A 115,343-nucleotide genomic window follows, 5' to 3' on the forward strand; every position below is an offset into this window, starting at 1 on the left:
CGCTTCCTGATAGGCGTCTAACGACGCCTCCATATCACCCGCCGACTGCAACGCCCGTGCAACAAAATTTTTACACGCTCCCGTAAGCATATGGTTTTCTCCATAGGTTTTTTGGCGCCATTTCACCGCCTCTTCATAATAGTTAATGGCAGAGGCATAGTTGCCCTTATTTAATAGGCTATCGGCTACCGTTAATGTAATTTCGCTGGTGTCGTTGTTTACCTTTTCTTCGTACAGCACGGCATAGTTAAAATACTCTAAGGCTTTGGGATGGTTTTGTAACTCCCAATACATATCGCCAATGGCTTCGTTTAGACTTCGCATACGGTGACTTTCTGGCTCAAAAACCGTCGTCCAAACAGGATGTGCTATTAGGTAATGGTCCAACGCCTTTTGGTATTCTAGCTTTTCGTAATAGACATTGCCTAGGTTGTAATGGCAAATAGAAACATTAAAATGCAAAGGAGGGTATTGCTCACGCCACACCTCAAGCTCACGGCTATAAAAAGAAATCGCCTTATCGAAATCGCCGTGTGTTCTGCTTCCATTACCCAACGACCGCAGTAGGTTGCCTTTGTAATAGATGTTTTCTGGGGTGGTGTTTTTAAAATATTCCAGTGCCTTGTATAAGAAGTTTATATGCTGGGCCGATTGACGATCTCGGTCTACTGAAAACTGTTTCAGGAAATAAAACCGCCCCAGCGTGAGGCTGTCAGTATAATGCTGTATTTCCTTTTCGATTTGAGGAAATAGTCGTTCAAAATTTTGGGGCTGTTGGGTAAGTGCATAACTTTCGGCAAGCAATAATTGCAGGTCTAGACTATATGAAATCCCGGCCGCCTTTTGAAGAGCCTGCGCCCCTAGTATACTAGCCTGCGCCTTTTTATTTTTTAGTCTGTTTCTATGAAGCTTGTATTGAAATAGATACAAAGCCACTTTATCGCCAGTAGTAAGGCTAGGACATAGCAACAGGGTTTCAATTTTGTCAAGTCCCTCCTTAAAAGCCCCTTCTTTATTCAATAGAGAAATGTTTTGTAGTTCTTTCTGGGCATCACAGGACTGCGCTTGTAAGGAGCCACAAACCAAAAAACAAAAGCTAATCAACAGTATACTAAATATATAGCGCATATAAAACAATAGTATCCATAAAAATACGGCAAATTTTTTTTAAGGTTTTTTAAAAAAAATAAATTACTTAACGCACAATTAGTCACGCTTAAAGAGGTGATGCGCAAGGGGTAATTTTGTTATCTTTGGGATAAGTTGCGGGATAATAGCAACAAAAAAGTTATGATATCCTGACTTGGTTACGGGATATCAGTAATAAATATAACGATATAACAAGTGGTGGCTAATTTGAAAACGCACCCTGAATTATAAAACCAAACACAAAAGCGAATACTGAAACAGAAAAATGATAAAAAATAAACAAGCGAAATGGATTTTAAGAGCATTATTGTTTGTTGGAACCGTAGTTTCCTTATTTTTTGTTCCTTGGATTTTGGTAAAGGCTTGGATTTTACCACTACCAGATACCATTCAAGAACAAGTAGATGAAGCAATAGGTTATGGTTTTGATGGTATGATTGTTTACGTAGACCAAGCAGAAAAACAACCCCAGTTCTATACTGGCGGTTGGAACGATAGAGAAAAGAAGATTCCAGCCGACCCAAAATCACTCTTCAAGATTGCCAGTATTAGTAAGTTATATACAGCTGTAGCAGCTACGAAAATGGTCGAAGAAAAGCTTTTGTCTTTTGATAAATCATTAACCGATTATCTTCCCGAACTAAAAGGAAGAATAGAAAATGCAGATGAAATCACATTGAAGATGATGATTGAACACCGTTCTGGTATTCCAAACTTCACTGATAATCCAGCGTTTTGGGAAAACGAAGAAGAAAATGGCAAAAATGCCTTAGAATTTGCTTTAGACCTACCCGCTAGCTTTAAACCAGACAAAGGATATGAATATTCAAACACGAATTATTTATTGCTTCGTAAGATTTTGGATAAGGCTTTAGGATACAATCATAACGAGTATATAAAAGAAAATATTTTGAAACCTCTTGAATTGAAAAATACATTTTTTTCGATTAACGAAGTTGATTTAGACGATGTAATGAGTGGATATTATGTAGATATTGAGGAAGATTTTAAAGCCCGTGACTTTGGAATGTTAGCTACCGCAGAGGATGTTGGAACATTTCTAAGAGCTTTGAATGAGGGTTCTGTATTTAAAGAAGGAGAACAGGAATTATATCCTTACGAATATAATCACGGTGGTTTAGTCATTGGCTATCAAAGTCTCGCAGAATACCATAAAGATATCGATGCTGTGATAATTCAGTTTATAAACACAACAGATTTTGAAGGATATGAATGGAACTTGTCAGAAATAATAATTAACCGAATTGTGAAAATAATCAGAAAGAAAAACTAGCCACAACATTGGCTATTAACAATTGTGGCGAAAGTGATAAAACAAAAGTATAAACATAAAACAAAGGTCTGTGCTAAACTGAAAAGTTCGTGAGTAAAATCCCCAACTGTTCATAGCCGAGACCGTTGGGCATAATTTACAAAATCTAGTAAATTACTATAGAAATATAATATTGAAAATCAAAATACAATTTTTATTGAATGAAGCCAATCACTAAATATGCAATAAGTAATGATATTAATATTGCATATCAAGTAGTAGGTCAAGGTTCTGTCGATCTTATTTTTATCCCAGGATGGGTTTCAAACATTGATATGATGTGGCTAGATTACAAACTTGCTGAATTCCTTAAAAGACTTACTCAATTTTCAAGACTGATATTATTTGATAAAAGAGGAACTGGGCTCTCTGATAGAGTAAATCCATTATGTTCTCTTGATGAAAGAATGGATGATATTTTGAGTGTTATGGATGCAGCTAAAAGTAAAAAAGCAATTTTCTTTGGACATTCCGAAGGAGGAACAATAGCTAGCCTTTTTGCAGCAAGATATCCCAAACGAATCATTTCTTTAATAACTTTCAGCATTTTTGCAAAAAGAAAACATACGGTAGATTATCCTTGGGCTCCTAAAACAGCAGAACGAGAACTTTTCTACAAAACAATTCAAAAAGAATGGGGAAATGGAAAAAAAATGGGATTAGAAATAATAATGCCTTCAATGGCTAATAGTCCCGAATATTATGATTGGTTTGCAAGTTATTTACGTTCTGCTGCTAGTCCTAGAGCTGCACTTGCCCTTGCCAAAATGAATACAGAAACTGATATTTCCGATATTTTAAAAATCATTAAAACTCCAACCTTAATTCTTCATAGAACTGATGATATTGATGTAAATATTGAAGAAGCTAAATATATAGCAGCCCGAATACCTAATTCAAAATTTGTCGAACTTCAAGGAAATGATCATTGTTTTTGGGTAGGCGACTCCAATTCTGTTATAGAGGAAATGGAAGAATTTATTACTGGAATAAGACCTGTTAAGAAAGTAAACCAGTTAGTTATTACAAGAAGTAAATACACTAAAATAGATATTGAAAAAACAATGCTCGATAATTTTCAATACAATTTAAGAATAGAAGATTTCGCAAAACTATGCGGAAGAAGCTTATCTATTTTTAAAAGAGATTTTAATAGCCACTTTAATACTACACCTTTTAAATGGGTAAAGACAAAACGTTTAGAATATGCAAAAAAGCTTTTAATGGAGAGTGATTTAAATGTAAACCAAATATGCCTTGAAAGTGGATTTATAAATAACTCTCATTTTATTAAATCATTTAAAGAAAAATTTAAATTATCTCCTCATAAATTCAAGTCCATAAATAAAAACATTTAATACTTTCATAAAGTACTTGAACCTTAGAGCACACTTTTAAAATTTTTAAGCATATCAAATATGCTTGATTTAATTGAATTTTGTTTCACAACAAAAAATTAAATCAAATGAAAAAAGTAGCCATCTTAATTTACGGAGCATTAGCATATGTTATTTTTCTTATTGCTTTCCTTTACGCTATTGGATTTGTAGGTAATATCATTGTTCCAAAATCAATAGACTCTGGTACAGAAACAACCTTGCTTTCTTCCATATTTGTTAATGTAATTTTATTAAGCGTATTTGCTTTACAACATAGTATAATGGCGAGGCCAAAATTTAAAGAATGGTTTAATTCCATTTTTAGTCAAGCTATGGAACGTAGCACTTATATTCTACTATCTAGTTTAGCTCTAATTTTAATCTATTGGCAATGGCAACCAATAACAACCATAGTTTGGGAAGCGGAAAACACTATTCTTTCTAGTATTATAACTGGAATATTTTTTCTAGGTTGGCTTATTGTTCTTCTATCAACATTTATGATTAATCATTTTGAACTTTTTGGATTAGCTCAAATATTTGATAATCTAAAAAACAAACAAACTGCTAACCCAAAATTTCAAACCAACTATTTATATAAAATTGTTAGACATCCCATTATGCTAGGTTTTATAATTACCTTTTGGGCAACACCTACTATGACAGTCGGGCATTTACTATTTGCCCTTGTAACTACCATTTACATTTTTATAGCTGTAAAATATTTAGAGGAAAAAGACCTTCGTAAATTTATTGGAGAAAAATATGAAACTTACCAAAAAGAAGTGCCAATGATTATTCCTTTTACCAAAATCAAGTAGGAGGTAAAGGAAAAAACTATGCCTAACAACGTGTATAATTAATGGCTGGTTCTCACCTATCCTTCGACAAGCTTAGGGCATCGCTTACAAACATTGCTTTAAACTTTTCTTGTTTACCTTCTGTAACAAAAGAACCTAAACGGTCGTCTAAAATCAAACTTGTGATTTTATGACTCAAAACAAAAATCTCCCAATTAAAATTGGAATGTTGCTAGGCACAGCCTTAGGCATCGTGGTCATTAGCATAGCCATCATACGATATAAAACAGGCATGATTGTTCGAAACGAACAAACACTCAACTATGTATATTGGACAATATTTGCATTGTCTGTATTTTTTGCCGTGTCCCGATTTAGAAAACTGGACCCTTCCTCCTTTTCATTACGTCAAACAGTAAAGATTGGCATCTTTGCTGGACTCTTGAGTGGGGCATTATATACAATCTATATTATCATCCTTAACAATTATATTGTTCCAGACCTTTCTTCTCAAGTAGTCGAGTATTATCAACAGGAGCTTGCCTCAAATAGCTCCGAATTATCTAAAAAAGACATTCTAGATTCAATAGCTGTAACAGAATTAAACCCTGCCATTAGGGGCATTATCTACATTTTTGTGTGTATGGCTTTCGGAGCGCTATATTCTATATTGAGTACTATAGTACTGAAGCGATTCCATATGTTCCGAAGTAAATAAAATTTAAAACCACTGCCACTAACAATGTTTAACCGCATTTGCTACGGCAGTGCACTCTTTGAGCTTAAGTCATTGCAATTTGTTATCTTTCGGTTTCGGCGGAAAATCATAGCAAATTTCCCGCAACAAGCCTTATACAAACACCTTAGCATCATTTAAATAAATCCTTATGCAAGTTACATCCGAAAAAAATGAACAAGTTGCCAAGTTAATATTTGCATCCATTTATCCCCTTTACCTAGATAGATTGATTAAAAATGGTAGAACAAAAGAAGAACTCGATCAAGTAATTAAATGGTTTACTGGTTTTAATGAAGATACCTTACAAACCCTTATTGATGAAAAAGTAAGCTTTAGAACATTTTTTCAAAAAGCTACAATACATCCAAACGCACACTTAATTAAAGGAGTTGTTTGTGGATATCGCATTGAAGAAATAGAGGATGAATTTGAATTGTATAAACAATGCAGACAGATGGAAAAGCTCATTGATGAGTTGGCAAAAGGCCGTAAAATGGATAAAATTTTGCGTGAAGTAAAAAAGTAGAAACCAATCCTAACAACGTATAACCACATTTACTTTTCCAGGCATTCTGATTGTGACTATTTGATTTGCAATTGCTACATTAGAAGATTAAAAAAATAACTTTACATAGACATAGATGTAGCCCAAATCAAAATAAATGGATACGTTTAAAATGACCCACAAGAATAAACTATATAAAATTGCTTTTGGACTTGCAGTGTTTACCATTGTTTACAACATTGCAGAGGGGCTTATTTCCACCTATCTGGGATTTGAAGATGAAAGTTTGGCGCTTTTTGGTTTTGGATCTGATAGTTTTATTGAAGTAATTTCTGGACTAGGTATTGCCCATATGATTTTAAGAATCCAGAACAACCCAAATAGCAAACGTGATGATTTTGAACGAACAGCATTAAGAATAACGGGGATTGCCTTTTATATTCTAGTTTTTGGGCTGGTTATAACCAGTTTTTATAACATTTGGCAGGCACACCAACCCCAGACAACTTTTTGGGGCGTTATTATTTCAATTATTTCAATTCTCGTTATGTGGTTTTTAGTACTTTGGAAAAGAAAAGTAGGAAATCAATTGAATTCCGCCCCCATTTTAGCCGATGCTAATTGCACCATGGTTTGCGTTTATATGTCTATTATTTTGCTTATAAGCAGCGGAATATATGAACTATTTGGAATTCCATATATGGACAGTATTGGAACCCTGGGTCTTTCATACTTTGCCTTTAAGGAAGGAAGAGAATGTTTTGAAAAAGCAAAGAGTGATAAAAACTGTTGTTGCGATTAAATTTAAAAGTATTGTAGAACATCTAATAGTTGCTTACCTAATACGCTCTAAGTATGAATAAGGCAAATAAACTTCTCACCATAAAATTATTCCACACTATCATCTGGATATTTTTTGTGTTGGTTATAGGCTACGTTTTATATTCTGGGATCACAAATACGATTACTACCTACACTTGGTTAGGTATTGCTTTAATTTTAGGGGAAGGATTGGTTTTGGTAATCTTCAAGATGTTTTGCCCTCTTACTTTAATGGCTCGTAAATACTCTAATTCTTCAAAGGAAAATTTTGATATTTTTCTTCCTAATTGGTTGGCAAAACACAACAAACTTATTTTTACTTCTATTTTTATTGTGGGACTGGTATTAGTGGTGACACGTGTCATTCAAAATTCATAAATCTAAGAAAATGGGTAGCATAGTACGCTGTAAGAATAATCGATTTATTTCTGGTATATAGGTTCGGTTTTATTCGCTAACTTTCATTCTTTAAATACCTTTAATAATTTAAACTATGGAATTTCTTGATACCCTATTGGGAATTGACCCAAATTATATTATCATAGGATTAATTGCCTTTTTCTTTTCATTAGAACAATTATCAAAATCCCCATTCAACTTTACAAAACGCATTAACCATTTATTTCAAAACCTACTATTTCAAATTACCCTGGTCATCCTAAACATTTTTTTTGTGACCTTTCAAGTGTTCTCAATTGAATGGTTCAATGCTAACCATATAGGTCTTTTATATGTAATAGAACTCCCCTTTTGGGTAAAATTAGGTCTCTCGGTGGCTTTATACGATATTACTGCCTATTGGATCCATAGAGGCACACACAAAATTCCATTGCTATGGAGGTTTCATAGGGTACACCATAGCGACACCACCATGGATGCTTCAACGGTATTTAGATTTCACCCTTTAGAAATACTTTTAGTCTTTGGAATTGGAAATATTTTAACGGCTGCATTGTTTGGAACAGATGTACTATCGTTGGCATTATATTATTTCATTTTATATCTATTCTTCTTTTTTGAACATGCCAATCTTACCTATCCTAAATGGTTGAATACTACCCTAGGTTTACTTTTTGTAATGCCAGATCAACACAGAGTGCACCACCAACAAGATCAATTTTATACAGATTCTAACTTTGCCGATATTTTTATTATTTGGGACAGACTATTTGGAACGTATAAAGAGATGCCTGTAGCACAAATGAAATATGGATTAAAAGAGTTTGATGAAGAAAAAAAACAGACATTCCTTTATTTAATGAAAAGCCCTTTCCTTACCATTAAAAGAATTGAAACCAGCAAAACAAACCCTTCTAAACCTGAGAATATAACCTAAGGTAACAGCAATTAGAATTAATTACATCCTTCCTAAAAAAACAATATGGAAACGCCCAAAAACCCTCAACCCAAAAACCCTTTACATGGGATTACCCTAGCTGTTATATTGGAAACCTTAGTAGCCAATTATGGATGGGAGCATTTGGCAAAAAAAGTAAAAATAAACTGCTTTAAAAAAGATCCCTCCATAAAGTCCTGTCTAACCTTTTTACGAAAAACCCCTTGGGCAAGAACCAAGGTTGAACAACTCTACTTAAAATTAAAAAAATAATTATTTGTTGAAAAAAGATATTTATTTATTGTTTATCAATAATTTTTTATTGATATTTGTAATGTAATTTTTAATTCTTTTCAAGAATGTCAAAAAATAACAAACTCATATTTCAAGGCTTAACCATTGTAGCTTGGATTATTTTTGTTGGCTTGTGTATAGAAGCTGGCGGATTGCTTATCAACTTTATATTTAGTGTATTTCAACCTGAATATGTAGGCAATCTCTACCAAAAACTAGACTTAAGCTCCATGTACCAAGAAAATAAATGGGCTTTCTTTGGTGCTTTTAGTTTTGTATTGGTCATTGCTATTTTAAAAGCCCACCTCTTTTATATAGTTATTAGGCTATTACACAAATTAGATTTAGAAAAACCCTTTAGTGGTTTTGTAGCCAACAAAATTAATAGCATTGCTTATTACACATTTTCTATAGGTATTATTAGCCATATAGCACGGGAAGTGGTTAAAAATTTAATCCATCATGGATACGAAATCGATACCTTAAATAATTTTTGGGTAGATAGTCAAGCTTTTATAATCATGGCAGCTATTATCTATATCATTGCCGTAATATTTAAAAGGGGAATTGAATTACAAAACGAAAATGAACTAACAATTTAAGCTATGCCTATTATTGTAAATTTAGATGTTATGATGGCAACGCGAAAAATGTCACTAAACGAACTTTCGGAAAAAGTAGATGTTACCCTTTCTAACCTTTCCATTTTAAAAACGGGAAAGGCAAAAGCAGTGCGCTTTAGCACACTGGAAGCTATTTGTAAAGCATTGGATTGCCAGCCAGGTGATATTTTGGCGTATGAAGAGTAGTCTTATTTTAAACTCTCCAAACTCGCCTTCAGCGTTTCAATTTTAGCCAAAGCATCTGCCTCCTTTTGTTTTTCCATAGCTACAACCTGTTGTGGAGCACCACTTACAAAACGTTCGTTCTTCAGTTTGCCTTGTACGCTACGTAAAAAGCCTTCGGTGTATTTAAGCTCTTCGGTAAGTTTGGCAATTTCAGCTTCTACATCAATCGCTCCTCCTATCGGGATAAAATACTCGTTACTTTTTACTCGGAAAGTCAAGGCTCCATCTAGTTTACTATCGATGTAATTTATTTCTGAAAGATTTCCTAGTTTTGATATCACACTATCAAAGTCTGAAGTAGCCTTTTCAGCATTCATTACCGAAAGTGATATTTCTTCCTTAAACGAAATATTCTTCTCCTTTCGAACGTTTCTAATCCCCGAAATTACTTCCGAAGCAAAATCGAAACTTTTAATAAGTGCCTCATCAAAACTTCTTTGCTCTGGCCATGACGCAATAATTAAGGCTTCTTCTGGAGTTCTTTCTGTAATGTGTTGCCAAATATGCTCCGAAATAAATGGCACAAAAGGATGTAACACTTTAAGGTTGTCTTCCAAAATAGCAATTACTGCTGCTTTAGTTTTTGCTGCAATGGGTTGTCCATATTCTGGCTTTACCATTTCCAATAACCACGAGCAGAAATCGTCCCAAATAAGCTTATAGGTCGCCATTAAGGCATCACTCATCCTGTATTTACTGTAGTGATCTTCAATTTCTACTAACGCCTGCTGAAATTTATTTTGGTACCATTCAATTGCAATTTTTGAACTTTCCACCTCATCCAAATCGGCAACATCCCAGCCATCGATTAATCGGTAGGCATTCCATATTTTATTAACAAAGGCACTCCCCTGCTTACATAAATCTTCATCAAACATCAAATCGTTCCCAGCAGGCGAACTCAACAACATCCCCACACGAACGCCATCGGCACCGTATTTTTCAATTAATTCGATAGGATCTGGTGAATTTCCTAACGATTTACTCATTTTTCGGCGTTGTTTATCACGAACAATCCCTGTGAGATACACATTACTGAAAGGTTTTTCCGCTCTATACTCGTACCCTGCAATAATCATTCGGGCTACCCAAAAGAATAAAATTTCGGGAGCGGTTACCAAATCGTTGGTAGGGTAATAATAGTTTATTTCTTTATTATCAGGCTCCAAAATTCCATTGAATACACTAATGGGCCATAACCACGAAGAAAACCAAGTATCCAATGCATCGGGATCTTGGGTTAAATCGTCTTCGGTAAGATTTTTATTCCCAGATTTTTCTTGAGCCAATTGTACTGCTTTTTCTATACTTTCGGCAACTACAAAATCTTCCTTTCCATCACCATAATAATAGGCAGGAATTTGGTGTCCCCACCACAATTGTCGGCTAATGTTCCAGTCGCGAACATTCTCCATCCAGTGACGGTAAGTATTTACAAATTTATCGGGCACTAATTGTACGTCTTTCTCCAAAACAGCGTCCAAGGCAGGTTGTGCCAATTCCTTCATTTTAAGGAACCATTGGTCGCTTAATTTTGGTTCAATGACAGCGCCAGTACGTTCGCTAGTGCCAACTTTATTAGTGTGTTGTTCAATTTTTGAAATAACTCCTAAGCCTTCCAATTCTTTTACGATCTCTTTTCGAACCACAAAACGATCTTTTCCTTCGTAATGCATTCCGAAGCTATTAAGAGTAGCATCATCGTTAAAAATATCAATGATTTCTAGCTGGTGCTTATCGCCCAACATTTTATCGTTTTCATCATGCGCAGGCGTTACTTTTAAACAACCCGTACCAAACTCTACGGTTACGTATTCATCTTCAATTATAGGAATTATCCTATTGCAGATTGGAACAATTACTTTTTTCCCTTTTAAATGGGTGTAGCGTTCATCGGTAGGGTTAATACACACAGCGGTATCGCCCAAAATGGTTTCGGGACGTGTGGTTGCAATGGTTACAAACTCATTACTACCTTCAATTTGATATTTTAAATAGTAAAGATTGCTTTGTTTCTCTTCGTAAATAACCTCTTCATCACTCAAGGTGGTTTGTGCTTCGGGATCCCAATTTACCATACGGTACCCACGATAAATATGTCCTTTTTTGTATAAATCTACAAAGACCATTATCACCGATGCCGAAAGGTCATCGTCCATGGTAAATTTGGTACGCTCCCAATCGCATGAAGCGCCCAGTTTTTTAAGCTGTTCAAGAATGATTCCTCCGTGTTTATGCGTCCACTCCCATGCATGTTCCAAAAATTGATCACGTGTAAGGTCATTTTTTTCAACACCTTCATTTTTCAATTTAGCAACCACCTTGGCTTCTGTAGCAATAGAAGCGTGATCTGTACCTGGTACCCAACAGGCATTAAATCCTTTTAAACGGGCACGTCTAATAAGTACATCTTGAATGGTATTATTGAGCATATGCCCCATATGAAGCACTCCTGTAACATTTGGTGGTGGAATAACAATAGTGTATGGCGTCTTTTCATTTACCTCACTATGAAAATAGTTATGTTCCATCCAGTAGCTATACCACTGGTCTTCAACGTTTTTTGCACTATATTTTGACTCCAAAGTCATTTTTGGTCTAATTTTTGAAATGTAGTCTGCAAAAGTAGGTATAAGTTCAAGATTATAAAAGTGAATAACTTATTTTGCACTTTGTGTAAAAGTTACCTACTTTAGTAACCCAAAATTAAAGAAACCATGAAAAAATTTATCTTAGTAGCATTTGTAGCACTTGTGAGTTTTGCTGCGCAAGCACAGGCCAAAATTGAGTTTAAGTCTGATACTATTGATTATGGCGAAATTGCCAAAGGTAGTGATGGTGTTCGAGTATTTGAATTTACAAATACCGGTTCTGAACCGTTAATCATAAGTGATGTAAAATCTAGTTGTGGTTGTACGGTTCCAGAAAAGCCTAAAGACCCAATTGCTCCAGGAAAAAATGGACAAATAAAAGTAAAATACGATACCAATCGTGTAGGTCCAATTAGAAAGACTGTAACGGTATACTCTAATGCTACCGAACCCATAAAAGCTTTAAAAATTAAAGGGGAGGTCTTAGATGGCAAAAGCGTCTTAGAAAACTAAATCCTTTTTAAAATTTGATTATAAAACCGCTCTAAAGAGCGGTTTTTTTTATATCACATCTTTTAAAACAAACTTCTTTTTAAAGATCCTGCCATTGCGTTTAATTTCTACGGATATTTTCCTATTGCTTTTGGAGGTGAAGAGTTCCGTGATCTCAAAAAGTTTATATTTAAAAGCTGCCTTTCCATTGAGTGTAAGCAATTCGTCTCCTTTTTCAATTCCAGCCAAGGCAGCGGGAGAGTCTTTACGAACCTCTGCAATGACATATTTTGGAGCTAAAAAAAAATTAAGAATTGGATTTACTCGTATTTCGATTGAATTATTGGCAGAGTTGACACCTGGTTCAAGACTAATTTCTTCCGTTTTTGAAAAACTACTCACAGAAACCAACCCATCATGTTCTACAACCAGGCCTGCCATATTGTAATGAAAGGGAGCTTTATAGAAACGATTTTTACGTAGTGTCATTGTCTTGTCACGGTAATTCATAATAACTGTAAACCGTTTTAACAAATCACCTCCCAAACTACCATCTCTTTCATCGAACAACACTATTTCCTCTAGAGCCTCATGCTCTGGAAAAGAAACATTCACTTTACTAAAACTATAGTCCCCAAATAGTATCCCATCAAGTTTTGAGCGTTTACCATAAATACCACCACTTATACCCAGTCCCAAAAAATCATCAAAATAATTTTTTGGGTCTTCTTTAATGCTCCAGTCTTCATTAAAAAGCCACAAGGCATCGCTTGCACCAGAATCTATTAATAACGTAACCTTGGTAGTATCATTATCATGGACGATTGGAGTTCTTACATAGGGTTTATCATCCTTTAAAAAGATATTGATAGTCTCACATCTTCTGCACTTCTTTTCTTGATAATGTCGAGGATTATAAATCGTTAACTCTTCTTTGCTATAATCTGTCTTTACAATAAAATCCTTAAAAAAATCATATCCTAAAATACCATGAACTGGAATCCCCATACGAGGAGAAAAGTTGATAGATTCATCAAAAATAACAAAGAGTGTATGGTCATTATCTACAGCATCGCCAATCTTAACTTGATTATTTAAACTTTTTAATGCATCTATAGTACCACCCGTTCCTAATCCTCTAATTTTAATAGGAGTAACATTTTTAACCTCAATGGAATCAATTTCAGAAAGGCTAAAAAGCATAGAATTACGCGCCCCTGTGTCAAGAATAAAGGTAAGTTCTTTGCCATTGACTTCGACAGGAACTACAACCAAATTATTTAGCAATTCAAACTTTATATTATCCTTTTTTTGTTGATGTGGTAACCGAAATCCGTTTTGACCAAAACCCATGCTTTCACCTAAAAAAAGGAGGACAAGAATAAGAAAGTAGCTGAATGGAGTTTGTAGCTTGAACATTAGTTGAAAAGATATAAAATTTATGACAAAAGGGATTTCATTTTCTTAACTTTTAATATTTATTTCGCAACTTTGTTATCTAATTTTATAAAACATGCCTTCAATATCCACAAAAGGGCTGCATATGCCGGAATCTCCTATTAGGAAGCTAGTTCCCTTTGCCGAAAAAGCCTATAAGCAAAAAAAGACTGTATACCATTTAAACATAGGCCAACCTGATATTAAATCACCACAAATAGCTATGGATGCTGTGGCGATGCACTCTTTGGAAATTTTGGCTTATACTCGTTCGGAAGGCTCTGAAGAGTATCGTGCAAAAATTGCTAATTACTATAAAAATAAGCAAATAAACGTTGAAGCTAAAGACATCATCGTCACTACCGGAGGAAGTGAAGCCTTATTATTTGCAATGGGGACTCTGTGTGATTCCGGCGACGAAATTATCATCCCAGAACCCTTTTATGCAAATTATAATGGTTTTGCCACCGCATCTGGAGTGAATATTGTTCCTGTTATTTCAAAAATTGAAGACAACTTTGCGCTTCCACCAATCGCAGAATTTGAAAAATTAATTACCCCAAAAACCAAAGCCATTTTAATTTGCAATCCTGGAAATCCGACAGGATATTTATATTCAAAAGAAGAAATTAAGACGTTGTGTGACATCGTAAAAAAGCACGATTTATTTTTAGTCGCGGATGAAGTTTACAGGGAGTTTACCTATGACGGATTGCAACACTATTCCATTTTACAAGAAGAAGGAATGGAAGACTACGGAATTATAATCGACTCCGTTTCCAAAAGATACAGCATGTGTGGTGCAAGAATAGGGTGTTTGGTTTCAAAAAACCCGAAGGTAATTTCCACCGCCTTAAAATTTGCACAAGCAAGATTAAGTCCCCCTACATTTGCTCAAATTGCTAGCGAAGCGGCCCTAAGTACACCTCAAAGTTATTTTGACAACGTTATAAAAGAATATAGTGAGCGCCGAGATACGCTGGTTAAGCATTTACAGGCTATTCCAGGTATAAAAGTTGGCGTTCCAAAAGGAGCATTTTACTGTATCGTAGAGCTTCCGGTTAAAAACAGTGATGACTTTGCGCAATGGTTGCTAGAATCTTTCGACCTAAATGGTGAAACTATCATGGTAGCCCCTGCAGCAGGATTCTATTCCTCACCTGGGGTAGGATTAAATCAAGTACGTATTGCCTATGTGCTTAAAAAAGAAAGCCTTGTGAGAGCTGTCGAAATTCTGAAAGTTGCATTAGAACAATACAAAGATTAATGCAAATTGAAGAACAAAAATCGTTAAAGAATTTCAACACCTTTGGAATTGATTGCCAAGCAAGTTTTTTTGTTTCTGTTAGTTCAGTAAAAGACTTAAAAAGCATCCTTTCTTCAGAAAAAAACAAACCCTTTTTTGTTCTGGGCGGCGGAAGTAATATTTTGTTAACCAAAGATATTGAAGCCATGGTGCTTCATATTAATTTGAAAGGAATTTCAGTAATTTCTGAAAATGATTTTGAGATTATCATCGAAGCCCAAGGAGGTGAAAATTGGCACGATTTTGTTCATTATTGCATTGGCCATAACTGGGGTGGAATTGAAAATCTTTCTCTAATCCCAGGGAATGTAGGTACCGCTCCCATTCAGAATATAGGAGCCTATGGGGTAGAATTAAAAGATGTTTTTGAAAGTTGCCAAACAATTCATAAAACAACACTCAAAGAAAAAACATTCACCTTAGAAGAATGCCAATTTGGGTACCGAGATTCAATCTTTAAAAATGCTGAAAAGGGAAATTATATTATTACTTCTGTACAATTCAGATTAACGAAAAAGAATCACAAACTAAAAACCTCCTATGGGGCGATTCAGCAGGAATTAGAAAAAAGGAATGTAGAAAAACCTACTATCCAAGCTATTTCTGAAGCTGTGATTGCGATACGGGAATCCAAACTACCCAATCCGAAAGTTTTAGGAAATAGCGGAAGTTTCTTTAAAAACCCTGTAATCTCATTAGCAGACTTCAACCAGTTTCGACACAACTTTCCAGAAGCTCCTTTTTACGAAGTTTCTTCCACCGAGTTTAAAATTCCGGCGGGCTGGCTTATTGAAAAAGCAGGCTTTAAAGGACAACGGTTCGGGGATGCTGGTGTACATAAAAACCAGGCTCTCGTTTTAGTAAATTATGGCAATGCACAAGGTGCAGAAATTTGGGAATTGGCAATTAAAATTCAGGAAAAGGTAAAAGACCTTTTTGGCATTTATATTGAACCAGAAGTAACGGTTATTTAATATTCAACACCACATCAATTGCATGCACTATCCCATTACCTCCAGTAATATCCTTGGTTCCAATTTTCGCTTTTTTACCGTTAGCATCTGTAATGATAATGTCGGTTCCTTCTCTAGTAGCAGTTATTTTTGCCCCTCCAACTGTTTCAAGTTCCACTTTCCCAGAGCCCTTCATATTTTGTATTAAATCAAAAGATGTAAAACTCCCTTTTACAATATGATTTTTAACCAGTTTTCCAAAATTGGCTTTATTTTCAGGTCTAAGAAAAGGGTTCATTTTTTCTTTTGGGATAGCATCGAACGCAGCATTGGTAGGTGCTAAAACGGTATAAGGTCCATCTTCTTTTGAAAGTAATTCGGTTGCCTCAACAGTAACAATAGCACTTGCAAATGATTTTAACTCAGGAGTACTCATTACCTTAGCCAAAACACTAGCAATGACCTTTCTGTCTTCTTCGGTAAGGATTTTCTTTTGTGCTTTTTGTGGTGTGGTCACTTCATTAGTTTCGACACTTGGAGTTTCTTCCTTTTGATTGTTTTTACAAGAAACAAGGACAATACTTAATAGACTTAATCCCAAAAATAATTTATAAACCTTCATAAAATTAGCGTTAAATATGGCCTAAAAATACTCAAATTCTTACCAAAAGAACAAGAAAGATTGTATTTTTGCAAAACAATATTTCAATATGGGAATTTTACTATTAACACTTATTTTATTACTCCTAGCCGTTGCAGGTATCGCTATAAAGTTATGGGCTAAAAAAGACGGAAAATTTGCTGGAACCTGTGCAAGCCAAAGTCCATTTTTAAACAAAGAAGGGGAGGCCTGCGGAATGTGTGGGAAGACCCCAGATCAATTTAGTAATTGTTCTGAAACCTCTGAAAAATAACCTCTTGTAGCCTATGCTGCTACTCTACCTCTTTATTGCAGTAGTTCTTGTTAACACTGCTTATTTTATTCTTTTTTCAAAATTTTCGATGTCAATTCCATCACAAATTGATGCTAAAGAAAATTTTCCTGTTTCGGTCATCATCTGTGCTAAAAACGAAGCCGAAAATTTAAAAATGAACATCCCTGCTATTTTAAATCAGGAGTATCCCAATTTTGAAGTCATTTTAATTAATGATGCTTCCATAGACGACACCCAAGATGTTATCGAAGCCTTTGCAGCAAGAGATCCAAGAGTACACACCGTAAACATCGAAAATAACGAAGCCTTTTGGAGTAATAAAAAATATTCGCTCACCCTCGGAATTAAAAGAGCCGTTAATCAGCGTATGATTTTTACAGATGCCGATTGTCAACCCGGAAGTGACCAATGGTTACGGCATATGGTTGCTCATTTTTCGGAAGAAAAACAACTTATTTTAGGTTATGGTGCTTATCGAAAAGAAAGTGGGTTTTTAAACAAACTCATCCGTTTTGAAACACTTATGACAGCCATTCAATATTTTGCCTATGCGAAGGTGGGAATGCCGTATATGGGTGTAGGTCGAAATCTAGCCTACACCAGCAAGCTGTTTTACGATAATCGTGGGTTTATGAGTCATATGCGAGTCGCTTCGGGGGATGATGATTTGTTTGTAAACGAAGCTGGAAATGCAACTAATACAGCACTTTGTTATAATGAAGATAGTTTTACCTATTCTACTCCTAAGAAAACTTTTTCAGACTGGATTCGGCAAAAAAGACGGCATATTACTACCGCAAAACACTATAAACCTAAACATAAAACACTCTTAGGAATTTATTATGTGAGTACCCTTTTGTTTTGGCTTTTGGCGATTGTTTCGTTTGTGTTTTTAGATTGGAAAATTATTCTGGCTCTTATTATTTTCAGAATCACCCTTCAATATATTTTTCTTGGAAAAGGGGCTAAGCTTTTAAAAGAAAATGACCTCCTACCATTTCTTCCAGTTTTTGAATTGTTTTTAGTATTGGTACAATTAACTATCTTTATTTCTAATTCTTTCTCAAAACCGAAACGTTGGAAGTAACAGAAGAAGATATTCTAAAACAAATTAGAAGAGCTAAAGAAGGCAAACAAAGTGCGTTCAATTTTTTATTAGATTACTTTTGGAATTTAGTATACGGGTTTCAACTAAAACGAGTTAATAACGAACACGATGCCGAAGACATTACTATTGAAGCCTTTTCTAAAGCTTTCGACAAGATTGAAACCTTTGATGAAAACTACGCTTTTGGCACCTGGCTGGTTTCCATTTCAAAAAATATTCAGATAGATAAAACCCGAAAGAAAAACGCTTCTATTTATTCCCAAACGACTGATGCCAGTGCCGAAATTGTAAAGAAAATTCCCGATCAAAGCCCATCTCAGGAAGACAAACTGATTACAGAACAAAACCTCAACGAGCTCCTTCGCTATATCAAACAACTGAAGCCTCATTACCAAGAAATAATCAATCTTCGCTATTTTCAGGAAATGAGTTATAATGAAATTTCCGACCAACTCGAAGAACCTCTTAGCAATGTTAAAGTGCGTTTACTGCGTGCAAAAAAGCTACTCGCCGAAATCATTACCGAAAATCGTAAAAAGTGACACAATTCCTTAAAAAGTTTGGACCCGGATTCTTGTTCGCTGGTGCAGCGATTGGAGTGTCGCATTTGGTGCAATCTACAAGAGCCGGAGCCGACTTTGGCTTGGGTTTACTTTGGGCCTTGGTGCTCATTAATGTAATAAAATATCCTTTTTTTCAATTTGGGCCTCGCTATGCTTCGGCCACAGGAGAAAATTTATTGCAAGGCTATGCTAAAATGAGCAGGTGGGTCTTGGTTGCCTATTTCATAATCACCTTTGCAACCATGTTTACCATTCAAACTGCTGTTACAATTGTTACGGCAGGAATTGCCTCTTCTTTATTCGCTAGTGGTACTTTGGTTTTTTGGACCACAGCGGTAACCTCGGGTTGCTTTTTTATTTTGTTATTGGGTAAATACAAAGTATTAGATTCTTTAATGAAATATATTGTCGTAGTGCTTGCCATAAGCACCATAGCGGCTGTTATTTTGGCTTCCACTAATTTCGAAGGAGGCTTATCATTTCAGCAATTAATCCCAAAGGATACTATGGGAATTGCATTTTTAATAGCTTTTATGGGATGGATGCCGGCACCCTTGGATATTACCATTTGGCAATCTATTTGGACGATAGAGAAACAAAAACTAAACTCAAAAGTTAGTTTTAAAGATTCTCTATTCGATTTTAACGTGGGGTATGTTATGACCATTATTTTAGGTATTTGTTTTATCGCATTGGGCACCTTTGTCATGTTTGGTAGTGGAGAGAGTTTTTCAGCTAAAGGAGATGTTTTTGCGAATCAACTAATAGGAATGTACACCATAAGTTTGGGGAGTTGGGCGCAATGGATTATTGGGATTGCGGCTTTAGCGACCATGTTTAGCACAACCCTAACCACATTGGATGCCTCTCCACGGGTAATGCATATTACCAGCGAACTACTTTTCAAAAAGACTTTTAAGCAAGGGTATTTATTTTGGCTACTTATATTAATAGCTGGGACACTTTCTATATTTTTCTTTTTTGTGACCGAAATGGGATTACTTATTGAAATTGCTACCGTCCTTTCCTTTTTAACCGCTCCGTTTTATGCTATTATTAGCTATATTTTAATCACAGGAAAGTACACCCCAAAGGAGGCAAGGCCTTCTGGGTCATTACGCCTTTTTAGCCTTTTGGGAATATTCATTTTGGTTGGATTTAGTATATGGTATTTGGTTACTTGAGTCCTAATTTAAATTTTTAAAATCGTATCTTTGTCCAAGCTATGGAAACACAGATTGCAACTCCACAAAAACCTGCACCTAAGCCAAAATGGCTGAGGGTAAAGCTTCCCACGGGGAAAAAATATACCGAGCTTCGTGGCTTGGTTGACAAATACAATTTGCATACCATTTGTACTTCGGGAAGTTGTCCTAATATGGGGGAATGTTGGACAGAAGGTACAGCTACCTTTATGATTTTAGGAAACACGTGTACACGTTCTTGTGGATTTTGCGGTGTTAAAACAGGACGTCCAGAAACAGTAGATTGGGCAGAACCCGAAAAAGTGGCGCGTTCCATTAAAATTATGCAAATTAAGCACGCCGTCATTACCTCGGTAGATCGTGATGATTTAAAAGATATGGGGTCCATTATTTGGGCAGAAACGGTGAAAGCTATCCGAAGAATGAATCCTGAAACGACTCTTGAAACTCTTATTCCCGACTTCCAAGGCGTGACTCGAAACATCGACCGAATTATTGAAGTGGCACCAGAAGTGGTATCACATAATATGGAAACTGTAAAACGATTAACTCGCGAAGTACGTATTCAGGCGAAATACGAACGCAGTTTGGAGGTATTACGTTATTTAAAAGCACAAGGCATTAACCGAACCAAAAGTGGTATTATGCTTGGTCTAGGTGAAACCGAAGCCGAAGTTATTCAAACGTTAGAAGACCTTCGCAGTGTTGGATTGGATATTGTTACGCTAGGGCAGTATTTACAACCTTCCAAAAAACATCTTTCAGTAAAGGAATTTATTACGCCTGAGCAGTTTAAAAAGTACGAAGAGATTGGTTTGAAAATGGGCTTCCGTCACGTAGAAAGTGGTGCTTTGGTGCGTTCTTCGTATAAGGCCCATAAACATATCGCTTAAATGAAAGGGCCTATTACCATTGGTATTAACGGGTTTGGTCGTATTGGCCGGACACTCTTCAGATTATTACTAAATCATCCCACCATTAAAGTGGTTGCCATTAACGACATTGCTAATGGCACTACCATGGCACACTTGTTAAAATATGATAGTATCCATGGTATGTTACCTAACGATGTTTCATTTTCTGAAGGTCAGCTCCACGTGGATGAAAAAAAGTTTCGGTATTCTTCTGAAGCTACGTTGGATAATTTAGATTGGAAGGGTGTTGATATTGTTATTGAAGCCACTGGGAAGTTTAAAACCAAGGCGTTACTTCAAAAGCATATTGAAAATGGAGCGAAGAAAGTGATTCTTTCCGTTCCCCCTTTAGAAGATGATATTAAAACCATTGTTTTAGGAGTAAATGAAGGAATATTAGAAGCGTCAGACAGTATTATTTCCAACGCTTCTTGCACCACAAATAATGCGGCCCCCATGCTCAAAATAATTAATGAATTATGTGGGATTGAGCAGGCCTATATTACTACAGTACATTCCTACACTACAGATCAAAGTTTGCATGACCAACCGCATCGAGATTTACGTAGAGCTCGCGCTGCAGGACAATCGATTGTTCCTACGACTACGGGTGCTGCCAAGGCATTGACCAAGATTTTTCCAGATTTGGCAGATGTAATTGGAGGTTGTGGAATTCGTGTTCCGGTGGCTAATGGTTCTTTGACTGATATCACCTTAAATGTAAAAAAAGAAACTACCATAGAAGAGGTGAATACAGCTTTCAAAAAAGCCTCAGAAACTTCTTTAAAAAATATTCTTCAGTATACTCAGGATCCTATTGTTTCTATTGACATTGTTGGGAATCCGCATTCATGTATTTTCGATAGCGAAATGACCTCTGTTATTGGGAAAATGGTCAAAATTATTGGCTGGTATGATAATGAAATGGGTTATTCGTCGAGAATTGTAGATTTAATCTTACAATTTTCGATAAAATAACTATATTTATCGGCGAAGTACATAAGAGTAAATGATTTACCTCTTGAAAAAATATAAAACCATAGCCCCCCTATGGCTGTTATTTTTAATAAGTAGTAGTGTTTTTTCACAACAACCGAAGGACACATTAGCACTTATACAAAAGTATCATGCCGAAGGGAGAGCCTTTGTTCAAAACCAAGTATTTGACGAAGCCATTATTAGTTTATCGAAAGCTAATAAATTGGCTTTTGCCTCAAAAAACACCGAGGAGCAACTTCAAGTAGAATTCAGTATCGCTCAACTTCATTATTACTTACGCAATTACCATAAAGCAGAAAAGGAAGCCAAGAAAATTATTTTAGAATTAAAGAAAAGAAAAAAGGAGAAAGAACTTGCTGAAGCCTATACTTTATTAGGCCTTATTAATATTCAACTCAATAAATTCCCACAGGCCGAAGAAGCACTAAAACAAGCAGACAATTGGTTTACGAAAACCAACGATGAAAAAAATCGGGCCAATGTTTTGTTGGGATATGGAATTTTAGAGCTTAAAAAACACAATTATAAAGTAGCAATCAATTATTTGGATGCGGCCATCCCCATTTTTGAAGTCAATGATTTATTTTATCATGAGGCCTATGCACGGCTAAGTAAATCTGAAGCCCTTTTAAATAGCAATAGTAATGATGTACCTAATGGGCTACAACAATCTAAACAAAGTCTTCAAAAGGCACTTACTATTATTGACGCTAATGCATTTGTTAAACTAAAAATTGATAGTTATAAGATTGAATCCTACATAGCTTTAAAAGAGAATAATTACACTTTAGCCGAAGAGAACATGGCTATTTACGAGCAAAAAAATGATTCGCTATATCAAGTTTTTTTAAGTGCTATTTCAAAAGGAATTGATTCGGAAGGTGATGCGGGCTATTATAGTGAGATAATTGATAAACAACAAACCGACCTCGACAAGCAAAGAAGGTCTATTAACTTCGGAAAAATGACCACGGGGTTAAGTATTGCCCTAATAGTTATTTTATCATTATTAACCTTATCACTTTATAAAAACAATAATTTAAGAGCTAAGGCAAACGATTTACTTCAAGATAAAAACAACGAACTTCAATTAGCGAAAGAAAAGGCGGAAAAGGCCTCATTGGCTAAAGCACAGTTCCTTTCTACCATTACACACGAATTACGAACACCGCTATATGCAGTAACCGGATTAACACATTTACTGCTAGAAGAGAATCCAAAACCCGACCAAAAAGAACACCTTAATTCCCTGAAGTTTTCTGGAGAGTATTTATTATCATTAATTAATAACATTCTTGACCTTAACAAGCTTGAAGCAAATAAAGTTGAGATTGAAAAAACAAGTTTCGATCTTAAAAAGAGATTAAATGACGTACTCATTGCACTAAAGAAAACTGCCGATGATAAAAAGAACAATCTTCATCTGGAATATGATGAGACGATACCCAATAAACTGGCTGGAGATCCTTTAAAGTTGTCTCAAATTCTAATTAATTTAATTGGAAACTCTCTCAAGTTTACCCAAAACGGTGATGTCTTTATTCGAATTAAAAAAATGAAAGAAATCAATAATCGGGTATTACTTCATTTTGAAATTGAGGATAATGGCGTAGGTATTTCAAAAAAGAAACAAAAAAGTATTTTTGAATCTTTTTCCCAAGCTTCCCTTCAAATTAATAGAAAATTTGGTGGTACAGGATTAGGGCTTGCTATTGTAAAAAACCTATTGGAGCTTATGGGAAGTAAAATCCAATTGGAAAGTCAATTAGGAAAGGGCTCCAAGTTTTGGTTTGATATTAACTTTGCCGTTTCTGAAGAATATTCTGAAACCAAAGACACTAGAAGTGCTAATGAAATAGACCTAACTGCATTAGAAAACAAAAAGGTCTTGGTGGTTGAGGATAACAAAATAAACCAAATGATTACCAAGAAAATCCTTGAAAAGAATAAAATGGTTTGTGATGTTGCAGACAATGGAATGGACGCTATTAAATTGGTAAAAGAAAATGAATACGACATTATTTTAATGGACATTCACATGCCTGGCATTAGCGGAATTGAAGCGACACAAGACATTCGAAAATTCAATAAAGGATTACCTATTATTGCACTAACGGCGGTTACCATTGATGAAAACCTAGACGATTTCTACCGTGCTGGATTTAATGAAATTATTCCAAAGCCATTTAAAACAGAAGAATTCTTCGAAAAAATTTACAAAACGCTAGAGAGCCGAAAAATGCCCATAGAAGGCTAATACTTTCTGAAGTATTCTATTCGGTTTAAAACCTCTCTCTCAAAAGCACCTTCTTCTTTGTGTAAAAATACGGTGGTTATAGGTAGATAGTACAAAGCTCTTTTTTGAAGTCGATTACTCAATCTTTTAAAATCTTTTTCCGTCGTGAGAATTAAATCTTCCTTTTGAAGCTTTTCAATTTCAGATGTTGAAAAGTGATGATGATCCGAAAATTTTTGATGCTGAAACGTAAAGTTTTTTTGTTCAAGGAATTCCACTAAGGGTGTAGGATTGGCAATACCGGTTACTAAAGTAAACGCTTTATTTTCTAAATATTCCAAGGGCAGACTTTCGGTCTTACCATAAATACTATCATCGTACCCAATTATTGAAAAATAAATAGACTGATGCTCTTTTAATTGCATCCTATGCTGAACTTCCTGTAACTTAGCATAGGCCGTGCCATCAGGGATTTTTGTAATCACAATAATATCCGCTCGCTCCATTCCTCTTTTCGATTCACGCAAATTACCCGCTGGTAACACCAAATCTTCTATAAATAAATTTGAATAGGAAGTAAGTAAAATACTCAAAGCAGGTTTCACTTTTCGGTGCTGAAAAGCATCATCCAAGATAATGACTTCGGCTTTTAGCTTTAGCTTTTCGATACCCTCCCTTCTATCTGCACAAACAGCTATAGTAACCTCAGGAAATTTATGTTTAAACTGAAGCGGCTCATCTCCTACTTCCTCGGCAGTCGATAATGCTTGCACTTCCAGAAACCCAGAAGTTTTACGTTTATAACCCCTACTCAATACAGCTACTTTGTAATCTTCATTCAGAATAGAAATCAACAATTCAACCATGGGTGACTTCCCCGTTCCACCAACCGAAAGATTTCCTACAGAAATCACCGGAATTTCATACTCTGTACTGTCTTTCCACCCTTTATCATAGGCATAGTTACGTAAGGAGGTAACTCCATCATATAAAATGGAAAAAGGAAAAAGGAATTTCCGAAAGTTCATACCACGAAAATATACTTTTTTATCTTTACACTAAATATATATTTATGACAGTAAAAGAGGTACTATCCGTTTTAGAAGCATTGGCACCGCTTTCGTATTCCGAAGACTTTGACAATACAGGCTTATTGGTGGGTGATTACAACACCCAAGTAAAAGGAATCTTAGTAACGCTCGATACACTGGAAACGGTGGTAGATGAAGCCATAGAAAACCATTGTAATCTTATTGTAAGCTTTCACCCTATTATTTTTAAAGGGCTAAAAAAACTTACTGGTAAGAGTTATGTAGAGCGCACTGTCTTAAAAGCCATAAAACACGATATCGCTATTTTTTCCATTCATACAGCTTTGGATAATGCTTGGAATGGAGTAAACGCCATGATTTGCGAAAAACTTAACCTCAACAACCGTAAGATTCTTATTCCGCAGGAAGGAACGATTAAAAAACTCATCACTTTTGTCCCACATAAGGATGCCGAAAAACTTAGAGAAGGTCTTTTTAAAGCGGGTGCTGGAGCCATTGGAAATTATGACAACTGTAGTTTTAATATTAAAGGAATAGGCAGTTTTAACGGAAACGAAGACTCCAATCCTACCAAAGGTAAAAAAGGAGAAACACATTTTGAAGAAGAAACACAAATTGGAGTCACTTTTTCTAAACATTTGGAAGGAATAGTATTGCATGCACTATTTGAAAATCATCCTTATGAAGAAGTCGCTTATGAAGTAACCACTTTAGAAAACACCCACCAGCATATTGGGATGGGTATGGTAGGAGAACTTTCGGAAGCTATTTCTGAAGAAGCATTTCTAGTACTTTTAAAGAAAACATTTAAAACAGGTGTGGTTCGTCATTCAGCATTATTAGGAAAACCCATTAAAAAAGTGGCTGTTTTAGGCGGAAGCGGAAGTTTTGCCATTTCAGCGGCAAAAAGTAAGCAAGTGGATGCTTTTGTGACCTCCGATTTAAAGTATCATGACTTTTTTCAGGCTGAAAATCAGTTAATTTTAGCCGATATTGGGCATTATGAAAGCGAACAATACACAAAAGAGTTATTAGTTGCTCACCTTAGCAAAAAAATTACTAATTTTGCAGTCGTTTTATCAAAAGTAAAGACCAATCCTGTAAGCTATTTTTAAAGTATGGCAAAGAAAACTGAAATCACTGTAGAAGATAAGTTAAGAGCGTTATTCGATTTACAATTAATCGACTCGCGTGTAGATGAAATTAGAAATGTTCGTGGAGAACTTCCATTGGAGGTTCAAGATTTGGAAGATGAAGTGGCAGGGATGAATACCCGTCTTGAGAAATTAACCAACGATCTTGAAAGCATCGAGGAAAGCATCAAGGAAAAGAAAAACTTGATTGAAGAGGCAAAAGGCCTTATCAAAAAATACACGACGCAACAAGATAAAGTTCGTAACAACCGCGAATACAATAGCTTGAGCAAAGAAGTTGAATACCAGGAATTGGAAATTCAATTGGCTGAAAAGCACATCAAAGAATTTAAAGCGCAAATAGAGCAAAAAAGTGCGGTGATAGAAGAAACCAAAGAGCGTTTGGCAGAACGTGAAAATCACTTAAAGCACAAACAAGGTGAGCTTGATGAGATTCTTGCTGAAACTGAAAAAGAGGAAAAAGCACTTCTAAAAGAATCTGAAAAGTACGAGAAAAACATCGAAGAGCGTTTGGTAAATGCCTATAAGCGCATTAGAAGCAACGTGAAAAATGGTCTTGCTGTGGTTCCTGTAGAGCGTGGTGCTTCCGGTGGATCATTCTTTACCATTCCGCCACAAGTACAAATGGAAATCGCCGCTCGCAAAAAAATTATTACCGATGAGCACAGTGGTCGTATTTTAGTAGACCCGGCATTGGCAGAAGAAGAAAGAGAAAAAATGGAGCAGTTATTTAAAAAAGTAAGTAAATAAACTCTTCATAAACGATATAAAAGCCTTCACAGTTGTGGGGGCTTTTTTTTGTACTTTTCTGAAAGGATTTCTGTTGAAACCGACTTATCTAAAAAATTTGTCCACTATGAAAAAATACGCGGTATTATTTCTTTCCGTTATATTATTGAGTTTTCAAGCCTCTTGCCAATCTAATGATCGGAATAAAAAAGAAGAAGCCAAATTGCAAAAAGAGGTAAAACCCGTTCAAGTACCTGCCAAAGATGGCTATGAGTTTGCCTATTTTGCTAGCGGATGCTTTTGGTGTGTGGAAGCCATTTATGAAAGCGTAAAAGGGGTAAAAGAATCCATTTCTGGATATAGTGGCGGTCATACAGATAATCCCACCTACGAAGCCAGTAACACAGGTTTAACAGGCCACGCCGAAGCGGTAGAAATTATGTACGATCCCAAGGTGGTTAGTTTTGCTACCCTAGTAAATGTGTATTTTGGTTCCCAAAATATCACCCAAGTAAATGGGCAGGGACCCGACCACGGTAGCCAATATCGTAGCATTATTTTTTACCAAAATGAGGCGCAAAAGAAAATCATTGACGAAAAAATTGCTGCGCTTGAGAAAGAATTAGGGAAAGGAAAAGTAGCCGCGCAAGTGTTGCCCTTCCAAAAATTTTGGGTGGGTGAAGGATATCATCAAAATTTTGAAAAACTAAATCCGACACATCCCTACATCCAAAACGTATCTATCCCACGCTTAAATAGGTTTAAATATAAATTTCCTGAACTGCTAAAAGAAAATGAAGAGCATTAATACATAGTCAAACTTGCTATGGAATAAATAGCTTCTTTCATATTTGTTTCCGAAAAGAAAAGCACAAGCCAAATAGCTTGTGCCTATTTTTATACCTATTAATTATACAGTTGTTGTCTCCCACGCATATTTTTCAAAAACACCATCTACAGGGGTGTTGGCAATATGATTTGTATAGTTGCTTATCACTTTTTGAGATAATCCCAAAATAATTTCTAAGACTTGTTGCTCTTTATATCCGGCAGCAAAAAAAGCTTCTAACTCAGTATCGGTTACTCTACCTCTATTTCTTACAACAGAAAGTGTAAAATTGTGCAAGGTTTGTAATTTTTCAGTAGGTAGAGGTGTTCTATTTCTTAAGGCCTCTGTTATTTCAGGAGCTACCTTCATTATATTAGCAATTCCAGTGTGTGCAGGAACACAATAATGACATTCGTGTTCTACATTAATGGTTTGCCAAACAACTGTAAGTTCTTCTTTATTAAAGGAAGACTCCGTAAAAAGTTTATGCAAAGTTTGGTAAGCTTGTAATAACTCTGGTGATCCTGCTAGTACCCCATGTAATCCTGGAATTCTGCCATTGGCTTTAAGCGATTGTTCTAAAAATGGTTTGCTCTTTACTGGAGCCGATTCAACAGTGTGAATTTTTAATGTACTCATAGTTTAAATTTAATTGTTATAAATAATAACATAACTAAACGATCGTTTAGCTATAGGATAAAAAAATGTTATATGTTTTTAAAAGTCATTTCTATATAGTCTTCTATTTCCTTTTGATTGTTAACTCTGGAAGCGGTTGCTAAACCGTGTTTTGCTAACAATAAGAAATTGGCTTGTTTTTGGATAGTTGTTTCATCTTTGGTGGAATCCATTTGTAATTTTTCAATAAATAAATCCTTCAAATTATTCATAAATACATCCATTTGTTCTTTTATTAACTGGTCTTCCCTTTCTGAAAACTCATAATAGGTATTGGTTAATAAACATCCTTTGTGATTTCCTTTTTCATCACAAATACGAACCGAATTGTAGAAAAATTCCTTTATATCTTCAACTCCTTTTTTTGAATTTCTGAATTGTTCAAAAATACCCTGCACCCTTTTTTTGTAGCTTTTTAGACTTTCAAGAAAAAGCCCGTGTTTATTTCCAAAGCTAGCGTAAATAGAAAATTTATTAATGCCCATTTCTTTTTCAAGCATGTGCATAGAAGTAGCTTCATAACCGTTTTTCCAAAAAACTTTCATTGCCTTTTCTACTACTTCTTCTTCAATATACGCTTTCTTCCTTGCCATTACTTTTTATTAAATTCTTCTGCTGTAAGATGATTGTTAAATGTAATATTGGACCAAGTTACATTTATCCAAGGTTCTTCGGTTACTTGTGCATCCCAAGTAGATTTTTTGTATTGACGCTTTGTAGGGATAAGCATACCGTCTATCTCTTCATATTCCAATTGCATAAGCATAGGGTTCTCCACCACATTAAAATCTACTACCGTAAATAAAAACTGATCTACTAATTTCGTGTTTTGATTTATATATAAAAGATAAATATCTTTAGGAGAATCATCTTCAGATTCAAAAGTCACTTTTACTAAGTCGTATTTTTTAGTATTTACAACGGCTTCATTTAAATATTCATAGTGCAATCCTGGGTCCAATAATTTTTGAAACATGGCAAACCAATAAAAATTGGTTTTTCGGTTAAAGACAACACGTTTCATAAAAGCTTCATCTTCAAGATACCCTCCTTGATGTTTGAGCCAAAATTCGGTACCATTATACCCTTGTTCTATAGTTCCCTCTAGTTGGGGTAATGTTCTTTCATGCTGTTGATATTGACCATAAGACAACTCCCCATTAAAAATATATTTTTCTGTAGAAACATCTTTTTTGCCGTCTGGAGTTTCATAGGTATAGGTATAGACAACATCTTTCTTTGCAGCCAAGGTGTTATAATCACCCGTTTTTTGTGTCATTTCGTACACCAATTCATGTCCTTTGTTTTTAAAAACTATTTCGGATGCAGTAGTTTGTAAAGGTTCACTATTGGAAGCCTTTTCGGGGGTGTTTTTGCATGACACGATAGATAGGATTATTACAAGGACAATAAGGAAGTCGTATTTCATTTTAGCATTTTTAGATTTGACAGCAACAAAACTAAACAATCGGTTAGTTATAAAAAACAATTTAACACAAGTTTTAAATTAAAAGTAATATGACGGAAAAGAAAGGCTAAGTTCCTGAGTTGTTAACGGAGGATTGCAAATATTGATTTAAAGAAGAATTTAAAGGAATTGATGTGTTATATGTGTGTGTTAGGAGTGTCTTTTATTTGGTAATCTCTATTAACTAGCTCATTTTTCCAATCCGAAATTAAGCTTTCAGCAAGCTCTAAAATTGTTAAAACAGTTGAATCAGATAACGTAATAATAATTTGCTCTTCAAAATAGCCCGCTTCAACATATCCATCCTCTACATATCCGTAACTTTCCAACTTCTTCACTAATTTGTGCCTACTTTTATCAACTTCAAAATGTTTCGCGCCATTTGCAAGTTGCTCACACACTTTCAAGTGCTTAATGTTTTGTTTTATTTGCGGCCATTCCTTGTTCTGCGCTCCAAGTGGTTTCGGAGCAATCCATTCAAGCAAATGATAAGCTGTGATTACAAAATTAAAGGCTTTAAAGGTATTGTGTGGTTCCTTTTTTAGCTTATCATACTCCCAGCACAATTTAATCCAATAATCTTCAACGGTAATTAACTTACCAAATCCTTGATTGTTCTTCATTTTTGAATTGCACCTAATTAGTTATATCTATCATTTTACCGTCGTTATCCAGCAACGACTCTTTCAAATTTACAAAATCACCCCTTCACAAACTTCACCTCATACACCAATGGATATAACCCATGAGGGAGTTCGTAAAGACCTTCTGTATTCTTCACTAAATTTGGGAACACATTATATGGACTCCCATTGTGCTCTCTAAAAAACTCCAACTGCAAACCGGCATCCTTTAGGCTTTGTATCACTTCGCTAAGTCCGTGATTCCAACCGTATTCTTTACTAGTCATTTGGGGTGTGTCCCCCTCGGCATAGGTGCCTTCGTATTCTTCGTAGATGGCTTCTTCTTGGTTATAACCGTATTTCATAACAGGCGGATTTACCGTATAATCAAACATCCATGCAATAGGGTGAAATTCTACCATATAAAAAAAGCCTCCGGGCTTCAACCGTTCGGCAATCATTAGCGCCCAAGGTTGTAAATCGGGTAGCCATCCTATTACACCGTAACTGGTAAAAACGATATCAAATTGTTCTTTTATATGTTTTGAGGTATCCAGTACGTTGCAGCATACAAATTGGGCGTCTAGATCTAATTCATTGTTTAGTTGCTGCGCTAATGCAATCCCTTTATTGCTAAGATCCACCCCAACGCACTTGGCACCCATTCGTGCCAAACTCAACGTGTCTTGCCCAAAATGGCATTGCAAATGCAAGATGTTTTTCCCTTTTACATCCCCCAAAGCATCTAACTCATAACGATTAAGCGAAGTAGCTCCCTCTTTAAAAGCTTTTAGGTTATAGAAATCGCTTTGCGCATGGACGTCCACCTTTTGGTTCCAAGTTTCACGGTTGGTTTCGAAAGCTTTTTGTAAATCCACTTGTAAACTTTATACGTTATACCCCTTTGCCAAAAGTCGTTTCCATTCGGGATGACGTTTCATATACGCAGCCACAAAGGGGCACAAAGGAGCAATTTTCAAATCTTCTTTTTCAATTCTTTCTAGCACTCCTTTTACCAAGGCACTCCCCACACCTTTTCCGCCTAAGGCTTGAGGTACTTCGGTATGGGTAAGATATATGGCGTCTTTGGCACGGATGTATTCAATAATAGCAGTATGTCCCTCCACTTGTGTTTCGAAACGCTTTTTTTCGGTATTATCGGCAATAGTCAACTCCATAAGTTATTTTTTATGAGAGCCATCGCAATAGGGGAAATTCTCAGACTTGGTACAACGGCAAAAGGAGGCACGACGTTCGCGGGTTTCGGTTTTACCATCGGGATGGGTAACCTCACAGGTTTCCATGACGATTGCTGGGCCGTTTTCAATTAAAGTAACTTTTACATTGTTGGGAGTATCTTCCATAGTTTCGGTTGAATTTGAGGTTTCATAGGTTAATGCGCCACTTGGGCATTTATTAATGGCATTCATTAGGTCTGCACCTGTACTTCCTTCGGGTTGTACCCAAGGTTTTTCTTTCGGTTTAAATACATTAGGCAATGCACGAACACAATTACCAGAATGAATACAAAGTCCCGGTTTCCAAATAACAGTAACATGGTCGTGTGTATATTTTTTTGTGATGTCCATCCTATAAAAATACTAAAATTATGAAAGCGAAAATAGTTTGCGTATTTTTACTGAAAAACTAGCCCAAGTGAATAAATTCCTCTTTTGCATCCTTCCTTTTTTATTAATAGGTTGTAAGGATACACCCAACATCAAAAATAGTATTCCAGCACAAGAAGCAATAGCCGCGGCTTATGGATTTAAAAATTGGAATAATGTAAACGAACTTACCTTTACTTTTAATGTAGACCGTGACACTTCGCATTTCGAACGCACTTTTATTTGGGAACCTAAAACGAATAAAGTGACTTATGCCTTAAAAAATGATACCGTAAGTTATTTACATACCAATGCAAAAGACAGTATAGAAATTGCAGCAGACCAACGATTTATTAACGATAAATATTGGTTACTGGCTCCTTTTCAATTGCTTTGGGATGAAGGGCTTATTTTTTCAGAAAAAGAGAATGAAATAGCTCCCATTTCTGGTGAAACGCTTAACATGCTTACCGTCACCTATCCCGAATTGGGCGGTTACACCCCAGGCGATGCCTACGACTTTTACTACGGAAAGGATTTTATGATTAAAGAATGGGTGTTCCGTGAAAAAAATAGTGCTACGCCTACCATAGCCTATACATGGGAGGATACCAAAGATTTTAATGGAATGAAACTCTGTACCATGCATAAAGACAGTACCGGGACTAAGAAAATATATTTTACCAATCTTTCAGTTAAGTAGTATGGAAATCACCACAGCACTATTTACTTTGGCGGGAACATTAGTAGGAGGTGGTATCAGTTATTTTTTACAACACCAACGGTTTAAACAAGAATTGAAAATACTTCGGGAAGAACATAAAACCGAATTTATAGCCGAAACCACTGCCAAGCATTTTCTGAATCATAAATCGTACACCGATCGTTCTTTTGAAACCTTAAAGAAACATCTTGGCGGATTTGACGATGACGAACTTCGCAAAATTTTAGTGCGTGCAGGAGCCATCCGAAACTATCGCGACGATGGAAGCGAATGGTGGCGCTTGCTCTCCCGTATGGATGAATTCATTGAAAAAAAACAAAACAGCTAACCTTCATGTACCAAAACACACTGGAATATGCCCAACAGTGCGACGCACAAGACCCTTTAAAACATTTTAGAGCGCAATTTTATTTCCCGAAAGACGACCAAGGTAATCCGCTTATCTATCTCTGCGGAAACTCCTTGGGGTTACAACCTAAAAAGACTTCACAATTCATTCAGGAAGAATTAGACGATTGGGCAAAACTAGGGGTAGAAGGACACACCGAAGCCAAACACCCTTGGCTCCCCTACCACGAATTCTTGACCCAAAGTATGGCAAATATCGTGGGAGCAAAACCCAGCGAAGTAGTTATTATGAATGGGCTTACGGCAAACCTTCACTTAATGATGGTTTCTTTTTACCAACCCACTGCAAAACGAAATAAAATCATTATCGAAAGTGATGCCTTCCCCAGTGATAAGTATGCGGTGGAGAGTCAGATAAAGTTTCACGGGTACGACCCAAAAGAATCACTCATTCTTTGGAAACCCAAAAAAGGTGAAGAGCTATGCCGTTATGAAGATTTGGAAGCCATTATGAATGAGCAAGGAGATGAGGTAGCGCTAATTATGATTGGCACCACCAATTACTATTCGGGACAATCATTCGATATTAAAAAAATTACCCAATTAGGGCATCATCATGGGGCAATAGTAGGGTTCGATTTAGCTCACGGAGCGGGCAACATATTACCCAATTTACACGAGAACGGACCCGATTTTGCCGTTTGGTGTAGTTATAAATATTTAAATAGTGGTCCTGGAAGTTTGGGTGGTGTCTTTGTACACGAAAGACATGCAAATAATCCAAACCTCAACCGATTTGCAGGTTGGTGGGGACATAACAAACAAACGCGCTTTAATATGCGTCACGAGTTTGACGTATTACCTGGCGCCGAAGGATGGCAATTAAGCAACCCTCCTATTTTATCCATGGCAGCCATTCGTGCTTCGTTAAGTATTTTTGAAGAAGCGGGTATGGATAATCTCAGAGAAAAAGCTATTAAATTAACGGGCTATTTGGAATTTCTTTTGGATGAAATGAAGGACGATAGAATTCAAGTAATTACGCCTAGAAATCCTGAAGAAAGAGGGAGTCAATTATCGATTCAGGTGAAAAGTGCGAATAAAGAATTACATACAAAACTTACTAAAGCCGGTGTTGTTAGTGATTGGCGAGAGCCTGATGTCATTCGGGTAGCTCCCACCGCTTTATATAATAGTTTTGAAGATGTATTCCATTTTGTTGAACGACTGAAACAAGTTTTAAATTAATGGCTCAAAAAGACAACATACTTATCATTGGTGCTGGACTCTGCGGAAGCTTGTTGGCATTGCGGCTGGCACAACGAGGATATCAAATTACTTTAGTAGAAAAACGTCCCGATTTACGAAAAGTCACCCAAGATGCAGGGCGCTCAATCAATTTAGCCTTAAGTGACCGCGGATTAAAAGGGCTACGGCTCGCAGGCGTGGAAGAAGAGGCAAAAAAATTATGTATTCCTATGAATGGCCGAATGATACACGACAAAGAAGGTAATACGTTTTTAAGTCCGTATAGCGGACGAGAAGGGGAATACATCAATTCTATTTCCCGTCCCGGTTTAAATATGTTGTTGCTCGATGCAATTGACAAAATGCCTAACGTAACAACTTATTTTAATTTGGGTTGTGAGGAGGTAGATTTGGAAAACGCTTCAACGAGTTTTAAAAATTATGAAACTGGAAAAACAGAAACTTATTCTGGAGATATTCTTATAGGTACAGATGGGGCAGGTTCTGCAGTAAGACGAAATATGTTTGAGCATAAGAAGTTTCTTTTCAGCTTTTCCCAACAATGGCTAACCCACGGGTATAAAGAATTGGAAATTCCTGCTGGCGAAGATGGCGGATTTAAAACCTATAAAAATGCATTGCATATCTGGCCACGAGGCGAAGATATGCTCATTGCGCTGCCCAATTTGGATGGTAGTTTTACAGTGACGCTATTTTTACCGTATGCTAACAGTGACTATTGTTTCGATAATTTAATAACTGCCGAAAAGGTGGAGGAATACTTCAAAAAAGAATTTCCAGATGCATTGGAGTTGATTCCCAATTTAGCCGAAGAATATTTCAATAATCCAACGGGACCCTTGGGAACCATTAAATGTTCCCCTTGGCATTGCTACGGAAAATCACTGTTGATGGGTGATGCAGCCCATGCCATTGTTCCGTTTTACGGGCAGGGAATGAATGCTTCTTTTGAAGATGTGGTGGTGTTTGATGAAGTGCTTGAAAAATTTGAAGGCAACTGGGAACAAGTCTTTTCAGAATATGAAAAAGCTAGAAAAATAGACACCGATGCTATTGCCGACTTAGCTGTGGATAATTTCCATGAAATGAAAGAACATACAGCGAGTCCTTTGTTTCAGCAGAAAAGAAAATTGGAAATTGCTTTCGAAACCCAATTACCGAAGGAGTATTTCAGTAAATATTCTTTAGTTACCTTTAACGAGGCCATTCCTTATTCGTTAGCTATGAAGCGTGGAAGAGCTCAGGACAAAGCCATTTTAAATTTATTAGACGATGGAAAATTGAAAGACGATATGAGTTTAGAAGAAAAATTACAATTAGTTATAAAAGAAACCAACGATATACTCCACGACGATGCCGTGGTTAAAAATTTATAGTATGGAAAATAAAAGTAGATTAGTTGAAGGTAAAGCCACTCCAAGAGGCGCCTATCCACATATTAAACGTGCCGGAGATTTTCTTTTTGTAAGTGGAACTAGTTCAAGACTCCCTGATAACACCTTTGCTGGGGTTCATAAAATTGACGAAATGGGTACGACTCATTTAGACATTAAAGAGCAAACTCGTACGGTTTTGGAAAACATAAAAGACTATCTCGCTACCGAGGGAGCGACCATGGCGGATGTGGTGGACGTTACCACCTTTTTAGTCAATATGAACGATTTTGGCGGCTATAATCAAGTGTATAGTGAATATTTTAATGCTGCCACGGGACCTGCACGCACTACAGTAGCAGTACACCAATTACCGCATCCCAATTTAGTCGTGGAGATTAAAGCAATGGCCTACAAACCATTAAAATAATACTATGAAAAAACTGGCCGTCTTATTTTTATTAATTGTTCAAACGAGTTTTGCGCAAGAAAAGAAGCCATTTTCAATTGGGGAAACAGTCACAGTTTTTTCCGAAATTCTTAAGGAAGAAAGAACCTTGAATATTTATTTACCCCAAGGGTATCCAGCTTCAGAAAAGAAATATCCAGTTATTTATTTGCTAGACGGTTCTGCCGATGAAGATTTTATCCACATCGCTGGGTTGGTGCAGTTTGGCTCTTTTTCGTGGATTAATATGATTCCAGAAACTATTGTAGTGGGTATTGCCAATGTAGATCGAAAAAGAGACTTTACTTTTCCTACTCAAAATGAACAAGACAAAAAAGACTTCCCAACGACAGGAGGTTCAGAAAAGTTTATTCAATTTTTGGAAAATGAATTGCAACCCTATATTCAAAAAAATTATCAAGTAACTGATGAAAAAACCATTATTGGTCAGTCTTTAGGAGGTCTTTTAGCTACCGAGATACTCTTTAAAAATCCAGAATTATTTAATAATTATATCATAGTGAGCCCAAGTATGTGGTGGGATGACGAATCATTACTTTCTCAAACTCCACAAATGCCCTCTTTCGAAAAGAAAATATACATAGCCGTAGGAAGTGAAGGCCCTACTATGGAAACCGGAGCCATTAAGCTACGTTATAAGCTTCAAAAATATTATGACACCAAAGCTTTGGTTTATTTTAATTTATTAGTACCTCAAAATCACGGGGATGCCCTGCATTTAGCAGTGTATGATGCCTTTGAAAAAATATTAAAAGCCGAAATGAAATAATGCACAAAATCTTAAACTACATAAACGGAGAATATTGCGAACCTGTTTCAAAGGAATGGATTGATAATTTCAATCCCAGTGAAGGGGTTGTCTATGGAAAAATAGCAAACAGTTCTTCCGAAGATATCGAAAAAGCATATCAAGCTGCCAAGAAAGCGTTTCCAAGTTGGAGTAACACTACGATTGAAGAACGTAGCCGAATTCTTTTAAAAATTGCCGATTTAATAGATCAAAACTTAAACAAACTAGCAGAAGCTGAAGCCCTTGATAATGGAAAACCGCTTAGTCTGGCTAAAAGTGTAGATATACCACGTGCGAGTGCCAATTTTCGTTTTTTTGGAAATGCCATTACGCAGTTTTCCAGCGATGCCCACGAAAGTGTGGGATTAAATACCATGAATTTCACACTACGGCAACCCATTGGTGTTGTGGGTTGTATTTCGCCTTGGAATCTTCCCTTGTATTTATTTACTTGGAAAGTGGCACCCGCCATTGCTGCAGGAAATTGTGTCGTTGCCAAGCCTAGTGAAGTCACCCCAATGACCGCCTATTTATTAGGAGAAATTCTTACCGAATCAGGTTTACCCAAGGGCGTTTTAAACATTGTTCATGGCTTAGGTCCTTCTGCGGGGCAAGCCATTGTAGAGCATCCACATATTAAAGCGATTTCTTTTACTGGAGGTACCAAAACAGGTGAACATTTGGCTAGAACAGCTGCCCCCATGTTTAAAAAACTATCCTTGGAATTAGGTGGAAAGAACCCAAACATCATTTTTGCGGACTGTGATTATGATAAAATGCTTGCTGTTACAGTTAGATCATCTTTTGCCAATCAAGGGCAGATTTGTCTTTGTGGAAGCCGGATTTTTGTAGAAAAATCGATTTATGAGCAGTTTAAAAAAGACTTTGTAGCTAAAGTAAAGCAGTTAAAAGTGGGCAACCCTTTTGATGATGTTAATTTAGGCGCAGTGGTTTCAGAAGCGCATCGAGATAAAATTGAAAGCTATATTCAAATAGCAAAAGACGAAGGAGGAAAAGTGTTAACGGGAGGTAATCGTGTTTCAGTAAAAGGATTTGAAAAGGGATATTATTTGGAACCTACAGTTATCGAAGTTTTTGATGCAAATTGTCGCGTAAATCAGGAAGAGATTTTTGGTCCCGTGGTAACGGTAATGCCTTTCGAAACGGAAGAAGAGGTTTTAGACTATGCCAACGGTGTTAAGTATGGACTTTCGGCAACCCTTTGGACGAGTAATCTTGACAAAACGATGCGTATGAGTAAGCAAATTGAAGCGGGCATTGTTTGGGTAAACACGTGGCTTAATCGTGATCTTCGCACTCCCTTTGGCGGTGTTAAAGAGAGTGGTGTGGGTCGTGAAGGGGGATTTGAAGCACTAAGGTTTTTTACTGAAGCAAAAAATGTTTGTATAAAATATGACTCATAAAAAATGGATTTAAGTCTAAAAAATAAAAATGCGTTAGTCTGCGGAAGCTCCGCAGGAATTGGAATGGCTTCGGCTATTGAGTTAGCTTCTTTAGGCGCCACTGTTACGTTGATGGCTCGAAATGAAGAGAAGCTTAAAGAAGTATTAAAGGAACTACCCACCAAGAATAACCAAAAACACAATTATTTAGTTGCTGATTTTTCAAAACCAGCAAAATTGAAATCGGCTATTATTGAAGCAACTTTCGATACTACCTTTCATATTTTAATAAATAATACGGGAGGTCCAAAGGGAGGTCCTATATTTTCTGCAGAAGTGGAAGAATTTACCAAAGCCTTTAGTCAGCATTTGGTTTGTAATCAAATTTTGGTTCAGAATGTAGTCCCAAGAATGAAGGAAGCAGGGTACGGTAGAATAATTAATATTATTTCAACTTCAGTAAAACAACCTATTGACGGATTGGGAGTAAGTAATACGATTCGTGGTGCTGTGGCAAATTGGAGTAAAACATTGGCTAATGAATTGGGTGCCTTCGGAATTACAGTAAACAATGTATTACCTGGGTTTACAGCGACCGACCGCCTCGATGATATAGTAGCCAATGCTTCTAAAAAAATGAACAAAACTGAAAAAGAGGCTAGTGAATTCATGAAAAATCTTGTCCCATCAAAGCGATTTGCTCAACCTGAAGAAATTGCCTATGCCGTCGCCTTTTTGGCAAGTCCCGCTGCTAGCTACATTAACGGAATAAATGTTCCTGTAGATGGTGGAAGAACAAAATCTTTGTAATTTTATCTTATGAAACGTAAACTAAGAATTAACGGTCACTCGCATTTACTTCCTTATCCTGAGGAAATTCCTCAATTCATGAAGGATAAAGGAATCTTTTGGGTAGACAAAGACCGAAAGTTTATGCTTCAAAAGGATTGGAGCCGTCCTGTTACCGATTCTAGTTTCTTCCTTGATGAAAAACTGGAATGGATGGAACGATTTAAGATTGATCACGCTGTGGTGCTTAATCTTTCTCAGTTATACGGAAATGGATTGCGTGTGGAAGAAATGAAGCAGGCATTACGATTTCAAAACGATTTTAATGCAAAAGTGCAACACGACCACCCTTCAAAATTTTCTTGCGGATTTGTTGTGCATCCTGGATTTGTAAGAGGAGCACTTTGGGAAATGGAACGTTGTGTGGAAGAACTAGGGATGCAACTTTTATGCTTACCAACCCATTATATGGATACCATTGGTACGTGGCGCTGCATTTTTGATGAAGAAAACGAACCCATTTTTGAGCTTGCCTCAAAATACAATCTGGCTGTAGAAATTCATCCCTACGATGGTGAAAAATTTATAAAATTAGAAAACACCTCTTGGCGCTTTCATTTAATATGGATGCTTGCCCAATGCGCAGATGCTTATCACTTTTTAACATTGAACGGATATGCAGATAAATTCCCAAATATGCGAACCTGTTTTGCACATGGAGGTCAGTTAGCGCAGATAAATTTAGGAAGACGTATTCAAGGTTTTGATGGTCGCCCAGATTTATTTGAAGGTAAAGTACACCCAAGAAAAAGTGTGGGTCATAAAAATATCTTTTTCGATACGTTAGTACACGATACGGGTTCTTTACAGCTTTTGGTAAAAAACCAAGGCAGTAAACAAGTAATTATGGGATTGGATGACCCTTATCCACTGGGAGAAATGGAAAGTGTACAACAATCCTCCTATCCAGGAAAAATTTTGGATTTAGCACGTGACCAAGGTATTGTAAACCAAGAAGATTGTGATGCTATTTGGGAAAAAAACGTAATACAATGGCTTTGTGGCGATGATGAAGTTGCAAAGAAAAAATTGATAGATAGAATCACTAGTTAATGGACTTTTTACCAAAAAAAATTGACCAATACGTAGTAGCCCATTCTCAACAAGAGCCTCCACTTTTACAACAATTAAGTAAAGAAACTTGGCAAAAGGTATTAGCTCCTAGAATGCTTAGCGGTCATTTACAAGGTAGGGTTTTGAGCATGCTTTCTAAATTAATTCACCCAAAAAACATTTTAGAAATTGGTACGTATACTGGGTATTCGGCTTTGTGTTTAGCCGAAGGAATCCGTAAAGATGGAAAGCTTCACACCATTGATAATAATGAGGAATTGTTTGATTTTCAGCGAAAGTATTTTGACCAATCTGGTTTTGGTGACCAAATCATTCAGCATTTGGGGAATGCAATAGAAATTATCCCGAAATTTTCAGAATATTTTGACTTGGTTTTTATTGATGCCGACAAAAGCAATTATCCAAACTATCTTGAATTGTTATTGCCAAAACTTAAATCGGGTGCTGTTATTTTAAGTGATAACGTACTTTGGAGTGGTAAAGTAGTTGAAAAGGTAAAAGAGGATGATATAGATACGCAGGCTTTACTACGTTACAACAAAATGTTGAATGAAAATCCACGACTTGAAACTGTTTTATTGCCTATTCGAGATGGCTTAACAGTATCGCGAGTGGTATAACTTAAGGTATAAATATTTTATTCTTAATTGCGTAAATAACCAGTCCTGTTCTATTGCGAAGTTTTAGCTTTTCAAAAACAGCATCGCGATATCCTTCAACCGTTTTTGTGCTTAAAAACATTTTTTCGGCGATTTCACGATACGTCATTTCGGTACAAGCATATTTAATAAAAATCATCTCTCTTTCCTTAAATACAATTTTATTTTCTTCACTATCAGATAAAGAATCTACCAGTACTTTGGTAACTGTATTGGTATGGTAAAAGCCTTTTTCCATGACCTCTAAAAGGGCCTTTTCAAGTTCGGACTTTTTGACATCCTTCATTAAATATCCTTTTGCACCAGCACGTAACATTTTAAGAATCGTTTTTTCATCTTCTTCTATAGATAATGCTAGTACCTTAATATCTGGATAATCTTTGTAAAGTTGTTGGGTTGTTTCAATACCGTTTAAAATAGGCATATTAACGTCCATTAAAACAATATCTGGTATCTTTTTGGTGTCGTTTATTTTATCTAATAATTCTTGTCCGTTTTTACAGGTGTAGAGTACAGAGAATTCTTCAAATCCTTCAACTAGCCCACCAATAGCTTGTGACAAGAGATTGTGATCATCGACCACTACAACGGAGTACTTCATGATTATTTATTTTTATATGTTAAAAGAAATTGAGTCCCCTCCCCTTTTTTGGATTCAATAATTGCATCTGCTCCAATAATCTTGGCCCTATTTTTTATGTTAGAAAGCCCAATACCTCTGGACAATTGTGAGACATCAAATCCTACCCCATTATCTTCCGCCTTAATTTCTAAAGTCTCTTCCGAATAGGTTAGCTTTACTTTAAGTTGAGTTGCTTTGGAATGTTTAATGGTATTGGTAAAAAATTCTTGAAGCATTCTAAAAATAATAGTTTCAACCTTTGTATTTAAATCAAAAGTTTCTAGGTTATACTCTAAGGTTGTTTCAAGATACTTCATTCTATTAAAACGTTCAATTTCCATTTCCAATGCTTCGATAAGAGTAAGACTCGTAAAGGTATCTGGATTAATAAGTTTTGAAAGGTTTCTTAACTCCTTTAGGCATTCGCTTATAGTTTCAGAGGCCTCAGAAACGTTACCGCAAGTTTCATCTGCTTCATTTAATTGAATTTTTGCCAACGTAAGTAATTGCCCAATATTATCGTGTAATTCCCAACTTATATTCCGAAGGGTCTCTTCTCTTATCTCAATCTGAGTTTCAATAATTTCCTCCTTAAATTTGTTTTCAGTTTCTTGTTGAATACGGACCAATTTGTTTTTCCTTTTTTGAAAAATAGCAAAGAGTAAAATTACGGTTAAGGCTAACGCAAATGCTATTATAGAAAAAACTATTAAAAACGATTGTATTCCTTCTTGGTCCATAGAAATCCGGTCATATAACAACCGTAAAGTATTACATTTAAACTCAATAAAATAATTTGGTAACTAAGCCCCATGATATTGGTATATTTTGCTAGAAAAAATAAAGGAATCATCCCAACATAAAAAAGTAATAAGGCAGTAGAAATCCAAAAGCTGAGCTTATGTTTAACAATTAATACCTCATTACTATTTAAAAGTTGATGGAAATGAAACAATGTTAACACCATTAAAAATAAGGCTCCAGTAACAAAAGTATAACTATGGTAAACATTCCAATTCTCAAAACAAAGACTTATAAATGCAACAACACCAAATAATAGGCTAAAAACAATGACTGCTTTTTTGAAAACTTTCTTTTTTAAAATAGTATAGTACCAATAAAAGTAAAAGAGCATACTTGAAATGGTATATGCATTATAAACACCATTGTTATTTACATAAAAAATATCACCCAAAACTGCTCCTAAAACATCTATAAGCAACGTGTACCAAAGAAAAATTAAAAAATACTTTTCTTTAGAATGCCTATATTTAGCATACGCAACCAGTGCTATTATGGCTGTTATTAATTCAAGTAAAGTAACTAAATAAGGCAAAGTTTTATTTTAATTTTAATAGTCGTGTGGAGGCTTACCTCCATGACCATAATTAAGAGCATTTAAACTATCCAGATTTTCATGAGTATCTTCTACGGGGAGAAAACCTTGTTTTAAAGGATTACCCTCACTTTTCACTGTAGGTACCATAAAAACAGTGCTATACCCTGGATCTGGATAATTACCTTGCGATGGATATGCCCCTAAATAAACACGCAAACCTAGATTTTTCTTACCCATTCTTGTCCCTTCCTGTTCTATATAAGAAATATATTTTTTTATGGTATCCAAAGAGAACCAAAACTCTCTAGTATCTTCATATCCTAGAGTATCATTTAAAATAGCAGCTCGAGTTTTTTTATAGGTTTCTTCCAATCTATTGGCTTCCTCAAAAGAAATAGTCTGTACTGGAGGAGTGACAACAACTTCTTCACAAGATGAAAAAAGTGCGACTGAAACAAAAATAAATGCAATGAGATATTGCGATGGTGCTGTAAGCTTCATAATAATGATTTTTAAGGTTTACGTAAAGTTAGATATTATTTCCTTAAAAAAACTATTGCCTACAAATAGAAAGTCTCAATCTGATGTTTTAATTATCTAATTATCAATTATTTATATTAATAATTACATGAAAAAAAGGGGAAATAAGTTAAAAAAAAGGGTTATTACCCCTTTTTGAAATACAGGTAAATACCCTTTTAAATTTAAATTAAATTTTCAATTAATGTAGAGAAACAAACTTGGTCTTTTTTAAAACATAGTAAATCCCAATCCCAATACCGTACCCTAAAAAAGCACCCACTAAAATATCACTAGGAAAATGAACCCCCACATAAATTCTACTGAAAGAAAAAAGAATAGGCCACAGATAGAACATATATACCCATTTTGTAAACTTTCTTAAACTGAATACAACAAAAGTTGTTACTGCAAAACTTACGGAGGCATGTCCAGAAAAGAAACTAAAATCTACAGGAAATTGAAGCACCCTAATAGTTTCTGAAAGCTCTGGCACATTGTTAGGCCTTAATCTTTGTACCGATGTTTTGGTAATATACTTTAACCCAAAGCTTACTAAAAAGGTAAGTATGGTAAAAGCTGCCACCCATAGTGCTTCCTTTTTCTTATAAAATTTAAAAATAATAAGTATGAAAAAGACAAAAAGAAATGTCCAACTTTCAATTTGAGTCACAAAAATCCAAAAAGCATCAAAATTATCTGACCCTAAACTATTGAGGTATATAAAAAGTTCTCGATCCCAATCTGAAAGGGTTTCAAACATCTAGAAATTTCTTTTGATAGGGCCTGTAATATCATCAACATCTTCCTTAACCTTATCTATTTCTTTGGTAACATCCTTGGATATATCTTTAAAATCGAGCCCTTGCTTTTCGGCACTTTTGGTGATTTCATTTTTTATATCGTCTGTAGCATTTCGTATCTGACGCATCCCTTTACCAAGACCTCGTGCAATTTCAGGAACTTTGTCGGCTCCAAAAACCATAAGTACAATAAAAAGGATAAATCCTATTTCTGCACCACTAATAAATAAAGGAAGTACTTGCATACTGCAAATATAATCAAGTTAAGGTTTATAAATTAAAAAGCCCTGCTAAACTAACAGGGCTTTTATTAAAATTATTGTGAAATCAATTTATTCCCCCTTCACTTTACTTTTAAATGTATCAAACTCTCCTGTCTTTTCTTCTTTTGGCCAAGTATTGTTTGAAGTATCAATATCAGCAGTTTCTTCATCAGGATCAACCACAATTTTGGTGATTTCCATTTCTGAAGCTATTACTTTTCCAACCGATTTATCATTCTTTCTCCAAATTTGAGCAGGATAAGTGACACGCTCTGTACTTCCGTCAGCATAAGTATACTCTGCAATTATGGGCATCGGGATTCCTCCTGGTTTGTCGAAGGTTACTTCGTAAAAATATTTAGGGTTTTTCAGTTTTGCTCTATCTGCTGGATCCATATTATCCATAATATATTCCTGAAGGGTAACCACATCGTTAAGGGTAGCGGTTTTCATGGATTCTTCAAAATCTTCGCTTCCTTCTTCTACTAAATATACTAAAGGTGGTAAATCGCTCTCCTTCATTCCTCGTGCCTCCATCATTTCACGAACTTGCTTGTTCATTTTTGAAGTGACATAGAATTTCTTAACACCTTCCACTCCAATATCGGTATAATCTGTGGTGTAAAACCAAGCTCTCCAAAACCAATCCAAATCTACTGCCGAAGCATCTTCCATTGTACGGAAGAAATCTTCAGGATTTGGATGCTTAAACATCCATCTTTGAGAATAGGTTCTAAAGGAATAATCGAACAACTCCCTACCCATAATAGTTTCGCGAAGAATATTTAATCCAGTAGCAGGTTTTGAATACGCATTCGCTCCAAAATTATGTATGTTTAATCCTTTCGTCATGATAGGCTCCAGATAATCTTGATCTCCTGCCATATAATCCACAATATGCTTCGCAGGTCCTCTTCGTGAAGGATAGGCTTTATTTGGAGCAACAGCTTCTGGATACCATTCCCCAAAATCTTGTTCAGCAACATACTGCACAAAGGTGTTAATTCCTTCGTCCATCCAAGTCCATTGACGCTCATCACTATTCACAATCATCGGGAAGAAATTATGACCCACTTCGTGAATGATCACACTCATCATCCCATATTTTGTCCTTTCACTATAACTCCCATCCTTATCTGGGCGACCATAGTTCCAACAAATCATTGGGTATTCCATCCCTTGATTTTTTGCATGTACCGATATGGCTTTGTGGTACGGATAATCAAACGTCATTCTAGAATACGACTTTAACGTACTAGCAACTACTTTGGTTGACCAATCTTCCCATAAAGGATTTCCTTCTGGAGGATATACCGATACTGCCATGACATCTCTATTTCCAATCTTCACAGCCATCATATCCCAAATGTATCTTCTTGAAGTCGCAAAACCATAATCACGCACATTTTCGGCACGAAATTTCCAAGTTTTCTTGGTGGTTGCAAATCCTTTGGAAGCAGCTTCCGCTTCTTCTTGGGTTACTATAACCACGGGCTCTGTGTAACTTTTCTTGGCTCGCTCATAACGGTCCATCATCTCTTTTGTAAATACTTCCTTTCTATTCAATAATACCCCCGTAGCATCTAAGGTATGGTCTGAAGGTACCGTAATACTTACATCAAAATTTCCAAATGGCAATGCAAACTCATCTCTTCCCCAAAACTGGCTATTTTGCCACCCTTCTACATCGCTATATACTGCCATTCTCGGATAAAATTGTGCAATTACATATCCTTTGTTTCCATCGTCAAAAACTTCATATCCACTTCGAGCACGATCAATAGTGTGGTCTGGAATGTTATACCACCACTTAATAGAAAAACTGAATTTTTCACCTGTCTTTAAATGTTTTGGCATCTCAACACGCATCATGGTTCTATTTACGGTATGTGGTAAGGGTTTTCCATTGGCGTCTTTTACCCATTCAATTTTAAAACCTCCATCAAAACCTTCACCCATATATTTTCCCACGAAATCCGATGCCATTTCAGCAGGAAAAGCGCCACTTGGCTCAATTAAAGGAGACTTAGAATCACGTGCTCGTACATTTTGGTCAAGTTGTACCCAAAGGTATTCTAAAGCATCTGGTGAGTTATTGGTATAGGTAATGGTTTCTTCTCCATACAGCCTTGAATTTTTATCATCAAGTTCAAGACTCATGACATAATCTGCTTGTTGCTGGTAATAATTTGGACCTGGAGCACCGTTAGGAGAACGGTACATATTGGGAGTAGAAAACTCTTCGTACAATTGTTTAAAACGATTGTTGTTGTAATGTCCTGGCTTACGTTCTTCTTTTTTCTCTGAAGTATCTTGAGCAAAAGATGTACCTGCTACTAAGAATACAATTACCAGAGAAATGTACTTAAATAATTTCATGTTTTTTGATTGTTAATTTGTAAAAAAGTGTCTAAAAATAGTTTTTATTGTTCAGTTTGTCACGTTACTAGTCGAAGTTTAACAATCCCTTAGGATTATCATTATCAAGAATTAAACTCTTTTTGGTAGTACCTCTTTTCACGTGAACTATATTTTGTTGATCTGGACTAATTTCGAATAAAATTTTATTCTCTATTTCAATGGCATCAAAATTTTTAACCTTGCTTGCTTCCAAATAAATTTTTACCACATCAATTTCATATTCTCGTCCAATGTAGGTAAGCGGAATTTCTTTTCCGTCAACTACTACTTTAAATTTCTGAAGGATATATTTCTTTAAAAAATCTTCGGCTACTTTGGTTTCTTTTTTGGTAGCTAAACTTATGGAAGGACTGTAGCGCTCTTGCAACACATCTTCAATATCATCGATAAACAATTTGGTAATTATTTGAAGGGATTTCTCGTCCTCCTTATACTCCACTTTGGTCGTACTTACATAAAATTTATGCATCCCCGCTGCCATAAGACAAGGAAGTATTACTACCAATAAAAGTACCTTTATTTTTATTCCCATAACTTTCTTGAAAGTTATAAGACTCATTTTAGCCTTCAATGTTACACATTTTTATTCATTTTTTTCTGAAAGACGCTCTACATACTCTTTCCCATTTTCCGAAAAAATAGCCAACACGCGTGCATAGTTTTCCTTTTTAAAATCATTTTGAAGGGTACTCGTCTCGATACAAAACAACAAAAAATCGTAGAGTCGATCTTCAGGAACTTGATAGGATTCAAAGAAAAAGGCTGTTCCGTAGGTATTCATAATTTCAGCGACCGTGACATTCTGTGCTTGCCATTTACGTTTGGTCCGTAAGGTTTTGTAATACCCACTTAAATGTTTGTACAAACCCTCCAAATTCACCGAAAGAGGTGTTATCACGCCGCCAATCATATTCGGAATTTTTTCTTCGGGGATGCCTTTAAATCCCGGAATCCCAACATCGTCAAAATTGATTTGCTTTTCGGTCTTTATAGTTTTAATATCCTGTTCCAAATTCCCAGTAAGCTTTGGACCTAAAAACACTTCATCCAACTCATTGACCAACGCCTCCAACGTAATGGAAATTCGCCCACTTTCGTAAATTTTTTGTGTAATCACCACTTGTTCGGGAACATAGGTCACCGAGGAAATCACCAACGTATCCAAGGGTTTTACATAAATTTGAAATTCGCCTTGACCATTGGTAATGGCGTTAAAGCGTGAGGTAGTGTTTAAAATATGAATCCCTTCGGCATCCACCTCATTTTCAATGGTTCCGAAAAGTCTTTTTTCTTGTCCAAAAACAACAGAAGCGCTTCCTAAAATTAAAAAAAATAAAAGGACTAGGTTGCTATATTTGGTTAGGTTTTTTTGAAACATTGCCTAAATATAAATCTACTTTTCTTACCATAATCTTAAAATGCCCGCTAAGGTTTTGTTAAATTTGAAAAGTTGTTCCCTTCATTTATAAAAATTATATGAAAAACCTAATCGTTGCCAGCACTTCAACCCTACACGGAAGCGGCTATCTCGAATATATTTTACCGAACCTTTCTGAACTTTTTAAAGCGACCGACGAAATCCTTTTTATTCCCTTCGCACGCCCTGGTGGAATTTCACACGACGCCTACACCGCAATGGCACAAAAAGCCTTTTCAAAAATTGATAAAAAAGTTGTGGGTTTACACACCTTTAAAGACCCCATTGATGCCATTGAAAACGCCAAAGGCATCTTTACAGGGGGTGGAAATACCTTTGTTTTGGTAAAACAACTTCACGAGCAAAAAATCATGAATCCCCTAAGAGATGTACTTTTTTATGGCACTCCCTATCTAGGCACGAGTGCGGGAAGCAATATTTGCGGACAAACCATGCAAACCACCAACGATATGCCCATTGTGTATCCGCCTTCCTTTAAAACGCTTGGCGTATTGCCATTAAATATCAATCCACATTATCTGGACCCTGACCCTACCAGCAAGCATATGGGCGAAACCCGCGAAACCCGAATTAAAGAATACCATACTCAAAACACCTTACCTGTGGTTGGACTTAGAGAAGGAAGTTGGCTACAAGTTCATGGAGAAGAAATTACTTTAAAAGGAATATTAGACGCTCGAATTTTTGAAAAGGACAAAGCACCCTATGAAATTTCAAGCGGTACAAAAATTGATTACTTTTAAAGTATGAACCGAAAAGATTTTCTAAAAACATCCCTCCTTTTAGGAGGAATCACGCTGCTCCCCTCCTTTTCTAAAGAAACAATCCTTCAAGATTTTTCTCGAAATCAGCTAATTGGAAAAGGCAATCCCAACATTGTTGGCGATAGTTATCTCACCAAAATGCATAAAGAAACGGCCGAGGCATTAAACCGTATGAAAGCCGAAGCATTAAAATCGAATATTAACATTGAAGTGGTTTCTGCTTACCGAAGCTTTCAAAGGCAAAAGGAAATTTTTGAAGGGAAGTACGTGAAATTTACTTCGGAAGGGTTGTCTCCTATGCTAGCCATCGAAAAAATCATTGAATACTCTACCATTCCCGGAACCTCTCGTCACCATTGGGGCACCGATCTCGATTTAATTGATGGAAATGCGCCCCGACCCGAAAGTGTGTTGGTAGCCAGTAATTTTCACGGCACGGGACCATTTTGTAAAATGAAGGAATGGATGGATGAACACGCCGAATCCTTCGGATTTTATGAAGTGTATACCAACGACGCCAATCGAAAAGGCTTCAAATATGAGCCGTGGCACTTTAGTTATGCTCCTGTTTCAAAACCCATGTTACAAGCCTATAAAAAGCTAGATATTAAAGAAATTCTTTCCGAAGAAAAAGTAAAAGGGAGTACGCATTTTTCTGAGTCGTTTATTCAAAAATACCGCACCGAAAATATTTTAGACATCAACCCCAAACTTTTGTAAATTTAAGCATCACAAAATGACAACGCTATGAGAGGAAGTTGGAAAATTAGAATCATCATTGGACTGCTTATTGTGGCTTTTGGCTACTTTAAATACTGCTCCAGCAAAGAAATAAATCCATATACTGGTAAAGAACAAGCCATCGCTTTAGACCCCCAAGAGGAAATAGCGATGGGTTTACAAAGTGCCCCACAAATCGCGCAGGAATATGGCGGATTGTACAACAACCAGCAAATGCAAGACCAAGTGGATATCGTAGGGGTAAAATTGGTGAATGCCTCTGTGGCAAAGGATAGTCCATATCGCTATGAGTTTCATTTATTGGCAGACCCCAACACCATTAACGCCTTTGCATTGCCCGGTGGACAAATATTTATCACCTACGCCCTCTACTCAAAATTGGAAAACGAAGATCAACTCGCGGGTGTCTTAGGTCACGAGATTGGGCACGTATTAGGGCGTCACTCTAGTGAACGCATTGCCGAAACCGATTTCTGGCAAACCGTTGCACAAGGTGCCAATGTGGGTGCCGACGCAGGGAATATTGTGGCGGGCATTGGGCAAAACAAATTACTAACCAACGGACGTGGAGACGAGCTGGAAAGTGATGATTTGGGCGTGCGTATTATGATGAAAGCAGGTTACGACCCCTACGAAATGATAGACGTCATGGAAATTTTAAAAGCCGCGGCAGGACCTAGTCGAGTACCCGAGTTTCAAAGCACCCATCCCGACCCCGATAACCGAATTGAAAAGATTAGAGAGAGTATTAAGAAGTATGGGGGACAGTAGTGTATTAATAGCTACATATTTCAAAAGTTACTAACAATAATGAAAAAATCATTTAAGAGGAAAATAGTAACCCTTGCAATTATGCTGATGGCTTTCAATTCATTTGCTTGTGAATGTTATTGTGAAGGAGATTGTTCGTTTAGAGCAGTTTCAAATAATAATAAATTCGTTGCTCTTGTAAAGGTTATTGAATATTCAGACTTTCTTGATTATGATATTGACGATTATGATCAGGAAATGCCTTTTTCGATGACGGTTGAAATTATCAAAAAATATAAAGGAGATGAAGTAAAAAACCGCATTAAAATTTGGGGAGATAATGGAATTTTATGTCGTCCTTATATTGCAAACTTTGAAATTGGAAAATATTACTTAATCTCACCTCGTCAAATTGGCAGTGATTCTGAGAATGGTAATAAAGAAGATTATGACTTTTTTGCTTGTTGGACTGATTATCTGACTGTTGATTTTGATAATGGAATAGTTTACGGAGAATACACAAAGCTGAAGAGTGAAATATCTCTTGAAGAATTTGAAAACGAGTTTGAAAAATAACAATTAAAAACAATGGCAGTAAGTAATTACTTGTTCCATTCCCAATTCTAAAATCATCCTTGTATCTTTGTGGTTCAGTATCCTTTTATGAACAAAAAAGTTATTTTACTCATTCTAGACGGATGGGGCATTACCCAAAATCCCGAAGTATCTGCCATTGCACAAGGAAACACCCCCTTTGTCGATTCGTTGTATCATAAATACCCAAACGGGCAATTATTAACCCACGGGATGAATGTGGGTTTACCCGACGGACAAATGGGCAACAGCGAAGTAGGCCATATGAATTTAGGTGCCGGGCGTATTGTCTACCAAGATTTGGCAAAAATCAATTTGGCTGTAGAAAAAGATACCTTAAAAAAGGAACCTGTGTTAAAAGCGGCCTTTCAGCATGCTAAAGACCACCACAAAAAAGTACATTTTTTAGGATTGGTTTCCAATGGTGGGGTGCATTCGCATATCAATCACATAAAGGGCTTGTTAACCGCTGGACATAATTTTGGATTGCAACATATGTACATTCATGCCTTTACCGACGGACGGGATGTAGACCCCAAAAGCGGAGTTGGATTTATACAAGAATTGGAAAAGCACCTTCAAAAAACTGGAGGAAAATTGGCTTCCGTTATTGGGCGTTATTTTGCCATGGATCGTGACAAACGGTGGGAACGTGTTAAAAAAGCGTACGATTTATTGGTACACGGAAAAGGAGAAGCCTCGGTCAATGCTTCAGAAAGTATGTTAAGCAGTTATGCGAAAGGCACCACCGATGAGTTTATTGAACCCATCGTAATGACCGAAAAAGGACAGCCCGTCGCTACCATTTCGGAAGATGATGTGGTGATCTTTTTCAATTTTAGAACCGATCGTGGTCGCGAACTCACCGAAGTCCTTTCACAAAAGGATTTCCCAGAATTTGGAATGAAAAAATTGCCGTTGTACTATGTTACACTAACCAATTACGACGACACCTTCAAAAATGTAAAAGTGGTATATGACAAGGAAAACCTTACTGACACCCTTGGTGAAACCATTGCAAAAGCTGGAAAAAAACAAATCCGCATCGCCGAAACTGAGAAATACCCACACGTTACCTTTTTCTTTAACGGCGGTCGCGAGGAGCCTTTTCAAGGCGAAAAACGTATACTGTGTCCTTCGCCCAAAGTGGCAACCTACGATTTATACCCACCCATGAGTGCCTATGAAATTCGGGATAAAATCCTGCCCGAAATTGAAGCTCAATCGGCTGACTTTATTTGTTTAAACTTTGCCAATCCCGATATGGTAGGGCATACAGGGGTTATGAAAGCCGCCATGGAAGCCTGCGAAACCGTGGATATTTGTACCGAAGCCATTGTAGAAACTGCCAAGAAAAATGATTATACGGTCATCATCATTGCAGATCACGGAAATAGCGAAACGATGATTAACCCAGATGGATCGCCCAATACGGCGCATACTACCAATCCTGTCCCGTTAATATTAGTGGATACCGATATTAAATTTATAAAAAATGGTGTTTTAGGTAATATTGCGCCCACAATTTTAAAGTTGATGGGTATTGAACAACCAAAAGCAATGACCGAAAAACCGCTTATTTAAAAAAAATACTATGAAAAACCTTGTTTATTTATTTACTGTATTACTCATCATTTCTTGTAAAAATGCTTCGGAAAAGGAAGGTGAAACCGATAACGCTTCCGAAGAAATTGCCATGGAATCCAATGCCGACGGACTTAACACCCGTGTTCCCGATGAAGAAGATGGGGGCGAAATGCTCCTCGGAAAAATTAACTGTAAAGGCCTTCAGGAAGCACCCTTTAATGAGTGGTTTATAGAAAGTTTTAATAACCATACTTTAGATTCGGCCCGTGTGGATAGTATCAAACCATTACTTAAAAATGTTTCCATTAAAGTGTTTATGGGTACATGGTGTGAGGATAGCCAGCGTGAAATACCTGCCCTTCAGAAAATTTTAGAGGCAGCCGATTATAAGGAAGGGCAAGTGGAAATGATTGCAATGACCCACGATAAGGATACACCTCAAGGATTGGAAGAGGGATATGAAATAGAATATGTACCATCCATTATTTTCTTTAAAGACGGTGCCGAAATGAACCGTATTGTCGAATACCCTCAGGAAACCCTTGAAAAGGATATGATTAAGATTTTGAGTGGCAAGCCCTACAAACATTACTACGCAGAATAAACTTTAAATTCGGTATTATTCTTTGTATTTTTGCAGCCTTAATGCAACTTCCTTAATGGTAGCTGAAACTTTAACCATAGCAGTAGACTTTGACGGAACGATAGTCGAAGATGAGTATCCAAAAATTGGTAAACCCAATATTTTTGCTTTTGAAACCCTCAAAAAGCTTCAAAATAAAGGACATCGACTTATTTTATGGACCTATCGTTACGGAAGAGAATTGGATGAAGCTGTGGCATTTTGCAAAGAAAATGGAATTACCTTTTATGCAGTAAATAAAAGTTTTCCGGAAGAACAATTTGATCCAAAATACAGCCGAAAAATAAATGCCGATTTATTTATAGACGATAGAAATTTAGGCGGTATGATGGGCTGGGGAGAAATTTATCAGAAATTAGTAGGCGGCGATGCGACGCAATTTCAGCGACCAAAAAAAAAGAAAAGTTGGTTCGGATTTTAAGTTATGATTATACCTAAAACACTAGAAGAAATAGAATTAATGCGAGAAAGCGCTTTGGTTGTTTCCAAAACCTTGGGAATGCTCGCCAAAGAAGTAAAACCAGGCGTTACAACAAACTATCTTGATAAAATTGCCGAAGCATTTATTCGTGAAGAACAAAAGGCATTACCGGGGTTTAAAGGATTGTACGATTGTCCTTCTACCCTACTTTGTAGCGTCAATGAAGCGGTAGTTCACGGATTGCCCACCGATATACCCTTAAAGGATGGTGATATCGTAGCTATTGATTGTGGTGCTATTAAAAACGAATTTTACGGTGACCATGCCTATACTTTTGAAATTGGCGAAGTAGCTCCTGAAACCAAAAAATTGCTCGAAGTCACTAAAGAATCCCTTTATATTGGAATCCGTGAGTTTAAAAACGGAAACCGTGTGGGAGATATTGGATATGCCATTCAGCAGTATTGTGAGTCCTTTGGATATGGTGTGGTGCGAGAATTAGTGGGGCACGGATTGGGTAGAAAACTACACGAAGATCCCGAAGTGCCTAACTACGGCAAGCGCGGAAGAGGAAAAAAATTAGTCGAAGGTATGACCATCGCTATTGAGCCTATGATCAATTTAGGAACCCATAAAGTAAAGCAATTAAAAGACGGCTGGACCATTGTAACACAGGACGGCAAACCCTCTGCCCATTTTGAACACAACATCGCTTTAGTAAACGGAAAACCCGAATTGCTTTCTACGTTTGGCTATGTTTACGAAGCCCTTGGAATAAAAAGCGACGAGGAAAATGAATTCCGCCAAAAGGAATTGGTTTTGTAATTTAGTCGTGTGCAAAAAATCTTCAAATTTTTTCTGAATTTATTTCCCAGAACCTTCTTAATTAGAGTTAGTTATTGGGTACGCCCTATTATGGCATTTTTCTTAAGAGGAAATAAATATTCAGACCCTATCGACGGGAAATCCTATAGAAAGTTTCTTCCTTACGGATATGAACATGTTCGTGAAAATGTATTGACACCAGGGACACTTTCGTTGGAACGACATCGTTTGTTTTGGTTATATCTTAAAAATGAAACGACTTTTTTTTCAGATAATTTAAAAGTGCTTCACTTTGCCCCTGAGCAAGCCTTTTTGAAGCGTTTCAGAAAATTGAAAAATATTGACTACACCACCACTGACCTCAACTCCCCTATTGCCGACGTAAAAGCGGATATTTGCAATCTTCCATTTGAGGACAATGCTTTCGATTTTATCATTTGCAATCATGTCTTGGAACACATTCCAGACGACACCAAAGCGATGCAAGAATTATATCGGGTATTAGCCACTAATGGTACCGCCATTGTTCAAGTGCCTTATGATAAAAATCGTGAAGTTACTTTTGAAGATGATTCCATTACAGACCCTAAAGAACGGGCTAAAATTTTTGGTCAATATGACCATGTACGAGTGTACGGCATGGATTATTTTGAAAAATTAGCTTCCGTTGGTTTTTCTGTTGAAGCTGTTGATTATACGGCAACACTTTCAGAAGAAGAAATTGAAAAATACCGTTTGCCTAAAGGCGAATTGGTTCCTGTCTGTAAAAAACTACTCTAAAATACGCTTCTGAAAGCCTTCCGTGACAAAAACTTGCGGTTGATGATTGGTATCTATATAGGTTAAATACGCTTCTACTTGTTTTAATTCTGAAAGTAGGGTTTTCGATTTTTCCAATCCCATGGCCATAAAAGTGGTTGCGTAGGCATCCGCTTCGGCACAAGTAGCTGAAATAACCGTAGCACTGGTAACATCGCTTTCTTCTGCTTCACCTGTTAAGGGATTGAGGGTATGAACGTATTTTTTACCAGTAAGGGAGTCGATACGAAATTTTCGATAATTCCCTGAAGATGCCATGCCTTCGTTTTGTAACGCAACTGTATGTGTATAGCTTCTATTTTCCAATTCTGAATCTACGGCTTCAATTCCTACAACCCACGGTTTTTGTTTTTCTATGTTTTGTCCTTTAGACAGTAATTCGCCACCTAGTTCAATTAAATAATGGGTCACACCCTGCGATTCCAGATAGCGACCTAAACAGTCAATTCCGTAGCCTTTTGCTACGGCATTAAAATCGAAATAAATTTCAGGAAATTGTTTTTGAATGGTTCCTTTTTGAGTGAGTGTCACTTTTGAAAATCCAACAAACTGCATTAACGAATCCAAAGTAAGGCTATCCATTTTCTTAACCGGTTGGGTATCTCCAAATCCGTAAGCATTGCGAAGCACCCCTATCGTGGGATCGAAATATCCCTGAGATTGCTTGTGAATTTTTTCAGAAAGCAAAAACACGTCACTAAAAATAGAATCTACAACTATTGTCGAGTCCCCTTGGTTTATTTTTGAGATATCACTATTTGGCATATAGGTACTCACCGACTTATTTACAGCATACACCACAGAGTCAATTCCCTTTTCAGCATCAAAATCGTTCTGGGAATAATATTGAATGGAATAGGTAGTGCCAAAGGCATTACCCTGAAGCACATTGAGCTTTTCAGAAGTATCTTCACACCCAATAAAAAGTACGGTACTTAAAATAAAAAATAGGTTTTTAATCATATCTCTTGAATTCCTTTATAGACCACAGTATAGGGTTTGTCTTTAATAACGGGCTTTCCATAATCTTCACCATAACCTAAGCCAACACCCGCATAATACATTTTTGCTTCAAATTTTAAGGCGTGTTCTTTCATAGTTTGCATAAAAATTGGGTCGTAGCTATGCGCGTCTTGTGGGTAGCTAATCGCTCGAACTATCACAAAATGAAGCACTTTATCCTTTAATGCAACAAACTGCGGATTTTTTTTGAGTTTTGAATTTACTCCCAAAAATTCAAATCCTTGCGATTGCAAATCTTCCCCTACAATATTCATCGCTAGGTTGTGTAATTCTTGTTCGGTAAGTTGTTGAGACATTATTTAAAGCGAATAAATTTCACCTCCCCAAAAGTGTATGTTGGAATAGCCAAGGTTTCCCCAAGTTCAATTTCATACCAAGGATTTATTGACAAGTCGTTTAAATTTTTAATAATATGCGCACTTTGTGAGGGTGTATTTCCTTGTGCAAAAATAAACAAAATTTCCCCGTTAGCATTCACAGCTTTATCGGCTACCATGATAATATGACCAGGACTTCCTGGATAGATAAGCATATCTCCTACTTCTATTTCTTCAATGGTATTGATCTTCTTCATTTCATCGTAAAGCGAGATGGTTCCAGCGTACATATAAATTAAATCTAAATACTTGTAAAAGTTTTCTTTAGAACTGTTTGCGCTAGCCGTTTTATGAAAGGTGACCTTATTTCCATTTACTTTAGGGCGAAAGCCTTCGGCATATTTTTTCCAAGAGCAGTAATGCCCTGAGGTAAAATTAAATCCTATTTCATCTTTTCTATTTTGTTCCCAGAGGTATTCTGCCCGCAATCGTATCAAAACATCGGCACATTGCATAAGTCCGTGGGTAGGCACCGAAACATCCAAAACGCCCACATGTCCTTTTTGATAAAAGTAAGGATTACCATCATAATTAATAACCTCAGCTTCAAAAGACAAAAGCGCATACTGCTGCATGTATTCTGAAAATGAATTTTGTGGATAGGTGGCTCTTTTAAAGCCTTCAGGAAGTAAAATTCTTTCCGAAACAGTGGCTCCTTCTTCGTTTATAAAACTTGGCGTGGTAATATAACTAAGGCCTATATTTTTAACTTGCTTTCCTTTTTTGGATAAAAGGAAAAAACAGCCTATGGCCACTAGTAGTAATAGTCCAAATCTTTTCATTACAATAAAAACTCCAAAACACTAATTTTATTTCATAAAAAAAGCCTCCATAAAGAGGCTTTTAAGTTTTTATATTTAGCGTTATCCACCAAAATCGTCGAAACGAATGTTCTCATCTGGGATACCAAAGTCTTCTCCCATTTTCTGAACGGCTTGGTTCATTAAAGGGGGTCCACAGAAATACAATTCGATATCTTCTGGCGATTCGTGATGATTTAAGTAGTTTTCTATCACACAATTGTGAATAAAGCCTACAAATCCGTCACCAGGTGCATCAATGTTTTCTTTAATCTTCCAATTATCCTCTGGAAGTGGTTCTGAAAGTGCCATATAGAATTTGAAATTAGGGAAATCTTTCTCTAAGTTTCTGAAGTGATCTATATAGAACAATTCTCTTTTTGAACGTCCTCCATACCAATAAGTAACTTTACGTCCTGTTTTTAGGGTACGGAATAGGTGATATAAATGTGAACGCATAGGTGCCATTCCAGCTCCTCCTCCTACATAAAGCATTTCAGCTTCAGATTCATTGATAAAGAATTCACCATAAGGACCTGAAATAACCACTTTGTCGCCGGGTTTTTGCGCAAAAATATAGGAAGAAGCAATCCCTGGATTTACTTGCATCCATTGATTTTTAGCTCTATCCCAAGGCGGTGTTGCAATACGAACGTTTAGCATAATTTCACGTCCTTCGGCAGGATAAGAAGCCATAGAATAGGCTCTTTCTACCGTTTCGTTATTCTTCATTACCAACGGCCAAAGTCCAAACTTATCCCACTCTGCTTGAAACTTATCTGGAGTTTCATGCTCTTCTGGGTGTGCCGTAATGTCGATATCACTGTATTTAATTTCGCAAGGTGGAATTTCAATTTGAATATATCCTCCTGCTTTGTAATTCATATCTTCAGGAATCTCTACCACAAATTCTTTAATAAAAGAAGCCACATTGTAGTTACGCACCACAGTAGCATCCCATTTTTTAATTCCGAAGACTTCTTCAGGAATATGAATATTCATATCCTGCTTTACCTTAACTTGACAAGAAAGACGTGCTCCTTCTTTTAATTCTTTACGGGTAAAGTGAGGTGTTTCAGTAGGTAAGGCTTCTCCTCCACCTTCTAATACATGACACTCACACTGAATGCAAGTTCCCCCTCCACCACAAGCAGAAGGTAAAAATATTTTTTGACTACCAAGTGTTGAAAGCAAGGTACCTCCTGAAGGAACTTCGATTACCTTTTCATCATTAATGGTAATTTTTACGGGACCTGATGGTGAAAGCTTTTGCTTTGTGAATAAAAGTAAAGCAACCAATAAAAGGGTTAATACAAGGAAAGCAGCTACCGTTGCTAAAATGACACCTAACGTACTAGCTAAAATCATAGTTTATTCTGTTATAGTTGAAACCTCCACTACTTCATCAATAGCTTCAATGGTTGTGTTAGTATTTTCTTCTTGCTGAACAGCTGTTTTTGTTTCGTCTGCTTTAGGGGCATCATCACCACCCGTTAACATTCCTCCAAAACTCATAAATCCAATCGCCATTAGTCCTGTAATGATAAATGTAATTCCAAGTCCACGTAGCGGTGCAGGCACATTTGAATATCTAATTTTCTCACGGATAGCGGCAATGGCTAAGATGGCTAAGAACCATCCAATTCCTGAGCTAAAACCATAATTTAAAGCTAAGCCTAAGGTTTCAATATCACGAGATTGCATAAATAAGGATCCTCCAAGAATCGCACAGTTAACAGCGATAAGTGGTAAAAAGATTCCTAAAGAGTTATATAATGATGGTGAAAACTTTTCTACCACTATTTCTACTAATTGCACCATCGTCGCGATAGTGGCAATAAATAGAATAAATGAAAGGAAACTTAAGTCGTAATCTGCAAATTCTTCGCCCAACCATACTAAAGCGCCTTCACGAAGGATATACTGATCCAATAACCAGTTAAGTGGCACCGTAACCGTCAACACGAAGATTACCGCAGCTCCTAAACCTACAGCAGTACTTACCTTTTTAGAAACGGCAAGATATGAGCACATCCCTAAGAACGTAGCAAACACCATGTTGTCTACGAAAATCGATTTGAAAAATAATTCTATGTGTTCCATATATATTTTTATTTAGCAATGAAGTATCGGTTATAACACCTCAACTTTTACTATACTAATGTTCTTCAATTAATGCTTTATTTTTACTACGTTGTACCCAAATAATGATTCCTACCACTATTAATGCCATAGGCGAAAGCAACATAAATCCGTTGTTTTCATACCCTATTGCATACAAGCCGGTCTTTTCAATGGGGTCTCCTAATACTTTAAAGCCTAAAAGAGTTCCAGACCCTAAAAGTTCTCTAAAGAAACCTACAATGATAAGAATAACACCATATCCTAATGCGTTTCCAATTCCGTCAAGGAATGAACGCCAAGGGCCATTACCTAAAGCAAAAGCTTCAAAACGTCCCATAATGATACAGTTGGTAATAATTAATCCAATAAATACAGAAAGTTCCTTACTAAGCGTATATGCATAGGCTTTCAGAATTTGATCCACAATTATTACCAAAGCAGCTACCACTACTAATTGAACAATAATTCTAATTTTTGAAGGGATTACATTACGCATTAACGAAATAACCACATTTCCAATTCCCAATACAAAAATTACAGAAATCGCCATTACAATAGACGCCTTAAGCTGCGCTGTAATAGCCAATGCCGAACAAATGCCCAGTACCTGAATGGTAATAGGGTTATTATCTGCTAACGGGTCTAAAATTAACTTGCTATCTTTTTTTGATAATAGTCCCATACTAGTTGTTTTTTAGTTTTTGAAAATAAGGAACATAGAGTCTTAAATCACTCTTTAACATTGCGGAAACACCATCACCTGTGATTGTTGCTCCTGCAATAGCATCTACCTCATTATCATCTTTATTATCATTTTTTGGATCGGCATTTCCTTTTGCTGCAGTAATTCCAACGAAGTTATTGTCGGCATCAAAAAGTTTTTCCCCTGTAAAGTCATCCATAAAGAAACGCTCTTTAATATTCGCTCCTAAGCCTGGCGTTTCTCCTTTATGATCAAAGAATACTCCTTGAACCACCATATCTTCATTTAGCGCTACATACCCCCAAATGGCATCCCACAGCCCTTTACCTCTTATTGGTGCAACGTAGTACGTTTTTCCATCCTTTTCACCCACAAATAGAGGCAAGCGTCTTGAATAAGAAGGATCCTTCGCTAAGTTTTTTTCCTTTTTAATATCAATTAAGTAGGCATTCTCATCTTCGGTAACTTCTCCGTTTTGAATCACCAGCTGCTTTTTGATATATTCGGCAAAAGTTTTTTCGGCTTTTTCAGCGGCAATAAATTCTCTGCTACCTTCTTCATTTTCATTTACACCCATAGCATACAGGATGTTCTGCTGAATTTCAATTCGTTCGTTTTCTTTTATAGTGGGTTTTAAACCCTGTGCGATAAAAGCCAATAAAGACCCCACCACAAGTACCATTATTACAGAAAAAATAATGGTATAACTATTTTTATCGGTGTTTATAGCCATGGTTACGCGTTTTTAACTTTTAAACGTTTCATTCTTCTTTTCACATTTCCTTGAACAACATAGTGATCTATGGTGGGAGCAAATACGTTCATTAACAATATAGCCAACATCACTCCCTCTGGGTAAGCTGGGTTAAATACTCTAATTAATACTGAAATAAAGCCTATTAAAAATCCGTATATCCACTTTCCTTTATTGGTTTGTGAAGCCGTAACGGGATCTGTAGCCATATAGACTATCCCAAACGCCAATCCTCCAATAAGTAAATGTTGCCAGAATTCGGTATTCATTAAACTGAAAAACTTACTGCTATCAGTAATCCATCCAGCATCTACAACACTATTGAATATAAAGCCCATTGCTAAAGCTCCTAACACTGCCGAAAGCATAATTCTCCAACTCCCAATTTTGGTGAAGATTAAGAAAAGCCCACCTAATAAAATTAATAGGGTTGAAGTCTCTCCTACAGAACCTGGGATAAACCCTAAAAACATATCCATTGTATCAAAATCAAAGGGTTTATTCTGCGCCAAACTTCCTAAAATAGTTTCACCAGAGATAGCATCAACTTTTGCTCCTTCTGCCATTTGGTTAGCTCTTTCTACGGCGCCGTGTACCCAAACTTTATCACCACTCATCCAAGTAGGATACGCAAAGAATAAGAAGGCACGAATGGTAAGTGCTGGGTTTAAGATATTCATTCCCGTACCCCCAAATACTTCTTTACCAATGACAACTCCAAAGATTACAGCAATGGTAAGCATCCACAGCGGAATATCTACAGGTACAATTAAAGGAACAAGCATTCCTGTTACCAAATATCCTTCTTCTACTTCGTGTCCTTTAATAACCGCGAAAAGAAATTCAACGGCAAGCCCAACTCCGTACGAAACAAGTACCAAGGGAATTATTTTCCAAGCTCCAATTGTAAAGTTTGCCAAGTTCCAAAATTCAGAACTAAAAAATCCACTAGATACTGGATTTATTTCACCTAAAGCAAGATAATGTTGGTATCCAGCATTAAAAATCCCGAAGATTAAACACGGAATTAATGCCATAATCACCGTATTCATCGTTCTCTTAAGGTCATCTACCACCTTAATATGAGTTCCGTCGTGGGTAGTCTCATTAGGAGAATATAAAAAGGTGTGCAGTGCATTAAATGCAGGCGCCATTTTTTTACCTTTATACTTTTCCTTAAGCGTATGTAATTTTTGCTTCAATCCCATATACTAACTATTTTTCATTTTTTCAAAATGAATAATTATCCAATTTCTTTATACATTAAGTCCAGACCTTCTCTTATAATTTTCTGGTGTGGTTGCTTAGACACACATACAAATTCGGTAAGTGCAAAATCTTCTGGCGCCACTTCATACATCCCTAAAGCTTCCATTTGATCAAGGTCTTTTACCATACAGGCTTTGAGCATTTGCAATGGAAACATATCCAGGGGAAAGACTTCTTCATAATTTCCTGTTACCACAAAAGCACGATGCTCCCCATTGGTATTAGTATCTAAATCATACTTCTTTTTTGGCATCATCCAAGAAAATGTCAATGCTCTTGAAGGTGATATTTTATCGAAAACAGGTTTATTCCAACCAAACAATTCATAATCGTCCCCTTCAGGAATAATGCTTACCGTGTTAGCATAAAAACCAAGATGTCTTTTAGGAGAAATCTGTGTTCCTGAGAGTACATCTCCACTAATTATACGTGAGTTGTCCTCGGTTAATCCAGAATCATACACAAATGTTGAAACCTCAGCTCCAATTTTTGTAGTGTAATATTTTGGAGTTTTTACACAAGAACCAGCCAATGCAATTACTCGCTCTGCATTAAATTTGCCAGTTAAAAGTAAATCACCAATAATTACTAAATCTTGAGCGGCAACCGTCCAAACAACTTCTCCTTTATTAACAGGGTTTATTTTACCAATTTGAGTCCCAACATTTCCAGCAGGGTGTGGACCACTTACTTGATGAATTTCACAGTGGGTCATCCCCTTTAAAGGAGAATTCCCATTTTTGCCGATAGAAACGTGTACAGAACCTTCAGTCAATTTACTTAGTGCTGTAATGGCGGCTTGGAGTTGAGTTTCCTTCCCTTGAAGCGTAAAATCTAAATCGGCCGCTAAAGGAGCAGTCGTATATCCAGAAACAAATATTGCTTTCGGAGTTTGATTTGGATTTGCAATTACATCATAAGGGCGTTGTTTAATAAAAGGCCAACAACCTGAAGAAAGTAATAGTTCTTTTATAACATCTGCTTGAGCCGCATCGGGATTTAAAATTCCAAATTCTTTGAAAGAATCTTGCGGATCTGCTTCAATTAAAATCTCTGTAATTACTCTTTTGGCACCTCGTTCAATTCCAGTTAACGTTCCACTAACTGGAGTAACAAACTTGATAGACTCTTCACTTTTTGAATAAAATAAAACGTCACCAGCTTTAATTTTGGCTCCTTCTTTAACAACCATTTTTGGTGTAACGAGGTGGAAATCTTTGGGTCTTATGGCAAAGGTACGTGAGCGCGGTGCTTTGGATAACGTTTTTTCTGCTTCGCCTTTAAGATTTATAGTAAGACCTTTTTTAATCTTAATGTCTTTGGACATAGGATACTTATATTAAAGTTCTCTTTTGTTTCCCTTCTGAAAAAAACCTCAGATTTTGGGACTGCAAATTTATAAATTAAAACATGCTTTCCATAATAAAAGCTCATAATTTTACACTAAATCGAGCGATAACATTTTCGGAAATAAGTAAGGCACAAAAATTGTTTATATTTATCGACTAAATATTACTGCAATATGCTTCAAAAAACACTTCTAGTGTTATTCACTATTAGCTTTATAACCAATGTAAAGTCGCAAATATTTGAAAAAATTGAGCCGTATTACATTCGTACTATTCAATTTACAGGAAACACACAACAAAGTCAGTTGCCCATTATAAGATTGGGTGAGCGTTTAACCCTCACTTTCGATGATATCAATGGAAATGAAGAAGATTATTACTATAAAATAACCCATCACAATTTCGATTGGAGTAAAAGCGACCTCTCCAAAGGAGAATATCTTGATGGCTTTGATGACGTGAGAATTGAAACGTATGAAAATTCATTAAATTCCCTTCAACTCTATTCTCATTACATTCTTTCATTTCCAAATAGAGAAACACGTGGGGTTACCAAAAGCGGTAATTATTTACTTAGTATCTATAATGACGATGGTGTTCTAATTTTTACTAGAAAATTTATGGTGGTGGAAGAACAGGTTGCTGTAGGGGTTGAAATTAAAAGATCCCGAAATTTAAAATATATAGACACTAAACAAACGGTACAATTTAGTATAAACTCTAAAGATCAATTGCTTATCAATCCTAACCAAAGTTTACACACATTAGTACTTCAAAATAGTAACTTAAAAACGGCGATTACTAATTTAAAACCTCAATATACCATGGGGTCTGAATTAATTTATCGCTACGACCAAGAATCTTCATTTTGGGCAGGTAATGAGTTTTACAATTTCGATAGTAAAGAAGCTCGGGCCGCTAACAATGGAATAAGAAGAATTGAACTTTCCGATCTTTTTGAGCATTATTTATATACGAATATTTCTCGAGCCGACAGGCCCTACACCTATTATCCAGACATAAATGGAAACTTTGTTGTACGGCAATTTAGTGCAGAAAATAGTGATATTGAAGCCGAATATATACGAATGCATTTTGCGCTACAATACTACGAAGACATTGGCGACAAAGAACTTCATATTTATGGTAATTTTAATAATTGGACCATTGACGAAAGCACCTATATGCGCTATGATGAAGAAACAGATACCTTTAGAAATACCCGACTTTTTAAGCAAGGATTCTACAATTACAGATATGTTTTAGTAGACCGTGATGGAAGTATTGACCAAGGTGCTATCGACGGTAATTTTTGGCAAACTGAAAATGACTATACTGTTTTGGTGTATTATCGCGGACCTGGGCAGCGTTATGACAAAATTATAGGCATGGGGAAGTCTAATTCTACTATTATCACGAACAATTAATCTTATAATGTAAAAGGATAGGATAACTACATTAAGGAAGTTTCCTTAAATTTACCCTATGAGCAATACTTTACCAGAAAAGCAAACTGGGAGAAAAGCCGCTAAATATCGCGGTGTTAAATGCCTTAACTGTAGTCATCCACTAGATTTAAGCGATGTATATTGCTCCTACTGCGGACAAATAAATTCGACGAAAAAATTGTCTCTTGGAGATTATATTAAAGAGTTTTTTAGCAGTATTGTAAACTATGATTCACGTTTACGATATACATTAAAAGACATCCTTTTTAAGCCAGGAACAATTACCAAAAATTATGTTGGTGGGCAACGGTTGAAATATGCCAATCCATTTCGGTTTTTTTTAAGTGTTTCTATCATTTACTTTTTACTACAAAGTCTTATCACAACTTTTTCGAGTTACAATCCTTTTGTTAATTTAAATAATGACACTCCAGTTGTCATTAAAAATGATAGCGTTGTAACTTTAGGCAATCTCAATATACCAAATCAAGAGGTCATCATTCATGATTCTTTAGACACCAAAAAAGAAAACTTAATTTCTGAAGAAGACACACTGGATAAAGAAAAAAGAACGCTCCCTATTAAACCTAAAGAGCCCAAAGAAATTACCTATTATTCCGAAGCAGAATTAGACAGTATGTCTTTTAGTGATCGTTTGGGAAAACGATTTTCATTGTACAGAGATTTTTATACAGAATACGATATTGCCAATCCCGCAAGAGCCCTAGATAGCTTAAAACATAATAATACTCAATTCAATAGATGGCTCTACAGTAAAAACTCTTCTATTGATAGGGTCAAAGAAAATCCTTTTGGCTTTGCCAATTATATGCTTGGTAAAATCCCCTTTTTCCTTTTCTTTTTTGCTCCATTTTTTGCGCTTTTCCTTTGGCTTATTTATTCCAAAAAGAAATACAGTTACATGGAACATTTAATATTTATCTTCCACATTTTTGGCTTCGTATTTCTTGGAATGCTTATCCTTCTTCTCCCAGATTTATTAATTGGTGATGAGATATTAACCGGAATATTATTTATGATTATTGGCCCAATTTACTTTTACAAAGCCCTTCGTAATTTTTACATGCAGAATAGGTTTATTACAATTATAAAATTCTTATTTTTAAATATTGTTTTCAATGTAAGTGTCACCATCATTGCAATTTTGTTTTTTGCCATAACTGCAGCAACCTATTAAATGGTACAACAAGTAACACATAATATTAAAGTTTCGGTAGAAACATATTTTGAAGGTTCTTTCTACAGTGACCAGAAAAAGCAATACGCTTTTTCGTATGAAGTACTTATCGAAAACCAAAGTCAGCACTCTGTTCAATTAAATTCTCGATTTTGGCTTATAAAGGATGCCTTAAACGAAACCGAAACTGTGGAAGGCGAAGGTGTTATAGGCGAACAACCTATTATTGAACCTGGCGGAAAGCACCAATATAATAGCGGTTGCGTTTTGGTATCTCCTTTTGGAAGTATGCAAGGCTATTACAAAATGAAAACGCCTTTTAGTGAGATTGAAGTTACCATTCCTCTCTTTAAATTGAATGCTCCCTTTGCTATGAATTAAAAGTATCAAACTTAGCAACTACTTTCAATTCCATTTTCTTATCATCCTGTAGCACATGACAAAAAGCGCAATGTGAATCGTAGGTAAACTGAAAAGGCTTATTAATATCAAAATCTTCAGAGTAATAGACTCCGTCAAAATCTTCTTGCAACAATTCGTTATACCGTTTTATTCGAAAATGATTTTCTGGAAGCGTTTTTTCATCTAATACTTCAAAATAGGCACTACTTCCAATACCCTCCAACTTTTGAAGATTTTCGTGAACTTTAAAAAAAGTAGCCCTTTCTGCCTCTGTCGATTTCTTTTTATGAAAATAATTCTTCAGGTTTTCTTTAAAAGCACTTCCTTCAAAAGGTTTTACAATTCCATTTAAAACTTCAAAAACTTTTCCTAAACCTGCCTTTTCAACATTTCCTATACCACTAGGAGTAAATTTTTTATTGAATGCCAATGCCTTCTGAATTCTTTTTTCGGAAGTTCCAGCCAAAATAGTTTCAGTCACAAAACGAGCGCAGTTACTCCCTTTTTTATCAAATGCTCCATACGGTATACTTCCCATATTTTGAAGCGAATCTGCATAGGATTTTGCTTTTTCAAAATCTATAGGCTCACACACCGAAGCTAAAAGCCTACCCTCACCATGCGTTTTTTGAGGATTGGCTTCCAACCACAATAGCAATTGATCTAAATTGACAATTTTTTGATGAGCGTCGAATTCTATAGCAAACGGAATTTCTAATTCGGCATCTGTTTTAGCACTACGAACCCGTCCAAAACCATTTGGAGTAATATAACGCCCAAAATCATAATAGTAGGCTTCTCCATTTTCAGTGTTAATTAAAATTTGAGCCGCATGACCTGCTTTAATATAATCTTTTGTCCCTAATCCTACCAATGGTAAAAATTTACAAATCCATTCGTCACTCATTTTCACAAAGGTGTCGGGATACGCAAGTACTACTATTTTTCCAGTTGTTTTCAATAGGCAAAATATGTTGTGAACATACAAAAAGAATTACAATAAATCTCATCTCTCAATTTCTTTGGAAACGTAACAAAGGTTACTTCTGCATACCCTTTTATTTTGCTACCTTTGCCGAATATTATAAACATATAAAAACAAACCCATGGGAAAAGGATTTTTTGAAGTTCCTGTAGCTGTAAATGAGCCTGTTAAAAGCTATGCTCCGGGCAGTGCAGAACGTAAAGAAGTTTCAGAAACATATAAAAAAATGTACAATAGCACTGTTGAAGTGCCTTTATACATTAACGGAATAGATATTAAAACGGGTGATACGGGAACTATGTCTCCGCCACATGATCATAAACATGTTTTGGGAACCTATCACAAAGCCGAAAAAAAGCATGTAGAAGAAGCCATTAGCACTGCTTTAGAAGCTAGAAAAAAATGGTCTGTGATGCCTTGGGAGCAACGTGCCGCTATCTTTTTACGCGCTGCCGAACTCCTTGCGGGTCCTTATCGTGCCAAAATTAATGCGGCTACGATGTTAGCTCAGTCAAAGACCATTCATCAAGCGGAAATTGATGCGGCTTGCGAATTAATAGACTTCCTCCGATTCAATGTTCAGTTTATGACTGAAATTTATGCAGAGCAACCAGAATCCACTTCGGATGCTTGGAATAGGCTAGAATACCGTCCTTTGGAGGGATTTATCTATGCCATTACACCGTTCAATTTTACGGCCATTGCAGCCAATCTACCAGCAAGTGCTGCGATGTTAGGTAATGTAGTTGTCTGGAAACCAAGTGACAGCCAAATATATTCTGCCAAAGTAATCATGGATGTATTTAAAGAAGCAGGAGTGCCTGCTGGTGTGATAAATGTAGTGATGGGTGATCCTGTAATGATTACAGATACCTTACTAGCAAGTCCGGACTTTAGTGGTATTCATTTTACCGGTTCTACACATGTATTTAAAGATATTTGGCAAAAAATTGGAACCAACATTCACAATTACAAAACCTATCCAAGAATTGTAGGAGAAACAGGTGGAAAAGACTTTATTGTAGCACATAAAACATCCAATCCCAAGCAAGTAGCTACGGCCATTGCTAGAGGAGCATTCGAATTCCAAGGACAGAAATGTAGCGCAGCTAGTCGTTGTTATATTTCTAAAAGTATTTGGAAGGATGTTGAAAAATTCCTTAAGGAGGATGTAGCTTCCTTTAAAATGGGTTCTCCAGAGGATATGAGCAATTTTATAACTGCCGTCATTCATGAAGGATCATTTGATAAATTAGCAAGCTATATCAATCAAGCTAAAAAAGATAACGATGCCGAAATTATTGCAGGAGGTAATTATGATAAATCCAAAGGATATTTTATCGAGCCTACCGTAATCAAAACCAACAACCCAAAATACGCTACGATGTGTACAGAGCTTTTTGGCCCTGTGGTAACTATTTATGTGTTTGAAGACAATGCATGGGAAGAAACCCTTCACCTTGTAGATGAAACGAGCGAATATGCTTTAACTGGCGCTGTCTTTAGTGAAGATAGATATGCCTTAGAAACAGCCGTTAGAATTCTTGAAAATGCCGCTGGAAATTTCTATATCAATGATAAGCCAACAGGAGCCGTTGTTGGACAACAACCTTTTGGTGGTGCTAGAGCAAGTGGAACTAATGACAAGGCAGGTAGTAAATTAAATCTTTACAGGTGGCTTTCACCAAGAATGGTAAAGGAAACTTTTGTATCGCCAACAGATTATCGCTATCCGTTTTTAGGATAAGCTTATTTTTAATTCATAAAAAAAGCCTGAATGTTTATTCAGGCTTTTTTATTTTATTTTATTTCCTATTCGTAAAAAATGCTTTCACCTACGTGAGCATGTTGGGAGTTAATTGCACTATTGTCCATATCAACAACCATAACCACTAAGCTTAAGTTTTCAACAACAAAATCACTAGGCAAGTTATAATTGTAATTCGCTGTATAGTCTGTAAGTTCTGCCGTATTAGGAATGACATCTCCAAACACATCACTTATAGCAGCACGTAATACATGATTTAATTCAAAATCTATAATTGGATCGCCTAACTGATAATAGGGACTATTTGAGTCATTATTAAAGTAGTTGGTTTGATCTCTTATTATACCATCTTCTACAAGGTACACCACTAATTTTCTATCTTGAAGTGAAGCTTCAGAAGCTACATTTACTTCAACAAATAAGTTTCCATTTTCCACTTTAGAATCTATACTAATAGCCGTATTTACATTTTCTCCTGCAATATCTAATACTTGATCTTCAGGAAAATTAAGTGCAGACCCCCAAGTTGTGGTTCTATTTATGCGTCCCGAAGGAAATCCAAACACGCCAAACTCTTGTCTAATTGTTGGCTCAATTGCTAACGCTAAATCGTCATTATTATGAATAGCGACAACACTAATATGATTTGTTTGTTGCGCTACAGAATTAATTGCCGCATCTAGACTGGGGCAATAACCACACCAAGTCCCAGTATAATCCTCAAGAACAATTTTTCTTTTAGGAGTTACAACCGTAAAAGTTTCAGTATCTGTAACAACGGTTTGGTCTTCCACAGTGTATTCTGCATAAACTTCAAAACTTCCTTCGGCATTAGATTGAAACGTATTTCCTTCTAAAACTGCTCCATCAACAAAAAAGGTAATATTTTCGGTAATTTCAGTCCCTTCTGAATCGAATACTTTAAAAGCGATTTCTTGATCTTTCAAAGAAGATTTTCTGAAGGTAAGACCTATTTCAATCTCTTCAGTTTGTTGTTGTTCTTCGGCTGAGAAATCTTCTTTTTTGCTACAGGAAATAAAAACAATAGTGACAATAAGTATTAAGACTGGAAATTTTAAAAGAGATTTTTTCATAACATATTTATAAAAAGGGCATATTTTTTGTAAATGCTAAAGTAATTATTTTTTTTGAAAAACCTGATAATCCCAATAAAATCAATACTATATCGAGTTAGTAGAGTATTAAAAAATTAGGTTTTTCTAGTAAAATTTCACTAATATTGTTCCAACATTTTAAACATCATAACACAATGAAAAAAATTCTCGCCCTTACCTTCTTGGCAATTTCGCTTCAGGCTTTTTCTCAAGATGAACTTCCAAACGTGAACGTTACTACTTTGGATGGGACTACCATTTCTTTACAAAAAGCTTCAAAAAGTGATTCCCCGGTTGTCATTTCTTTATGGGCAACGTGGTGCGTACCATGTTTAAAAGAACTGGATGCTATTAGCGAAGTCTATGACGATTGGAAAGATGAAACCAATGTTTCCTTAATTGCTGTTTCTGTAGATGATAGCCGAACTGTAAAAAGAGTTAAACCATTAATTAATGGGAAAGGTTGGGATTACACAATACTATTAGATACCAATAATGATGTAAAACGAGCTTTAGGTGCTGCCACTGTACCTTTAACCGTTTTAGTAAAGGATGGAAAAATTGTCTATCGACATTCGGGATATAGTCCTGGTGCAGAAAACGAATTGTACGAAAAAATCAAGGAGTTTTCTAAATAAATAAACACACTAACAACCAAACTAAATGAAAAAGTTTTTAATCATTGCCATACTCATGGCAACTGGCTTAACATTTGCACAAGACGAAAAAGGTAGCTTTTTTGGTGGTTTTGAGTCTAATTCGCAATGGCTTTTAGACGATAACGGACTAAGCTTTGTAGCACCTGAAGATCAATTTCGCGCAAATAATTATCTTCAATTAAATTATAATTACGGAAAATTTACCGCAGGCATACAATATGAATCCTATCTCCCTTCGGCTTTATTAGGATTTAGCCCAGATTTTGACGCAAACAATGGAGTTGCGAATTATTTTTTAAACTTCAAAAATGAAACCTTAGATATCACAGGAGGATATTTTTACGAACAATTTGGAAACGGACTTATCTTAAGAAGCTGGGAAGACAGACAACTAGGTATTAATACCGCTATTAGAGGAGTGCGAATTAAATTTGATCCATTACAAGATTTAAGTTTAACCGCACTATTTGGACAGCAACGAAATGGTTTTGAAGTGTCTGATGGAACCATTAGTGGTTTAGATGCCAACTTCGATATAGGCTCTGCTGCCGAATTAGGAAGTGTTGACTTACGAATTGGAGCTAGTTATGTGTCACGTTATCAAGACAGAGGTACTAATGAAGAAATTCCAAGTACCGTTGCAGCTTATGGTGGAAGATTGGATTGGGGTGTTGGTAATTTTTATGGAGGATTTGAAGGTATTGTAAAAGATAGTGATGTTATTGCCAATGAGGGAGTGCTAGTTTCGAATAGATTATATGATGGAACCGCTCTTCAGGTTAACTTAGGTTATTCTCAAAAAGGTTTTGGGATTAATTCTACTTTCCGAAGGTTAGAAAACTTCAGCTTTTATGCAGATAGATTGGCAGAAGGAAATCAATTTAACCAACAACTTATAAATTTTGTGCCTGCACTAACAAAGCAACAGGATTATTTGTTAACCAACATTTACGTTTATAATTCTCAACCAAGGTTATTAACCGACGCATTGGAGCAACGCGCTGGTGAAGTAGGAACACAAACCGACATTTACTTTACATTTCCCAAAGAAAGTTTCTTTGGAAAATACAGCACAAAAGTTGCCGCAAACTTTTCATATTGGGGAGGTTTAGAAACCACTTTTTATGATGATTTTTCTTATGATGTGGAGTTTATTGGAAAAGGAAATAACTATTTCAGAGATATTAATTTTGAAATTAAAAACCGTTGGTCATCAAGTTTTAGTTCTGTACTAACCTACCAAAATGTGATGGCAGATAAAGGGGTTGTTTTGGGAGGACCTTTAGGTGGTCCAAACGATATTGAAGCCAATGTTGTGGTTGCAGAAGGAACGGTAAAATTTGAAGGCAGTAAGTCTTTACGTGTTGCAGGTCAACATTTATGGACACAACAAGACCGAAAAAATTGGGCAGGTGGTGTTGCGGAATATAATTTTAACTCTCATTTTTCACTTTACGTAGCTGACGCTTGGAACTACGGAGGCGAAGGAGAGTTGCATTACTACAACTTCGGCGGAAGCTATACCAAAGGTAGAACTCGCCTAGGAATGAATTATGGCCGCCAAAGAGGTGGATTAATTTGTGTGGGAGGTGTTTGTAGATTTGTTCCCGAAAACAATGGGTTTAGCGCAAATCTTTCGGTGAATTTCTAAAAAAAAGACATAAAAAAAGCCCGATGTGAAAACTTCGGGCTTTTTTTATAGTCGAATGTTTTAAAGATTAATTCTTTACAATCTTAACAGCTTGTGAAAAACCTTTATCGTTTGTCATTTGCACTAAATACACTTGTGAAGGCAAATTAGCAACATTTATGGTATTAGTTCCAATAATCAATTTTTGATTTGAAACAGCACGACCGCGTATATCGTAAATTACAACAGAAGCTTCTTCAATAGCTTCAATAGTAAGTACATCACGAACAACTGTATTGGTAATATTTGCTTTTACTTCTTTGTTATCATTAACTCCAAGAGCAGGATCATAGCGATAGGTGAAAGTTAAATCATCACCTATTTCAACCCCACCAGCATCTACTTGGAAAAAACGGAATACGTAATCAATAATATTTCCACCACCATCATTATAATTTAAGAACTTATCTCCATCTGAATCTTGATGCTGACCTGGTTGAATAGTTACTACTTCACTACCTGGAGGGTAAATATCCCCAACAGCCACTGGATCATAACAAAGACCAAAACACAATTGCATGTCTACACCATCATAGTTTACTGCACTTACAAATTCGCATTTCATGTAAATTTCATCTGTAGTAGATTCATTATTAACATAAAAAGGAAGTGGATTATTTAATGCACCCGCAATAATCATTTGACCATCTAAAATAGGGTCTCCAGCATGAGATTCTACATTAAATTGTGCAACAGCTGTAATAGTAGCAAACGCACAAAAAAGAGTTAGTAATTTTTTCATTTTTTAATAAAATTAGAGTTAAAATATCTTGCAAGATATAAATTCCATTTCTAAAAAAAGAAAAATATAGTAGAAAGCTTTTTGGTAATATTTGATTAGGTTAAGGTTTTGAAAATCATCTCACTATACATAAGCTATCCCATTAAATTGATAGGGATTATAGAACGGAAATTATATAAAAAAAGTAAATCATGAATGAATTATTATTTTATATTTGAAAGATAAACCCATTTTAGAAACTAAAAATTCCTCGTTATGTTAAAAAAATTACTTGGTAGTGTTGCTTTCCTATTAATAGCATCTACTGCATTTGCGCAAACCATTGTATCCACAACACCAGAAAACAAAAAAGTAATACTTGAAGAATTTACAGGTATTAATTGTGTGTTTTGCCCAGACGGTCACGCTATTGCTAGAAACATTCAAAACAACAATCCAGGGAATGTATTCCTAGTAAATATTCACGCTGGTGGTTTTGCTGCTCCCAATGGAAATCAGCCAGACTTTAGAACCGCTGAAGGTAACGGAATTAGAGCTTTTTTTGGCGCTAACTTTTACCCATCTGGTATGATAAACCGCCATCAATTTAATGGAGCTTATGTATTAAGTAGAACCGCATGGACAAGTTCTGCAAATCAAATACTAGCCCAAAGTTCTTATGTAAACTTGGCAATGGAAGCAGATATAGATGTACAAACAAATGAAATTACTGTGCACGTAGAAGCTTATTACACAGCTAATAGCCCTGTTGGAACAAACAAACTAAACGTTGCTTTACTTCAAAACAACACCTTAGGCCCTCAAACGGGTGGTAATATGGGGAATGAATACGTACACATGCATAGACTTTTAGATATGGTAACTGGTCAATGGGGAGATGATGTAACTCCAACTACTTCAGGAACTTTTATTGATAGAACCTATACAATGACAATTCCCCCGGATCATAATGGTGTTCCAATTAATATTGAAGATCTTGAACTAGTTGTTTTTATGACTGAGGACAACGCAGAGATTATTAGCGGTAATGGAACGTACCCTACCTATTCAAATTTTGAATTTCAAAATGATGTAACAGCAAAATTAATACAAGAAATTCCAAATCAATGTGGTATTGATTTAGCGCCAATTATCGAAATTCAAAATACAGGAGAAAACCCTGTTACATCACTTTCAATTGATTATTCAATTAACTCTGGAACTGTTGCTACTTATAATTGGAGTGGAAATTTAACTTCATTACAAACTGAAACGATAGAGCTGCCTGCAATTTCTTATGACCTTCAAGTAGCAAATACGGTAAATGTAACCATAGAAAATGACGACGATAATACTAACAATACAATTACACAAAGTTTTAATCAAACATTTGATTTTGCCAATGAAATTCGATTGGTATTGAATACAGATAATCAAGGTGCACAATGTACATGGGAAATTGTAAATATAGATGGAGATGTTGTTGAAAGCGGAGGTCCTTACGGAAACAATATGGTAATTAATGAAATTTACCCAATGCCAAGTAACTGTTATGTATTCAATTTATACGATTCTGGCGGAAACGGAGGAGGATCCGTTGCCTTGTTAGACATAAATAATGAAGTAATTTATTCATCAAGTGGTAATTATGGAGCTGGGGAATCTGCAAACTTTTCTACTGAAGGATTCTTAGGAATTGGTGGTAACATTTTAGACGGAATAGCGATATATCCAAACCCTGCCAAAACTAACGTTACTATTGCAAATGCTGAAAATGCAAACGTTGTAATCTATGATGTTTTAGGTAAGGTGGTTTATTCTAAGAAAAATATAGCCCTTACACAAGAAGTTGAAGTTTCAAAACTACAAATAGGTACTTACTTCGTAAAAATTGATAAAGAAGGTCAATCGAAAGTAGAAAGATTGATTATTTCAAAATAATTTTTACTATTGAATTAAACAAAAACCCGAGCGCTGCTCGGGTTTTTTTATGCTTTCCCTTTAAATTTTAACGGAAGATGAACCACACTTTTTGTTTCAAAAAAGTCTTCTTTAAAATAGTTTTTCAGTTCAAAAATGGTAGCTTTAGGAAAAGGAGCTAGTTCTTCTTTTAAGTCTCCTCCCTTTAGATATAAAATTCCATTCTTTAATTCATGGCGGTTCTTTTTTGCCACTTTATTTTTTATCCAGCCAGCAAATTCTTCCATTTTCGTCACTGCTCTACTTACAATAAAATCAAAATTACCTTGCACCATCTCCGCTCTTTGGTTGGTAGCTTTAACATTGTCAAGCTCCAAAGCTTCTATAACAGCTTCCACTACTTTAATTTTTTTTCCTATACTATCCACCAAGTGAAATTGACTCTCTGGAAAGAGGATTGCTAGCGGGATACCGGGAAAACCACCTCCTGTACCAACATCCAAAATGGTTGTACCCGGTTTAAAACTAACCACTTTTGCTATTCCCAACGAATGCAATACGTGACGTAAATACAATTCCTCGAAATCTTTTCGAGAGACTACATTTATTTTTTGATTCCAATCTTTATAGAGATCATAAAGCTTTGTAAATCTTTCAATTTGAAGCGCTGTGAGGTCTGGAAAATAGTGTAAAAGTAGGTCCATGAATATTTATGAACAGCAAAAGTAGTATTTCATTCATAAATTTAGCACAATCTGCATAGGATTTACGTTTTAGATATGTATTTTTACCAACTTAGTAATAAACCTATTTGAAAACCTAATTTATTGTGAGTCATTCATCTATAAAATTTTCCCGAACAGATTCTGCGCAATTTTTCCGTACACTAAACAAAAGAGTTAACAATTACTTCAAAGAAAATAATATTTCTCGTAATGGTAATTGGAGATTGTACGTTAAAACATTTGTCATGTTTGCTTTATATATAACACCGTATTTTCTATTGTTTCTATTTGATTTACCCGGTTGGGTTCAGCTTATTCTGGCTGTAATAATGGGGATAGGAATGGCAGGAGTTGGTATGAATGTGATGCATGATGCTAACCACGGAGCCTATTCTTCAAAAAAATGGGTGAATAAAATATTTGGAGGAAGCATTTACATACTCGCAGGAAATGTATACAACTGGCAAGTACAACATAATGTGTTACACCATACGTACACCAATATACATGGACATGATGAAGACCTAGATGCAGGTCGCATTTTGCGGTTTTCAAAGCATATGAAATGGCATCCTTTGCATAAATTTCAGCACTTCTATAGTATTTTCTTATATGGCTTATTAACGATTAACTGGGTTCTAACTTCAGACTTTAAACAAACCAAGCGTTATTTAGATCAAAAGCTATCATACGGAAAGCTTCCAACACCATTTAAGCAGTGGAGCACACTTATTATTGCTAAAGTTATTTATGCCATCATTTGGTTAGTTATCCCTATCCTATTCTTCAATATTGCTTGGTGGAAAATCTTAATAGGGTTTTTTATTATGCATTATGTTGCTGGACTTATCTTGAGTGTAGTTTTTCAACTTGCACATGTAGTTGAAGAAGCAAATACCTATTTACCAGATCCTTCGGGAACTATGAAAAATACTTGGGCGATTCATCAGCTTTTTACTACGGTAAATTTCTCCACAAAAAATCCGATTATGAATTGGTTTACAGGAGGGTTAAACCATCAAGTAGAGCACCATATTTTCCCAAATATTAGCCATGTTCATTATACCAAAATTTCTAAAATAGTAAGAAATACAGCTAAAGAATTCAATCTACCCTACTACGAATACGAAACCACACGTAAAGCTGTGATAGCACATTTTCAACATTTAAAACAAATGGGGGCAAAACCCGCATTATCTGCTTAATTCTATATGAATCCAAAACTTTCCAACCGTGTAAACGAAATGTCAACGTCTGCCACCCTAGCCATGGCAGCCAAAGCACGAGAGCTTAAAGAACAAGGAAAAAATATTATTGGGCTTAGCTTAGGAGAACCCGATTTTACCATCCCAGAATTTGTAAAAGAAGCTGGAATTAAAGCCATAAAAGATAATTATCATTCGTACAGCCCTGTAGATGGTTACGGAGAATTAAAGCAAGCGATTATTACCAAATTTAAGCGAGATAACAATCTAGTATATAAACCTTCTCAAATTGTAGTCTCAACAGGTGCAAAACAATCACTAGCAAATCTTGCTCAAGTATTATTAAATGAAGGAGACGAGGTACTACTCCCCGCTCCTTATTGGGTGAGTTATGCAGATATTAGCAAAGTTGCTGGCGGAGTTCCAGTCGAGATTCCTGCCTCTATCGATACCGATTTTAAAATCACCCCGCAAGCGTTGGAAGCAGCTATTACACCTAAAACCAAAATGATGATTTACAGCTCTCCTTGCAATCCAAGCGGATCTGTTTACAGCAGAAAGGAATTAAGAGCATTAGCAGATGTTTTGGTTAAATACCCAAGCATTATCATTATAAGTGACGAAATCTACGAACATATCAATTTTACAGGTGAACATGTTTCTATGGCAGCTTTTGAAGATATGTACGATCGTACCGTAACCGTCAATGGTGTTTCGAAAGCATATTCTATGACGGGTTGGCGTATTGGATATATTGGTGCTCCAGAATATATAGCACGAGCTTGTAATAAAATGCAGGGCCAAGTAACCAGTGGTGCTAATTGTATTGCACAAATAGCAACCATTACTGCCTTAGAAAACCCGCCAAGTAAAATTCAATATATGGTGGATGCATTTAAAGAACGTAGAAAATTAATTTTAGGATTACTTTCTGAAATTCCTGGCTTTAAAACCAATGAGCCCGAAGGTGCTTTTTATGTGTTCCCAGATATTTCGTATTACTTCGGTAAGACCTTAAAAGGAAAAACCATTAATTCTGCGCAAGATTTTGCCATCTTTCTTTTGGAGGAGGCAGGTGTTGCCACAGTAACAGGTGAAGCCTTTGGCGACCCAAATTGCATTCGTATCTCCTATGCCGCTTCAGGAGAGAATATAAAAGAAGCCATGAGCCGAATTAAAACTTCATTATCATAAATAAAAAAGGCCTTCAATAATTGAAGGCCTTTTTTAGGTTGTAATAAATTATCGAACAATCAATCCTTTATTAGTAACGCCATAACTAGTTTCAACCGAAACAAAATACGTTCCAGCATTCAGATTATGCTGTATTTCGATTTGTTTTGTACCATAGGTATTAGAATATACTTCCTTCCCTAATATACTGTAAATTTTAACCTCAGACTGTAAATCTGAAGCAAGCGTAATCGTTAACTTTTGTGAATTCGAAATTGGATTTGGAAACAACAAGAAATTTGCAGAAGTGCTTGTATCCTCAATGGAAAATATACCACATTCCATAGGTTCTGGCTCAAATCCTGAAGGAAATGCTGCTTCATAAGTACCAACATCATTAATTGGCCAAATATCTAAATTTATTATTTCGTTATTTGGATTAATCAAACAATAGGTAGGATATGCAGTAATACCAAAATTTGTATCTACGGCGGCACAGCCACCTTCAATTCCAACCGCTGGGGAATGATTAAATGGTCCTCCAAATTGATTTTCAAATGCAATTACTTCTGCATTGGTATCAGTTCCATTATTAATTGAAATCACAAAAATATCACCTTCATTACATCCATATTTATCGTGCAACTCGTTATAAATAGGCTGTGTCTGTTGGCATGGAGGGCAAGTATCAAAGAAGAAATCTAAAAAAACGTATTTACCTGAAGCCGTAATTTCATAAAGATTGTGCACGACACCTTCAGTGTCTGTAACAGTAAAATCATCAACAACATCATTTAAATTGTAATTTTGAACTTGGGAGAAACCCAAAAAGCTAATGGAGAAAACTCCATAAAAAAGTAATAATTTTTTCATAATTGGTTTGTTTAAAGTTGGATAAACCTACTAATAAAAAGTTTAAAAATAAAACAAATTTACACGTTAATTCCTTGTAAAATGGGCTTTTAGAACGTTTTGCTCTTGAACCTCTTTTAAATAAAGGTACCCCACTTTTTAAATAGGATATTTATTTATTTTTTTGAATTTGGCTTTTTATTAGTCTATTTTCGTTCAGGAAGTTTAAATACTCTTAAAATGTCAAAAATACTATTACTTGGATCGGGTGAATTAGGTAAAGAATTCGTCATCGCCGCACAACGTATTGGACAAACCGTGATTGCAGTGGACAGCTACCCTAATGCTCCTGCTATGCAAGTGGCTCATGCATTTGAAGTCATAAATATGCTCGATGGCAAGGCATTGGATGCTATTGTAGAAAAACACCAACCCGATTTTATTATTCCAGAAATTGAAGCAATTCGTACCGAACGGTTTTACGACTACGAAAAGCAAGGCTATACAGTTGTACCTTCTGCAAAGGCGGCAAATTATACTATGAATAGAAAAGCCATTCGCGATCTGGCTGCCAAAGAATTGAGTTTAAAAACAGTAACGTATCGGTATGCAACCTCAGCTTCCAAACTAAAACAAGCCGTTTCTGAAATTGGAATACCGTGTGTGGTAAAACCTTTAATGTCTTCCAGCGGAAAAGGACAAAGCACCATTGCATCTGAAAGCGACATTGAAAAAGCCTGGAACTACTCCCAAGAAGGTTCCCGAGGCGATGTGGCAGAAGTGATTGTAGAAGCTTTTGTAAACTTCAACTACGAAATAACCTTATTGACAGTCACTCAAAATAACGGTGCTACCCTATTTTGCCCACCTATTGGACATAGACAAGAGCGAGGCGATTACCAAGAAAGTTGGCAACCCGCTACTATGGAGGCGAAACACCTACAAGAAGCTCAAGATATGGCAGCTAAAGTAACCGGAGCCCTTGGAGGAGCAGGTATTTGGGGAGTCGAATTTTTTGTAGGAGATGACGGGGTTTATTTTTCAGAATTATCTCCAAGACCTCATGATACAGGGATGGTTACATTAGCCAATACGCAAAACTTTAACGAATTTGAGTTACACCTTCGTGCCATTTTGAGCCTTCCTATTCCTGAAATAACACAAGAACGAATTGGCGCATCAGCAGTAATTCTTGCAAATGGGCATTCTCAAAACCCTACCTATGATGGGATATCCGAAATAGCATCCGCGCCAAAAAGTGATTTCAGAATATTTGGAAAACCCAGTTCCAGACCTTATCGAAGAATGGGCGTTGTAGTCACTTACGATTCGGTTAATGGCGATGTGGAAAAGGTGACACAGCGTGCCAAAGAACTAGTTAAAAAGGTGAAAGTCAATTTGTAATTCTTCAGAATTTCGATAAAAAAATCGATATCTCAATCTTTCTCAGTAATTTTAATGGATTGTAAGCCATACATCTTATGAAGGTTATTGGATATATTTTATTATTTATCTCTTGCTATGCTTCGGCTCAAGAAACCGAAAAAAAGTTCTCTTTGTTTTACGAAAATGACAAATACGAACTTACCCCAGAACACTTTCAGCTAATTGATAGTTTAAGGAGTTTAGAGAATAAATCGCTTTTCGATATACACATTAAAGGCTACACCAATAGTGTTGGCGAAGAAGGGTATAATATGGAGCTCTCCAGAAAAAGGGCCGAAAATGTAAAAAAGGAATTACGCGATTTTACCATCATCTCTAGCCAAGGTTTAGGACAACTGGATGGCGAAACAGCAAATAATCGTCGGGTGGACATCTTGATTCACCTAAAGACAGACCATATTCCGGTAGCTGGCGAAATTATGGAATTACCTATGGTTGAGGAGGCACAACCTTCTATTGTAAATTTAGTTATACCCAAAAAAGGAGATAAAGTAACATTACAAGGAATTATGTTTTATCCCGACAGAGATGTCATTATGGATGAAAGTAAAGAAGCCTTAGAAGAACTCGTTTCTTTTCTGAAAAAACACCCCAAAGTAAAGTTTAAACTCATTGGTCATATTTGCTGTGGAGATGATGAACGGCGTTATATAGATTTAAAGAACGTGCGCACGGGAAAGGATAACCTGTCAGAAGCTAGAGCGCAATCCTTGTACAATTACTTAGCAAAGCACGGCATCGATAAAAGACGAATGCGCTATATAGGAATGGCTTATCGATATCCCACGGGAAAAGGGGATGAATTTGACCGGAGGGTAGAAATTGAAATTACAAGTGTTGACTAAACGCTATCTATTTCTCCAAAAAAACGGGGTAAATAATATTAATACGGTAAATAGCTCTAGCCTCCCTATTAGCATTAAAAAACTTGACCACCATTTGGCCGCAGGAGGCAAACCACTATAATTTTGAACAGGCCCTAAATCTCCCAGTGCGGGCCCTACATTTCCAAGAGTAGAAGCTGCTCCCCCTAATGATGTTTCAAAGTTTAAACCTAATAATGAAAATACTAAAACCCCCACAATAAAGGATAGCATGTATAAAATAAAAAAGGCTAACACATTAAATACAATGGGTTGTTGCACGGCTTTATTATTATATCGAACAGGCAAAATCGCGTTTGGGTGAAGTGTCCTTTTAAATTCTAGAATTCCATTTTTAATCATAATTAGATGCCTAACGACCTTAATACCTCCCGCAGTTGATCCTGCCGAGCCCCCTAAAAACATGAGTCCGAAAAAGAATATCGTTAAAAAAGGAGTCCAGGTAGTAAAATCGGCAGAGACAAAACCCGTAGTAGTCACTATGGCCAATACTTGAAACAACCCATGTCTAAAGGCATATTCTAGCGGACCTAAAACCATAGGGTCTTGTATGGCAGCCATTTCGTGATTTGCATAAATATAAATAAATAACGCAGCTACAAGTGTTAAACCCACTATAAAAGAAACATATAATTTAAATTCTTCGTCCTTTAGAATTTTCTGAAATTTAGTTTTAAAGGCAAAATAACTGAGCACAAAATTAGTTCCTGCCAAAAACATAAATACAATAATGATATATTGAATGATGGGTTGTGAGTTCCAATAGGCTACACTAGCATTTTTAGTTGAAAAACCTCCTGTGCTTAAGGTGCTAAGTGAATGATTTATAGCATCAAAAAAGGACATTCCAGCTATCCACAGTAATAAAGTTTCCGCCAAAGTATATCCAACATATATAAGCCACAATCGCTTTGCAGTATCAGTAATTCTTGGATGAAGTTTATCCCCGCCAGGACCTGGAGCTTCAGCCGCAAAAAGCTGCATCCCTCCTATTCCCAATAAAGGTAAAATTGCGATAGCAAGTACAATAATCCCCATCCCACCAATCCAATGTGTAATGCTTCTCCAAAAAAGCACCCCTTTGGGAATAATCTCAATATCATTTAATATAGAAGCCCCAGTTGTTGTATAACCACTCATGGTTTCAAAAAAGGCATTGGTAAAACTTGGAATGGCACCTGTAAATACATAAGGAAGTGTTCCAACTAGCGCCATAAAAATCCAACCAAAAGTAACCACGATGTACCCTTCCTTCTTCTGAATTTCCTTTCTATGGTTGCGAGTTGCCAACATAATAATTCCCCCTGCGAAAATGGCAACCAATGCTGCATAAATCATTTCAGTAAATACACCATCCTCATATAGTAAACTCACGAGTGCCGATAACAACATAAAGCCTCCATTTACCATAAACAGGAGCCCCATGAGATGAAAAATAATTCGGAAGTTTATTCTGGATAAGACACTCATTACGTAAAGAGATTTTCCACTTTTTTGATGGATTGTGGAAGACAACACACTACAATTCGGTCACCACTTTGAATTTTAAAATCTCCAAGTGCAATCATCCCTTCTCCATTTCTAATCACCCCACCAATAATGGCAGATCGCGGGAAATTAATTTCTTTAATCAATTTATCACAAACTTGAGAAGTAGGAGAAACCACAAATTCCAAAAGCTCGGCATTCATGTTGTTCAATCGGGTCATGGCTACAATTTCACCTTTTCGAACGTATCTAAAAATATGATTTGCCGCCAACAGTTTTTTATTGATTAACGTATCAATGCCTATAGAATGTGAAAGCTGGAAATAATCCATATTTTCAACCAATGCCATCGTTTTTTTAACCCCTTTGGATTTTGCAACGAGGCATGACATAATGTTGATTTCACTATTCCCCGTTACCGAAATAAAAGCATCCATTTCAGAAATAGATTCTTCTTGAAGCAATTCAACATTTCTACCATCTCCATTAATCACCAAACAATTCGGGATATCGTCGGCTATTTCAAAAGCCTTTTCTTTATTGTTTTCAATAAGTTTTACATTAAACTTACTTTTACAAAGGTCAATAGCTGTTTTGCAACCTATATTACTACCTCCTAAAATCATGACATTTTTTATGTCTTCTTTTATTTTACCAGATAGTTTGTAGATATAATCTACACCTTCTTCGGTGGTAGTAAAATAGACTTGATCTCCTTCTTTAAATTGTGTATCCCCTCTCGGAATTAAGGTATACTGAGTTCCATACCTCTGTATGGCAATGGGTACATAGTTTAATTCTGGATATTGCAACCCTACTTCTCGTACTGTTTTTCCAACAAAAGCAGCCGTTCGGCTTAAATATAAGCCAATCATGGTTAGGGCACCATCTTCAAATTTATAAGTGTCATTAAAGGCACTTTGATTGAGCAGCAATTCAATTTCATTAGAGGCAAGCGCTTCTGGAGAAATTAATTCATCAATTCCAAACTTGGTAAACCCTACTTCATCTTTGTTATCCAAAAATTCTGTATTCGAAATTCGAGCAATGGTTTGCTTTGCTCCCAATTGCTTTGCCAATACACAACATGTAATATTGGTCGTTTCGCTGGAAGTAACGCCAATAACCAAATCGGTTCGATCTACCTGAGCGTCTTTTAAAACATTGATAGATGTTGCATCCCCGCGAATTACACGAATATCCAAATGGGTATCTGCATACGCTAGAGAATCTCTGTTGGTATCTATTAGGGTGATGTCTTGCGACTCAAAAGAAAGTAGCTTTGCTAAATGAAATCCTACCTCACCGGCACCGGCAATAATAATTTTCATATAAATGAATGTGCAATAAGAGTACAAAGGTACAAAAAAGAAGTATCCTAATGGATTTTAAGACCGTCATTTAAAATCAACTACATGGTATCATTCCATTAAAAAATAGTAGTTTTGCAACCGTATTTATGGAAAAAAAAGTGACCCCATATCAAGAATCTTCTTTGAATAAAAAGGAACAAGTTGAACAAATGTTCGATACCATTTCTGAAGAATACGACGGTTTAAATCGTGTAATCTCTTTAGGAACGGATGTTTCCTGGCGAAAAAAAGTGGTCAAATTTGTCAAACAGAAAAATCCAAAATCCATTCTAGATATTGCCACAGGAACTGGTGATTTGGCCCTGCAATTTGCACAGAAAACTGAAGCCGAAAGAATTGTTGGCCTTGATTTATCTGAGGGCATGCTTTCCATTGCAAAAAAGAAAGCATTAAAAAAACCTTCAAACACGAAAGTAGATTTTATAAAAGGAGATAGTGAAAACTTACCATTTGAAGACAATAGCTTTGATGCCATCACGGTTTCTTTTGGAATTCGGAATTTTGAAGATTTAAACAAAGGACTTTCAGAAATATATAGGGTGCTTTCGCCTGGTGGTATTTTTGTGATTTTAGAAACTTCGGTGCCCACAAAATTTCCCTGGAAGCAGGGTTATCATATTTACAGTAAAGGAATTTTACCTATTATTGGGAAAGTTTTTTCGAAAGATAGAGTAGCCTATCGTTATTTAAGCGAAAGTGCTTCCGTTTTTCCTCACGGCGAAAAACTAAACAATATTTTAAGAAAAATTGGGTTTATAGAGGTGGAAAATAAGCCACAAACCTTAGGAGTAGCTACCATTTATTTGGCGTCTAAATGATTATGAAGAAACTATTTTTACTATTAGCATTGTGCCTTTTTGCGCAACATATGAACGCGCAATTGTTTAGCAAAGAACGTCTTGCCAACCTAGAAACTTTCGACAACAGATTTCTTACTTGGGGATACTTTTTGGGTTTTAATCAATACGATTTTAAGTTTGAGTATGCCAACCAAAACACCGACTTAGACACAGATATTGAAGTTGAAAGCCAGTTAGGTTTTAATGTTGGGCTAATTGGAGATATGCGGATTAATAGATATATGAATCTTCGGTTGGAACCAGGAATATATTTTACCCAACGCAATTTAATTTTTCCAGGTTTTGAAGAAGAGCTTGATTATTTTAGAGAAGTTAAGTCTACTTACATTCACGTTCCTTTATTGCTTAAAGTTTCTACCAAAAGACTAAATAATATTAAGCCATTTGTAGTGGTGGGAATGTCTAGGTCTATCAATTTGGGTAGTAATGAAAAAAATCCGGAGGACAATAACGAAGGACAATTTAGAATGACTCGAGGAACAAACTATTTCGAATTAGGTTTTGGAATCGACTTGTACTTATTTTATTTCAAATTTACACCTTCTATACGTGGTGTATTTGCAACAAGTGACGAATTGGTGCGTGACGATGATCCCAATAGTCCGTGGACTTCGAATATCGATCAAATGTCTACCCGTGGTATTTTCTTAAACTTTACGTTTCAGTAGTTCTTCGGAATTCACTTAACAAAATTCCTGTAGCCGTGGCTACGTTTAAGCTTTCGGCGACATTATTTTTACTGAAATTGGGTATTGTAATTTTATGTGTTGCAAGCTGAAGTATTTCTTCGGAAACCCCATTGGCTTCATTCCCCATTACCAACAAAGCATTTTTTGGCAACACTTCTGAATATACATTCCTTCCTTCCATTACAGCCGTATAAATGGGCAATTCTGTTTCCTTCAAAATAGGTTTTAAATCTGTATATAATACCGAAACTCTAGCAATAGAACCCATGGTGGCTTGCACCACTTTAGGATTATAGCAATCTACGGTATCCAAAGAACAAATTAGTTGAGAAATGCCAAACCAATCACAAAGTCTAATAATAGTTCCTAAATTTCCAGGATCCCGAACCGAATCTAACACCACTTGCAATCCTTCCGTTTTAATAGGTGTTTCATCTGGAATCTCAAAAACGGCTAATACGCCATTAGCGTTTTTTAAAGCACTTATTTTTTTTAATTCGGTTTCGGAAATGGTTTGATAGTCTTCATAAATTTCAGAAACATCTTCAGTGGCAAAGAGTGCATGTAGTTTTACACCACCAGAAATCAAGTCTGATATAATCTTTTCCCCTTCAGCGATAAAAAGTCCGTGTTTATTTCGGTACTTTTTTTGTTGTAGACTCGTTATTAATTTAATTTCGCTTTTGCTTATCAAAATTATCCTATTTTTGAATTGAGAAATACACACTCTTTGACTCAAACTCTCACAAAAATATCATTATTTTTAGGAATACTCGTGCTTTTAGGCTCGTGTAATGCTGTTAAACATTTAAAAGATGATGAGCTTTTATTGGAAGAAAATGTGGTGATGATTAATGGCGAAAAGAGTAAAGATGCCGAGGTGTATAGTTTAATTTCTCAAAAGCCCAATCCAAGGATTCCTGTATTGGGGATTCCATTTAGCTTACATGTATACAATCTTGCCGAACCAAAGCCAGACTCCACCTTTCAAGCTTGGTTAAATAGAAAACCCAATCGTGAAAAGCGACTAAACAATTTATTATCTAAAAAGCAAGTCTTAGCGCTGGATAGCAGTAAAATTAAATTTAACGAATGGCTAAAAAGAAATGGTACTGCCCCTGTGATTATTGAAGACAAAAGAGCCGAAAAATCCCTTAGGCAAATAAAAAAATATTTTTATAACAAAGGGTGGTTTAATGTGGATGGAGATTATAAGATTTCAAAAGATTCAACAAAGGAAAAAAGAGGAAATGTAACCTACTCCATTCAAAAAAGAACCCCGTATTTAATTGATTCTATTTCAGAAAAAATAAGTTCTCCTGTAGTAGATTCTCTTTTTCAACGTTCAAAAGGTAGAACATTTATTAAATCGGGGGAGCAATACAATGTGGCCAATTTTGAAAATGAACGTTCCAGAATTACCCTTCAGCTTCGCAACTCTGGACTGTACTATTTTGATCAAGATTACGTAAATTTTGAAGCTGATACAAACAACGTTGGGCATAAAGTACACATAGAATATATTATTCCCGATAGGCGAATTCGACGTGGAGATACTACCGCTTACGAACCCTTTAAAGTGCATACCATAAATGAGGTACGCATTATAACAGACTATAAAACGGCAAATCGGAACAATGCATTTAAGGATTCTGTACAATATAAAGGGTATAAACTTTTTGGATATGACAAATTAAAATACCGTCCCAAAGCTATTACAGATGCTATTTCCATTAATCCAGGTGGGATTTTTAAAGACATTGATAGAACCTTAACCTATAACCAAATTAGTGAACTTAGGAACTTTAGATATCCTAATATAACCTATCAAGAAGATCCAAGAGACACGACGGGTACTGGTTTAATTACTACCATTCTATTGACTCCGCGAAAAAAATATACTGTTGGACTAGATTTTGATGCCTATACTTCTACCATTCAACAATTTGGAATAGGATTTAGTAGTAGTTTTTTGATTAGAAATGTATTTCGAGGGGCAGAAAACTTAGAAATTTCGGCAAGCGGTAGTGTAGGTTCTTCAAAAGATAATGCAGATGCAAGCAGCAGGTTTTTTAACACCTCAGACGTTGGGTTTGATGTAAAATTGACCTTCCCAACTATTCTTTTTCCTATTAATACTGAGAAGTTCATCCCCAAATACAATTCTCCATTTACTACCATAAGTGCGGGAATTAATGTTCAGAACAATATTGGGTTAGACAGACAAAACATCAACAGTATTTTTAGTTACCGCTGGAAACCTACAACCATTAGGACAAACAGGTTCGATTTGGTGAACTTGCAATATGTAAGAAACCTAAACCCAACCAACTATTTTAATGTGTATGTTTCTTCTTATGATAGGTTGAATGAAATTGCCCAAGAAGTTGGATATGACTTTGAAAATGAAGATGAAGCGTTAATTATTCCAAATGAGACTGATATGTTTATAAATGCATTCTTTGCTCCCGGAAACCCATATAACGCCTCCCAAGACCTAATTGATGAAATGACATCTATTGTACAGAGAAAAAATAGACTCTCTGAAAACAATTTGATTTTTGCTTCCAACTTCACATGGACAAGAGATAGTCGTGAAAATATTAACGACAATAGTTTTTCCAGAGTACAATGGAAAGTTGAGTTAGCTGGAAATTTACTATCTGGAATCGCGTCTTTGGCTAACCTTGAAAAGAACGCCGACGGTAATAATGAGCTTCTAGGTGTTGTCTTTTCGCAATATGCCAAATTTGAAACAAGCTATATAAGGCACTGGCAATTGGCTGGAAGTTCCTTACTAGCCGTAAGAGCTTTTGGCGGTATTGCAATTCCGTATGGAAATAGTAACTCCATCCCATTTACGCGTAGTTATTTTGCGGGTGGAGCTAATGATAATAGAGGCTGGAGACCTTACGATTTAGGACCAGGAAGCAGTGGTAGTCTTCTCGATTTTAATGAAGCTAATTTTAAACTAGCCTTTAATGCAGAATATCGCTATACCCTACTAGGAAGTTTTAAAGGTGCTTTTTTTGCCGATGCAGGAAACATTTGGAATGTATTTGATGAAATCGAGAGTGAGGCATTTCGTTTTGACGGAATAAAAGACCTAAAAGAAATTGCCCTCGCTACTGGATTTGGCTTAAGATATGATTTTGGGTTCTTCGTAATTCGTTTTGACGTTGGGTTTAAAACACATAATCCAGGAAGAGCCATTGGTGATCGTTGGTTTAAAGAATACAATTTTGCCAATGCTGTTTATAACATAGGTATTAACTATCCGTTCTAAACCATTTTAATTTTTTATTTTTGTTCATTCATAACAAATACTATTATATATGAGCCACCATATTCCCAAAGGCGTTGTTACAGGAAAAAATGTTCAGGAAATTTTTAAACTAGCAAAGCAAAAGCAATTTGCCATGCCAGCAGTAAATGTTGTTGGAACTAATACAGTTAATACAGTACTTGAAACTGCTGCAGAACTAAATGCTCCTGTTATGATTCAGTTTTCAAATGGAGGCGCCCAATTTAACGCTGGAAAAGGACTTTCTAACGACCAGCAAAAATCTGCTATCGCAGGAGGTATAGCAGGTGCCCACCATATACACGAAATGGCCAAAGCCTATGGAGCTACGGTAATTCTACATACCGACCATTGTGCAAAGAATTTACTTCCGTGGGTAGATGGTTTACTTACCGCTAGTGAAGAATATTATAAAAGAACCGGAGCTTCGTTATATAGTTCGCATATGTTAGACCTTTCAGAAGAGCCAATTGAAGAAAACATCGAAATATGCAAAAGATATCTTGAGCGAATGAGCAAAATGGATATGACTTTAGAAATTGAATTAGGAATTACAGGCGGTGAAGAAGACGGTGTGGATAATAGCGATGTGGATAGTTCAAAATTATATACCCAACCTGACGAAGTAGCTTATGCCTATGAAGAACTAATGAAGGTAAGCAATCAATTTACCGTAGCTGCAGCTTTCGGAAATGTACACGGTGTATATAAACCAGGAAATGTAAAATTAACTCCTATTATTCTGAAAAATTCGCAAGAGTATGTTCAGAAAAAGTTTAACACGGGACATAATCCTGTTGATTTTGTATTTCACGGTGGTAGTGGTTCTACACTTGAAGAAATAAGAGAAGCTATTGGTTATGGCGTTGTTAAAATGAATATCGACACCGATCTTCAATTTGCATTCACTGAAGGAATTCGGGATTATATGGTAAATAATATAGACTACTTACGCACTCAAATTGGTAATCCAGATGGAGCCGATGTACCGAACAAAAAGTATTACGACCCTAGAAAATGGCTTCGCGAAGGTGAGGTAACTTTCAAAAAACGATTGATTAAGGCTTTTGAAGACCTTAACAACGTAAACACATTATAAAAACAAGACAAACTCCTCTATATGGCTTGGTTTAAAAGAACAAAAAAGGGAATTCAAACTCCTACAGATCAAAAAAAAGATGTCCCAAAAGGGCTTTGGTATAAATCTCCAACAGGTAAAATTGTAGATGCTGAAGAATTAGAAAGAAATTTTTATGTAAGTCCAGAAGATGGGTATCATGTTCGCATTGGCAGTAAAGAATATTTTGAAATTCTTTTTGATGATAATAAGTTTAAAGAGTTGGATAAAAATTTAGACTCTAAGGATTCTCTAAAATTTGTTGACACAAAAAAATATCCAGATCGTTTAAAAGATGCCCAAGAAAAAACAGGTCTTAAAGATGCAGTTCGTACTGCCGTAGGGAAATCTATGGGAAATGATATTGTAGTTGCTTGTATGGATTTTAGTTTTATTGGAGGATCTATGGGAAGTGTGGTAGGTGAAAAAATAGCCCGTGCCGCAGACTACTCCTTAAAAAAGAAACTCCCTTTTATCATCATTTCAAAAAGTGGTGGTGCCCGTATGATGGAAGCGGCTCTTTCTTTAATGCAATTGGCAAAAACAAGTGCCAAATTAGCACAACTTTCTAAGGCAAAAATCCCTTACATTTCTTTATGTACCGATCCCACTACGGGTGGAACAACCGCTTCCTTTGCGATGTTAGGTGACATTAATATAAGTGAACCAGGAGCCTTAATAGGCTTTGCAGGACCCCGTGTAGTAAGAGACACTACCGGAAAGGAACTCCCTGACGGATTTCAAACAGCAGAATTTGTATTGGAACACGGTTTCTTAGATTTTATATCCCACCGTAAAGATTTAAAACGAAATATTAATCTCTACATCGATTTAATTCAAAATCGTCCGCTTAGAGAAAAAGAGTTAGCATAAAAAAAACCGCCTGTTGGCGGTTTTTTTTATGTCTATAGAATCTGTTCTTAGTTTCCTAATATAATGGGAAACTCTTGTCCTTCAAAAATAATGGTCGCAAAAGGGTCACAAACTCCATTTCCAAAGTCTAGAATACCTGTAAGACCTTCTTGAGAGACGGTAATTTTTCCACTTACAAAATACAAGCAACTTGCTTTACGAACTAAGGTTTGTGTCACCACACCTGTTCTACTAAAGCCATTACTTAAATCGGTTTGCCAATTACCTTCAATATGGAATACATTATCTGTCCACGTTCCACTACCAACGCCTTCTACCCATTCTGCAATTCGTTGCGCAGTACGAGTTCCTGTAATGGTGGTTCCAGTAAACGATACTGTAATATCTTCATTAATGGTAGACTGTGGATTTCCATCATTGTTTTCAATATCGCGTGTAATGGTTCCTCCTCCTTCTACTCCATTACTGTTATAGGTAAAATCTTCGTATTCGTAATTTATGGTTCGTACACCCGCTAAAATAGGACCGTAGGTCATATTAATTTTACCAGAAACAATGGCACCGTTTAACAGTTGGCAACTTGTACCAAAATCAACTACAATGGTTCCACTGCCTTCACCCCCACCAGTTAGGGTAAAAGAGACACAATTTGAGAAATAAGAGTTTGGCATACGTCCTGGTTCTTCGTATTGTACGTAAGCACTTTCAGCAATATTTTGAGAGCCTTCTACAATAACATCGGTTTTAGCAGCATAGGTTGTACTCTCTTGAGAAAAATTTATAACATCTGGATCGTTTGAATCATCATCTTTTTTACACGAGGTAAGTAAAATAAGCACTGAAGCAAAAGAAAGTAGGGCAATTTTCTTTAGTAGGGTTTTCATAGTGATTGTTTTTAATAATAAACATTAGCAATAATAACGTAAAAGTAAGTAAATCCGTATTTATTGCTGTAAAATTAAAGAAAAGGAGTAGGCAACCCTACTCCTTTTAAAAAAACTATTAACCAAGTTATTAAGGTAAAATAATAATAAATTCTTCACCATTAATTGTTAATACAGCCAAATTATCACAGGTACCATCCCCAAAATCCAATGAACCTTGACCATTATTTCTAGTTATTTCTATAACCCCACTCACAAAATGGTCACAAGTAACTTCTCTTCGCAATGCTTCTGTTACCACTGCTTGATGTGTAAATCCGGTACTAAATTCTATATCACGATCCCCTGTAATGGAAAACACATTGTCTAACCAGGTACCACTACCAACGCCTTCAATCCATTCGGCTACTCGTGTTCCTTGCACTTGTGCTACAGTTCCATTTTGGAACGTCACTTCAATTGCTAAATTAACTGTAGACTGTGGATTGCCTTGGGCATTATTTCTTTCACGGTAGATGGTTCCACCTCCATCTACTCCTTTATTATTATAGGTAAAATCATCAAAAGTTACAGTAATTGTCCTAGTTCCAGCTACAATTTCACTATACGTTAAATTTACAATTCCAGAGACAAGTGCTCCATTGTTTAATTGGCAACCAAGTCCAAAATCTAGGGTTACAAAAGTGACTCCATTTTGGGATGAAATGGTAATGGTAACACAGTCTGTAAATAAGCTAGCATTTCGTCCGGCTTCTTCTTCAATTTCGGCGTATGCCATTTCTAGTACATTAAATACATCGTTAGAAACACCATCTGCCTCAGTACTTTGCTTAGACTCCTCAGCGGTTAATGATGCCGTTTCATTTTCTTCAGTTTGTGAATCCTCTTTACTACATCCGGTTAAAAGAAATCCAGTTGTAAAAAGAGCAATTAATCCAACTTTTAAAAGTTTTGTTTTCATAATATTGTTGTTTTGAGTTTCAGTTCTATGACTTGGCAACTTTGTAAAAGTTTAATTTTATGTTAATTAAAATGAAAATCCATAGTTTCCTTGCAGGAATTTTGAAAAGAACTATCTTTGCACGCTGATTCACTTAAAACGAATCGCATACATAAAAATCATTTAAAATAATATTGGCATGTATTTAACATCAGAAAAGAAACAAGAAATTTTCAAAAAACACGGTAAAGGTGCTAATGACACAGGTTCTGCCGAAGGTCAAATCGCTTTATTTACACATCGTATCGATCACTTAACCCAACACCTTAAAAACAACCACAAGGACTACAACACAGAGCGTTCTTTGGTTAAATTGGTAGGGAAGCGTCGTTCTTTATTAGATTATTTAATGAAGAAAGATATCTTGAGATACCGTGCAATTGTTAAAGAATTAGGATTACGTAAGTAATAAATGAAGGGGCTTTATGCCCCTTTTTACTTTTTCAGAAGGAATTCTGAAAGACTTTTTTTGAAATAGAAAAAGCTACCCTTAGTTTTTCATTGGTCAAACCACAACAACACAACAACACGACTGAAAAACAGTCAAAAGACCATTAATAACCGTACCCTGGTGCAATTTTGCTTCAGCGTACTAATGAAAAACAAAAAATGATACCTAAAGTATTTAAAGAGGTCATAGACCTTGGCGACGGGCGACAAATTACGCTCGAAACCGGAAAACTAGCAAAACAAGCCCACGGGTCTGTGGTTGTGCAATCTGGGAAATGTATGCTATTGTGTACCGTAGTTTCTAACTACCACCAGAGTGACGTAGATTTTTTACCCTTAACGGTAGACTATCGCGAAAAATTTGCAGCCGCAGGACGTTATCCAGGCGGTTTCTTTAAAAGAGAAGCACGTCCAAGTGATGGCGAAGTACTAACGATGCGTCTAGTGGATCGTGTATTACGTCCATTATTTCCAAAAGATTATCACGCCGAGACACAAGTAATGATTCAGTTAATGTCTCATGACGACGATGTGATGCCAGATGCTATGGCAGGTTTAGCCGCTTCTGCAGCCATTCAACTATCCGATTTTCCTTTCGAATGCCCTATCTCTGAAGTGAGAGTAGGTCGTGTGGATGGAAAATTCATCATTAACCCTTCTCGTACACAACTTGAGCAAAGTGATATCGATATGGTAATTGGCGCTTCTGCAGACTCAGTGATGATGGTAGAAGGTGAGATGAAGGAGATTAGCGAAGAAGAAATGACCGAGGCTATTAAAGCCGCGCACGAAGCCATTAAAATTCAATGTGCTGCACAAGTTCGCTTGGCTGAAGCTGTGGGTAAAAAACCCGTTCGTGAATATGAACCAGAAGCCGAGGATGAAGATTTGGCTAAGAAAATTCACGATATGGTGTATGACAAAACATACGCTATTGCAAAGGCAGGTTCTTCAAAGCACGAACGAGGACAAGCGTTTAGTAACATAAAAGAAGAAGTATTCAATTCATTTTCGGAAGAAGAGCAAGTAGAACTTGGAAAACTCATTCATAAGTATGTTGCCAAAGCCGAAAAAGAAGCGATTCGTGACTTAACCTTAAACGAAGGCTTACGTCTTGATGGAAGAAAAACAACCGATATTCGCCCTATCTGGTGTGAGGTAGATTATTTACCTTCTACACACGGTTCGGCTATCTTTACTCGTGGGGAAACACAAGCCTTGGCTACCGTAACCCTAGGAACTTCTAGAGAATCCAACCAAATAGATATGCCTTCTTTTGAAGGAGAAGAGACTTTCTACTTACACTATAACTTCCCTCCTTTTTCTACGGGAGAAGCACGACCTATTCGTGGGACATCACGTAGAGAAGTAGGACACGGAAACTTAGCACAAAGAGCGTTAAAAGGAATGATTCCTGCAGATTGCCCTTATACGGTTCGAGTTGTTGCTGAAGTTTTAGAAAGTAACGGTTCGTCTTCTATGGCAACGGTTTGTAGTGGTACTATGGCGTTGATGGATGCGGGAGTACAAATGAAAAAACCAGTATCGGGTATTGCGATGGGATTAATTTCTGGTGGTGATAGCGGAAAATATGCAGTATTGTCTGATATCTTAGGGGATGAAGATCACCTAGGAGATATGGACTTTAAAGTAACCGGTACGGCAGATGGAATTACCGCTTGCCAAATGGATATTAAAGTAAAAGGACTATCGTACGAGATTTTGGTAAAAGCATTAAAGCAAGCACGCGATGGACGTCTTCATATCTTAGATAAGTTGACCGAAACCATTGCTACGCCAAATGCCGATGTGAAACCACACGCACCAAAAATGATTACGGTTACCATTCCTAATGAGTATATTGGTGCCTTAATTGGCCCTGGTGGAAAAGTGATACAAGAGCTTCAAAAAGCGACGAAAACTACGATTGTTATTAACGAAGACCCTATTACCGAAGAAGGTATTGTGGAAATCTTAGGAACCAATCAAGAAGGGATTGATGCGGTATTAGCGAAGATAGATTCGTTAACCTTTAAACCCGAAGTAGGAAGCGTGTACGAAGTAAAAGTGATAAAAATGCTTGACTTTGGTGCTGTTGTAGAATATATGGATGCGCCAGGAAACGAAGTGTTATTACACGTATCTGAATTGGCTTGGGAACGCACCGAAAACGTAAGCGATGTAGTAAACATGGGCGATGTTTTTGATGTAAAATACTTTGGTGTAGACCCAAGAACTAAAAAGGACAAAGTATCTCGTAAAGCTTTATTGCCAAAACCCGAAGGCTATGTAGAACGCCCTAAGCGTGACGACAAACGCTCTGGCGGTAGAGACAACAGAGGTCGCGATAATAGAAACCGTGATAGCAGAGATAAAAAGAGAGATTAATAAAATGTCACACTGAGCTGTCACACTGAGCTGTCACACTGAGCTGTCACACTGAGCTGTCACACTGAGCTGTCACACTGAGCCTGCCTGTCCTGAGCTTGTCGAAGGGTCGAAGGGTCGAAGGGTCGAAGTGCTGTCGAAGTGCAGTCGAAGGGTCTCAATAAACAAAACGCCTCTTAACACTAAGGGGCGTTTTTTTTATTTATGCAAATGGATTCCTAAGACGAAATTTAAAAAATTACGAGCAAAAAAGTGTCAAACTTGGGCAAAATCCAATAAATATTTTGTCTAACATTTGCATTTTGTAGGATTTATATTACATCTTATCGAATAGGCGCCTGATTATTAGGAAAATACATTTTCAATGGCAAAATTTGAGTATTGAAGGAATTTTCCTTCGTGCAAAAAAGCCCCCAAATGAATGCACTTATCAATCGCCTTTTTTATAAGGACGAAACCACAGCCGTACTCCCAAATCCAGAAAGGGAAGAAAGAGTAACCTTTCTCAAAAGCCTAATTGAGAAAAGTTCTCAAACACCAGAAATATGTTCCATTGCTTCACGCATAGAAGGAGAATCCTTTGATGACACTCACTTCATTGCTAATTGTAAATTAGTCATGTACTACTTGCAAATAGAGCAATATCTTATTTATAAAGATCCTCGCTATATCAATTCTCAGCAAAAGTTACGGGAGGAGATGGCAGAACAATACCCTAACTATTTTAAAACGAAGCCCTTTTGGCCTTTGCAAAAAAATGAAAAAGAACAAGAGGCTGTTTTTTGCTTTCTATTTGTAAAATATATTATTCACCTTTTAAAAAATAATAAGGTACTAAACAATTACACTAGCGATTGGTTACGGGTTTTAAATTCAAAATATATTCCACCCACCAATTTAAATATAGTAGAACGAATTAACCTTATTCAAAATTTAAGAAAATATACCCACGAAATCTATTCGGAACTAAAAAAAGAGAGAGGAATTGATTTTGCACAAAATCACTTTGCAACGGCATACGATAAATTTGTTGTTTTATACCCAAAATTTACTTCGGTAAAAGTAATTAACGACCTTATCCCAATAGAGAAAAACGAAGTAACCCAAGAAAATCATGTTAGAAAATTAGTTTCGCTACCTCAAAATCCAACCAACGGCTCAAGACCAAAAATTGACGCTTACAAATCTATTTTTGAGAATATTCTTGACGGATTTCTACTTATAAATACTGAGGGGATAATTTATTATGCAAACGATAATGCGGTTCGCTTATGTTCGCAATACGAACCTTCCTTAGAAAACAAATTAATATATAATTATTTACCCTCACCCTTTTTGCAACAACTAAAAGAGGATCTCGAAAATTTAGAGTCTCCCTTTCCAAGCATTGTAATAGGGAAAAGAATTGAAGCAACCTTTTTTGAGGGTACCAAACAAGAGGAGGATGTAGAAATTACTATTACCAACAATTTTACAAAACCAGAACCTACTCTAAGTGTTCTTATTAAAAATATTAGTCACAAGAAACAAATGCTAGAGGCCATTAGAGAATCTAAAGTACACGCCGAGCGAATTGCAAAAGCAAAATCGACGTTCTTATCTAATATGAGTCACGAAATACGAACACCTTTAAATGTTATTTTAGGGCTTACCGAGATTCTTCAGAAAACCAAAAACCTCGATGAAAAATTAATTCGAAAAAATTTACACGGTATTGATTTCTCAGCCAAAAATCTGTTGTCAATTGTGAATGATATTCTAGATTTTTCGAAAATTGAAGCAGGTAAACTCTCCCTTCAGTCTATAGATTTTAATTTAAGAAAAGTGGTTGAAAACCTAGCAGATGGTTTCAGCATAAAAGCAAAAGAAAAAGGACTTGAGCTACACGCCACCATTGAAGAAAATGTACCCGATATTGTTATTGGCGATCAATACCGTCTCAACCAAATATTAAATAACTTAATAAGCAATGCCATAAAATTTACCAAACATGGCAACATAGGCATTGCCATAAAATTATTAAAGCAAAATGAAAATGACTTGGTGCTACAGTTTATGGTAACTGATACTGGTATAGGTATTTCTAGTGAAAATTTAAAGAAGATTTTCGATAGTTTTTATCAGGTAGACAATATGGAAAATTCTGGTGGAACAGGTCTAGGTTTGGCCATAACACGCGAACTAATTTACCTCCACGAAGGAGAATTTAATGCAGAGAGTGAACTGGAAAAAGGTTCTAAATTTACATTTACCATCCCGTATAAGAAAAGTTCGTTAATAAGCCTTGCCGATTCTTCTAAGTGTAGTGTAGATTCCACAAAAAAATTAGATGGATTAAAAGTATTGGTGGCCGAGGATAACGAAATGAATCAATTCTATATCAAGCAGTTACTTAAAAAATTAAATGTAGAAGCTGATATTGCCGAAAATGGTAAGGAAGCAGTAGACATTTTAAAATCTAAAAAAGATACTTACGATCTTGTATTAATGGATATGCATATGCCTGTTATGAATGGTATGGAAGCCATTTCGCATATTCGAAAACTCAATGGCACTACCGTTAAAAAGTTACCCATAGTGGCATGCTCTGCAGATGTTTTCCCAGAAGCTCGAAAAAATGCTATAAAAGCAGGAATTGACTTTTACCTAACAAAACCCTTAAGTGAAGATGCTATAAAAGAGGTGTTGTATTGGTTAGTATCAGACAAGCCTGAAGAAGGTACGACCGCCCCTGCTAAAAATTTAGAAACACGGCCTAATACAGATTCGCACAAAAGCAACATTGCCTTAAATGCATTGCTTGAAACCTTCGAAAACGACAAAGAATTTGTGATTTCCTTGCTCGAGGTTTTTGTAAAAAACACACCCGAAGATTATAACAATTTACGCACCTGTGTGGATAGAGAATATTATGCCAGAGCCAGTGAGCTTGCTCATAAACTTAAATCTAGTTTTATGAATTTAGGTATGATTACCCACGGGCATCATCTACAACAAATAGAAACCCTTCTCCTTTCTAAAAAAACCGTTAGTGAAGGACTAAGGCATCTTGCAACATTTAAAACATTATATCACAAAGCCTTATTAGAAGTAAATTTGTTACTTATAGAATTAAGACAAAAATAAACTCGTTAACCTTTAAACCCAAAGTAGGTAGCGTATACGAAGTAAAAGTGATAAAAATGCTGGACTTTGGTGTAGACCCAAGAACTAAAAAGGACAAAGTGTCTCGTAAGGCATTATTGCCAAAACCCGAAGGCTATGTAGAACGCCCTAAGCGTGACGACAAACGCTCTGGTGGTAGAGATAACAGAGGTCGCGCCAATAGAAACCGTGATAGAGATAGAAAAAGAGATTAACAAATTCCTGCGAAGGCAGGAATCTCTTACCATAATACCCAAAACGCCTCTTAGCGATAAGGGGCGTTTTTTTATTTAAAAAATTACAAAAACAGGAAAAATCCTGTCTATTCCCGAGAAAAATCCTGTATAAAAAAGGGATAAATACCTCTTGACTTACTTATAATAATATTAAAAAATTGCCCTATTGTTTAATCCATAAAATTATAATAGTATGGCAAATTTTCATGAAAACAGCCTTAACCAATTACTTGACGAGGCATTTGTAACTACGAGCCTTACCAATGTAAATGCGCTTATAGACGGTTTACCACAAAACTCGCTTAATCCAGAGCAACAAGCCCGTTTAAGCAGTATTAATGTAGATAACAAGCGCTTTGCAGAGCGTGTCCTTACCGTCATGCAAGGCAGTGGCGCTGTTATTTTACCCAACTTTTTTAGCGATGCCAACCTTAGTAACGATTTGGGGGTGTTTGAGCAGCTAGAAACCCTAGAAAACCGTTTGCAGGTAGCCTTAGGGCGTGTAAGCGATCTTAAACGCATTGCAGGGCACGAAGCCTATGCCACCGCCAATGGCGTGTACAACATTTATAAAATGGCTGCACTAGGCGGTATCCCACAGGCAGAAGAAGACTATGAGTTTATGAAGGAACGCTACGAAGGACAAGGCGGTAAGGAAGAGGACCCCAGTGAAGAAGGACTATAAAGCTACCCTTTTTCTTAAAACGGTCTTTTAAAGGCCGTTTTTTTAGCACGTACTAGAACGCCAAAAATAAGCCAAATTGAGTATAAAGTAAACGGTTAAGCTTATAAGCATAAGTAATAATGCCTAATTTGTATTCAATTTTACTGATGATTATATACAATCTAACGTATCCTATACTCAGTTTAGCGTATCATATACTCAATTTAGCTGATAACTATATACAATTTAGCTTATCCTATACTCAGTTTAGCTTATAAACATCATCAATTAGACTTATAAATGTTAAAACTATGAAGACACTTAAAACACCTCATATAGCAAGCCCACACATAGGTAATATGTTACAAAATCGTATAAAATTGCGCAGAATTTCTAAAGCCGCTTTATCCAGAAACGCAGGGCGTACACCACAAACCATACAGCGGTATTTAAAAAGACCTTCTTTACAGTTCTCTATACTTTGGGAACTTTGTGTGGCGATGCAGCACAATTTTCTGTTAGACCTCGCAGCACAACTACCCGCAGACTTTACCACCTATGCCCCAGACCCTACCCTAGCCCTGCAAGAAGCACTAGAACAACAGAAGGAGGAGAATACGATTTTACACGCAAAATTAGAAGAGTTACGTAGTGCTTTTGCAAAAAGGTAATTTAGTATCTTTGAGATAGGTCTCCGGAACCATGATAAAAAACTAACGTTATCCCCCCTAAATTACCCGGATAACCATGATAAAAGGTAACATATAACGAGTTGGCATTCATTTGACCAAACTGACAAAAACCTGAACTAACCACATATGAAAAACTATTATTTGATTTTAATTGAGAATTTTATCGGAATTGGATATCTGATATTATTTCTGTTAGGATTTTTTACGGACAACTTGAATTTTTATCACATTGGCGGAATCGGAATGCTGATTTTTATGTTTATTATGATAAAAGGACAACCGAAAAACCTGTTCTCATTTCTATTTATGTGCGGAATTGGATGCGTAGTTGCGTATTTTGTTTCTAAATGGTGGTTGGGAATTTTTTGGGTTAGTGCATTCTATACCGTTGGACAGTTATTTGGAATTAGAGCATTATTAAAAAACAAGGAACTATTAATAGCACAAATAGACGAACAAAAAATTGAGACAGAGGATTTGTTAAAATATGCGATGACTGGAAAAATGGCTGACCCAGATAAAATAGAAATTATCGAAATTCTGTTTTTTATTGGACTTATTATTGGACCATATTTATTAGCAAACTATCTGAATTAGAAAAGAAAAAACGAAATGCCAACAATGTATAACCGCAATTACGGCGGATTCGTCTACCCTTCGACTAGCTCAGGGCGGGCTTAAACGAATCCACTCGGAATTGCTAATGTCAGTATAACCGAAAAACATTAACTTTAAAACCGTAGCTAACGGTTATATAAAACCGTTGGGCATAATTATAAATATGCAGTTTAGAAAAATTAAGGGCTTTTTAAAGAACCAGTATGTCAGCGGGTTAATTGTCGGAGCAATAGTATTAGTACTCACTAACGTCATTCCACTGATTAGGTCTTTTGTTTCAAATCAGTCGTTCAAAGAATCTTTTTCTAAATTTTGGAATTACAAGGTTGAATTATGGTTAATCTTAGTAGTCTTGTTTGGAATGGCGATATTAATTATTGCATTAAATCTAATCAGGAAAGAAAAAAAATTTAGATATGATCATGATTCACTTGAACTAGATAGAAAGCTTTTTGATAAAATTCGAAATGATTATTTAAATCAATCTGGAACAATTTATTGGTTAAGAACCCAGCATTTCGGTGGAAGCTTTTCGGACAAAATATCCGATCCATTATTTAAAATTCAAGAAGAGAGCTTTCAATCAGACTTTGAATTTTTAAACCCAAAATTAGAACAGTTAAAGAAAGTACTTATTGAAGAAATTAAAGACTTTAATTCAATAATTGTAAATCAGACCTTCAGACATGGTCCTAATTCACAAGCGGTACCTTCAGAATGGGTCCATAAACAACCTGAAAGATATGAGAATGTAGTAAACCAATTAAACGACCTTGCCGATCGAATTTGTGAAAAATATGATAGTTTTATCAGATATGGCAGACGTACTTTGAAATCATAACTATGCAAAACATCCGTATATAACTTATAAATTCCTTCAAAAAATCCTACTAAAAGCACCCCTTGTTAAAAGAAAACCAAAACTTTTGTAACATTTTGCCTCTTCTTTACGTATAACCCCATACGAAAGGAAAAATTTAACTTAAAAAAGTAGGAGACCCCTTTAATGAGACAACTTAAAATTACCAAGCAGGTTACTAATAGAGAAACTGCTTCCTTAGACAAGTATCTACAAGAAATTGGAAAAGTTGACTTAATCACCGCAGACGAAGAAGTAGAATTGGCACAACGCATTAAAGCGGGTGACCAACGCGCCTTGGAAAAATTAACCAAAGCCAACCTTCGTTTCGTTGTTTCGGTAGCAAAACAGTATCAAAATCAAGGTTTAACCCTTCCCGATCTCATCAACGAAGGAAACCTAGGGCTTATAAAAGCCGCACAACGTTTTGACGAAACAAGAGGATTTAAGTTTATTTCGTATGCCGTTTGGTGGATACGTCAGTCTATTTTACAGGCCTTGGCCGAACAATCTAGAATTGTACGTCTTCCTCTTAACAAAATTGGAAGTATCAATAAAATAAACAAAACCTTTGCTTTCCTTGAGCAAGCACACGAACGTCCACCTTCTGCAGAGGAAATTGCAAAGGAGTTGGATATGACTATTAACGACGTAAAGGAGTCTATGAAAAACTCTGGACGTCACGTATCTATGGATGCGCCTTTGGTTGAGGGAGAAGATTCTAACCTATACGATGTATTGCGTAGTGGGGAGTCTCCTAACCCAGACCGCTCTTTGCTACACGAGTCTTTACGTACCGAAATCGAGCGTGCCTTGGAAACCTTAACGCCTCGTGAGGCAGATGTGATCCGTTTGTACTTTGGTTTAGGAAATCAACACCCTATGACCTTAGAAGAAATTGGTGAAACCTTCGATTTAACACGTGAGCGTGTAAGACAAATTAAAGAAAAAGCGATAAGACGCTTAAAACATACTTCAAGAAGTAAAATCTTGAAAACCTATTTGGGGTAACCCATAAAAGCAACAACAGTATATAGTTTCCTTCTTGGAAATAAAGACTGTTCGTTTTTTGATTGATGAATGACCTCCGGCTGATTACCGGAGGTTTTTTCATTTTAGGGTATTTCTCAATTCTCATTACACAATACTCAATACTAATTATTACTTTTGAAAAAAATTTCAGAAATGAGCACCACTCTTATTGCCCCTTCCATTTTAGCAGCCGATTTTGCCAACCTTCAACGCGATATTGAAATGGTGAACCAAAGCCAAGCCGATTGGTTTCATATTGATATTATGGACGGTGTGTTTGTTCCTAATATTTCTTTTGGAATGCCCGTGTTAAAAGCCATTAGCAAACATGCTAAAAAAACAATAGATGTGCATTTAATGATTGTGGATCCCGATCGATACATTGCTACTTTTGCTTCTTTGGGAGCCAATGTACTTACGGTGCATTATGAAGCCTGTACGCACCTGCATCGTACGCTTCAAGCCATTAAAGCTGAAGGCATGAAAGCAGGAGTTGCTTTAAATCCGCATACGCCTATTCACTTGCTAGAGGATATCATTCAAGATGTGGATTTGGTTTGCTTAATGAGTGTGAACCCTGGATTTGGAGGACAAAGTTTTATTGAAAACACCTATCACAAAGTGGTGGCACTTAAAAAATTAATTTCTGAAAAAGGAGCTGCTACCCAAATTGAAATCGATGGTGGCGTTACCAACAAAAACGCAAAACAATTAAAAGATGCTGGCGCCGATGTGTTGGTTGCAGGCAGTTATGTTTTTGGCGCTCAAAACCCTACTGAAACCATTGCAGGGCTCAAAGAACTGACACGATAAAGGTCAATAATTATAATTTTAAACTTCTTTTAGTAGCTTTATTGTAATTTTCAACCTAAATCTTGAAAATGCAAGTTACTCCTTCTTTCGATTCTTGGACGTCCATGTTCCTTTTGGCAGTACCCATGGGATTATTCTTATTCCTATCTATTGTGTTTACAAAAGACAAAAAAAACCTCCCTATAGGACTTTTAATGCTGGCGTTTTCATTAATTCTTTTTCAGTATGTCTTGTATTGGACACGCTATGAGGTAGTTTTTCCGTATTTACAATTACTTCCCCACGTATGCTACTACACGACTGGACCCCTCCTCTATTTATACTTTCTCAATTTACATAAGAAGGAAGTAAAGTTTAATTTTGGATTCCATTTTCTACCCGCCTTTTTGGTTTTGGTCACTTATCTTGCCATACTAACCAATCAATTAGGAATTATCGAATTTAGAGTTCCCTGGCGCTGGTTTTCATTGAATCCTTGGTTTATTGCTATACATATGGGAGTCTATTCTACATTAATATTTCTTCAAATTTATAGACAAAAAACAACCACCCAATTCGAAAAACTTCGCGCACGATGGAGTAAAATATTGGTTGGGTTGTTTGTCACTTTTACCTTGGCCTATATTTCCTATTATGTTTTGGTTCGTTTTCCCTTTTTTAATAGTGAATGGGATTATATGATTTCCATCACAATGAGTATTTCCATTTATACCATTGGCTTTTTTATTATCAAACAACCGCAGGTTTTTGATGGAGAGTTCTTTGCTGAATTGTTTCTTCCTAATAACAATAAAGACACTTCGTTTGAAGAATCGTTAATGAACGAACTTTATGTAAAGCTCACAAAACATATGGAAACCGAAAAACCATTTATCGACAATGAGCTTCGGTTGGTTAATTTAGCAGATAACTTAGGCTTTTCTACGCATTTACTTTCAAAAGTGATTAATAAAAAATCGGGTAAAAACTTTAATCAATTTATAAATGATTATCGGTTACAAGAGGCAAAACGATTACTATTAAAAAACCCAGAATACAGTATAAAAAGCATCTATTTTGATGTGGGTTTTAACAATAAAGCTACTTTCTACAATGCCTTCAAAAAAGAGTTTCACTGCACTCCTACGCAATTTCGAGATACTGTAATCACCTCTTAGTTTATAAAAAAAGAGTCCATTTTTATAAATCTGAACCCTTTACTATTTGTATGGTAGGATATTAGCTTTCAGAAACTTTAAAATCAATACTATGAAAGCAACAAAACTCATACTCTCGGTATTTACAATACTCTTGACCATGACAATTTCTGCACAAACATCACACTACATCTATGTAAGTGACGCTGGAAATTTTAATATCCCAACATCGCAAGTCTTACGATATGATTTGGATGGTAGCAACCCCCAAGTTTTTATCTCAAGTGATGATTTTGCTGCTCAAAGTGTAGGTTGGCCACAAGACATCTTATTTTTGGAAGATCAAGGAGTCGTTCTTATTTCTTGTTTAATAGGCAATAAAATAACAAAACATGATGCCAATACAGGAGCTTATATTGAAGACTTCGCTGCTGTACCAGGAGGACCCACGCGTATGAAAATTGGTCCTGACAACACTATTTATGTTGTTCAATGGAGTAATACCGATAACAAAGTTTTAAGATTTGAGCAAGACGGCACACCATTAGGGGAATATACAGACATTGGAGTGGGGCGAAGTGTGGGATTGGATTTTGATCTAGTTGGAAATATGTATGTAGGATCTTACGGAAGCAACACCGTTACTAAATTTGATAGTTCTGGTATCTCACAAGGAGTCTTAATCGACACACAACTTTCTGGACCTACCAATGTTTTAGTTGAACAAGGCGGAACGATATTGGTGTTAAATTGGAATGGAGGAAATATTGAACGCTTTGACAATAATGGAAACCATATCGAAACGTTTACAACAACAGTTACACAACCTGAAGGAATTGCCATTCATCCTGTTACTTTTAACTATGTTGTTGGCAACGGTGGTCCTGGTCAAATAGATGAATTTTCAAATGATGGAACGTTTCAAGGAAGCATTGTGAGTAGTGGATCTGGTGGATTACTACAACCTAACGCAGTCGTTTTTCGAGATGCTACGCTGGCGGTAAAAGATTTTAAAAAAAGTAAAATTTTAGTCAGTCCAACAATGGGTTCAGAATTTAAATTAAATACTTTGGAAACTCAATTTTTAGATTCAATAGAAGTATTTACCATATTAGGACAAAAAGTAGACACTATTGCTGTTGCCCAAGAATCTTGGAGTGCTACTAAGCTAAGTGAAGGAATCTATATTCTTGTAGCAAAACAGGGTGCAAATACCTTTACACAAAAAATAATGGTGAAGAAATAGTTCCTTTTTCATAATAAGTAAAAGCTTGCTTGTCCTAACAAGCAGGCTTTTTTATCTTTACTCCAAAGAATTAGCTTTTGAAAAAAGAAAAAGATGTACTTATTATTGGTGGAGGCCCCATAGGTATTGCGTGTGCCCTGGAGTGTCAAAAAAATAATTTGGATTATGTGGTGTTAGAAAAAGGGGCATTGGTAAATTCACTTTATAACTACCCGCTTAATATGACCTTTTTCTCTACTTCGGAAAAACTAGAAATTGGCGGCATCCCATTTATAAGCAATAACCCAAAACCCCATCGAGATGAAGCGTTGGAATATTACCGAAGGGTTGCCAAATCGTTTGAATTGAATATACATCTTTATGAAAAAGTGCTTTCTGTTGAAAAGAAGGATGATTTTTTTCACATTGAAAGTAACAAAAATCAATACGCTGCCAAAAATATCATTATTGCGACAGGGTTTTATGACATTCCCAATCTTTTGAATGTTCCTGGGGAACAATTACCCAAAGTTTCGCACTATTTTAAGGAGGCGCATCCCTACGTGATGCAAAAAACCATGGTGGTTGGGGCAAGCAATTCGGCCGTGGATGCCGCTTTGGAAATTTGGCAAAAAGGAGGCGATGTCACCATGATAGTTAGAGGACCCAACATAGGAGAACGGGTAAAATATTGGGTAAAACCCAATATTGAAAACCGAATTGAAGAAGGAAGTATCAAAGCCTATTTTAATGCTGAAATTAAAGAAATTAGGGAATCTGAAGTGATTATCTCAACTCCCGAAGGAGACATTACCATTCCCAATGATTTTGTTATAGCCCTTACAGGGTATCAACCTAATTTAGAGTTTTTAAGAAATATTGGAATTTCGCTTTCTGAGGATGGCAAATACCTGCCACAGTACAATCCAGAAAGTATGGAATCGAATGTAGAAGGAGTCTATTTAGCTGGAGTCATTTGTGGAGGTATGGAAACCCATAAATGGTTTATTGAAAACTCCCGAATACATGCGGCGATGATTGCTTCAGATATAGTAAAAAAGGGTTAGTAGCCTGCAAACCGAAAATTTAGCAGCTTTTTTGTAGAATCGTAGATTTCTGGAAAGTGACTTTTAAAATCTTTAGGAGACTCAAAGAAATATTCTGCCAAAACCGCCATAAATTCATATTGGTTGGTAAAAGCATAATCCCTAAAAAACTGTGTGGCATCCAATTTATCTTTGACTTCTTGTTCGGTTAAACGCTGTAAAATATTCTGAAATTGTTTCGAAAAGCGTGTAGAATCAATATCGGCACTATTTTTAGATTCCAATTGCATGGCGTGCATAAACTCGTGAATTCCCAAATTAAGATTATCGTTAGATATTTGATAACCCTCCTCAAAATGTTTCCAAGAAAGCACCAAAGCTCTTTCCCTTGGATTAAACTCTCCTTTGTGATAACTGTCATTTAACTTGCTGAAAAATTCATCGGGATAGACAATGATATAGTTTATAAGGCTATAATCGTAGTTTTTCCTTCCAAAAGAAAGCATACAACCCACAGCGGCAATGAGTGTTTTGATTCGATCTGTAATTTCAAGTCCTCCTCTACCCACAAACTTTTTGTCATTTAAAAATACCGAAATTCGATGCTGAAACTGCCTTTTCTCCCGTTTAGAAAGCAGATTATAAAAATCAAACTCATTTTGAAGAACTGATATTTGATTTGGTTTTAGTTTCCTAAAGACAAAATAATGCCTGTAAAATGGACGATCGTATTTAGATGCATACCAATTTTCAAAAACTCGAAAGAGAAAAAAACAGAATCCTAATAATACAATGGTGTAGGCATAAGGTGCCAACCAGGTTGCATTTTCGTCGGTTTGTAAAAGTAGCATCATAAAGATTTGGGTAGCGAAAGGTACTAATTATTTGTAAATCCTTGCTAATCTGTATAAAACGCTAAAAATAGCGCTTTATTACTTGCTACTTTCTCCCTTAAATTGCTGTGAATTGTTCTTAAATAGCACGTTAAACGTTGTTAAACTTCCGTAGCAACGTGTAATATACTGCTGCAAATCTACTTTTTCTTGATCGTCAAGGTTATTGCTAGAGTTTATCTTTTGTTCCATCACTCGCAAGCGATCACGGAGCATCACTATTTTGTGAAAAAAAGTTTCTATTGGAATCTCTTTATTCACCAAACTAGTATCCTTGGGTTGAAGAATCATGGTGCCTCCTTTATACTTATCGGCAATGGGAACTATTTCACTTACATCGCTCCACTTTTTTAAAATACTTCGTAATGTTTTCTCCACTTCGTAGAAACTCACAGTATCCAAATCGTCCTCGGAAGCTTCAATAACTTCAAAATCATCATCCAAGGGGATGGTTTCCAATCCGTTTTCAATAAAAGTCACCCAATACATATTAGAATCTACGTTGGTGACAACCCCTTTTCCGTGTTCGGGGTGGTTAATTCGGGAACCTACAGCAAGTATTTTAGTCATTTTGAAAGTGTATTATTTTTGAAGCATAAAAATAGAAAGTTTATTTGTTCTTCAAAAAGATTTGAATGCTGTATTCCTTTATTTTTTGAAATTGAATTTCCCTATCTTTGCCAACTGAAATACTATTTCTTATGAGTTTACAAACACAAATTATGGAGGCCTTAAAAACGGCCATGAAAGAGAAAAATACTGTGGCTTTAGAATCGCTAAGAGCGGTAAAGTCTGCCCTTTTATTGGCCCAGACCGAAAGTGGTGCCAAAGCAGATTTAACTGAATCCGAAGAAATAAAATTATTACAGAAGTTAGTAAAGCAACGTAAGGATAGCGCTGCCATCTTTACAAAGCAAGGTAGAAACGATCTAGCTGAGCCAGAAATAGCTCAGGCTGCGGTCATTGAACAATTTTTACCAAAGCAATTAAGCGAAGCAGAAGTTGAAAAAGTAGTGATGGATATTATTGCAAAAACGGGTGCAGGTTCTATGGCTGATATGGGAAAAGTGATGGGAATGGCCAGTGGTCAATTGGCAGGAAAAGCCGATGGAAAAACGATTTCTACAATAGTAAAATCTAAGTTAAGTTAATCTTTATATAAAGGCCGCGTAGTTCAACTGTCCCTTTGGGATTTAGTTGAACTCCTAAGCCAAAAGTAAAGGCCGCGTAGTTCAACTGTCCCTTTGGGATTTAGTTGAACTCCTAAGCCAAAAGTAAAGGCCGCGTAGTTCAACTGAATAGAATATCAGATTTCGGCTCTGAGGGTTGGGGGTTTGAATCCCTCCGCGGTCACTACAAGCAAGAAACCACACTGTAAAAGTGTGGTTTTGTGTTTTCAAGAGTGTCAAAAGACATTGGCTTTTGTAAACGAATGAAAATATAAAACAAGTATCGCATTTATGTGATGCGTAGTTTCTTATTTGCAACATTGAGCGCTACGGGAAATTTAATCCTCCGCGGTCACGAATAATTAGTTCAATAAGAAAAAACGCCAAGCTTGCTTGAGCGTTTTTTTGTTTAAAGAATTTTCAAAGCGGAGCTTTAGGGATCACCGAGCGAGGCGAGGTAATCCTAAAGGTATAAATAGACTATTTCTCAAGAAGAAATTTAATAGCAGAACTTGTTGGGAAATACATCCCTCCTCAGTCACAAAATAAAAAAAGCCGCTCCAATGGAACGGCTTTTTAATATTTTTCATTTAAAATTAATCCACATTATCGTGTAAAAACGAATTGTTAGAGCGTAAGTCTAGCTCATCATCGTCTGTATTTACTGTCGTACGAGAAAGATTAGTATCGTTACTATCAGTTTCGTCCAATTCAATCCCCATTCGCTTGTATGCAGGTTGTTTTTCAATTTCATCAATTTTAGAATTGCTATTTCTAAACTTATAATTGAATTCCTTCATCTTTCGTTTACGTTCCTCGGTGCGATCGCTTAATAACTTTGAAATGGGTGAATTAAGTGGATCTGCGGGTTCATCGTTGTCTTTTTCCTTTACAGGTTTTTCAACAGTTTTTGTTTCAAATTTCAACTCCTCTTCGGTTACCTCCTCCTTCTTGGCAGCAGGTTTTGCCTGATTAAGTTTGGCTTCCATTTCTTCATAGTCATCAAGGCTATAGCGCTTTACTCCTTTATCTGAATGTTCAGTCACAGGAATCACTTCCACCGCTTTCACTTCAATATCCTCAATATTCTTAACCAATAATTCTGGCTCCTCTTCTTCCTCTTGTTGCTTTTCAAAAGAAGCCACTTTTTTATTTTCTTCTTTTGGCGAATGAATAGGAAGATCGAACATTAAAATTTGTTCGTCCATGGTTCCTATTTCATTTTCTTCGGAAAGATCTTCCTCAACAACTTCTTCAGCTTTATTCATTTTGCTTTCCACAATCACAAAATCGTTTACATCAATTTCATTTATTTGTAGTTGCTGAAACTCTGCTAAAAAATGAATATCCACCCGTTCGTAATCTACCTGAAGATTCTTAATAAGCTCCGTAGTTTCAATATATCCTTCAAACGGCAGCTCATTCACTTTTGGCTTTTCAGCCACCTCTTCAAACTCTTCTTCAAAAAGCACATGTTTTACCACAGGAGCTTCTTCTTTAACCTTAGCTTTTGGCTCTTCATAGGAAAAATTGATGGGTGTAGCAGTAGGGCTTGCACTTAAGTTCTGCTCTGCCTTTTGATCTTCTTCCAGCGTGTGAATGATTTTTTTACTCTCGGTATTTACAATTTCGTGTTGCTGCTCGGCATTAAATCCTGTAGCAATTACGGTAATGGATATGGCTTTTTCCAACTCTTCATCTTCACCCACTCCCATAATGATATTGGCGCTGTGACCCGCTTCATTTTGAATGTGATCACTAATTTCTCCAATTTCATCTATCGTGATTTCTTCAGAACCAGACACAATAAGCAAGAGTACATTTTTAGCTCCACTAATTTTATTATCGTTAAGCAATGGTGAATCTAACGCTTTTGTAATGGCTTCATGAGCTCTTTGAGAACCCACAGCCGTAGCACTACCCATAATGGCGGTGCCACTATTAGCTAAAACTGTTTTGGCATCTCTAAGGTCAATGTTTTGTGTATAGTGATGTGTAATTACTTCGGCAATACCTCGCGCAGCCGTAGCTAATACTTCATCTGCTTTAGAAAACCCTGCTTTAAAACCTAAATTCCCATATACCTCACGTAATTTGTTGTTATTAATAACAACCAAAGAATCTACATTTTGTCTTAAATTTTCTACCCCTATTTGTGCTTGATCATTTCTAATCTTTCCTTCAAACTGAAAAGGAATGGTAACGATTCCCACCGTTAAAATATCCAAATCTTTTGCCATTTTTGCAATAATAGGCGCTGCACCTGTTCCAGTACCTCCTCCCATACCAGCAGTTATAAAAATCATTTTGGTATTGGTAGAAAGCATATCCTGAATTTCTTGCATGCTCTCCACGGCAGATTGCTCTCCAATTTTAGGATTGGCTCCCGCTCCAAGACCTTCGGTAAGGGAAACTCCTAACTGAATTTTAACTGGAACTGGACTGTTTTCCAATGCCTGTGCATCGGTATTACAAATTACAAAGTCTACGCCTTTAATCCCTTGGCTAAACATATGGTTAATGGCATTACTACCACCACCACCAACGCCTATGACCTTTATGACGTTCGACTGATTTTTGGGCAGGTCGAATGAAATATTATCAAATTCTGTGTTGCTGCTCATAATTGTCTTCTTTTTGTGAGGTTGTTATTATATATTATTCTAATTAGGTCTGAGATTATTCGGCGTTATCCAAAAATTCTTTAAATTTTTCGGCCCACTTATCAAAAAATCGCTTTCCTCCTTTATTTGTTGTTACTTTTTCTTCATGCTCGCTATCTACACTTTCTAATTTCTCTTCCACTTCAGGAAGTTCATCATTCAATGCCATTTTAGCCCCTTGGTTTTTACTTTTTCCAGTTAAGCTATTTAACACCAATCCTACGGCAGTAGCATACATAGGGCTCGTAGTTTCACTATCGCTATCTCCAGCCAAGTGTTCATTAGGATATCCTATTCGCGTATCCATTCCTGTGATATATTCGACTAATTGCTTTAAATGCTTTAATTGAGCTCCACCCCCAGTTAAAACAATTCCGGCTATAAGCTTCTTTTTTTGCTCCTCGTGGCCGTAATTTTTTATTTCCAGATATACCTGCTCGATAATTTCAACCACTCTTGCATGAATAATCTTTGAAAGATTTTTTAGTGTAATTTCCTTTGGTTCTCTGCCACGTAATCCAGGAATTGATACAATTTCATTGTCTTTATTTTCTCCTGGCCAGGCGGAACCAAATTTTATTTTTAATAATTCGGCCTGCTTTTCAATAATGGAACAACCTTCTTTTATGTCTTCGGTAATCACATTTCCACCAAACGGAATAACCGCAGTATGTCTAATAATTCCATCCTTAAAAATGGCCAAATCGGTAGTTCCACCCCCAATATCTATTAAAGCCACACCAGCTTCCTTTTCTTCTTGACTCAATACAGCATTTGCCGAAGCCAGCGGTTCAAGTGTTATTCCAGCCAATTCGAGACCAGCACTTTTTACACATCTACCAATATTTCGGATAGAAGAAACTTGCCCAACCACAACGTGGAAATTAGCTTCCAACCTCCCGCCATACATTCCAATAGGTTCTTTAATTTCAGCCTGTCCGTCTACTTTAAAATCTTGTGGTAATACATGTATTATTTCCTCACCGGGTAACATGACTAACTTATGAACTTGATTACAGAGCCTATCTATATCTTCATCGTTAATTACTTCATCGCTATTAGAACGAGTTATATAATCGCTATGCTGAAGGCTTCTGATGTGTTGACCGGCAATACCAACCACTACTTCAGAAATTTTCATCCCTGAAGAAGTTTCAGCATCTTGTACCGCTTGTTGAATGGACTGAATGGTTTGGGTAATATTATTAACGACTCCTCTATGCACACCAAGGCTTTTGGATTTACCAATACCCATAATCTCCATCTTTCCGTAATCATTTTTACGCCCAATCATAGCCACAATTTTTGTGGTTCCTATGTCCAATCCAACCGCAATGTTATTATTTTCCATGTTCTATTTTTTTGTAGCCACTACTTGACTTCCAAACTGTAAATCCACTAAATTATAGGCAGATAGCCTTTTGTCTTTTTTTGCTTTTTGATAGAAAGCTTTAAAATTTTGAATCTTTTTATCAATATGCTTTAGGTCTCCAAACTGTATTTTAAATCCCTCTTTTCTTAAAATAAGCTCAACCGTCCCGTTTCTATTTTTATGAAGCCCAGACACAATCTGTTTCATAAAAGCGTCATTTTTTAATTTTAGGAGCAATGGTGTAAGCTCTGTAAAATCTGTTTTTGAACTGCCCGTTATTAATGGAACTCTTGCTGAGTACACAGAGGAAAGAGGCATTTTCTTTCCATCTTCATCAATATAAAAGTGGTTTGACCCCACCACTCTGGCAATAGGATTTCGTTGTTCTATTTTGGCTCCCAAACCACCATCAATTGTTATAAACACTTGGGCATCACGCACCATAGGGTTATTTAACAATCTCTCTTCCATCTCTTTCAAAACTAAAGTTTCTTTAGGGATACTCGTAACACTGTCGCTATTTTGTATTAACAATTTATTAACCGCCGTTAAGGTGATAAAAGGGTTGTTTTCGTCGGTAAACTTTACATCAATATGTGAAATTTTACGCGTGTTGTTTCGTTGTCTAGCAAATCCAAACATGACCCCTGCAAGTACGATTACAAATAACAATTTTATGATTCCCCAGGCACCCTTCATTTCTTTAAATATTGAGTTACTTTTTCTACTTCTGCACCTATGTCACCCGCTCCCACCATCAACTTCACCTTACAATGGGAGGATTTTAGCTTATCACTTAATGACTCTTTAATAATTAACGCCTTTTTTGGGTTCGAAATTTTATTTAAAAGCCATTCCGAATGAATCCCAACTATGGGTACTTCACGCGCTGGATATATTTCTAAAAGGAAGACTTCATCAAAATGTGATAGGCTTTTGGCGAATCCATCACCAAAATCCCGAGTGCGGCTAAACAAATGTGGTTGAAAAACAATCACTTTTTTATCGTTAGGATACATTTCTGAAACCGCTTGAAAAAGGGCATCAATCTCGGTGGGATGATGTGCATAATCATCTATTAATACCAAATTTTCGGTTTTAATTTTATACGAAAATCTACGTTGTACTCCTCTAAAAGATAATAAAGCTTTGGGCAGGCCGGGAGTTGGGGTTC

The 115,343-nt window shown here is 36.3% G+C and carries 118 protein-coding genes, 1 tRNA gene and 1 pseudogene (2 of these 120 cut by a window edge); 74 read left to right on the forward strand and 46 right to left on the reverse strand.

Annotated features, from left to right (window positions below):
• A protein-coding gene (locus tag KXJ69_RS00555) for a CHAT domain-containing protein (protein ID WP_219050388.1) crosses the window boundary here: on the reverse strand, positions 1-1,020 show its start. 1,836 nt of this gene lie to the left of the window's left edge; only the first 1,020 of its 2,856 coding nucleotides appear in the window; the start codon lies at positions 1,018-1,020; the stop codon falls past the left edge of the window.
• Between the two features lie 394 nt (positions 1,021-1,414).
• On the opposite strand from KXJ69_RS00555, the gene KXJ69_RS00560 reads away from it, so the two are divergent.
• The 11 genes from KXJ69_RS00560 (at position 1,415) to KXJ69_RS00610 (ending at position 9,166) form a co-directional block, all read left to right on the forward strand.
• Positions 1,415-2,443, forward strand: a complete 1,029-nt coding sequence (locus KXJ69_RS00560) for a serine hydrolase domain-containing protein (RefSeq protein WP_219050389.1) — start codon at positions 1,415-1,417, stop codon at positions 2,441-2,443.
• Positions 2,444-2,643: 200 nt separating this feature from the next.
• Positions 2,644-3,840, forward strand: coding sequence for an alpha/beta fold hydrolase (locus KXJ69_RS00565; protein ID WP_219050390.1), 1,197 nt, complete (start codon positions 2,644-2,646; stop codon positions 3,838-3,840).
• 107 nt (positions 3,841-3,947) lie between these two features.
• Positions 3,948-4,682: a methanethiol S-methyltransferase gene (mddA, locus tag KXJ69_RS00570; RefSeq protein WP_219050391.1), complete on the forward strand. Its 735-nt coding sequence runs from the start codon at positions 3,948-3,950 to the stop codon at positions 4,680-4,682.
• Positions 4,683-4,851: 169 nt separating this feature from the next.
• Complete coding sequence (locus tag KXJ69_RS00575; RefSeq protein WP_219050392.1) at positions 4,852-5,379, forward strand: DUF4199 family protein; 528 nt, start codon at positions 4,852-4,854, stop codon at positions 5,377-5,379.
• A gap of 169 nt (positions 5,380-5,548) precedes the next feature.
• Positions 5,549-5,926 carry a DUF2200 domain-containing protein gene (locus KXJ69_RS00580; RefSeq protein ID WP_219050393.1) on the forward strand — a complete coding sequence of 126 codons (378 nt, stop codon included), beginning with the start codon at positions 5,549-5,551 and terminating at the stop codon, positions 5,924-5,926.
• Between the two features lie 136 nt (positions 5,927-6,062).
• Positions 6,063-6,707, forward strand: a complete 645-nt coding sequence (locus KXJ69_RS00585; RefSeq protein ID WP_219050394.1) for a cation efflux transmembrane domain-containing protein — start codon at positions 6,063-6,065, stop codon at positions 6,705-6,707.
• 53 nt (positions 6,708-6,760) lie between these two features.
• Positions 6,761-7,105 carry a hypothetical protein gene (locus KXJ69_RS00590; protein WP_219050395.1) on the forward strand — a complete coding sequence of 115 codons (345 nt, stop codon included), beginning with the start codon at positions 6,761-6,763 and terminating at the stop codon, positions 7,103-7,105.
• 115 nt (positions 7,106-7,220) lie between these two features.
• Complete coding sequence (locus tag KXJ69_RS00595) at positions 7,221-8,063, forward strand: sterol desaturase family protein (protein WP_219050396.1); 843 nt, start codon at positions 7,221-7,223, stop codon at positions 8,061-8,063.
• A gap of 45 nt (positions 8,064-8,108) precedes the next feature.
• A complete protein-coding gene (locus tag KXJ69_RS00600; RefSeq protein WP_219050397.1) occupies positions 8,109-8,336 on the forward strand; it encodes a VF530 family protein in 228 nt (75 codons plus the stop codon).
• Positions 8,337-8,422: 86 nt separating this feature from the next.
• Positions 8,423-8,959 carry a DUF2975 domain-containing protein gene (locus KXJ69_RS00605; RefSeq protein WP_219050398.1) on the forward strand — a complete coding sequence of 179 codons (537 nt, stop codon included), beginning with the start codon at positions 8,423-8,425 and terminating at the stop codon, positions 8,957-8,959.
• A 3-nt stretch (positions 8,960-8,962) separates the two neighbouring features.
• Positions 8,963-9,166, forward strand: coding sequence for a helix-turn-helix domain-containing protein (locus tag KXJ69_RS00610; protein WP_219050399.1), 204 nt, complete (start codon positions 8,963-8,965; stop codon positions 9,164-9,166).
• A 2-nt stretch (positions 9,167-9,168) separates the two neighbouring features.
• Here KXJ69_RS00610 and KXJ69_RS00615 read toward each other — a convergent pair whose 3' ends face one another.
• Positions 9,169-11,796, reverse strand: a complete 2,628-nt coding sequence (locus KXJ69_RS00615) for a valine--tRNA ligase (protein ID WP_219050400.1) — start codon at positions 11,794-11,796, stop codon at positions 9,169-9,171.
• A 126-nt stretch (positions 11,797-11,922) separates the two neighbouring features.
• Between KXJ69_RS00615 and KXJ69_RS00620 the strand changes: the two genes are divergently transcribed.
• A complete protein-coding gene (locus tag KXJ69_RS00620; RefSeq protein WP_219050401.1) occupies positions 11,923-12,309 on the forward strand; it encodes a DUF1573 domain-containing protein in 387 nt (128 codons plus the stop codon).
• A 48-nt stretch (positions 12,310-12,357) separates the two neighbouring features.
• On the opposite strand, the gene KXJ69_RS00625 is transcribed toward KXJ69_RS00620, so the two are convergent.
• Positions 12,358-13,707, reverse strand: coding sequence for a retropepsin-like aspartic protease (locus KXJ69_RS00625; RefSeq protein WP_219050402.1), 1,350 nt, complete (start codon positions 13,705-13,707; stop codon positions 12,358-12,360).
• A gap of 94 nt (positions 13,708-13,801) precedes the next feature.
• On the opposite strand from KXJ69_RS00625, the gene KXJ69_RS00630 reads away from it, so the two are divergent.
• Both KXJ69_RS00630 and murB read left to right on the forward strand, forming a co-directional pair.
• Positions 13,802-14,992 (forward strand): pyridoxal phosphate-dependent aminotransferase, encoded by a 1,191-nt coding sequence (locus tag KXJ69_RS00630; protein ID WP_219050403.1) that lies wholly within the window; start codon positions 13,802-13,804, stop codon positions 14,990-14,992.
• Positions 14,992-16,005, forward strand: coding sequence for a UDP-N-acetylmuramate dehydrogenase (gene murB / locus KXJ69_RS00635; RefSeq protein ID WP_219050404.1), 1,014 nt, complete (start codon positions 14,992-14,994; stop codon positions 16,003-16,005). The genes KXJ69_RS00630 and murB overlap by 1 nt, the downstream gene beginning before the upstream one ends.
• Here murB and KXJ69_RS00640 read toward each other — a convergent pair.
• The gene (locus KXJ69_RS00640; protein ID WP_219050405.1) at positions 15,998-16,606 is read right to left on the reverse strand and encodes a fasciclin domain-containing protein; all 609 of its coding nucleotides are present in this window, start codon (positions 16,604-16,606) and stop codon (positions 15,998-16,000) included. The two genes, murB and KXJ69_RS00640, sit on opposite strands and share 8 nt — an antisense overlap.
• A gap of 88 nt (positions 16,607-16,694) precedes the next feature.
• On the opposite strand from KXJ69_RS00640, the gene KXJ69_RS00645 reads away from it, so the two are divergent.
• Genes KXJ69_RS00645 through KXJ69_RS00675 form a run of 7 tightly spaced genes read left to right on the forward strand, consistent with a single transcriptional unit; the run spans position 16,695 to position 23,965 of the window.
• On the forward strand, positions 16,695-16,898 hold the full coding sequence (locus KXJ69_RS00645; protein ID WP_219050406.1) for a membrane or secreted protein: 204 nt from the start codon (positions 16,695-16,697) through the stop codon (positions 16,896-16,898).
• Between the two features lie 13 nt (positions 16,899-16,911).
• Positions 16,912-18,006 carry a glycosyltransferase gene (locus KXJ69_RS00650; protein WP_219050407.1) on the forward strand — a complete coding sequence of 365 codons (1,095 nt, stop codon included), beginning with the start codon at positions 16,912-16,914 and terminating at the stop codon, positions 18,004-18,006.
• Positions 17,997-18,569 carry an RNA polymerase sigma factor gene (locus KXJ69_RS00655; protein WP_219050408.1) on the forward strand — a complete coding sequence of 191 codons (573 nt, stop codon included), beginning with the start codon at positions 17,997-17,999 and terminating at the stop codon, positions 18,567-18,569. The genes KXJ69_RS00650 and KXJ69_RS00655 overlap by 10 nt, the downstream gene beginning before the upstream one ends.
• On the forward strand, positions 18,566-19,774 hold the full coding sequence (locus KXJ69_RS00660; RefSeq protein WP_219050409.1) for an Nramp family divalent metal transporter: 1,209 nt from the start codon (positions 18,566-18,568) through the stop codon (positions 19,772-19,774). The genes KXJ69_RS00655 and KXJ69_RS00660 overlap by 4 nt, the downstream gene beginning before the upstream one ends.
• Before the next feature lie 41 nt (positions 19,775-19,815).
• On the forward strand, positions 19,816-20,688 hold the full coding sequence (gene lipA, locus KXJ69_RS00665; protein ID WP_219050410.1) for a lipoyl synthase: 873 nt from the start codon (positions 19,816-19,818) through the stop codon (positions 20,686-20,688).
• Positions 20,689-21,687: a type I glyceraldehyde-3-phosphate dehydrogenase gene (gene gap, locus KXJ69_RS00670; RefSeq protein ID WP_219050411.1), complete on the forward strand. Its 999-nt coding sequence runs from the start codon at positions 20,689-20,691 to the stop codon at positions 21,685-21,687.
• 43 nt (positions 21,688-21,730) lie between these two features.
• A complete protein-coding gene (locus tag KXJ69_RS00675; RefSeq protein WP_255571133.1) occupies positions 21,731-23,965 on the forward strand; it encodes a response regulator in 2,235 nt (744 codons plus the stop codon).
• Here the strand turns inward: KXJ69_RS00675 and lpxK are convergent.
• Positions 23,962-24,972, reverse strand: coding sequence for a tetraacyldisaccharide 4'-kinase (gene lpxK / locus KXJ69_RS00680; RefSeq protein ID WP_219050413.1), 1,011 nt, complete (start codon positions 24,970-24,972; stop codon positions 23,962-23,964). The genes KXJ69_RS00675 and lpxK overlap by 4 nt on opposite strands.
• 44 nt (positions 24,973-25,016) lie before the next feature.
• On the opposite strand from lpxK, the gene KXJ69_RS00685 reads away from it, so the two are divergent.
• The 3 genes from KXJ69_RS00685 (at position 25,017) to msrA (ending at position 27,687) form a co-directional block, all read left to right on the forward strand.
• Positions 25,017-26,111 carry a Nif3-like dinuclear metal center hexameric protein gene (locus KXJ69_RS00685; protein ID WP_219050414.1) on the forward strand — a complete coding sequence of 365 codons (1,095 nt, stop codon included), beginning with the start codon at positions 25,017-25,019 and terminating at the stop codon, positions 26,109-26,111.
• A 3-nt stretch (positions 26,112-26,114) separates the two neighbouring features.
• Positions 26,115-26,900 (forward strand): zinc ribbon domain-containing protein, encoded by a 786-nt coding sequence (locus KXJ69_RS00690; RefSeq protein WP_219050415.1) that lies wholly within the window; start codon positions 26,115-26,117, stop codon positions 26,898-26,900.
• A gap of 106 nt (positions 26,901-27,006) precedes the next feature.
• Complete coding sequence (gene msrA / locus KXJ69_RS00695) at positions 27,007-27,687, forward strand: peptide-methionine (S)-S-oxide reductase MsrA (RefSeq protein ID WP_219050416.1); 681 nt, start codon at positions 27,007-27,009, stop codon at positions 27,685-27,687.
• A 102-nt stretch (positions 27,688-27,789) separates the two neighbouring features.
• Here the strand turns inward: msrA and KXJ69_RS00700 are convergent, their stop codons facing one another.
• The 7 genes from KXJ69_RS00700 to KXJ69_RS00730 all read right to left on the reverse strand — a co-directional run bounded on the left by KXJ69_RS00700 (position 27,790) and on the right by KXJ69_RS00730 (position 32,066).
• The gene (locus KXJ69_RS00700; protein WP_219050417.1) at positions 27,790-28,347 is read right to left on the reverse strand and encodes a carboxymuconolactone decarboxylase family protein; all 558 of its coding nucleotides are present in this window, start codon (positions 28,345-28,347) and stop codon (positions 27,790-27,792) included.
• A gap of 68 nt (positions 28,348-28,415) precedes the next feature.
• The gene (locus tag KXJ69_RS00705; protein ID WP_219050418.1) at positions 28,416-28,979 is read right to left on the reverse strand and encodes a TetR/AcrR family transcriptional regulator; all 564 of its coding nucleotides are present in this window, start codon (positions 28,977-28,979) and stop codon (positions 28,416-28,418) included.
• Positions 28,979-29,815 (reverse strand): DUF6503 family protein, encoded by an 837-nt coding sequence (locus tag KXJ69_RS00710; protein ID WP_219050419.1) that lies wholly within the window; start codon positions 29,813-29,815, stop codon positions 28,979-28,981. The genes KXJ69_RS00705 and KXJ69_RS00710 overlap by 1 nt, the downstream gene beginning before the upstream one ends.
• Positions 29,816-29,991: 176 nt before the next feature.
• Positions 29,992-30,477, reverse strand: a complete 486-nt coding sequence (locus tag KXJ69_RS00715; RefSeq protein ID WP_219050420.1) for a hypothetical protein — start codon at positions 30,475-30,477, stop codon at positions 29,992-29,994.
• A 77-nt stretch (positions 30,478-30,554) separates the two neighbouring features.
• Entirely contained in the window at positions 30,555-31,355 is an 801-nt protein-coding gene (locus KXJ69_RS00720; protein ID WP_219050421.1) for a class I SAM-dependent methyltransferase, read from the reverse strand.
• Between the two features lie 9 nt (positions 31,356-31,364).
• Complete coding sequence (locus KXJ69_RS00725) at positions 31,365-31,655, reverse strand: GNAT family N-acetyltransferase (RefSeq protein ID WP_219050422.1); 291 nt, start codon at positions 31,653-31,655, stop codon at positions 31,365-31,367.
• A gap of 3 nt (positions 31,656-31,658) precedes the next feature.
• A complete protein-coding gene (locus KXJ69_RS00730; protein WP_219050423.1) occupies positions 31,659-32,066 on the reverse strand; it encodes a (4Fe-4S)-binding protein in 408 nt (135 codons plus the stop codon).
• Between the two features lie 67 nt (positions 32,067-32,133).
• On the opposite strand from KXJ69_RS00730, the gene KXJ69_RS00735 reads away from it, so the two are divergent.
• The 10 genes from KXJ69_RS00735 to KXJ69_RS00780 are packed head-to-tail and all read left to right on the forward strand — an operon-like array spanning position 32,134 to position 41,003.
• Positions 32,134-32,787 carry a hypothetical protein gene (locus KXJ69_RS00735; protein WP_219050424.1) on the forward strand — a complete coding sequence of 218 codons (654 nt, stop codon included), beginning with the start codon at positions 32,134-32,136 and terminating at the stop codon, positions 32,785-32,787.
• Between the two features lies 1 nt (position 32,788).
• Positions 32,789-33,136: a hypothetical protein gene (locus KXJ69_RS00740; RefSeq protein WP_219050425.1), complete on the forward strand. Its 348-nt coding sequence runs from the start codon at positions 32,789-32,791 to the stop codon at positions 33,134-33,136.
• A 5-nt stretch (positions 33,137-33,141) separates the two neighbouring features.
• Positions 33,142-34,404 carry a kynureninase gene (gene kynU / locus KXJ69_RS00745; RefSeq protein ID WP_219050426.1) on the forward strand — a complete coding sequence of 421 codons (1,263 nt, stop codon included), beginning with the start codon at positions 33,142-33,144 and terminating at the stop codon, positions 34,402-34,404.
• Complete coding sequence (locus KXJ69_RS00750; RefSeq protein WP_219050427.1) at positions 34,404-35,801, forward strand: FAD-dependent oxidoreductase; 1,398 nt, start codon at positions 34,404-34,406, stop codon at positions 35,799-35,801. Before kynU ends, KXJ69_RS00750 begins: the two co-directional genes overlap by 1 nt.
• A 1-nt stretch (position 35,802) precedes the next feature.
• Complete coding sequence (locus KXJ69_RS00755) at positions 35,803-36,228, forward strand: RidA family protein (protein ID WP_219050428.1); 426 nt, start codon at positions 35,803-35,805, stop codon at positions 36,226-36,228.
• Between the two features lie 4 nt (positions 36,229-36,232).
• Positions 36,233-37,036, forward strand: coding sequence for an alpha/beta hydrolase (locus KXJ69_RS00760; protein ID WP_219050429.1), 804 nt, complete (start codon positions 36,233-36,235; stop codon positions 37,034-37,036).
• Positions 37,036-38,481, forward strand: a complete 1,446-nt coding sequence (locus KXJ69_RS00765) for an aldehyde dehydrogenase (RefSeq protein WP_219050430.1) — start codon at positions 37,036-37,038, stop codon at positions 38,479-38,481. The genes KXJ69_RS00760 and KXJ69_RS00765 overlap by 1 nt, the downstream gene beginning before the upstream one ends.
• Before the next feature lie 3 nt (positions 38,482-38,484).
• Positions 38,485-39,270, forward strand: a complete 786-nt coding sequence (locus KXJ69_RS00770) for an SDR family oxidoreductase (protein ID WP_219050431.1) — start codon at positions 38,485-38,487, stop codon at positions 39,268-39,270.
• A gap of 9 nt (positions 39,271-39,279) precedes the next feature.
• Complete coding sequence (locus tag KXJ69_RS00775) at positions 39,280-40,362, forward strand: amidohydrolase family protein (RefSeq protein WP_219050432.1); 1,083 nt, start codon at positions 39,280-39,282, stop codon at positions 40,360-40,362.
• Positions 40,362-41,003, forward strand: a complete 642-nt coding sequence (locus tag KXJ69_RS00780) for an O-methyltransferase (protein ID WP_219050433.1) — start codon at positions 40,362-40,364, stop codon at positions 41,001-41,003. The genes KXJ69_RS00775 and KXJ69_RS00780 overlap by 1 nt, the downstream gene beginning before the upstream one ends.
• Position 41,004: 1 nt before the next feature.
• Here KXJ69_RS00780 and KXJ69_RS00785 read toward each other — a convergent pair whose 3' ends face one another.
• From KXJ69_RS00785 to KXJ69_RS00825, 9 genes are all read right to left on the reverse strand, one after another.
• A complete protein-coding gene (locus KXJ69_RS00785) occupies positions 41,005-41,643 on the reverse strand; it encodes a response regulator transcription factor (RefSeq protein WP_255571134.1) in 639 nt (212 codons plus the stop codon).
• A 2-nt stretch (positions 41,644-41,645) separates the two neighbouring features.
• Positions 41,646-42,404: a sensor histidine kinase gene (locus tag KXJ69_RS00790; RefSeq protein WP_219050434.1), complete on the reverse strand. Its 759-nt coding sequence runs from the start codon at positions 42,402-42,404 to the stop codon at positions 41,646-41,648.
• Positions 42,374-43,000 carry a hypothetical protein gene (locus KXJ69_RS00795; protein WP_219050435.1) on the reverse strand — a complete coding sequence of 209 codons (627 nt, stop codon included), beginning with the start codon at positions 42,998-43,000 and terminating at the stop codon, positions 42,374-42,376. Before KXJ69_RS00795 ends, KXJ69_RS00790 begins: the two co-directional genes overlap by 31 nt.
• Before the next feature lie 15 nt (positions 43,001-43,015).
• Entirely contained in the window at positions 43,016-43,504 is a 489-nt protein-coding gene (locus KXJ69_RS00800) for a hypothetical protein (protein ID WP_219050436.1), read from the reverse strand.
• Between the two features lie 220 nt (positions 43,505-43,724).
• Entirely contained in the window at positions 43,725-44,285 is a 561-nt protein-coding gene (locus KXJ69_RS00805) for a phosphatase PAP2 family protein (RefSeq protein ID WP_219050437.1), read from the reverse strand.
• Positions 44,286-44,570 carry a Sec-independent protein translocase subunit TatA/TatB gene (locus tag KXJ69_RS00810; RefSeq protein ID WP_219050438.1) on the reverse strand — a complete coding sequence of 95 codons (285 nt, stop codon included), beginning with the start codon at positions 44,568-44,570 and terminating at the stop codon, positions 44,286-44,288.
• An 87-nt stretch (positions 44,571-44,657) separates the two neighbouring features.
• Positions 44,658-46,967 (reverse strand): M1 family metallopeptidase, encoded by a 2,310-nt coding sequence (locus tag KXJ69_RS00815; protein ID WP_219050439.1) that lies wholly within the window; start codon positions 46,965-46,967, stop codon positions 44,658-44,660.
• Between the two features lie 67 nt (positions 46,968-47,034).
• A complete protein-coding gene (locus KXJ69_RS00820) occupies positions 47,035-47,568 on the reverse strand; it encodes a DUF6702 family protein (protein WP_255571135.1) in 534 nt (177 codons plus the stop codon).
• A 24-nt stretch (positions 47,569-47,592) separates the two neighbouring features.
• The gene (locus KXJ69_RS00825) at positions 47,593-48,387 is read right to left on the reverse strand and encodes a peptidase associated/transthyretin-like domain-containing protein (RefSeq protein WP_219050440.1); all 795 of its coding nucleotides are present in this window, start codon (positions 48,385-48,387) and stop codon (positions 47,593-47,595) included.
• A gap of 98 nt (positions 48,388-48,485) precedes the next feature.
• Here KXJ69_RS00825 and pepE point away from each other — a divergent pair, with 98 nt between their 5' ends.
• From pepE to KXJ69_RS00870, 9 genes are all read left to right on the forward strand, one after another.
• The gene (gene pepE, locus KXJ69_RS00830) at positions 48,486-49,190 is read left to right on the forward strand and encodes a dipeptidase PepE (protein ID WP_219050441.1); all 705 of its coding nucleotides are present in this window, start codon (positions 48,486-48,488) and stop codon (positions 49,188-49,190) included.
• A gap of 3 nt (positions 49,191-49,193) precedes the next feature.
• Positions 49,194-49,931 (forward strand): M15 family metallopeptidase, encoded by a 738-nt coding sequence (locus tag KXJ69_RS00835; protein WP_219050442.1) that lies wholly within the window; start codon positions 49,194-49,196, stop codon positions 49,929-49,931.
• 27 nt (positions 49,932-49,958) lie between these two features.
• Complete coding sequence (locus tag KXJ69_RS00840; protein ID WP_219050443.1) at positions 49,959-50,723, forward strand: M48 family metalloprotease; 765 nt, start codon at positions 49,959-49,961, stop codon at positions 50,721-50,723.
• 39 nt (positions 50,724-50,762) lie between these two features.
• Positions 50,763-51,278 (forward strand): hypothetical protein, encoded by a 516-nt coding sequence (locus tag KXJ69_RS00845; protein ID WP_219050444.1) that lies wholly within the window; start codon positions 50,763-50,765, stop codon positions 51,276-51,278.
• An 87-nt stretch (positions 51,279-51,365) separates the two neighbouring features.
• Positions 51,366-52,880: a 2,3-bisphosphoglycerate-independent phosphoglycerate mutase gene (gene gpmI / locus KXJ69_RS00850; protein WP_219050445.1), complete on the forward strand. Its 1,515-nt coding sequence runs from the start codon at positions 51,366-51,368 to the stop codon at positions 52,878-52,880.
• Between the two features lie 10 nt (positions 52,881-52,890).
• Positions 52,891-53,487, forward strand: coding sequence for a thioredoxin family protein (locus KXJ69_RS00855; protein WP_219050446.1), 597 nt, complete (start codon positions 52,891-52,893; stop codon positions 53,485-53,487).
• Positions 53,488-53,542: 55 nt separating this feature from the next.
• Positions 53,543-53,947 (forward strand): BT0820 family HAD-type phosphatase, encoded by a 405-nt coding sequence (locus KXJ69_RS00860; protein WP_219050447.1) that lies wholly within the window; start codon positions 53,543-53,545, stop codon positions 53,945-53,947.
• Between the two features lie 3 nt (positions 53,948-53,950).
• Complete coding sequence (gene map / locus KXJ69_RS00865) at positions 53,951-54,772, forward strand: type I methionyl aminopeptidase (protein ID WP_219050448.1); 822 nt, start codon at positions 53,951-53,953, stop codon at positions 54,770-54,772.
• A 90-nt stretch (positions 54,773-54,862) separates the two neighbouring features.
• Positions 54,863-55,552: a methyltransferase domain-containing protein gene (locus KXJ69_RS00870; protein ID WP_255571136.1), complete on the forward strand. Its 690-nt coding sequence runs from the start codon at positions 54,863-54,865 to the stop codon at positions 55,550-55,552.
• Here the strand turns inward: KXJ69_RS00870 and KXJ69_RS00875 are convergent.
• The 9 genes from KXJ69_RS00875 to KXJ69_RS00915 form a co-directional block, all read right to left on the reverse strand.
• Entirely contained in the window at positions 55,544-56,554 is a 1,011-nt protein-coding gene (locus KXJ69_RS00875) for an FAD:protein FMN transferase (protein WP_219050450.1), read from the reverse strand. The genes KXJ69_RS00870 and KXJ69_RS00875 overlap by 9 nt on opposite strands.
• Positions 56,551-56,910 carry a DUF8840 domain-containing protein gene (locus KXJ69_RS00880; RefSeq protein ID WP_219050451.1) on the reverse strand — a complete coding sequence of 120 codons (360 nt, stop codon included), beginning with the start codon at positions 56,908-56,910 and terminating at the stop codon, positions 56,551-56,553. The genes KXJ69_RS00875 and KXJ69_RS00880 overlap by 4 nt, the downstream gene beginning before the upstream one ends.
• On the reverse strand, positions 56,910-57,773 hold the full coding sequence (locus KXJ69_RS00885; protein WP_219050452.1) for a DUF4846 domain-containing protein: 864 nt from the start codon (positions 57,771-57,773) through the stop codon (positions 56,910-56,912). Before KXJ69_RS00885 ends, KXJ69_RS00880 begins: the two co-directional genes overlap by 1 nt.
• Before the next feature lie 81 nt (positions 57,774-57,854).
• Entirely contained in the window at positions 57,855-59,159 is a 1,305-nt protein-coding gene (nqrF, locus tag KXJ69_RS00890) for an NADH:ubiquinone reductase (Na(+)-transporting) subunit F (protein WP_219050453.1), read from the reverse strand.
• Positions 59,160-59,162: 3 nt separating this feature from the next.
• The gene (gene nqrE, locus KXJ69_RS00895) at positions 59,163-59,894 is read right to left on the reverse strand and encodes an NADH:ubiquinone reductase (Na(+)-transporting) subunit E (RefSeq protein ID WP_219050454.1); all 732 of its coding nucleotides are present in this window, start codon (positions 59,892-59,894) and stop codon (positions 59,163-59,165) included.
• 55 nt (positions 59,895-59,949) lie between these two features.
• Positions 59,950-60,597 (reverse strand): NADH:ubiquinone reductase (Na(+)-transporting) subunit D, encoded by a 648-nt coding sequence (locus KXJ69_RS00900; protein ID WP_219050455.1) that lies wholly within the window; start codon positions 60,595-60,597, stop codon positions 59,950-59,952.
• Between the two features lies 1 nt (position 60,598).
• Positions 60,599-61,351 carry a Na(+)-translocating NADH-quinone reductase subunit C gene (locus KXJ69_RS00905; RefSeq protein WP_219050456.1) on the reverse strand — a complete coding sequence of 251 codons (753 nt, stop codon included), beginning with the start codon at positions 61,349-61,351 and terminating at the stop codon, positions 60,599-60,601.
• 2 nt (positions 61,352-61,353) lie between these two features.
• The gene (locus KXJ69_RS00910; RefSeq protein WP_219050457.1) at positions 61,354-62,580 is read right to left on the reverse strand and encodes an NADH:ubiquinone reductase (Na(+)-transporting) subunit B; all 1,227 of its coding nucleotides are present in this window, start codon (positions 62,578-62,580) and stop codon (positions 61,354-61,356) included.
• Positions 62,581-62,615: 35 nt separating this feature from the next.
• The gene (locus KXJ69_RS00915) at positions 62,616-63,968 is read right to left on the reverse strand and encodes a Na(+)-translocating NADH-quinone reductase subunit A (protein WP_219050458.1); all 1,353 of its coding nucleotides are present in this window, start codon (positions 63,966-63,968) and stop codon (positions 62,616-62,618) included.
• A gap of 195 nt (positions 63,969-64,163) precedes the next feature.
• Here KXJ69_RS00915 and KXJ69_RS00920 point away from each other — a divergent pair, with 195 nt between their 5' ends.
• From KXJ69_RS00920 to apaG, 3 genes are read left to right on the forward strand one after another with little or no spacing between them, the layout of a single operon-like run.
• A complete protein-coding gene (locus tag KXJ69_RS00920; RefSeq protein ID WP_219050459.1) occupies positions 64,164-65,417 on the forward strand; it encodes a type IX secretion system plug protein in 1,254 nt (417 codons plus the stop codon).
• 58 nt (positions 65,418-65,475) lie between these two features.
• Positions 65,476-66,636, forward strand: a complete 1,161-nt coding sequence (locus tag KXJ69_RS00925; protein ID WP_219050460.1) for a DUF3667 domain-containing protein — start codon at positions 65,476-65,478, stop codon at positions 66,634-66,636.
• The gene (gene apaG / locus KXJ69_RS00930; RefSeq protein WP_219050461.1) at positions 66,637-67,017 is read left to right on the forward strand and encodes a Co2+/Mg2+ efflux facilitator ApaG/CorD; all 381 of its coding nucleotides are present in this window, start codon (positions 66,637-66,639) and stop codon (positions 67,015-67,017) included.
• Here apaG and KXJ69_RS00935 read toward each other — a convergent pair.
• Positions 67,007-67,999 carry a DUF6695 family protein gene (locus tag KXJ69_RS00935; protein ID WP_219050462.1) on the reverse strand — a complete coding sequence of 331 codons (993 nt, stop codon included), beginning with the start codon at positions 67,997-67,999 and terminating at the stop codon, positions 67,007-67,009. The genes apaG and KXJ69_RS00935 overlap by 11 nt on opposite strands.
• Before the next feature lie 145 nt (positions 68,000-68,144).
• Here KXJ69_RS00935 and pruA point away from each other — a divergent pair, with 145 nt between their 5' ends.
• Positions 68,145-69,770: an L-glutamate gamma-semialdehyde dehydrogenase gene (gene pruA / locus KXJ69_RS00940; RefSeq protein WP_219050463.1), complete on the forward strand. Its 1,626-nt coding sequence runs from the start codon at positions 68,145-68,147 to the stop codon at positions 69,768-69,770.
• Positions 69,771-69,835: 65 nt separating this feature from the next.
• Here pruA and KXJ69_RS00945 read toward each other — a convergent pair whose 3' ends face one another.
• Positions 69,836-70,885 carry an Omp28-related outer membrane protein gene (locus tag KXJ69_RS00945; RefSeq protein ID WP_219050464.1) on the reverse strand — a complete coding sequence of 350 codons (1,050 nt, stop codon included), beginning with the start codon at positions 70,883-70,885 and terminating at the stop codon, positions 69,836-69,838.
• Positions 70,886-71,061: 176 nt separating this feature from the next.
• Between KXJ69_RS00945 and KXJ69_RS00950 the strand changes: the two genes are divergently transcribed.
• Positions 71,062-71,544 carry a TlpA family protein disulfide reductase gene (locus tag KXJ69_RS00950; protein WP_219050465.1) on the forward strand — a complete coding sequence of 161 codons (483 nt, stop codon included), beginning with the start codon at positions 71,062-71,064 and terminating at the stop codon, positions 71,542-71,544.
• Positions 71,545-71,569: 25 nt separating this feature from the next.
• Entirely contained in the window at positions 71,570-73,216 is a 1,647-nt protein-coding gene (locus KXJ69_RS00955; protein ID WP_219050466.1) for a DUF6029 family protein, read from the forward strand.
• Positions 73,217-73,283: 67 nt separating this feature from the next.
• Here the strand turns inward: KXJ69_RS00955 and KXJ69_RS00960 are convergent, their stop codons facing one another.
• On the reverse strand, positions 73,284-73,997 hold the full coding sequence (locus tag KXJ69_RS00960) for a T9SS type A sorting domain-containing protein (RefSeq protein WP_219050467.1): 714 nt from the start codon (positions 73,995-73,997) through the stop codon (positions 73,284-73,286).
• Between the two features lie 255 nt (positions 73,998-74,252).
• Here KXJ69_RS00960 and KXJ69_RS00965 point away from each other — a divergent pair, with 255 nt between their 5' ends.
• Positions 74,253-75,917 carry a T9SS type A sorting domain-containing protein gene (locus tag KXJ69_RS00965; protein WP_219050468.1) on the forward strand — a complete coding sequence of 555 codons (1,665 nt, stop codon included), beginning with the start codon at positions 74,253-74,255 and terminating at the stop codon, positions 75,915-75,917.
• Positions 75,918-75,964: 47 nt separating this feature from the next.
• Here KXJ69_RS00965 and rsmG read toward each other — a convergent pair whose 3' ends face one another.
• The gene (gene rsmG / locus KXJ69_RS00970) at positions 75,965-76,600 is read right to left on the reverse strand and encodes a 16S rRNA (guanine(527)-N(7))-methyltransferase RsmG (RefSeq protein WP_219050469.1); all 636 of its coding nucleotides are present in this window, start codon (positions 76,598-76,600) and stop codon (positions 75,965-75,967) included.
• 266 nt (positions 76,601-76,866) lie between these two features.
• On the opposite strand from rsmG, the gene KXJ69_RS00975 reads away from it, so the two are divergent.
• Complete coding sequence (locus KXJ69_RS00975; protein ID WP_255571140.1) at positions 76,867-77,826, forward strand: fatty acid desaturase family protein; 960 nt, start codon at positions 76,867-76,869, stop codon at positions 77,824-77,826.
• A 6-nt stretch (positions 77,827-77,832) separates the two neighbouring features.
• Positions 77,833-79,020, forward strand: a complete 1,188-nt coding sequence (locus KXJ69_RS00980) for a pyridoxal phosphate-dependent aminotransferase (RefSeq protein WP_219050471.1) — start codon at positions 77,833-77,835, stop codon at positions 79,018-79,020.
• 48 nt (positions 79,021-79,068) lie between these two features.
• Here KXJ69_RS00980 and KXJ69_RS00985 read toward each other — a convergent pair whose 3' ends face one another.
• Positions 79,069-79,872: a T9SS type A sorting domain-containing protein gene (locus tag KXJ69_RS00985; RefSeq protein WP_219050472.1), complete on the reverse strand. Its 804-nt coding sequence runs from the start codon at positions 79,870-79,872 to the stop codon at positions 79,069-79,071.
• A 219-nt stretch (positions 79,873-80,091) separates the two neighbouring features.
• Between KXJ69_RS00985 and purT the strand changes: the two genes are divergently transcribed.
• Together purT and KXJ69_RS00995 are read left to right on the forward strand one after the other, a co-directional pair.
• Positions 80,092-81,255 (forward strand): formate-dependent phosphoribosylglycinamide formyltransferase, encoded by a 1,164-nt coding sequence (purT, locus tag KXJ69_RS00990; protein ID WP_219050473.1) that lies wholly within the window; start codon positions 80,092-80,094, stop codon positions 81,253-81,255.
• Between the two features lie 77 nt (positions 81,256-81,332).
• The gene (locus KXJ69_RS00995; RefSeq protein ID WP_219050474.1) at positions 81,333-82,142 is read left to right on the forward strand and encodes an OmpA family protein; all 810 of its coding nucleotides are present in this window, start codon (positions 81,333-81,335) and stop codon (positions 82,140-82,142) included.
• Positions 82,143-82,145: 3 nt separating this feature from the next.
• Here the strand turns inward: KXJ69_RS00995 and KXJ69_RS01000 are convergent, their stop codons facing one another.
• Together KXJ69_RS01000 and trkA are read right to left on the reverse strand one after the other, a co-directional pair.
• Positions 82,146-83,651 (reverse strand): TrkH family potassium uptake protein, encoded by a 1,506-nt coding sequence (locus tag KXJ69_RS01000; RefSeq protein WP_219050475.1) that lies wholly within the window; start codon positions 83,649-83,651, stop codon positions 82,146-82,148.
• Positions 83,651-85,000, reverse strand: coding sequence for a Trk system potassium transporter TrkA (gene trkA / locus KXJ69_RS01005; protein ID WP_219050476.1), 1,350 nt, complete (start codon positions 84,998-85,000; stop codon positions 83,651-83,653). Before trkA ends, KXJ69_RS01000 begins: the two co-directional genes overlap by 1 nt.
• Before the next feature lie 128 nt (positions 85,001-85,128).
• On the opposite strand from trkA, the gene ubiE reads away from it, so the two are divergent.
• Entirely contained in the window at positions 85,129-85,860 is a 732-nt protein-coding gene (gene ubiE / locus KXJ69_RS01010) for a bifunctional demethylmenaquinone methyltransferase/2-methoxy-6-polyprenyl-1,4-benzoquinol methylase UbiE (RefSeq protein ID WP_219050477.1), read from the forward strand.
• 2 nt (positions 85,861-85,862) lie between these two features.
• Positions 85,863-86,570, forward strand: a complete 708-nt coding sequence (porT, locus tag KXJ69_RS01015) for a type IX secretion/gliding motility protein PorT/SprT (protein ID WP_219050478.1) — start codon at positions 85,863-85,865, stop codon at positions 86,568-86,570.
• Here porT and KXJ69_RS01020 read toward each other — a convergent pair.
• Positions 86,557-87,285 carry a TrmH family RNA methyltransferase gene (locus tag KXJ69_RS01020; protein ID WP_219050479.1) on the reverse strand — a complete coding sequence of 243 codons (729 nt, stop codon included), beginning with the start codon at positions 87,283-87,285 and terminating at the stop codon, positions 86,557-86,559. The two genes, porT and KXJ69_RS01020, sit on opposite strands and share 14 nt — an antisense overlap.
• Before the next feature lie 36 nt (positions 87,286-87,321).
• Here KXJ69_RS01020 and tamL point away from each other — a divergent pair, with 36 nt between their 5' ends.
• Genes tamL through accD form a run of 3 tightly spaced genes read left to right on the forward strand, consistent with a single transcriptional unit; the run spans position 87,322 to position 91,885 of the window.
• Entirely contained in the window at positions 87,322-89,877 is a 2,556-nt protein-coding gene (tamL, locus tag KXJ69_RS01025; RefSeq protein WP_219050480.1) for a translocation and assembly module lipoprotein TamL, read from the forward strand.
• 49 nt (positions 89,878-89,926) lie between these two features.
• The gene (gene fbaA / locus KXJ69_RS01030; protein ID WP_219050481.1) at positions 89,927-90,994 is read left to right on the forward strand and encodes a class II fructose-bisphosphate aldolase; all 1,068 of its coding nucleotides are present in this window, start codon (positions 89,927-89,929) and stop codon (positions 90,992-90,994) included.
• A gap of 21 nt (positions 90,995-91,015) precedes the next feature.
• Complete coding sequence (gene accD / locus KXJ69_RS01035) at positions 91,016-91,885, forward strand: acetyl-CoA carboxylase, carboxyltransferase subunit beta (RefSeq protein ID WP_219050482.1); 870 nt, start codon at positions 91,016-91,018, stop codon at positions 91,883-91,885.
• Between the two features lie 47 nt (positions 91,886-91,932).
• Here the strand turns inward: accD and KXJ69_RS01040 are convergent, their stop codons facing one another.
• Both KXJ69_RS01040 and KXJ69_RS01045 read right to left on the reverse strand, forming a co-directional pair.
• Complete coding sequence (locus tag KXJ69_RS01040; protein WP_219050483.1) at positions 91,933-92,769, reverse strand: hypothetical protein; 837 nt, start codon at positions 92,767-92,769, stop codon at positions 91,933-91,935.
• 130 nt (positions 92,770-92,899) lie between these two features.
• Positions 92,900-93,730 (reverse strand): hypothetical protein, encoded by an 831-nt coding sequence (locus KXJ69_RS01045; RefSeq protein WP_219050484.1) that lies wholly within the window; start codon positions 93,728-93,730, stop codon positions 92,900-92,902.
• Between the two features lie 178 nt (positions 93,731-93,908).
• On the opposite strand from KXJ69_RS01045, the gene rpsO reads away from it, so the two are divergent.
• The 13 genes and pseudogenes from rpsO (at position 93,909) to KXJ69_RS01110 (ending at position 108,093) form a co-directional block, all read left to right on the forward strand.
• Positions 93,909-94,178, forward strand: a complete 270-nt coding sequence (gene rpsO / locus KXJ69_RS01050) for a 30S ribosomal protein S15 (RefSeq protein ID WP_219050485.1) — start codon at positions 93,909-93,911, stop codon at positions 94,176-94,178.
• A gap of 200 nt (positions 94,179-94,378) precedes the next feature.
• A complete protein-coding gene (locus tag KXJ69_RS01055; protein WP_219050486.1) occupies positions 94,379-96,607 on the forward strand; it encodes a polyribonucleotide nucleotidyltransferase in 2,229 nt (742 codons plus the stop codon).
• A gap of 1,530 nt (positions 96,608-98,137) precedes the next feature.
• Positions 98,138-99,733 (forward strand): ATP-binding protein, encoded by a 1,596-nt coding sequence (locus tag KXJ69_RS13635; RefSeq protein ID WP_255571194.1) that lies wholly within the window; start codon positions 98,138-98,140, stop codon positions 99,731-99,733.
• Positions 99,718-99,966, forward strand: a pseudogene (locus KXJ69_RS01065) (polyribonucleotide nucleotidyltransferase); the annotation flags it as partial. The gene KXJ69_RS13635 and the pseudogene KXJ69_RS01065, both read left to right, overlap by 16 nt.
• Before the next feature lie 214 nt (positions 99,967-100,180).
• Positions 100,181-100,672 (forward strand): hypothetical protein, encoded by a 492-nt coding sequence (locus KXJ69_RS01070; protein ID WP_219050488.1) that lies wholly within the window; start codon positions 100,181-100,183, stop codon positions 100,670-100,672.
• 290 nt (positions 100,673-100,962) lie between these two features.
• Positions 100,963-101,322, forward strand: a complete 360-nt coding sequence (locus tag KXJ69_RS01075; protein WP_219050489.1) for a helix-turn-helix domain-containing protein — start codon at positions 100,963-100,965, stop codon at positions 101,320-101,322.
• A gap of 147 nt (positions 101,323-101,469) precedes the next feature.
• On the forward strand, positions 101,470-101,940 hold the full coding sequence (locus KXJ69_RS01080; RefSeq protein WP_219050490.1) for a hypothetical protein: 471 nt from the start codon (positions 101,470-101,472) through the stop codon (positions 101,938-101,940).
• Positions 101,941-102,124: 184 nt separating this feature from the next.
• Positions 102,125-102,802, forward strand: coding sequence for a hypothetical protein (locus KXJ69_RS01085; RefSeq protein ID WP_219050491.1), 678 nt, complete (start codon positions 102,125-102,127; stop codon positions 102,800-102,802).
• Positions 102,803-102,967: 165 nt separating this feature from the next.
• Positions 102,968-103,831, forward strand: a complete 864-nt coding sequence (locus KXJ69_RS01090) for a sigma-70 family RNA polymerase sigma factor (RefSeq protein ID WP_219050492.1) — start codon at positions 102,968-102,970, stop codon at positions 103,829-103,831.
• A gap of 174 nt (positions 103,832-104,005) precedes the next feature.
• The gene (gene rpe / locus KXJ69_RS01095; RefSeq protein ID WP_219050493.1) at positions 104,006-104,665 is read left to right on the forward strand and encodes a ribulose-phosphate 3-epimerase; all 660 of its coding nucleotides are present in this window, start codon (positions 104,006-104,008) and stop codon (positions 104,663-104,665) included.
• A gap of 68 nt (positions 104,666-104,733) precedes the next feature.
• Positions 104,734-105,822 (forward strand): AraC family transcriptional regulator, encoded by a 1,089-nt coding sequence (locus tag KXJ69_RS01100; protein ID WP_219050494.1) that lies wholly within the window; start codon positions 104,734-104,736, stop codon positions 105,820-105,822.
• Positions 105,823-105,913: 91 nt separating this feature from the next.
• A complete protein-coding gene (locus KXJ69_RS01105; RefSeq protein ID WP_219050495.1) occupies positions 105,914-107,047 on the forward strand; it encodes a T9SS type A sorting domain-containing protein in 1,134 nt (377 codons plus the stop codon).
• A gap of 77 nt (positions 107,048-107,124) precedes the next feature.
• Positions 107,125-108,093, forward strand: coding sequence for a YpdA family putative bacillithiol disulfide reductase (locus KXJ69_RS01110; RefSeq protein ID WP_219050496.1), 969 nt, complete (start codon positions 107,125-107,127; stop codon positions 108,091-108,093).
• Here the strand turns inward: KXJ69_RS01110 and KXJ69_RS01115 are convergent.
• Together KXJ69_RS01115 and KXJ69_RS01120 are read right to left on the reverse strand one after the other, a co-directional pair.
• Entirely contained in the window at positions 108,090-108,926 is an 837-nt protein-coding gene (locus KXJ69_RS01115; protein WP_219050497.1) for a zinc-dependent peptidase, read from the reverse strand. The two genes, KXJ69_RS01110 and KXJ69_RS01115, sit on opposite strands and share 4 nt — an antisense overlap.
• 78 nt (positions 108,927-109,004) lie before the next feature.
• Positions 109,005-109,535, reverse strand: coding sequence for a DUF8685 domain-containing protein (locus tag KXJ69_RS01120; protein ID WP_219050498.1), 531 nt, complete (start codon positions 109,533-109,535; stop codon positions 109,005-109,007).
• 131 nt (positions 109,536-109,666) lie between these two features.
• Between KXJ69_RS01120 and KXJ69_RS01125 the strand changes: the two genes are divergently transcribed.
• Positions 109,667-110,116 carry a GatB/YqeY domain-containing protein gene (locus KXJ69_RS01125; RefSeq protein ID WP_219050499.1) on the forward strand — a complete coding sequence of 150 codons (450 nt, stop codon included), beginning with the start codon at positions 109,667-109,669 and terminating at the stop codon, positions 110,114-110,116.
• Between the two features lie 128 nt (positions 110,117-110,244).
• Positions 110,245-110,318: transfer RNA gene (locus tag KXJ69_RS01130), tRNA-Arg, on the forward strand.
• Between the two features lie 412 nt (positions 110,319-110,730).
• On the opposite strand, the gene ftsZ is transcribed toward KXJ69_RS01130, so the two are convergent.
• The 4 genes in view from ftsZ to murC are tightly spaced (at most 55 nt apart) and all read right to left on the reverse strand, a layout consistent with a single transcriptional unit that may run on beyond the window.
• On the reverse strand, positions 110,731-112,758 hold the full coding sequence (ftsZ, locus tag KXJ69_RS01135; protein ID WP_219050500.1) for a cell division protein FtsZ: 2,028 nt from the start codon (positions 112,756-112,758) through the stop codon (positions 110,731-110,733).
• A 55-nt stretch (positions 112,759-112,813) separates the two neighbouring features.
• Complete coding sequence (gene ftsA, locus KXJ69_RS01140) at positions 112,814-114,148, reverse strand: cell division protein FtsA (protein WP_219050501.1); 1,335 nt, start codon at positions 114,146-114,148, stop codon at positions 112,814-112,816.
• A 3-nt stretch (positions 114,149-114,151) separates the two neighbouring features.
• Complete coding sequence (locus tag KXJ69_RS01145) at positions 114,152-114,868, reverse strand: cell division protein FtsQ/DivIB (RefSeq protein WP_219050502.1); 717 nt, start codon at positions 114,866-114,868, stop codon at positions 114,152-114,154.
• On the reverse strand, positions 114,865-115,343 hold the 3' portion of the coding sequence (murC, locus tag KXJ69_RS01150) for a UDP-N-acetylmuramate--L-alanine ligase (RefSeq protein ID WP_219050503.1). 868 nt of this gene lie beyond the right edge of the window; the window shows 479 of its 1,347 coding nt (coding positions 869-1,347); the start codon falls outside the window, past its right edge; its stop codon occupies positions 114,865-114,867. Before murC ends, KXJ69_RS01145 begins: the two co-directional genes overlap by 4 nt.

It is taken from the genome of Halomarinibacterium sedimenti (assembly GCF_019312585.1).
Classification (GTDB): domain Bacteria; phylum Bacteroidota; class Bacteroidia; order Flavobacteriales; family Flavobacteriaceae; genus Halomarinibacterium; species Halomarinibacterium sedimenti.

Bases quoted from the DNA above. Each gene is read 5' to 3' on its own strand.
- KXJ69_RS00590 (WP_219050395.1), top strand. From the start codon at position 6,761: ATGAATAAGGCAAATAAACTTCTCACCATAAAATTATTCCACACTATC.
- KXJ69_RS00685 (WP_219050414.1), top strand. From the start codon at position 25,017: ATGACAGTAAAAGAGGTACTATCCGTTTTAGAAGCATTGGCACCGCTT.
- KXJ69_RS00960 (WP_219050467.1), bottom strand. From the start codon at position 73,997: ATGAAAAAATTACTAACTCTTTTTTGTGCGTTTGCTACTATTACAGCT.
- kynU (WP_219050426.1), top strand. From the start codon at position 33,142: ATGTACCAAAACACACTGGAATATGCCCAACAGTGCGACGCACAAGAC.
- KXJ69_RS00910 (WP_219050457.1), bottom strand. From the start codon at position 62,580: ATGGGATTGAAGCAAAAATTACATACGCTTAAGGAAAAGTATAAAGGT.
- KXJ69_RS01055 (WP_219050486.1), top strand. From the start codon at position 94,379: ATGATACCTAAAGTATTTAAAGAGGTCATAGACCTTGGCGACGGGCGA.
- KXJ69_RS01070 (WP_219050488.1), top strand. From the start codon at position 100,181: ATGGCAAATTTTCATGAAAACAGCCTTAACCAATTACTTGACGAGGCA.
- KXJ69_RS00965 (WP_219050468.1), top strand. From the start codon at position 74,253: ATGTTAAAAAAATTACTTGGTAGTGTTGCTTTCCTATTAATAGCATCT.
- KXJ69_RS00560 (WP_219050389.1), top strand. From the start codon at position 1,415: ATGATAAAAAATAAACAAGCGAAATGGATTTTAAGAGCATTATTGTTT.
- KXJ69_RS01115 (WP_219050497.1), bottom strand. From the start codon at position 108,926: ATGATGCTACTTTTACAAACCGACGAAAATGCAACCTGGTTGGCACCT.
- KXJ69_RS00630 (WP_219050403.1), top strand. From the start codon at position 13,802: ATGCCTTCAATATCCACAAAAGGGCTGCATATGCCGGAATCTCCTATT.
- KXJ69_RS00905 (WP_219050456.1), bottom strand. From the start codon at position 61,351: ATGGCTATAAACACCGATAAAAATAGTTATACCATTATTTTTTCTGTA.
- KXJ69_RS01125 (WP_219050499.1), top strand. From the start codon at position 109,667: ATGAGTTTACAAACACAAATTATGGAGGCCTTAAAAACGGCCATGAAA.
- KXJ69_RS01145 (WP_219050502.1), bottom strand. From the start codon at position 114,868: ATGAAGGGTGCCTGGGGAATCATAAAATTGTTATTTGTAATCGTACTT.
- KXJ69_RS00565 (WP_219050390.1), top strand. From the start codon at position 2,644: ATGAAGCCAATCACTAAATATGCAATAAGTAATGATATTAATATTGCA.
- ftsZ (WP_219050500.1), bottom strand. From the start codon at position 112,758: ATGAGCAGCAACACAGAATTTGATAATATTTCATTCGACCTGCCCAAA.
- KXJ69_RS00975 (WP_255571140.1), top strand. From the start codon at position 76,867: ATGTTTGCTTTATATATAACACCGTATTTTCTATTGTTTCTATTTGAT.
- KXJ69_RS01090 (WP_219050492.1), top strand. From the start codon at position 102,968: ATGAGACAACTTAAAATTACCAAGCAGGTTACTAATAGAGAAACTGCT.
- KXJ69_RS00920 (WP_219050459.1), top strand. From the start codon at position 64,164: ATGCTTCAAAAAACACTTCTAGTGTTATTCACTATTAGCTTTATAACC.
- KXJ69_RS00950 (WP_219050465.1), top strand. From the start codon at position 71,062: ATGAAAAAAATTCTCGCCCTTACCTTCTTGGCAATTTCGCTTCAGGCT.
- KXJ69_RS00725 (WP_219050422.1), bottom strand. From the start codon at position 31,655: ATGGAGTTGACTATTGCCGATAATACCGAAAAAAAGCGTTTCGAAACA.
- gap (WP_219050411.1), top strand. From the start codon at position 20,689: ATGAAAGGGCCTATTACCATTGGTATTAACGGGTTTGGTCGTATTGGC.
- murB (WP_219050404.1), top strand. From the start codon at position 14,992: ATGCAAATTGAAGAACAAAAATCGTTAAAGAATTTCAACACCTTTGGA.
- KXJ69_RS00875 (WP_219050450.1), bottom strand. From the start codon at position 56,554: ATGATTAAAAACCTATTTTTTATTTTAAGTACCGTACTTTTTATTGGG.
- porT (WP_219050478.1), top strand. From the start codon at position 85,863: ATGAAGAAACTATTTTTACTATTAGCATTGTGCCTTTTTGCGCAACAT.
- KXJ69_RS00840 (WP_219050443.1), top strand. From the start codon at position 49,959: ATGAGAGGAAGTTGGAAAATTAGAATCATCATTGGACTGCTTATTGTG.
- KXJ69_RS00835 (WP_219050442.1), top strand. From the start codon at position 49,194: ATGAACCGAAAAGATTTTCTAAAAACATCCCTCCTTTTAGGAGGAATC.
- KXJ69_RS00985 (WP_219050472.1), bottom strand. From the start codon at position 79,872: ATGAAAAAATTATTACTTTTTTATGGAGTTTTCTCCATTAGCTTTTTG.
- KXJ69_RS01045 (WP_219050484.1), bottom strand. From the start codon at position 93,730: ATGAAAACAAAACTTTTAAAAGTTGGATTAATTGCTCTTTTTACAACT.
- KXJ69_RS00980 (WP_219050471.1), top strand. From the start codon at position 77,833: ATGAATCCAAAACTTTCCAACCGTGTAAACGAAATGTCAACGTCTGCC.
- KXJ69_RS00625 (WP_219050402.1), bottom strand. From the start codon at position 13,707: ATGTTCAAGCTACAAACTCCATTCAGCTACTTTCTTATTCTTGTCCTC.
- KXJ69_RS00705 (WP_219050418.1), bottom strand. From the start codon at position 28,979: ATGGCAAGGAAGAAAGCGTATATTGAAGAAGAAGTAGTAGAAAAGGCA.
- KXJ69_RS01105 (WP_219050495.1), top strand. From the start codon at position 105,914: ATGAAAGCAACAAAACTCATACTCTCGGTATTTACAATACTCTTGACC.
- KXJ69_RS00610 (WP_219050399.1), top strand. From the start codon at position 8,963: ATGCCTATTATTGTAAATTTAGATGTTATGATGGCAACGCGAAAAATG.
- KXJ69_RS00995 (WP_219050474.1), top strand. From the start codon at position 81,333: ATGAAGGTTATTGGATATATTTTATTATTTATCTCTTGCTATGCTTCG.
- purT (WP_219050473.1), top strand. From the start codon at position 80,092: ATGTCAAAAATACTATTACTTGGATCGGGTGAATTAGGTAAAGAATTC.
- KXJ69_RS00855 (WP_219050446.1), top strand. From the start codon at position 52,891: ATGAAAAACCTTGTTTATTTATTTACTGTATTACTCATCATTTCTTGT.
- KXJ69_RS00800 (WP_219050436.1), bottom strand. From the start codon at position 43,504: ATGAAGCTTACAGCACCATCGCAATATCTCATTGCATTTATTTTTGTT.
- pruA (WP_219050463.1), top strand. From the start codon at position 68,145: ATGGGAAAAGGATTTTTTGAAGTTCCTGTAGCTGTAAATGAGCCTGTT.
- KXJ69_RS00820 (WP_255571135.1), bottom strand. From the start codon at position 47,568: ATGAGTCTTATAACTTTCAAGAAAGTTATGGGAATAAAAATAAAGGTA.
- KXJ69_RS00810 (WP_219050438.1), bottom strand. From the start codon at position 44,570: ATGCAAGTACTTCCTTTATTTATTAGTGGTGCAGAAATAGGATTTATC.
- KXJ69_RS00925 (WP_219050460.1), top strand. From the start codon at position 65,476: ATGAGCAATACTTTACCAGAAAAGCAAACTGGGAGAAAAGCCGCTAAA.
- KXJ69_RS01100 (WP_219050494.1), top strand. From the start codon at position 104,734: ATGCAAGTTACTCCTTCTTTCGATTCTTGGACGTCCATGTTCCTTTTG.
- KXJ69_RS00900 (WP_219050455.1), bottom strand. From the start codon at position 60,597: ATGGGACTATTATCAAAAAAAGATAGCAAGTTAATTTTAGACCCGTTA.
- KXJ69_RS00915 (WP_219050458.1), bottom strand. From the start codon at position 63,968: ATGTCCAAAGACATTAAGATTAAAAAAGGTCTTACTATAAATCTTAAA.
- KXJ69_RS00945 (WP_219050464.1), bottom strand. From the start codon at position 70,885: ATGAAAAAATCTCTTTTAAAATTTCCAGTCTTAATACTTATTGTCACT.
- KXJ69_RS00620 (WP_219050401.1), top strand. From the start codon at position 11,923: ATGAAAAAATTTATCTTAGTAGCATTTGTAGCACTTGTGAGTTTTGCT.
- KXJ69_RS00645 (WP_219050406.1), top strand. From the start codon at position 16,695: ATGGGAATTTTACTATTAACACTTATTTTATTACTCCTAGCCGTTGCA.
- KXJ69_RS00785 (WP_255571134.1), bottom strand. From the start codon at position 41,643: ATGAAGTACTCCGTTGTAGTGGTCGATGATCACAATCTCTTGTCACAA.
- KXJ69_RS00790 (WP_219050434.1), bottom strand. From the start codon at position 42,404: ATGGACCAAGAAGGAATACAATCGTTTTTAATAGTTTTTTCTATAATA.
- mddA (WP_219050391.1), top strand. From the start codon at position 3,948: ATGAAAAAAGTAGCCATCTTAATTTACGGAGCATTAGCATATGTTATT.
- fbaA (WP_219050481.1), top strand. From the start codon at position 89,927: ATGAGCCACCATATTCCCAAAGGCGTTGTTACAGGAAAAAATGTTCAG.
- ubiE (WP_219050477.1), top strand. From the start codon at position 85,129: ATGGAAAAAAAAGTGACCCCATATCAAGAATCTTCTTTGAATAAAAAG.
- KXJ69_RS00780 (WP_219050433.1), top strand. From the start codon at position 40,362: ATGGACTTTTTACCAAAAAAAATTGACCAATACGTAGTAGCCCATTCT.
- KXJ69_RS00870 (WP_255571136.1), top strand. From the start codon at position 54,863: ATGGCATTTTTCTTAAGAGGAAATAAATATTCAGACCCTATCGACGGG.
- KXJ69_RS00805 (WP_219050437.1), bottom strand. From the start codon at position 44,285: ATGTTTGAAACCCTTTCAGATTGGGATCGAGAACTTTTTATATACCTC.
- apaG (WP_219050461.1), top strand. From the start codon at position 66,637: ATGGTACAACAAGTAACACATAATATTAAAGTTTCGGTAGAAACATAT.
- rsmG (WP_219050469.1), bottom strand. From the start codon at position 76,600: ATGGACCTACTTTTACACTATTTTCCAGACCTCACAGCGCTTCAAATT.
- KXJ69_RS01000 (WP_219050475.1), bottom strand. From the start codon at position 83,651: ATGAGTGTCTTATCCAGAATAAACTTCCGAATTATTTTTCATCTCATG.
- rpe (WP_219050493.1), top strand. From the start codon at position 104,006: ATGAGCACCACTCTTATTGCCCCTTCCATTTTAGCAGCCGATTTTGCC.
- KXJ69_RS00605 (WP_219050398.1), top strand. From the start codon at position 8,423: ATGTCAAAAAATAACAAACTCATATTTCAAGGCTTAACCATTGTAGCT.
- KXJ69_RS00845 (WP_219050444.1), top strand. From the start codon at position 50,763: ATGAAAAAATCATTTAAGAGGAAAATAGTAACCCTTGCAATTATGCTG.
- KXJ69_RS00740 (WP_219050425.1), top strand. From the start codon at position 32,789: ATGGAAATCACCACAGCACTATTTACTTTGGCGGGAACATTAGTAGGA.
- KXJ69_RS00885 (WP_219050452.1), bottom strand. From the start codon at position 57,773: ATGAAAAGATTTGGACTATTACTACTAGTGGCCATAGGCTGTTTTTTC.
- KXJ69_RS00615 (WP_219050400.1), bottom strand. From the start codon at position 11,796: ATGACTTTGGAGTCAAAATATAGTGCAAAAAACGTTGAAGACCAGTGG.
- KXJ69_RS00650 (WP_219050407.1), top strand. From the start codon at position 16,912: ATGCTGCTACTCTACCTCTTTATTGCAGTAGTTCTTGTTAACACTGCT.
- KXJ69_RS00760 (WP_219050429.1), top strand. From the start codon at position 36,233: ATGAAAAAACTGGCCGTCTTATTTTTATTAATTGTTCAAACGAGTTTT.
- rpsO (WP_219050485.1), top strand. From the start codon at position 93,909: ATGTATTTAACATCAGAAAAGAAACAAGAAATTTTCAAAAAACACGGT.
- accD (WP_219050482.1), top strand. From the start codon at position 91,016: ATGGCTTGGTTTAAAAGAACAAAAAAGGGAATTCAAACTCCTACAGAT.
- KXJ69_RS00815 (WP_219050439.1), bottom strand. From the start codon at position 46,967: ATGAAATTATTTAAGTACATTTCTCTGGTAATTGTATTCTTAGTAGCA.
- KXJ69_RS00580 (WP_219050393.1), top strand. From the start codon at position 5,549: ATGCAAGTTACATCCGAAAAAAATGAACAAGTTGCCAAGTTAATATTT.
- KXJ69_RS00700 (WP_219050417.1), bottom strand. From the start codon at position 28,347: ATGAGTACATTAAAAATTCACACTGTTGAATCGGCTCCAGTAAAGAGC.
- KXJ69_RS00690 (WP_219050415.1), top strand. From the start codon at position 26,115: ATGGCAAAGAAAACTGAAATCACTGTAGAAGATAAGTTAAGAGCGTTA.
- KXJ69_RS00765 (WP_219050430.1), top strand. From the start codon at position 37,036: ATGCACAAAATCTTAAACTACATAAACGGAGAATATTGCGAACCTGTT.
- lpxK (WP_219050413.1), bottom strand. From the start codon at position 24,972: ATGAACTTTCGGAAATTCCTTTTTCCTTTTTCCATTTTATATGATGGA.
- KXJ69_RS00600 (WP_219050397.1), top strand. From the start codon at position 8,109: ATGGAAACGCCCAAAAACCCTCAACCCAAAAACCCTTTACATGGGATT.
- KXJ69_RS00770 (WP_219050431.1), top strand. From the start codon at position 38,485: ATGGATTTAAGTCTAAAAAATAAAAATGCGTTAGTCTGCGGAAGCTCC.
- KXJ69_RS00880 (WP_219050451.1), bottom strand. From the start codon at position 56,910: ATGTCTCAACAACTTACCGAACAAGAATTACACAACCTAGCGATGAAT.
- ftsA (WP_219050501.1), bottom strand. From the start codon at position 114,148: ATGGAAAATAATAACATTGCGGTTGGATTGGACATAGGAACCACAAAA.
- KXJ69_RS00750 (WP_219050427.1), top strand. From the start codon at position 34,404: ATGGCTCAAAAAGACAACATACTTATCATTGGTGCTGGACTCTGCGGA.
- msrA (WP_219050416.1), top strand. From the start codon at position 27,007: ATGAAAAAATACGCGGTATTATTTCTTTCCGTTATATTATTGAGTTTT.
- KXJ69_RS01080 (WP_219050490.1), top strand. From the start codon at position 101,470: ATGAAAAACTATTATTTGATTTTAATTGAGAATTTTATCGGAATTGGA.
- KXJ69_RS00730 (WP_219050423.1), bottom strand. From the start codon at position 32,066: ATGGACATCACAAAAAAATATACACACGACCATGTTACTGTTATTTGG.
- KXJ69_RS00575 (WP_219050392.1), top strand. From the start codon at position 4,852: ATGACTCAAAACAAAAATCTCCCAATTAAAATTGGAATGTTGCTAGGC.
- KXJ69_RS01120 (WP_219050498.1), bottom strand. From the start codon at position 109,535: ATGACTAAAATACTTGCTGTAGGTTCCCGAATTAACCACCCCGAACAC.
- KXJ69_RS01085 (WP_219050491.1), top strand. From the start codon at position 102,125: ATGCAGTTTAGAAAAATTAAGGGCTTTTTAAAGAACCAGTATGTCAGC.
- lipA (WP_219050410.1), top strand. From the start codon at position 19,816: ATGGAAACACAGATTGCAACTCCACAAAAACCTGCACCTAAGCCAAAA.
- KXJ69_RS00585 (WP_219050394.1), top strand. From the start codon at position 6,063: ATGGATACGTTTAAAATGACCCACAAGAATAAACTATATAAAATTGCT.
- trkA (WP_219050476.1), bottom strand. From the start codon at position 85,000: ATGAAAATTATTATTGCCGGTGCCGGTGAGGTAGGATTTCATTTAGCA.
- nqrF (WP_219050453.1), bottom strand. From the start codon at position 59,159: ATGATTTTAGCTAGTACGTTAGGTGTCATTTTAGCAACGGTAGCTGCT.
- nqrE (WP_219050454.1), bottom strand. From the start codon at position 59,894: ATGGAACACATAGAATTATTTTTCAAATCGATTTTCGTAGACAACATG.
- map (WP_219050448.1), top strand. From the start codon at position 53,951: ATGATTATACCTAAAACACTAGAAGAAATAGAATTAATGCGAGAAAGC.
- KXJ69_RS13635 (WP_255571194.1), top strand. From the start codon at position 98,138: ATGCTAGAGGCCATTAGAGAATCTAAAGTACACGCCGAGCGAATTGCA.
- KXJ69_RS00775 (WP_219050432.1), top strand. From the start codon at position 39,280: ATGAAACGTAAACTAAGAATTAACGGTCACTCGCATTTACTTCCTTAT.
- KXJ69_RS01075 (WP_219050489.1), top strand. From the start codon at position 100,963: ATGAAGACACTTAAAACACCTCATATAGCAAGCCCACACATAGGTAAT.
- gpmI (WP_219050445.1), top strand. From the start codon at position 51,366: ATGAACAAAAAAGTTATTTTACTCATTCTAGACGGATGGGGCATTACC.
- KXJ69_RS00955 (WP_219050466.1), top strand. From the start codon at position 71,570: ATGAAAAAGTTTTTAATCATTGCCATACTCATGGCAACTGGCTTAACA.
- KXJ69_RS00715 (WP_219050420.1), bottom strand. From the start codon at position 30,477: ATGAAGAACAATCAAGGATTTGGTAAGTTAATTACCGTTGAAGATTAT.
- KXJ69_RS00755 (WP_219050428.1), top strand. From the start codon at position 35,803: ATGGAAAATAAAAGTAGATTAGTTGAAGGTAAAGCCACTCCAAGAGGC.
- KXJ69_RS01040 (WP_219050483.1), bottom strand. From the start codon at position 92,769: ATGAAAACCCTACTAAAGAAAATTGCCCTACTTTCTTTTGCTTCAGTG.
- KXJ69_RS00710 (WP_219050419.1), bottom strand. From the start codon at position 29,815: ATGAAATACGACTTCCTTATTGTCCTTGTAATAATCCTATCTATCGTG.
- KXJ69_RS00640 (WP_219050405.1), bottom strand. From the start codon at position 16,606: ATGAAGGTTTATAAATTATTTTTGGGATTAAGTCTATTAAGTATTGTC.
- pepE (WP_219050441.1), top strand. From the start codon at position 48,486: ATGAAAAACCTAATCGTTGCCAGCACTTCAACCCTACACGGAAGCGGC.
- KXJ69_RS00825 (WP_219050440.1), bottom strand. From the start codon at position 48,387: ATGTTTCAAAAAAACCTAACCAAATATAGCAACCTAGTCCTTTTATTT.
- KXJ69_RS00860 (WP_219050447.1), top strand. From the start codon at position 53,543: ATGGTAGCTGAAACTTTAACCATAGCAGTAGACTTTGACGGAACGATA.
- KXJ69_RS00595 (WP_219050396.1), top strand. From the start codon at position 7,221: ATGGAATTTCTTGATACCCTATTGGGAATTGACCCAAATTATATTATC.